The following is a 115,343-nucleotide window of genomic DNA, read 5'->3' as shown; positions in this document are numbered from 1 at the left end:
ACAATTCCGCTATGGGTATTTCCACAGTAAATCCATGGGAGGTGTCCTCCACCTGCCGCCAGCCCAGCAAGTTCCTTTTCTGTGTGTCGGCGCTGTCGTAGACCCGCACGGTAAGCCCCTCTCCCATCAGGCTCAGCCCCACCACGTAGACCACGGGGGTGCGCGGATCCTCGGGTGTATATGCGTTGTTGTAGACTACGATCTGCTCTTCTGTCAGCGCCTGAGTTGCCTCCCGGGCTTCATGATCCTCCCGTTCAGGCAGCGGATCTCCCGCGTAAATACCGGCACATATTGTCCCCCACAGAAAAAAGGCTGCAAGCAGCATTGCAAATCTTCTCTTCATACTTCCTCTTTTCCAAGGCTGCGAGGTATCTCATCTTCCTCTTATCTCACTCACCAGATTCGCAAAATATGATATTTCACGAACCTTGCCTTAGATCCTTTGCAATTACAGGGTTTTCGTTTATTTGACCACATTTTTTGACGGCGAATTTCAGAGATCTAAAAGCGCAATAGAGAGGCGAAAACTGAACACAACCGAGAAATTTCAGTCATTACAGGGCTGGTTAATTTTTGAATTTTGACGGCTTATTTGACGGCGAATTACTTAAACAGAGAGCCGGTCTTCCTCAATACCGAGGTGAATTCAGGAAATACGCGCAAAAAACAGTATTTAAAACACCAAAAATCGACAAAGATGGTGATTCTCTATTTACAAATTGACGTAAAATGTCTATACTAAAAGGGCAAAAGACGAAAAAAAGCGTTCGTGAAATATCATATTTCACGAACGCTTTTCTGGTTTATCACCTTGCACACGGGACGATTTTACAAAAAAATCCCGGCGCAGCGGTTTTCACCGCCCACCGGGATCATACCCATTTTTATTCAGTCCCGGCTCGAATCCCTCACGCCCTGCACGTTTCATCCGGGCATGTATATTTTGTGTTTTTCCCCCGCCCAATCTGAACGAGCAAATCTTTTTTTACCATCTCATTCAGCAGCCGACCGGCGGCAGTCTGCCGCATCTCCATTGCCGCCTCAACGTCCTTTCGCCTGATCGCTCCATGCTGCCTGACATATTCCAGTACTGCTTCTTCCAAATGATCTGCCTGAATTTTCTTTTCCGCAATTTGCTCCCCAGCCGCCGCGATCCCTTCATTCCTATTCGGCAGCACGACCTTGAACGCGTTTTCCGTCGTCTCAATGATCGGCCTTCTGCCGCTGCCCTCGTAAGCCTTCCTGATTTTTCTCAGTCCCGTGCCATAAACCTCTATCAATTCCAGGCGGTAAAACACGTTGGCAAGCTTCGGATTGCGGCATACTGACAACCCCAGCAGGATATCATCCAGCGAAACGCCGGTGAGCAGTCCTCCGATCGTCGTAAACTCAATCCGATCTAAGTAAACGCTGATCAACGTGCTGGCGCCAAATGAGTAATCCCTGTGTACGAGACAGTTCAGAAGAGCTTCTCTGACGGCTACTTCCGGATAATCACGCTTATCAATCCGACGCAGTTTATCAAAGGTAGAACGAGTCTGATTGCGCATATCAATAAAATCGTACGCCTCGCTGAGCTGTTGAAGAAGCGCACCGGTAAACTCCCTCCGATCCCGAAACACGCTTTGATCTGTCCCTTCAAAGACCGCCGCCTTGATCGTGTGAGAACACTGCTCCGACAGAAGCAGTCCCAAATTGGTGTAAATCCCATCCGCGTTGATAATTCCCAGTGTTCTCATCTGTGTCTGCCCAAACCCCACTTTGCGCAGAGCAAATTCCCTGGCTGTGGCTTCAAAGGTTAACTCCTGCTCCAAAGAACGCATATCCTCATAGCTGTCGCCATCCGTCTCCTTTATCATACGCCTGATCGCAGCATCTGTGGCCGATACAGAAGAAGTTCCCTGCCGGACATATACCCCTTCGGGACGCAGGCCTTTTCTCGCCAAATAATAAGGACGTTCCACGCCGCGCTGAATGTCCACCGCAACAATTTTCTTTTCGTTTATCTCCTTCGTTTCATAGTGAATAAACATGGTAATATCCGGCTTGATGCTGTCCCTCACCATATTGGCGATCTGCTGTGTTACCAGATCAGGGTCCTCAATCCCCGTCACGCTTCCATCGTCTGCGACGCCAATGTACAAGATTCCGCCTGCACTGTTGGCAAACGCTACGATTTCTTTCTTCAGATCGTCTACAACAATCTCTTTCAGCTCCACAGTCTCACTTTCTCGAAAAACCATTCTCTTCCCTCCCACACACTATTCTATCCACATTCTAACGCTTCTAACGCTTCTCGTCAATGACGAGTTAGAACTTTATAGGAAATTGGATATTCTTGCAAATGAAAGAGAAATCACTATAGAACAAGCAGTTATTGCGGCACAGTTCCCAAGGACATAAAATCAAGCCAGCAGCTGAATGGCCTTAGTTTTGCTTACATATTCAATTTCCAGACCACCGAAAGATGGTTTATCGGAGCCCTGCTCATTTTTATTCTTTAGCAGCGATTGTGCCGACCAAACTTTCTATTCCGGATGGCGTCAGCCGGCACGCCGCATCATGACTCGTATACCTTTACCACACAGTCCTTCCGGTAAAAAGCGATCCCATAGGCGATGACATCCTCGTATCCTTCCGCATGCAGGCCCTCCCGATATTTCTTCTCCCGGATCTGCCTCACCGCTTCCTCGCTGCTCTCCTCCATTTCCTGTACCCGCTTCGCTGTCTTCAGCTCCAAAATAACCGCCCGGTCCCGATAGCGCGGTCCCTCCAGCACCAGATCCGGCCTGCCGTCCCCGCTCTCCCGGTTGGATTTCACCAGATACCCCGGCATTCCCCTGTACAATCCCGACAGCAATCGGTGGTAAAACGCCTCCTGGCTGTCCATGTAGCTGATGCTCTCCAGCAGCACCCGGCTGATCTCCCCTTCCATAGTCTCCGCGTCCCCCGCAAGCGTAGCCTCATACAGCTGGCTCAGGTCCGTTTCCGCAAGCTTCTTCCCAAACCACTCCACGATGGTCCGGCTGTAGATGCTCTGCACCTCCCTGTTCGGAATCCGAAGCTCCATCCGGATCTCCGTTCCATCAAGACGCTCCGATACCTTTCTCAGATATCCCATGAAAAACAGGAAGTTCCACAGATTGTCCTGCCCCGTCTCCACGTCGGCATACGTAATATCTTCATGGATGGGCTTTTCAATGGTCCCCCCAGCGATCAGCGTTTCCATCTCCGCTTTCGCGCTCATATCCGCCTTTTCCACCAGAGTCTTCACAATGCTGTTGCTGCTGGTATTGGCCCAATAGGGCCGCGGCAAAGCCTCGTCGCCGGCCAGCGCCTCCGACAGATAGCTCAGCACACTCCACGGATTGTAGACTTCCTGATTCCCGAACAGATACCCGTCGTACCACGTCCGCACCGTCTCCAGATGATGCTCCTTCCCATAATACCGCAGCAGCGTCTCCACCTCCGCCGGCGTAAATCCAAAATGCTACGCAAACTCCGTGCTGGTAACGGACGCGATCTTCAGATTGTTCAGCCCCGTAAAGATGCTCTCCCTGGAGATCCGCAGACAGCCCGTCAGCACCGCGAAGGCCAGCGACTCGTTCGTCTTCAGCGCCGACTCGAGCAGCGAACGCAGGAACCCGATCATTTTGTCATAGTATCCTTTGAAATGCGCCTTCTCCAGCGGCACGTCGTACTCGTCGATCAGTATGATCGCTTTTTTTCCGTGCGCCTGCTCCAGGCATCGGGACAACAGCCGCAGCGCCTGACGATAATCCTGAGCTTCCCGATCCCCTCCCGCGATCCTCCTCCAGCTCCGCCGTACACAAGGCGGAGCGATGGCGCCGGAACTCGATCTCGATTTCATTACACAGCGCGGCAAAAGCCTCCTCCCAGTTATCTCCCGCCGTCGACTTCAGCGACAGAAAAATAACCGGATATTGTCCCATCTGCGACATGTATGTCTCCTCGGCCTCCACGATCTTCAAACCGGCAAACAGCGCCCGCTGCTTCTCCGCCGCCATCTCGTCCACAGGCATTTGGAAGAAGTCCCGCAGCATCGTCATGTTCAGTGTCTTGCCGAACCGCCGTGGACGGGTAAACAGCGTTACTTTTCCCTTCATATCCAGCAGTTCCTTTATGAACAGCGTCTTATCCACATAATAATAACCGCCTTCTCTCATATCCGTGAAGCTGTTCACCCCGATGGGCAGCGGTCTGTAGTCCCCCATAATTCCGCTCCTTTCCGTTCTGCGCCCCCGATTCGACCGGATCCACAGTGCGCCGGATCATGCGCCCATTCTCTTGGCCGCCGTCTTTGGCTCTCGGATTTATTATACCCTGCTCCGCCCAGACCCACAACCGAAACAAACGGCCCCGGCCGACGGAGTTTTCCGCCGGCCGGGGCCGTTCTCATTTGCATTCGCAGCTTTTCTGGCTGCGCGTCTGCCGATTGGCTGGTCTCATCTTTACTTTCCAGCCGCAGCTTTAATGTTGTTGTAAGCCCAGTGGCTCTCCGGCACGTCCGTAAAGCTCATCTGGCCGGTACTCGGCTCCAGTCCGATGATCGAGTTGATGATGGTCACCGCCTCCGCTCTGGTGATGGGGTTGTTGGGACGGAAGGTACCGTCCAGATATCCTGTGGCATAGCCCTTCTCCGCCGCCGACTTCACGTACTCCGCATACCAGTCTGCGTCGCTCACGTCCTTAAAGCTCTTGCTGCTGTTCACCACGCGGTCGATCTTCATGGCCATGGTCACAAACTCCGCTCTCGTGATGTTGCTGTTAGGCTTGAAGGTCCCGTCCTTGTACCCTGCGATCACTCCCAGGGAGGCCACGAAACCGATGTCGTCCGCGTACCACTCGCTTCTCGCCACATCGCCGAAGGGCGTGTTGGTGTAGGACTTGCCTTTTTCCTTCTCGTAATTGATGGTCTTGGCTACGATGGCCGCCACTTCCGCTCTGGTAATGGCGTTGTCCGGACGGAAGGTCCCATCCGTGTAACCGGACACGTAGCCACTGCTGATCTCTCCCTTTGAAACCTGCAGGAACCGCAGATCGTCGGGTACGGAATCCGGAATGACGATCTTGTCGTCCTTCTCGTAGACCGCGATGAGCTTCATGGCTCCGGTCACCTTGATATCCTTCAGGTCGATGACGGTCTTGCCGTCTTTGCTCCAGCCCGCGAAGACCCAGCCTTCGTCCGCCGTTACTTTAACGCCCTTGGGCGATTTGTCTTTCTCCACCTGCTCGGTCTTTTCCGCGATGGTTCCGTGTTCGCCCGCATCGTAGGTCACGGTGTACTTCGTTGTCACGGCAGAACCGCCGCCTCCGCCGCCGCCGGGACGGTTGCCGGAGGTGCTCGCCACCGGAGTCGCTTTCGCGGTGACAGCCGCCGTGGTTCCAATCGCGTTCTGCGCGTGGACCTCCAGCGTGTATTCCACTCCGTTGGTCAGGCCGCTGAAGACCTTGCTCGTGGCCGTTATCGATCCGCTGGTCGCCTGTGTGACCACTCCGCCGCTGGTCACAGAACCCGCCACCGCCGGCCCTGTGACCAGGTAGACGCTCGCTCCGCTGGTGGCTCCGCTTCCGCTGATGTCGATATACGTCGCGCCTCCCGTGGTGAAGATGTAACCCGTGGCTCCGTCCGTCACGATGGCTGTATCTGTCGCCGGCACGCTGCCCGTCTCATAGGTATAGATCTTGAAGGTCGTGGTCACTACCGGCGTTTTGAAGGTCAGCTTGTAGTAATACGTAACGGGCGCTCCGTTGGCGTTGGCGCTCCACGTTCCCGTGGCGCTTGCGTTGCCCGGGGCCAGAGATGCGGTCATGCCGTCCGGCGCCAGGGCGGGGATGGACAGCATGGAGGACTGCACCGTCCCCTGATAGTCTCCCGTTCCTTCCGCCGTCAGATAGACCTCCTTGCCCAGTTCATTCTTTGTCAGCGTGTAGGTATCTCCCGACCCAATACTAGCCGCGGAACCGCTCACATACCACTTATAGCTCAGCGTCGCGGAGCTGGGTACGATGGAACCTGTGGACGCGGTCAGGATGCTTCCCGGCGTCAGCGTGGTGTGGAGAATGGTGGGGGCGCCGCTCAGCGCGATCTTGCCCACCTCAGTCTTGCTGCTGGCTACGGTTCCGGTATAGTTTCCGGTTCCGGTCACTTTCAGCTGGATCATGTCTCCCGCCGAAGCGCCTGCGGCTGTGTAGGTAGTCACCCCCGCTCCCGAGGCCACCTTCACGTCATTCTTGTACCATTCGTAGAAGAGTCCGCTCTGGGCTCCGGCCGGTATGATCCCTACCGCAGACGAAGTCAGGATTCCGCCCACAGCAGTGTCTCCGCCGATGGATACCGTTCCGGTTATGGCTTTTCGATCCACGTCGATGGACACATCCGTGGTGATCGTTCTCTCATAGGTCACGCCGTTCACCAGGGGATTTGACAGTGTAAATGTGACGGACGCCGTCGTGGTCCCCGCTTCAGGGGCTGCCGTCGGATCGGCGAAGCTCCACGAACCCTTCTCCACCAGTTCCTGATTGGTGTCGACGCCCTTTACGCTTCCCTTTGACTTGACCGTCGCTCCGCCAAACGTTGTCCCGTACTCCATCCCAAAGGTAGGCAGGGTAACGATCTTCAGTTTTTCTCCCGCAGACACGGTGAGTTCCAGATCAATGGAAGCCTGCGTTACCGGACTGGTCACGCTGCCCGTCTGCGTACCCGCGATGGCGGAGTCCGTGCTGACGAAAACATCCAGCACAGCGCTGTAAGTTCCCGCTTCCAGTCCAACTGCCGCCTTTACCTTTAAGTCGATGCTGTTCCCTGATGCGACAGCGCCCGACATGGCTCCCGGCGTGGTCAGCACGAACGCTGAAGGCGATGTTCCGCTCAGATTGTATGCTGCGTACAGGTCGTTTACTCCTGTGTTCGTTACCTTGACCGTCTTTTCCGCCGGCGAATCGTAGCCCACGGTCTCGCTGAAGGTCAGCTTGTCGGAGGGCGCGATGGCAGCCGCGTATGGTTCCACCAGGTTGCCGTTTTTGTCGACGTAAAATTCTGCAAAATACAAATCAGAATCCTTTGTTATGGTTGTCCCACCATTGGAACTGGCCGACCACAAAGCGACAATATATTTTGTAGTACCGGAGGGCTTATCTAACCCACCTCCCTCATCAGCGAGCGCTGTTAAAGCCGCCGTCGTTACACTTGCCGTGCCATACGTAGATTTAATCCCCTCCGGCAGAATCGAATCAATAAATAGATAGTCTGCATTGAAGATGCTGGCAAGAACGGTAATCCCGTTCCCCCCTCCATCGAGATCTGCCGCATCTGTTTCTGAAACGACTGTGTAATATACTTCCGGATAAGCATCCTCCTCATGGCTGCCTCCACCGGCTGTCAATTTCATCTTCACACTAATCTCTGGAATAAATTTTCCTTCATCGATCCGTGTTCCTGTTACTTCAGCTGAGTCGAAAAAATTACTCGCTGTCGCTCCGATAGCCGGAGAGTAAGCAAATACGCTCAGTGGCATCTGCATCATCACTAACGCAAATACCAGCAAAAAACTTAAAGCTCTTTTGTTCATAAATATTCTCTCCCTCTTTATGGACGAATTAATTCCCCACTGTTCCTGACTGCATGCAGCATCTGAGCCTGCGTCAAAGGTTGATTTTCATTTGCCCGCAAGGCCGTAAGTAAATGCTGCTTTCCAACGTTTACCTGTGCCGTCGTCATTTCGCTGCCGTCCGCATTAGTCAATTGGGCATCAATGAAAGCACGTGCGTTAACCTGTCCCCAAGTGTTGCTCAGTCCCTGATTGTTTGCAATACCCTGCTCATTGATAAACGTTAACGTCCCCTCATATACGAATCCTTTACTGCTCACCACACTGGATGTATTTTTATTGACCAGTGCGTTATTTGTGATTGAACGTCCCTTTGCAGCCGTATAATTATCTGCGCCGTCTTGTTCGATGACTGTAATGGTGACTGACTTCATCGACTTAGGTACAACAGTCTCTCCCTGTGCTACATCTTTATTTTCCGGAATACTCAACGTATAGACAGCCACTCCGCCATCCTCTGTCGTCATTGCCATTCGCAGCCCAATCTCCTTCGTCCTTGTTACGCCATTTCCCGCAGTATTCTCTCGGCGAGCATTAAATTTAATGGAATAATTTCCTACAGAATCATTATTTGAAGCTCCATATCGATTAAAGGAAAAATCCGTAACAGTATAATAACTTGTACCGCTTCCCTGATTACAGCTCTCGCTCTCCACATACCCGGCCTTCAGCACGATGTTCCCCCAGCCCGCGGCAGGCGCCGTGGAGAAGTCCCACTGTTCTGCCCGGAAGGCGTCCGCCGTTTCGTAGGCCGTAAAGGAGTCAGCCAGGGATTCCGTTCCCTCCCCGCCGTCCACCTGCACCCAGCCCTTGAAGTTGTAGCCCTTTTTATAGGTAAGGGGATATGCTTCGTCGTCCGCCCAGGTGTCCGCCCTGCTGTCCAGATCAATGGCCCCGTAGCTGCTGTACCTGGTCTGATGTATGGTATCCAGCGCGGATTCAATGTCTGCCTTTGTGGCCTCTTTATTGATGACAGCGGTTCCCAGCAACGTCTCGTCCCAGTCATAGAAGGTCAGCGATGCAAAGTCCTCCGGGCTTGCCGACCCTTCCACTTTGCGAAGTACCGCGGACACTGCCGTGTTCCGGTTTACCGTCACCGTCGATCCGCCGGATACCAGTCCCACCGGATTTTCATCCGTACTCACGTGCCAGCCCGCAAAGGTGTATCCATCCCGATACACTTCGATTGCCGGTATGGTCACTATCGCTCCGGCTTTCAGACCGCTGAGTCCCCGAAAGATCACCGCCGGGTCCGTGGTGGTTACCAGACTTCCGTCCGGTCCGGTCACTTCGATGGCCTCTCCCGTTGTAACGGCGCCCATCAGATTATAGATCAGCTTCAGACCGCTGTCCGTGCTCACCGGCGGCTGCACCGCCGCCCCGCCTACGGACACGGTGAGAAACACCGATTCCGACTGGTTCAGCTGCGCCTGCGCCGCCAGACGGACCTCATAGGTTCCCGCCGGCAGGCCCGTCAGCTTCAGCGAACCCACTCCGCTGTCCGACGCCGTTCCCTCTTCGATCCAGCCCGGCGGCAGGATCACCGTTCCTCCCGTTCCGTCGCTTACCTCACCTCCCTGACGGATGGTCTCTTCTCCCGGCGTCAGGATCACCTTTTCCCTCAGGTTTCTCCAGATAGCCTGTCCCGAAGTGTTCTGGGCCGCCGCGGCCTCTTTGCTCACCTCTTTCCAGCCGCTCCAGCCGCCGCTGTCCGACGCCGCTCCGAGGGCGCTGTTGAACCGGTATTCATACTGCTTGTCTGCAAACTCCGCGGGGTCCGTTCCCAGATTGGTGGGATAAAACCCGATCAGGGCTCCGTCCCGCATTCCCTCCGCTGAGATCCCCACGCTTTCTAATCCGGTGTTCCAGTCTGGTCTGGGCCGATCCTGCGCCCCCCTCTCTATGTAGGGGATCGTGAGCCGGATCGCGCCCGCCGTGGTGGCGTTGGACCGATCTTCCACTTCCAGATACAGAATGATCGCCTCGTCTGAATAGACCTGGGGCGTCCCTGTGAGGGCGATCCCCTTTCCTCCCGTTCCATACGGGCTCAGACTCAGCCCCCGGGGCAGATGCGTGGACGGATCCAGAAGCTCGTTGTTGTCCGTGATGTCCTCCGCCGCGCCACCTTCCTTCTGCCGCTCCACTTTCGTTACGGTATAACGCTTCTGGCTGTTGCTGTCCGTGGCCTCCGTCAGAACCCCTTCCTGCCGGAATTCATACGCTCGGTTCACCTGACCGGCTCCGGCTATGAGTTCCGGCTGCAGGATCCCCACCGGCACTACCTTCCAGACCGCATAGAGGTCGTAGACCTGATGCAGATTGGCAGGCTTGGGATAGGTTGCCCCCGCTTCATACTCCACCGTTCCGCCGGCAGAGGAGGCCCAGCCCTGAAAGGCGTAGCCATACCGGACCGGCTTTCCAGCGCTCAGCTGGGCGCCGGCGGCCAGCGTTCCTCCGGGCAACGCCCGGATAATGGTACGGGCGGGCACTCCTGTCACACTGCCCTCTCCCTGGGCGGGATTGTTGGCGTTGTAGCGGATCAGATAAGAATCTGTCCTCACATATCCGTCGGCGTCGATGTAGAAGCCATCCACGTAATACCGCTCCATGGAGCCCACCTGCTCGGTAAACACCACCAGCCGGTACTCGTCGAAATACGTGTTTGGGTCCGCGGCCTTCACCGCCGCTGTGGGCATGGCTTTGCTGGCTACCGTCCCTCCGGTGTTCAGCTTGTTGAAGTTCACCGTGCTGGCTTCCACCAGCGGAACGGTCAGCGTGTTTCCGCCGCCCGTCTTCGCCGTTCCCATGGCGTAATAGTTCGCCGTCAGCTGGGTCAGATTGAAATAGGTGGTGGGATCCACCTTGTTGGCCAGGGCCCCGTTTCCAAAGTTGCTCTCGTATTCGGCGGCGGACAGCACCATGGCGTAGACGGATTTCCCCGACTGGGCCCCGTCTTTCAGCCGCACTTCCACCTCTATTTTCGTGGCGGTCCCATTGCTCTGCGGGCCGGCGCCCACATTTCGCACCACCGCGGACGTAAACAGGTCGCTCTTTACCTCTACCCCGCTTCCCGTGTTTACACTGCTGTCGATGGCCGCGAAGGCGGATCCGGCTCTGAAGCCGCCCAGGCCGAACAGTCCGGACGCCGCCGCGTTTCCAAGCAGAAACAGAGCCAGAAGCCATGCGATCCTCTTTTTTTTCTTCATGCGCTCCTCCTTCCTACTTGTACGCCGCCAAAACCGCGTCCGCTTCCGCCCGGCTCAGGGGTTCGCTCCGGCCCGCGCTGGCTGCGGCCAGGGCGTCTCTGGCCGCAGCCAGCTTTGCTTCCGTCATGCCCGTGTATCCGGCGTCTTTGAAATTCTGCACGTCTACATAAGGGCTCCAGCTTCCGCCGTTTCCGGCAGTCAGCGCAGCGTCCACCAGCAGCGCGAAGGCCCCCTGCCGAACGATCTCCGCCCCGGACGCCTGGATCTCCTCGCTTCTGCCCGTCCCCATGGTCCAGGCGGTCACGCCGTAGGTATCCAGCAGCTTCAGGGTCACTGTTTCCGTTCCTTTTGGCACGACCACCTCAAAGGAGGTGTCGTCCGTATTGCGCAGATCCACCTTCATCGTCACGTTCTTCATGGCGCTTCCCCCGCCCACAAAGGCCTGGGCCAGTACCGTGGGCGTCCTTGCCCGCAGCACGTCGCCCCGGGTCACCTTGCAGCGGACGGCATACTGACCGGTGGAAGCCATGGCCGAGCCGTACTGGTAAAAGGTAGGCTGCCCCAGAACGTACCGCGTCTCGTCGCTGATCAGCGGCGTATCCGTTCCCGTTCCGCCGTTGATCTCGCTTTCCACCGCTTTGTAGGCGGTCTGCACCAGCAGGCTTCCCGGCAGTGCCGGATCGGAAAAGTCCGCCGCATCCGCAGCCACGGCGGGATCGGTCAGATCCAGGGCCGCTTTATTGGAAGTAAACGTTCCGTTGACCGTAGCCAGCTCTTCTCCCTGCTGTTTCACGATCAGCCAGCGGTCAAAGGCGTAGCCGCTCTTGCCGGAAAGTCGTTCCGCCACCGCCGGCTTCTCCTGAAACGCGGCCACCGCCGCCTCCCGATCGGACACGGTTTCCGGCAGGGCCATGGCGTCGATGACGCTCCCGTCCCAGTCGAAAAAGGTCACCACCGGGCCGCCTCCGGTCATCACACCGCCGCCTGTATCCACAGAGCCGCCCTCTTTCATCACGATGGGCACGGCGATGGCCTGCACGCCGCCGCTTCCCGCGCCTCCCATCTCGTAACAGACCGGCTCTGCCTGCCCCTTCTGGGTGATCAGCGAGAACGATGCGCCAACCGGCGTATCCGCCGCTTCCGACCCGGAAGCAAACCGCAGGCAGGCGCCCAGCGCGGCGTCGGTCAGCAGCGCTTCCGCCGCCTTTCGCTCTTCTGTGGTCCCGCCGGCCGTCACATAATCGAAACGGACCGTCACCACCCGTTTTCCGCCGCTTTCCCCTGCCAGCGTGCTCTCCTTCAGGCTGTCCGCCCCTAGATACACGCCGTTCCAGGTGACGGCGGGGTCTGTGACGTCGCCTGCGCCTTCACCGCCTGTCCCGTCACCGCCCGCTCCGGCCGCCTCCGGCGTTCCTGTCCAGGCCAGGGCCGGCTTGCCCATCAGCCCGTCGGCTCCCTTGGTGTAGACGGCCACGGAATTGCCGTAGCCCGTCTCCTGCTTCAGCGGGATGGGCGTTTTCTCCGGTCCCCAGGAGATGAGTCTCAGTCTGGCGCTGTTATACTGCAGCACCGCTCCCACTCCGCGAAAGCTCTCGCAGCTCAGGTCGATCCCCACCTCCAGGGTATGATCTGCCGTGACCTTCACCGCCGTGATCTGCGCCGCCGGGGCCGTTCCGGAGCCGCTGTCCGCAAAGACCGTCTCCCCCCACCCGGCGTCCGCCGGCCGATCCGGCGCGCGGTTCATCGTCCCCGACACGCCCGCCGTGATCCCCGCCAGTGTGTGGCTCAACAGCAGGAGCGCCGTCAGCACCAGGATCCGCGTCGGCCGTCTCCATCCTCCGCCGGGGGTTCTTTTCCTCTGTCGTTTTATTCTGTTCAAGTCTCCCACCCCCTCTAGTATGTTGTCTGCAGTTCGGCCAGGGACAGGCTCGCGTCCCGCTTTCCGTAATGACCGGGACCGCTCATCAGATTCCAGTCTTTTATCCCGACGATCCCGTCTCCGTCCAGATCGTACTTCTGTTCCACTGCCTCCGCTTCCGGTCGGGTTCCGTACCAGGCCGGATTGGTCAGCAGCGCCTTATCCCGGATCCCGATGATCCCGTCTCCGTCCACGTCGCCGGGCAGCAGCCCAAGGACGCCTTCACGGATCCGGCCTCCGGCCAGCCCTGCACCGGCATCCAGCCGATCTTCCGCTTCCCGTAGGAACGCCGTCAGATCCAGACCGCCCGCCGTGGCCGTCACATCCCGCAGCGTCACCTTCAGGTGTCCGCTCTTTTCCAGCGTCATGGTATACGTGCCCGGCTCCACCCGCACAGAGAACGTCTGCGTCACAGGGCCTGCTCCCTCTGTCTGCGCTTCCACGCTTCCATCGTACACGCGGCTGAGATCCGGCTCTCCCGCGTCATTCTGCCCGGTCAGCCGGATGGCCACGCCCTTTTTGGGGTCATAGGAGCGCACGGTTCCCGTGATCTCCGCCTGCCCTTCCACCATCAGCCGCACCAGCGTGTCATAGGCCGTGTAGCGCAGGTCCGCCAGCACGTTGGCTGTGGCCCCCGCTCCGGCGGCCGGCTCCCCGCTTTCGCCTTCCATCTGCCCGGATTCCAGTTCTTCTGCGCGCAGCAAACGGATCCGGTCTGCCGGGTCTCCTTCGCAGAAAAAGTACAGTTCCGCGATCACCGTATCCTCCTGGATCTGCACCGGCGCTGCCTTCGCTACCGTTCCCGACGCTCCCGCCGTTTTTCCCGGATCAAAGCCAAACCGCAGGATCTGATCCGTACCGGACGTTTCCGCCCTCTGATGGGTGAACACCAGCCTGCTTCCCGTTCTTTGCACGAATCCCTGTCCCAGCGCTGCATCGTTCCACTCCAGCGCCGTCACCTGCTCCCATTCCTCCGGCGTGACCGCCTCCTGCTTTCCTGCCGCCAGTTTCTCTTTCAGCCCCGACACATCCGCCGGGCGAATGCCGCTTCCCGTGATCCGAAGCCCTCCGTCCACCGCGCCCAGCCACAGATTCTTCAAACGGATCTCCATGCGGTACAGGTCCGGCTTCGCTCCCACCGTTCCCACTTTCATGGTCATCTGCGGATCCTCGGCGGCTGTGTTTGCATGAATGTGGATCACATAGGTCCCCGTCTCCCCGCTCTGCGGATCTGTCACGGAAAACCGCGCCAAACTCCCGTCGGTCACTTCCGAAAGGGGCAGGGAAAAGGCGGCCGTCCGCAGCAGCCCGCTCTCTGTTTCCGGCGCCGCGTCTCCCTCTGTGTAGACCGCTTTCGCCGACCCGCAGGACGCTTCCACCGTCTGCCCCTTCTTCCAGACAAAACGGAAGGACAGGGTCTGCTGTGCCGCCTCTGCGGACAGCAGATACAGATCGTACTCCCCCACAGCGTCGGAAAACCCGGTCTCCCCATAGGCTCCTCTTTCCAGTTCTTCCACGTAACTGCCCGACACCAGCGCCCGCTGCCGCAGGATCTTGTTCTCCGGCGCGATCACCTGCAGATCCGTCAGCGACGCTTCCCGATCCGGCGCCGGTTCCAGCTCCCCGAACACGGCGGTGTAGACCGCTCCCTCCGCGTAGGTAAAGGATGCGGGGTTGGTGTAGTATTTTGTCTGCGCCGTGCGCTCGGCCGTCGCTTCGCCTTCACCGGCGGTCCCGCTGTCCAGCCCCGGTCCCGTCTCCTTTCCGGCTCCGCCGCCCGCCCCGGAAACAGCAGTCTGCATCGCCGCGCTGTTCAGTACTGTTTCCACGGACCAGCCGGCTCCGGTCCGTTCACCGGCCGTCTCTCCACCTTCCGACCCGTTTCTGACGGAGCTGTCCGCCTTATGCGCCGCGGAGTTTTCCGTCTCATATGCTGCGGGGCGTTCCCCGCGCTCCGCCTGACGTTCCGTCTCCCCGGTCTCCGGCCGTGTCTCCAGCCAGTACAGAAAGGGGAATGTCTCCTCTGCGGCTTCCGCCTTCATCCGGATCTTCGTTCCGTTTTCTATTATGGTCGCTTCCGTGAGCGGTTCCCCAGATTCCAGCGTCATGCGGATCGTTCCGCCCGGCACGCCGATCACCGCGCTTCCGTCCGCCTCATAGGTGATCGTTTCCCCCTCTCCCGGCTTCACGATCTCCCCTGTGTTGGAATGCCGTTCAAATACCGCCACCAGGTTTTTCGACCGGTCCATGATCAGCGTCAGCGGATTCTCCGTCCCTGACGCGTCCCCCTTCCAGCCCAGAAAGGTCCACCCTTCCTTCTCCGGAATGGCCGTGACCGTCGCTTTCTCGCCCGCTCCTCTGGCATAGCGGATCTTTCCCGCTTCTCCATTGGGACCTCCTTCGATCTGCACGGTACCGTTCTCGCCCGACGCCGACAGCACATAGTCGCCTTCCGTCAGGCCCCGGTACTGCAGGCCGTCGCCGGCCGGCGGATCGCAGCCGTTTTCATCCATCACAAACACCACCCCCGCTCCCGGCGCCAGTTTCGGCGACGGGGTTGTCACCGGCCTCAGATTCACCCGGTCGAAGTCTGGATCGTTTCCAAAGCCGTAGAGTCCCGACGCTTCCTTCAGTACCACCGCCGTGTAAAATTCTTCTATTACCTCGTCCAGACTTCCCGCCTGCCTCAGGCTTTCGATCCGGCCGATGGCCTTCATCAGCTCCGCTGCCTGATCGCCCTCATAAGACCGGATCAGCGATTTCGTAAATCCTTCCGTCCCGCAGGCTTCCGCCTGATGGATCAGATACTGGAAAAACAGGTAGGTCAGCGCGTAATTGTCCACTGTCCCCTGCCATCTTGTCAGCGAAACCTCGCCGTTTCGGATCGATTCAGAGCTGCTGAACCGGCTGATCCTGCTTTCCCGCGCTCCAAACAGCTCGTCCTCGATGGACAGGGACAATCCCTCCGATATCCAGGTGGGCATGGCCTTCTCCAGCTCGGCGTCGGTGATCGTCGCCCCCCTGTCCTGAAAATAGGAGGCGAACGCCATGTGCCCCGTCTCATGGGCCATGGTGGAGATCATGGGAGCAATGTCCGGCTCCGTCTGATTTCCCAGGCTGGGCCAGGTGTCCAGATGGATGAAGTTGCCGCTGTTTCCCCCGCTCCTCCCATACAGCTCGGAAAAGCTGAACAATCCCTGGTAATACGCATTGGTGGTTTCATACTTATCCTGTATGTCATACAGCAGGGCGTCCAGACGTCCGTTTCCGTCGCTGTCGTACAGGCTGTGGTAGTGTTCGGTGATGGTCTTCCAGTTTTCTTCAAAGGCTGCCGACAGCTCCTGCCGCTGCGCCTCCGTCAACCGACTGGCCACCGTATCCTCCTGATCCAGCCAGACGTTCACATGTTCCGTCTGCCCGATGAGGACGAAGGACTTCGGCTCCCAGTGAATACCAGGTTTGCTCAGGTCCCTGGTCTGAAAGCGCCGGACCTCCCCCGGCTCCGCCTGGCTCTGAAGCTCCCCAGACAGGACCGCGGCTCCGCCGTTTTTCCTGAGGGAATCCGCCTTGTCCCGCTCCATCTCCTCCAGATCTTCCTCATAGGCCAGCACCTGGGGCTCCGCCCCATTCAGGAACAGGGACCGGTCCCGTTCCCCCAGCAGACCCGTTCCCTCCGTCTGACGGTAGACGTCGGACTCTGGACCGTTTACGGCCAGCAGCAGCTGGCCGTGGTAAGGCGCGTCTTCGTCGATGACCGCTCCGGATACCAGCTCTCCCCCCGATGGCTGAAACACTGCCCGCAGAGCGGACAGGTCCAGATCGCTCCGCACGGACAACGTCAGTTCCGGGCGCCGCAGATTCTGCCCGCTCAACGCCTTCTCCAGCGCAGTCAGGGACGGATCTGGTTCCGCAGCCCCGCCCGCTTCTCCCGTTGACGTCGAGCTGTTCCCGTCTGTTTCCGCCGTCCTCTGTGATGAGCCAGCCGCTCCAGTCTCGCTGGTCTGTCCGGCCGCTCCGGTCTGTCCGGTCTCGCTGGCCGCTCCGGTCTCTCCGGCTGCTGCCGACTCTGTCACTGCCCCCTCCCAGCACACGAATTCATATCCCGTATTCGGCCGCGCCTTCAGCGCAAGCGGCTCTCCCTCGCAGAACAGCGCCTTGTCCGGTTCCATGACGATGCTTCCGTTTTCCTGCGCCGTCTGCAGACCTGTCACTTCATATTTCTGCAGACCCGCCACGCGGATCATCTCGTCCGCCGCCGCGGTAACGGGGATCCCGTTTTCCGTCTTAATTCCTATGGCCACGCCATGCAGCGGATTTTCGCTGCGGCTGTCTCCTTCTCGCAGAATGCAGATCGTCTCGTCGTCAAAGGCCGGTTCGTTCTCCATCACACGAAAATACAGCGTCAGAAGATCCAACCCCTCCGCCGGTATGGTCACGATCGGATCCGCAGCCTTGGCGTTGGGTCCCAGGTGCACGATCAGCTTTCCCGTCCCGTTGTTTGCCGTAGCTTTATCAATATCCAGCGGCGATTTCCGGTCAAGGGGACCGGATGTCAGCAGCCCGCTCATGGCCTGCGCATACTGGGAAAAGGTCTCGCTGGCTTCATTGGTGCTTTTCGACGCCAGCTTCACATCCGCAGGATCGAATCCCAGGGCCAGATTAAAAGTCCGCATGGATACCGGCCGCCCGTCTATGGGCTCCAGATGGATCGTTGCCGTCAGAAAATCTCCGCCCGCTCCGGTCTGGATCTCCGAGATCCGGCATTCCGCCAGCAAAGAGGTACGGCATACTTCCACCGTATACGGCTTGACCGTCGCGCCGCCCGTGTTCTCTTGGGGCGTTGGCGTCACCGTCACCTTCCGGTACTCTCCGGGCTCCATGGGGATCTGCCCCGTCGTCCCTCTCTGACCCAGTTCTTCCCGTATGGCCGGACTTCCCAGAGAACCTTCCTCCGCCTCCACCGTAATGTCCGGTCCTACCTCCGACGAGGGCAGGGCAAAGCGCAGGGCAAAGCTTTCCTGTTCCCCCGTCAGTGTCAGCCCGTAAAGGTAGTCGCCGGGGGAAAAGGCCTTGCTCAGCGTCCCTCCCACCGGTTCCATGGACGCGATGGTGGACGTGTAGATACTATAGTAGTCGATTTCATCCGCAAAGCCGCAGATCCCGGTCTGCAGCAGCATCAGCAGGACGAGCAGCAGCGCCGCTCCTCTTCCTCTCCATTTCCTCATTGTCTTCAAAGGGCTCTCCTCTGTTTGCTCTCGAATGGTTTCTCCCTCTCTCTGTCACGGATTCAGCCGTCCCGTCCAGCGGTTCAGTTCATCGCTTCGATCCAGCCGTGCCGTCCAGCGCTTTGGTCCGATGGTTCGGCCCGGCGGTTCAGTTCATCGCCTGGGCCATGAGCCAGGCCATCTCCCCCCGGGTCATGCCTCGTCCCGGCCCGAACCTTCCGTCCTCGTAGCCGCTCAGAAGCCCTTCTTTCCGCGCCGCGTACACATAGCCTTTCGCCCACTCTGCAATCAGCCCGTCATCCACGAAGGGGTCCTCTGCCGCCAGCGCTGCTCCGCTCAGCGGTTCCAGACCTTTCGCTCTGCAGAGAATCGTCACCAGCTGTTCCCTCGTGATGGGATCCTCCACCCCAAACTGATTCTTCTCCGTTCCCGCCGCGTAGCCGCCGTAATACACCGCCGCCACCGCGGTCTTTGACCAGTGGCCTTCCGTATCTGCAAAGGGCAGGGACAGGTGTTCCGGAAGCGGCAGCGACAGTCCCTTGTACAGGATCTGCGCGAATTCGCCCCGGGTCAGTCCCGCCTCCGGCCGGAAGGTCCCGTCCGGATAGCCTGCGGCTACTCCCTTCTCCACCAGCTTTTCTATGGCGCTCCGGGCCCAGTGGCCGGACACATCGGTCAGTGTTCTGCTTTGCCCCTGGCCGCCCGGCGTTCCCGTCTGCGTTCCGGTTCCCGTGGTCTCCCCTGATGGGCCGAAGCCGCCGGTACCCGGCGCGCTCCCTGTCCCCGTGCCCCCGGTGGTTCCTCCGGTTCCGCCTGTCCCCGTTCCGCCTCCCGGCACGACCACGCCTCCTGGACTCCCGCCGCCCTCGTTTCCATCCGTCTCATCCTTGGGTACGCCCGAATTGTGTTCATCTCCCGTGTCAGGCTGCTGCGTCCCGTTGATCGTCACCATGCTCCCGTTGGTCAGTCCCTCGATATCGTTGACCATGGTCTCGTTTTTGCTCACCAGCAGGATCCCTGTGGGCAGGCCCCTGCCTTCCTGCAGGCTCAGACTGTCTCCCGTGAGTTCTCCCGTCACCCGAAAGGAAAAGCTCATGATCGCCACTCCCGTCTCATCTGCCGTGATAAACCCGTCCTCGTCTGATCCGTCCGGCGCGCCCTTGGATTCCCCGTCCGCGTAGATAGTCAGCGCCATGCTTCCTTCCGATGGGTCCACGCTGTCTCCCACCACGTTCACCCAGCCCGTTCCCTCCCTGCTGTTGTACAGCGGAGCGATGGGAGTGATCGTTGCCAGCAGGTCGTCGGTAGCCTCGTTGCTTCCCACATCCGACGGTCTCAGCTTCGCCGGATCGTACTGAATCTGAAACTGCAGTGTGCTGAATACAGCATTCTTTACGGTCAGCGTCAGATTCCGCTGCTGCGCTCCGCCCACGACCGCTCCTTCGTCAAAGGTCATCTCGATGGAAGGACGATCCCCGGCCGCCCAGACAGGTTCCGCCGTCATTCCCGCTCCCAGCCCGGTCAGGACCAGCAGCAGCGCCACGCACAGGGCCGCCGTCCGCGGTCCCAGTCGCCTGCTCCGCCGACTGCTCCTTGTTATGGGCCGCGGCCTTTGCCCTCCGATCCTTTTCTTCCCTATATTCCAGTCTGCTTCCGTCCCGTTCGTACCTCTTTTTTTCATGGAATTTCCTCTCCGTTTCGTCTGTCCTGGTTTCTTTCTCTATCTTAACCAGCGCTGTCTCTGCGCCGCGTTGCTTTCCACTTCATCGAACGGATTCGGAAACAGCCGGGGTGCGCCCCGGCCTGTTTCCGTCTCTTTCCTGGTCTTCGGTCTCCTGCAGAATCCGTTCTTTGGTCTGTTCCTCAGGCCCTTCTTTTGTCCGTTTTCCGGCCTGTTTCTCGATTCATTTTCAGGCTTTGCTTCCTGATCTGGCAGGCGGTCCTGCAAGGTCCGCCCGTCTCCTGTCGTTCTTTTATTCCATCTCTTTTCCCGCTCTGCGTCCTTACAGCAGACGCTCCACCGGGGTCTTTCCGTAATTTCTCAAGAGCACGCCCAGGTCATAGGCGTTGATGAAGCCGCTTCCGTCGAAGTCCGCATAGACGATCGTTCCTGTTCCGTCGTCCGCTCCTCCGTTTTCCGCATCCTTCAGATACACGTCCAGCAGCCTCGCGCGGTCCGCCGAATCGATCTGATTGTCCGTCGTCAATTCTCCCGCGTACAGCGGCAGCGTGGACAGCACCAGATCCTTCTCCACCTTCACCTGCTTCGTCGTCGGCAGGTAACCGTTGGCGCGGATCACCAGCTTGTACGTATTGTTGGGCATTCTGTACTCCAGGATCCCATCCGGTTTGACGCTCACCGAACCCAGATCGTTTACGATCGTGTTGGCATTATCCAGTACGTCGAAGGTGATCCACTTGGTGTTCTCTCCCGTCAGCTCCGAGTTGATCTTCGTCGTGATGTAGAAGAACTCCGCTTCCTTCAGGTACACCAGATCCAGCGCCTCACTTCCCGCTTCCGTTCCGGACAGCTTTCCGTACCGGAAGTCGTCCATGATGTTGCTGGCTTTGGTCTCTCCGACGTTATAGATCTCCAGCGCATTCACGATGCTGGTCATATCCTGATCCGCCGTCACCTTCAGGTAGAATTCCATCACGTTCTCATAGCTGTCGGAGAGGTCCGCCGCCCCGCCTTTGGGCGTCTCCAGCGTCACCGCAAGCTCTGTTCCGTCGCTCTTCAGCGAGGTAACGTCCACAAACTTCAGGAAGGAGCTCTGCAGGTCTTTATATGCGCCCGCCGTTCCTGCCTTCTCCTCGTCCATGGTTCCCGTAAAGACGTTGTAGTTCTTGTCCGCAAATCCTTCGATCACGGTGCTGTCTTTGATCTTTACCCGGAAGGACGCGGTGTCGAAATACCCCTCGGCCAGTCTCACCTTCAACGTCGCCTTCTGGCTTCCCTCAAACTGCACGACCTCCAGTCCGATCTTCGGATCTGCTGTGGAAATATGTACATTCACATGGTACGTGACGGTCTCGGTTCCATCCGGGCTGGCCGCCTCTATGACCAGTTTCTGTCCGTCGCTGACGGTCACGCCCACCGTTCCGCTGCGCAGCAGCTTCCCCTGCGTCTCCGCCGGCTCCTCTGTCAGATCCACCGCCACGGCTCCCACGGTCACCGCGCTTCCTGACAGCGCCGTTACCTTGAAGTCGATATTCGTTCCATCGGTCTTTAACAGGTACAGGTCGTAGTCCTTTACCGTGGAATCGAAGCCGAACTGACCCCACTTTCCGGTTTTCAGCAAATACAGATCTCTGGCCCGATCAAAGGCTGCTCCACTGGTCTGCGCCGCTGTCAGATCGGTGATCTGGAAACCGTCCTCCACATAGGCGTCGTCCACTGCAAACACGGCGGTGTAGGCGGAGCTGTCCGCCGCCTTCACGGTCAGCGGGTTGATGGCGCTCTCCGTCGCCGGCTGCTCCAGGGAGTAGCTTTCGCCCACTTCCATGGAACCGGCTGCGCCGCCGCCCAGATCGGTCCTCGTCCACTTCACAAACTTATATCCTTCCGCCGGCTTCGCCCTCAGCACGATCAGCTGATTCTGCGGGATCCGGGTGGGATCCGTCACTTCTTTTCCGTTGGCGAAACGCAGGGCGATGGTTCCGATCACGGCAGAACCGCTGGTCACTTCGCCGCCGCTGGGGATCCGGATCTCCACGTACGCGCCGTTGTAGGGCTGGGCGCTGACCTCGCCGGGCCGGCTGTCTCCCACTCCGTTGGTGGCGGTCAGCTTGGCGTAATACGTCTTGGTGTTGTCCAGTCCTTCCACCAGCTCGCTGGCTGCATCCGCACCCAGCGCTTTTCCGTCATAGCCCGTCAGGATGGTACTGTAAGCGGCGTCCTCCGCCACCGTCAGCGTATAGCCCGTGATGGGGCTTCCGTTGCTCTCCGGCGCGCTCCAGGTGAATTCCAGAGACCCGTCTCCCCCGTTTGTGAGGAGCACCGGCGCATCCGGCACTTTCGCTGCCGTGACGACCGTGGCCGTCGCCGACTTCGTCGTGGCTGTCCGTTCGCCCTTCAGGTTTTCTGGTATATTGCTCAGGTCGTTGGTATTGGTCACCACGCAGTAGAAGTATCTGGTTCCCACCGTCTTTAAGGTCGGGGTGTAGGCGGTCGTGGTGGCGCCGCTGATGGCCGTGCCGGCCGCGTCCGCTCCCTCCGCCTCGTACCACTGATAGCTCAGGGTAGCGGTTCCGCTGGCCTGATCCGTGGCGCGGGCCGCCACGGTCAGGGTCAGGGCGTCTCCGTATTCCTTGTTCACCGGTTCGGCGCTCAGATCCGTGTCAAGGACCGCAGGCTGCGCGCTGATCAGGTTCACTGCTTCTTTGTCTTCAAAATTGCCCGCTGTTCCCGTTCCCACGCTGTTGGCCGCTGTGATGCTGGCCTTGTAGGTGGTCCCGATGGTCAGGCCGGTGATCTCCTTGGTGGTCTCCGATGCGCCCAGGGCAAAGGGACTGCCGCTGACGGCTGTGCCGGTCGCATCGGTGACGGTCAGCGTGTAACCGGTGAGGGCGGTTCCTCCATTGCTTGCGGGAGCGCCCCAGGTGTAGCGCAGGGAAGCGCTGCCGCTCTGGATCACGGTCAGGCTGGTGGGCACGCCCGGCTCGGTCCATGTGGTGACAGCCGCCGCTGCAGCTGCAGCGCTGCTGTAGCCGTTCACGTTATGTGCTTTTACTTCAAAGTTGTAGGTTTCGCCCTTGGTCAGACCGGTCAGGTCCGCCGTAACCGCCGCGGTGGTCACTGGGGCGAAGCTGTTGTCGCCGGTGATCTCGTAGTAGTCTACGGCCGGGATGCCCGCTGCCAGAACCGGCTCGGTCCAGCTGACGGTGGCCGTAGTGGCTCCCGTGGCCACAGCCGTTACGGCTGTGGGGGCCGTGGGCTCCATCTCGGAGAGCGGCTTCTTCTCAATGCCGGGAAAGGTGATTTCCGGAGGCAACATGGTGTCCTGGCTTGCATCAGCCCGTCCCCAGTTGATCGAGATATCGTCGCCATTTGTCGCCGATGTTACATAAGCCTGCGTTACGAGGGGCAGATCGGTCCGATCCAGAATCTGCAGAGATTTGCTGTTTACCTCATCCCACGTTTTCCCTTCTCTCAACGCCAGACGCATATATAACATTGTCGTATACTCCGGCACTTCCCATCCCTGGCCATTCGCCTGCAGATTCACATATCCAATGGTGCTGTCTGCACTAATGATATAACCTTCCGAGCAGGAGTCCTTGGTGAATTTCTCCGTATCCGGAATCGTATAAATATGTATGGGCAGAGCCATCGGTATATATTTATAGTATTTGCTTCCTGGCTCCGCTTCCGTAAACCTCTGTGCTGTAGGTCTGGTTGATGCATACTCGACCAGTTCTGCCATATTCTTCGTAGCATCCGATGTGACCAGTTCAAACAAAGTATTGTCATACTTAATATTGATCTGTTGTATCGTGGCCGGCCCCACGCCAGCCGCGGCCTTTACCTGAAATTCGATCTTCATGGTATCTCTGCCGTTGTACTGTGTCTCCGTGTCCCTTGTCCCCAGTATCTTAAACTGGATCCTGTCATCAACTGTCGCCGCATATGCTGATAATGTAGGGCACATCGTAAACACCATCAGCAATGCCAGCAAAAGCGCTGTCCATCGTTTCTGTCCTTTCATCTTTGCTCCTTTCCATTCATTCTGAGCCGGCAGTTTCAACCTCTTACCGGCTCAGATATCTCACCGTTTACTCGATCACAATATCTCCTTTTCCGTTGTTGGCGGTATTGAGAATAATGTTGATATCGTCGGCGCCGATGGTCAGATCTCCATTGAGATCTGTCAGGCTGTTCACGCCCAAAGCCCCCGGCTCTTTCCCGTTGTTTGCCACATTCAAGATTAAATTGATATCGTCGGCTCCAATCGTTCCGTCGCCGTTGATATCTCCCGGCAGCAGGCTGATCAGCGCCGCTCCCGGCCTGGAATCCAGCTTCAGATCCACCGGGTCAGAACCGATCACCACGTTGTGAACTGTGTAGGTCGTATGCGCCGGTTTTTTCACAAACAGCGTGTAGGTACCTGCCTCTACCGTATCAAAGGCAAAGTCCTGCGTTACCTTTCCATTCCCGCTGTCGGCGGCTTCGATCACCGTCGTATACTTGACCTCGTCACCCTGCATCAACTGCACAGTCACGGCATTGCGCGGATTGTATGACTCCACGCTTCCGCTCACCGCCACACCCAGCGGCGTGTCGCTGACCTGGAATATCACCGGGAAGCTCAGGGCCTCTCCCCGCTCCGCCGTCACCGTCACGATGGCGGAATAGGTGGCCTGCGGCAGCTGCGTCACCGGCGCTACGGTAAAGGTCACCGTCTCTCCCACCGCAGCCTCCGTCCCGCTGAGGGCTCCCAGCTCAAAGCTGCCGGCGTTTTCGCCGCTCAGCGCGGCGCTCAGGCCCGTCAGCGTCCCGGTTCCCGTGTTGGAAATGGTCACTGTGGCCGCCGGCGGCGTGGTGTAGCCGGTCAGCTGCCATTTCAGCTTCAGACCCTTTTCCGGGTTCAGCTCCGTTCTGCCGCTTTCCGCCGCGATACCATAGGTATGGGTGGTCACGGTGAGGGCTTCGCTGACTGCTCCAGCCAGATGGGTGTCTGTCTCCGCCATGCGGGCGTAGAAGGTGTATTCCGTTCCCGCTGTCAGTCCCTCAAACACGCCGCTGGACTGCCACGCTCCCTCCGTACCGAGGCGGTACTCCAGACCGGCTTCCGTGGTCAGGGTAACGGTGGTATCCGTCAGACCGTCTGCCGCCAGCGCGGGCGCTGCCGGCGCCGCGGGAGCATCGGCTTTCTCCACAGCCGCCGTGGCTTCAGCCGGCACTTCTCCGAAGTATTCGCCGATTCCGACTGCCTTTGCAGTCATCGTCCTGCCCACGTCCGCCGCGGTCAGCGTATAAGCCGCTCCTGTGGCCACCGGCTCCGCCGTATCCTGACGATACCACCGAACCTCACAGGTGGCAGCCGCCGGCGACACGTTGGTCACGTCCGCGGTCAGCGTCTCGCCGAACTTCGCCGTGCCGCTGACGGTTACCACCGCTTCAAACGGGAAGCCGGGCGTAACGGAAACGATCTCCGACCAGATCTCTCCGTTGGCGTTGCTTGCCTTCAGCTTATAGTAGTAGGTGGTTCCGTTTGTCAGACCCGTATGGACATAGCTGCCGCCCTGTATGGGCGCGGCCGATACCGCCGTCCACTCCGCCTCCGGCGCGTTTTCCAACATGGCGTAGTACAAATGGTAATCGACCCCGTTTGCTTCCTGCCATGTGATCGTGCTCTGTTGGCCTCCGCCTACCCCGGTGATGGTGGGGTCCGCTCCTGTCAGCAGACCAGTCGAACGCACATTGGTCAAATACAAATGATCCTTTGTCGGTTCTGCGATGGCCATCACGGAAATGCCCGTGCCATCCGCCACATCCGCATCGGTGAGCGTATAGGTACTTCCTGTATCGATGAAACTCCCGTTCCGGTACCACTCATAGCGCAGTGGATTTACGGGCGCGGGCGTCACTCCGGTGAGTTCGCCGACTGACAGCACCGTCCCCACCGCGGGAACAGGGGTGCTTGCCTGAATCGGCAGCGTGCCGTCCTCTAGGAGGGTATACCGGTAAACCGTCGCTGAAGATCCGCTCTTTATGACATCATCCGTCAAGCCGTTGTCCTTCCGCGCAAATAGTTCTGTAAGGCCGGAATCTCTAAATGCATTTGGTGCAATAGCCGTCAAGCCACTGGGCAGCGTCAGATTTCCCGTCAAACCACTGCAGCCAGAAAATGCAGATCCCCCAATCGTTGTCAATCCGCTGGGCAGTGTCACACTTGTCAAGCCGCTACAATACTCAAATGCAGATCCCCCAATCGTTGTCAATCCGCTGGGCAACTCCAGTTTTCCCGTCAAGCCGCTGCATCTATAAAATGGACCCGACCTCAGCTCTGTCACTCCGCCGGGCAGCTTCAGGCTTCCCGTCAAACCACTGCACTCTTTAAACGCATACGCCCCAATCACTGTCAATCCGCTGGGCAACTCCAGGTTTCCCGTCAAACCGCTGCAGCCAGAAAATGCATACTGCTCAATCGCTGTCAATCCGCTGGGCAACTCCAGGTTTCCCGTCAAGCCACTGCAGCCAGAAAATGCATTATTCCCGATGCTCGTCAGACCGGATGGTAACGTCAGACTTCCAGTGAAATCGCTACACCGGGAAACTGCATATGAGCCAATTCTGGTCACCGTATAACCGTTTACCGTATTCGGGATCACCAGTGATCCCGTGTATGCCGCGTATGCACCGAGGTACCCGTCATAGTACTCCGGCTCACTTCCGGTAGAATCCCTCACCAGCGTTACCGTCCTCGGATCCTCCCCGGTCACTTTGAAGTAAAGGGGCTTTCCCGCGTTGTCCTGACCTTCGGGGATCGTGTAGGTCAGGATATCCCCCACCGCCAGGGTCGTGGCGTCGCCGCTGACCTCCGCCGCTTCCGGCATCGCCATGGACGGCGCTTCTCCCAGTTCATCCAGCGGCGCTTCGCCCAGGATCTCCAGCGCCGGCCGGTAGCCGTAGGTACTCTGCGTGTAGTCTGTGGGGCAGTGGTTCCACCCTCTGGCCGTCAGGCCCCGCACTGCCGCGTCACCGTTTTCACAGATATCCTGGGCAAAGCTTACCTGGCCGTCCCAGTTTTTGATGTAGCACGTGTCGTTGGCCGTCCCGGCTCCCGCCGCATAGCTCTTCGACACGATGACGTCCCACTCGTTTCCGTCGGGCAGGCCCGCGTTGTTCTCCAGGGCTGATCCTACCTTCAGGCCGTCCTGGGCCCGATTGGCCTGGTATTGTCCCGCTGTCAGCGCCCGGGGTACGGCATAGTACGCTTTCCCCTCCGCCCGGATGATGGACGGCGCGTCGTAATCGCCGTAGATCAGGCCCTGTTCGTTCAGGCTGTCCCAGCTCATTCCGGGAAACACCTGATCTGAGATCAGAAGCTCCCTCGTGCCGGCGACGCCCGCGCCTGCCCGGGCCGCCGCCTGATCCGCGTAGGTGTACCCCTGAACCTCGCCCACATAGGTGTAGGTCCCCCCGTAGGCGCTGCCGGTTCCCGTGATGGTCACCCGGTAACCGCCGCCTTCCGTCAGGGCGCTCCCGCCCGGCGCCCAGCCGAAGCCGGTCGCCGCCATCAGGATGGACAGCGTCAGCGCCAGCAGGCTCCTGCCCCGGCGCTTTTCTGTCTTGCTCATTCTTATTCCTCCTCTCAGTTACTCACTTATTGTCTTGCTTCATCTGTCTGATCTATGAGAAACTCTCCACTCCCCGCAGTGCAGCGCGGGCCTGGGAGAAGATTCCCGCAATGATGTGATGGAAGATCTTTCAGTTCCGTCCGCTTCCCCGGTATACCGCTCCCTAAGGCAGGATCACGTCGAAAGTGATGGTCGTCCCGGCGCTGCCCACATTTCTGACACAGATGCCACTGTTGCTTCCATCGGTAAATTCCAGATCGTTGCGCGTGGAGAGACCGCCGTTCAGCGGATCGCCCACTCCCTGGGCGCTGTCTGCGATGCTGGCCGTGCTGTTAAATCCGGCCACCCTGCCGTACAGGTGGATCTCTTCGACTCCCTCTGTGTTTCCGTACTCGTCGCTCTTCACCCGGTAGACCAGGATCCCGTCCCCGTGCTCTGCCGCGGCTCCGTCCGTGACGCCTCTGCGGTATTCGATCACGAAGTATTCGTTGGCCCGTCTTGTGGGGATTTTGTAGCCGTTGATCCCGTTTTTCGGGTTCGGATCGTTTACATCATAGAGCGTATACGTCCCGCTCTCCGTGATCTCTCCGAAGGTCCCCGCCTTCAGATATTGGATCCGCTGGGCCAGGAAGGTGCTTCCGTATTCTCTGTGGTCCGACTGGATATCCCAGTCCCCCACCGGCAGATAAGAGGTCCCCGTGAGCCAGTTATACCACTCGTCCTCGCTGTACAGATCCGGCACGCCCAGGGTGTGCATGAATTCGTGGATCATGGCCGCCTTGGAAAACGCCTGGCCCGTGGCCCAAAAGCTGGCCTTGGAATAGATGAAGTTTCTTACATAGCAGTCGGCCTTCAGGCCCCGGATGGTGGTTCCGTTCTTTCCCAGCACCCAGTGCCAGGCCCGGGAACCGTCCCCGGAGCTCAGGTAGTATTCGATCACATTGTCCTTCGTGGGACCCCAGAGGAACATGCAGTTGTCGATCTCCCCGTCCCCGTCGTAGTCCAGCTTCGTGTCTTTGGGCAGATAGGGCTCCACCGCCTTGAGGGCCTGTACCTGCACGCCCTCAAACCAGTCCGTGTCGTCAAAGTCCGCGTCCTTCGCTTTGGTGCTGCACTCGTACGAAACCATCCGCTGGCCGTTTGCCGAGGCGTAGATGGGCTTCACCAGCGTGCCCCGATAGGTCACCTTTTGTACAAATTGATTCAGGGAGGGATCGGACCCGTAGTCCGCCGCATTCTGGGCGTTGTACCACTCGTTCAGATCGATCTGGCTTCCGTCAAGCAGCGTCACCACCGGCTTGGCCGTGGTTCCCGACACGAATTCCTTTTCTCCTTTAAATCGGATGAAGATCACCAGCTCCGCCCGCTTTTGCAGGGCGGCGCTCTCCGTGGTTCCGTAGACGGCGCTTCCGCCCGTAGGCATCATCTGCGGCGCGGCGGCAAACAGCAGCAGCACGGCCAGCAACACGGCCAGACGCCGCCTCGCTCTCGCCATCCGGCTTTCCCGTCCGGCTTCTCTCACGCTCCCGCCTTCCCGTCCAAGGCCCTTTCCTCCCTCCGCTTTCTTTTCATATCTGACTTTCATATCGTCCTCCTACCATTTCTCATAGGTGCTGGTATCGTCGATCCACTGATTGAAATAGAAGGTCTTTGCGCTTCCGTAAGGCGAGCCGTTGAGCAGGGGCTGCACCTCGATCCACTCCACATACCAGTCCGCTCCCGGCCATTTGTGGTCGGACCGCAGCTGGATGGAACGCAGATTGCCCACGGCGTTTTCAAAGGTCACATGCAGCGTGTCCGTGTTTCCCCGCTCAAAGGCGTTTCCCGACACCAGCTCGCTGATCTCCATTTCGTTGGTCGTTCCCCGATCTCCCGTCAGCTTCACGTAGATCATGGAATCCGTTCCTTCCCCCTTGGGGTACCAGGACAGTTTTCCTGTCTTCACCCGGAACCGGTACTGGGTGATGGCGTTTGCATCGGCGGAGAAAGTGTGCCAGTTTTTGTCCGTGATCCACTCCTGGATCTGGAACGTCTTTCCTCCGCTCTGTACCTGACCGTTGTAGACCGGGTCCACCTGGATGCTGCTGAGCAGCCACTGGGCGCCTGGCCAGCTCATATCGGACCGGACTTTGATCTGCTTCACCTCTCCGATGTTCTTGTCGAAGGCGGCGGTCACCGTATGGGTGGTGTTTCTCTCAAAGGCGTTTCCGTTGTACAGCTCGCTGATCTCCCGTTCCGCCGTCTCGCCCCTGCTTCCCACCAGCTTCACGTAGATCATGGAGTCGGTTCCCGCCCCCGCCGCCGTGCCCGTCTTCACGATGAAGCGGTACTGGGTGCTGTCCGCCGGGTCGTTGCTGTAGGTCCTCCAGTTCTTGTCGTTGATCCATTCATTGATGGTAAACTCTTCCCCTGGCATGACCTCGCCGTTGACGATGGGCTCCGCCTTGATGCTGGACAGCAGCCAGTCCGCCGCCGCCCATCCCATATCCGAGCGGACCATGATCTTTTTGATCGTGCCCACGTTCTTGTCGAAGTTGGCAATGACCGCATGGCTGGTATCTCTCTCAAAGGCGTTTCCGTTGTACAGCTCGCTGATCTCCCGTTCCGCCGTCTCGCCGTTTGTACCGATCAGCTTCACATACACCATGGAATCCGTCCCCGCTCCCAATTCGTCCCCCGTGTTCACCGTGAGCTTGTACTGAGTGCTCTTTTTGGGGCTGGTGGTATAGATCCGCGTGTTCTTATCCGCGATCCACTCGCCTACTGTGAAGGTGGTCTCGATCTTCGAGCCTTCCTGTCTGACCTTGATCCAGTCCACGTACCAGTCCGCCGCCAGCCATTTCATGTCGGAGCGCACCTGGATCTCATCCACCGTTCCCACATCGCAGTTAAAGGACGCGGTCACCGTGTCCGTGCGGTTCTGTTCAAAGGCGTTTCCGGAGATCAGTTTGTTCAGCCTGACCTCGTCCGTCATCTTCCCGTCCGCTCCGATGAGCCTCACGTAGATGTTGGAGTCCGTTCCCGCTCCCCGGATATTTCCTGTTTTGATACTCACCGTATAGCGGCTCCCCAGGCTGATCACTCCCTCGTAGGAGTTGAGCACCCACTGATGGACCTCGAAGGTCTCCGCGTCTCCCAAGACGCTGCCTTTTTCATCCAGACGCCACGCTGTGATCCGGCTGATATACCAGTCCGCTTCATCGGCGTTTCCCGCCGCCATGTATTTGATCTGCTCCACGCGGCCTACATTCTGCAGCGCGATCTCATAGGTTTTCTGGCTTCCCGCCCCCGGCCTGCCGTCTCCGCTTCCGAAGGGATTGATGGTGAACCACTGGCTTTCTCCCTGGGCCCCCACCAGCTTCAGCTTTAAGTCGTAGGCTTTTCTGTCGTATTCATCCGTCTCCCTGGCTCCGAACAGCTCCGCTCCCGTCTCCACAGTCAGACGATAGGTGGGCGTGCTCACTTCCGCCACATTCTCCGGCAGATACGGGTCCGCCGCCGTTCCAGATCCGCTCGCCTGGATCACGGCCCCTTTTAAGATCACCACCGGCCGCACGCCCGCGTCGGACCAGCGGGCCCCCCGGGTGTTCACCGGCAGCGTGGTGTATCCGCTGCCGTCCGCCAGAGCCAGCATTCCTCTTCCACTGTCTCCGGACACTCTGGTCCGCACCCAATAGTTCTGCGTGGTCCTTCGGATCTCCGGCCCCAGATGGGCCGCCGCGTTTTCCATCTCGCTTTTCGACGGAATGACCGCTGTGTAGGCGCCGCTCTCTGTGGCGCTGCCTCCGTCCACGCCGGTGGACCACTCTGCTGTCTGCAGCAGGGCCCGTTCCCTCTCGGTAAAACGGTTCAGAAACTCACCGTTCAGATATTCGCATACTCTGGATGTGTTCCAGAGGTTGTTCGTGTCTCCATAGGGCATGGCTGCCACGCAGTCCGCCGTCATCAGCCTGGCTGCCGTCCGGTCCGACACGTCCGTGACGATCCAGTCCATATCCCCCAGCCGCACGTACTGTCCTTCTGCGAGGGAGACCTCCTTTGCCGCCGGCTCAGCGGCGGCCGCAGCCGTCCCAATAGCAGCCGCCTGTTCCGTTTCCCCCGTATCCTGTGCGGCGGCCTGCATCTCGTTTGATCCTGCAGCGCCGGCCATATCTTCTGACAGTCCGGCTGCACTCCCCAGCGGCAGTGCACAGCTGAAGAACAGGACAAACGCCAGAAGGACCGCGCTTCTTTTCCTTACTCTCACCTCAACTCACTCCTTTTCCGAAACCAACCGGATCCTTTGCTCCTTCGATCGCTCTTCCCAAAAGAAATGGCGACGGCGGGTGTGAGGACCGCCGTCCCGTCTCTTCCCGCCGGACTGGTGTGGGGCCGTCCGGCCGAATTATCTCAATCAGCCGTGTGGGCGGCTGTTGGATAGCAGATTTTACTCCTTTATCTCACTGACTTTTTCATGAGGGAGACCTTTCCCCCTCCCCGTAGAATCGTGAAATATGTTATTTCACGATTTTGCCCATCTATACGTTGAAATTTCAACGTTTATATTTTTTTGACGGCTTATTCTGACGGCTTATAAAATGACGTGTCCAAGACAACATACAAAACGCCCCGTCCCTGCATCCCTTAAATTTCAATGGCGGCAGGCCCTCATGAAACCAGAGTTTTGACGGCGAATTTGACGGCTTATTATTTTTTTGTACAGCAGAGAAAGGAACAAATTGGGTAATTCCCTGACTCCCGATCACAACTTCGTCTAAAAAATAATCCCTTTTTATTGAGTTTGTGACCAAAATCGACAATAATCCTTTACAAAAAGATGAAATTTGTCTATACTAAGGGTGTAAAAAGAGAAAAAAACCGTTCGTGAAATAACATATTTCACGAACGGTTTTTGCAGTTTCAGGCCCAATATGACCCGCTCTGCACGCAAAAGGGCGCGGTCCCCGGTGGGGATCGCGCCCTATGTACTCCTCTTTTCTTCCTGTTCCGGCCCTATTCAATATCGGACATTTCCATCTGCAGCCGCGACTGGTGAAGTTCGTCGTCCTGCTGCTGGCTGACCAGCTTTACCTTCTTGGCCGTCACTGTCTTCTCCAGATTTTTGGACAGAGAAACAACAAATATGGTTCCTTCTCCGCGCTTGCTCCTGACCGACACGGTTCCTCCGTGGAGCTCGGCCAGACCCTTGACGATGGACAGCCCCACTCCTGTGCCGTCGCAGCTCTTGACAAAACCTTCTTCGTAGACTTTGAATTTCTCAAAAATATGCGGGAGCATTTTCGCCGGTATGCCTTCTCCGTTATCCGCCACGGACAGCTGCACGTGGGTAGGCGTTTCGGTAAGTCCCACCTGGATCGCTCCGCCCTCTTGGGTATGCTTGATACTGTTGGAGATCAGGTTCAAAATGATCCGGTCGATCTTGTCAGGATCACAGTAGAGCAGCAGCTTCTCATCCACATCCGTATCGAAATGCATATTGATCTTATGAGTGGCGGCATAGCTTTGAGTCGTCTCCACCACCTGACGGACAAAGGGCACGATAAAACAGTTTTTGGCCAGCAGCGAAAGAGAACCGCTGTCGATCTTCGTGCAGTCTAAAAGGTTGTTTATCAGGCGCAGCAGCTTAAATGAATTCTGCTGCGTATAGGTAAAGAACTTCTTATACTGCTCATTGTACAGCTTTTCGTCGTTTCGCTTCAGCTTTAGCTTCAGAAGATCCACCGAAGACAGAATAATATTGATCGGTGTTTTGAACTCGTGAGATACATTTGAAAAAAACTCGGTCTTCATGCGTTCCAGAGCAATAGACTGCTCCAGCGCCATGTTTCTGGCTTCCACTTCTCTCTGATTGGTGACGTCTCTTGCGATGAAAACGATCTCGTCGCCCTGGGTCAGATACTTCACGTTCAGTTCGAGGAAGATGATCCGCTTCTCCTTATTGAGGAAGCGATGGCAGAGACCGTGCATATTCTCTTCCCTTACGATATTGTCCAGTACGTACTGAACGTAGTCTCTGTCCTCCGGATGAGCCAGCGCAGTGATGGGCATGCTGAACAGTTCCGCCCGGGAATAGCCCAGTCTCGTCTCAAAGGCGGGATTTAAACGCTTCATGTAGCCCCGCCTGTCGAAAATGCCGATCATATCCACGCTGCCCCGAAAAATAACATCCAGATCTGCCTCCACGCGGTTTTTATCGTTCAGCTCCTTCTCCAGAGTCTGATGCAGCACGGCATTTCTCATCTGTACGGCCAGAAAGCCGCAGACAGCCGTGCAGAAATCGATGACTTCGCCCCGGGGAGGATCGTCCTCCTTCAGCACCACCGTCAAAACGCCGGTCATCGCTTCTCCATGGAAAATGGGCAGGCACAGTACCGATCTTCCGCCCATCTTTCTCAGATCGGCAGCCGTCTCCGGACTGCAGCATTGGCTCACCGGATGATGAACAGCCTGTCCCAGCTCCAGCGTCTCATAAGCGATAGCGTCAAGATCCGGCTTATAGATAAAATAGTCCGGCATGCTGCTTACCTTTGGAACGATACGATCCAGCCTGCCGTCTTCGTTCAGTGAAACTCCTACGTACACGTTGTCGGCAAAACGGCGCACGGCCCGTTCCACCTTGGCAGCTATGGACTGCAGATCTTTGCAGTCCATGCTGTCGCGCAGATAATCTGTTATAATTGCATATTGGTCTTCATCTTTACGGACCTTTTCCCCCTGATCCACTTTTTTCAGGCCCGCAGACCGGCGTGCTTTTCCCGGCTGCCCGTCCCCAGACCTGTCCTTGCTTCGGCTGTTTCCAGCCCGGCCGGACGCTGTTTTTTCTCTTGCCGCATTCCCCTGTGGCATGTTCTGATCCCTCCTCGCATTAGCGCATCGAGTGAAGCCTGAACTGCTCCGTCATCATTGTGAGAAACCGCCCATTGGAAGGCTGTTTCCCATCGTCGCCCGCAGCTGTGTGATGGACCGCTTTGCGGATGGCACTTTCCACACACGACACTGTCGTGCCATTCTCCTCCGCGATCACAGAATACACAAATTTGCCTAACGGACAGTGGCCTTTTTCTTTAAGAAGAATCTCAATCGCCCGCACACAGTACTGATATCCAACGATGTTGGTCGGCATGCCTTCTTCAATCAACATTTTGGAGATCTGGTCGGAGATCGGCATCTTATCCTTCACCGCGTCCACCGGGACCCCTTTTCCCAGACGCGACAGCGTTCCGCTTTTCTCCTTCGCTATCAACAGCACTCTGTTCATCAGCTCCGGCAGCTGGTACGGCTTGATCATGTAGTAATTCGCACCCAGCGTCAGAGCTCTGTTTGTAATATTCTCCTGTCCGATGGCGGACGCCACGATAATACGAGGCATGTCCTCAGGCGGCTCGCTGTTCAAACGTTCCAGCACGGAGATCCCATCCAGCTGCGGCATGATGATATCCAGAAGCACTACATCCGGATGCAGCGCCGCGATCTTTTCGAGCGCCTCTTCCCCATTGTGAGCCACTCCGCACAGGACGACCTCTTCCACGATCTCGAAATAGTCCTCCAGAATATCGCATAGTTCCTGATTGTCATCTACCACCAGCAGCCTGATCTTATTTCCCGTTCTTTCCATTCCTTGCCGCCTCTCCTCGTGTTATCTTTCCGCTCGCAGTTCCCCCTGTTCTTCTAACCCCTAATATTGGCCCCTATATCAGGTTAACTGACATGGAAAGATTTTTCAATTTATTCTTTTCGAGTTTTTTCGAGTGAATCTGCCTGTTTTTATGCATTTTAGTGTAGTTTTCAGAGATATTGCGCCATACATGTAGCGTTTTTTGCATGTTGGGAACATTTTTACACATCTTTCGCGTTCATTTATGCATGGCGGTTCCGCTGCCCGCGGCGGCAGCCCCGTCGTCTGCAGTATCACTGACTGGCTTTTACCAGCTCAATAAATTCGTCCCATCTGCCGCTTTCGATAAGATTTTCCGGGCAGTTCTTCCCGGAAAAGTCCTGATGCTTTTTCACATCTTCGATGGACAGCTTATACGCTTTCATGAGGTGGGCGGTCAGCGCCGCCGTGTTTTTCAGCGTCTGATCATAATCATTTTCCGGATTAACGCACATCTCAATGCCGATGCCGTTCAGATTGCCGCCGTCTTCCTTCAGCTGATCCCCTGCGTGAAAGGCTACTTCGTTGTCGGGGATATGGTGATAGATCTCATGATCGTCCACCGTGTAATGCCAGGACTTGGCCTCCGTCTCAGCCTCGGTCTTCAGATAAGCGGCGTGGGAGGCGGCGTTGGCGTTGCTCCCGGTGTTTCCCGTCTCGTGGATCACGATAAATTTGACCTTCTTCTTCGTGCCCGGTCTGCCCGGCGTGCCCTCCGCTATGTAATCCTGTATGACCGGGATCCCGTTGATCTCCGCCACGGCAGGCGCTTCCGGTGAGGGGCGGTCTCTGTTTAACAGCCCCATCACGCCGCCTGCAATCAGCGCCAAAAGCACAAGAAAGCAAATCCGTCTCCGGCGGATTTGCTTTCTTCTTCTCATTCTATTTCGTTTTCTGGCCTGTTCCCGCTCCCGCTGCTCGTCGCGGATCTGCTGATCCATCCATTCGCCGCGGTCTGCGGCTTCATTCCCTCTCGTCCCCATACCTCTGCAACCCCTGTTTCAATTTCTGTTTTTTCTTCTTCTGCATCTTTGAGGCGATTCGATCGTTACTGGCCGCAGGCCATCTCGATCGGATCCGCCCATGGCGTCTGCCGCGCACAGAATCCATCTAACAGCCTCTCTGCGGCTATTATATCGCAAATCCAGTCCGCTTTACAACCCCGTGTTTTCTCTGTGCGACGGGGGGCTTGTTCCTCTCCCGCCCGCTGTTTTCCGACGCATCCGCCCTTTCCGACGGCATGTCCTTACGGGCCGCCGGCTCCGCGGTCTCCGCCGCCAAAGCCTGCTGCGCTGCCGACGCTTCAGCCCCGACGCCGGCGCTTACCGCGTCTTCGATCAGGCGGTCAAGGATCCCTGCAAAATCCAGCCCTGCCGCCATCAGCATCTTCGGGTAACGGCTGCCCGCCGTAAAGCCCGGCATGGTGTTGATCTCGTTGAAGACTACTCTGCCTTCCGGCGTGAGGAAGAAATCCACTCTGGCCGCTCCCCGGCAGTTCAGCGCCCGGTATACGGCCAGGGCCGCCTGTCTGATCCGCGCCGCCGTTTCTCCGTCGATCCGGGCGGGCACGTGATGGACGGTCTTCGTCATGTTATATTTTTCTTTATAGTCGAACACCGTCCCGTGAAGCTGCAGTTCATCCACCACGCCCAGAAACGGATCTGCCGAACCCAGAACGGCGCATCCCACTTCAAACCCCGGCACGTTTTCCTCGATCACGATCTTATCGTCGTATTCAAAGGCTTTTTTTATGGCGGAGAGCAGCGTGGTGGGGTCGTTCACCTTCGTAATACCGATGGATGAACCTCCCCGGGCAGGCTTCACAAAGAGCGGGTATTGAAATTTCCAGACTTTCTGCGAAATATCCGCCGGGTCGTCGCCGCGGTGAAAAGCCGCGGAACGGGCCACGTCCACGCCTGCCGCCGACGCCAGCTTATGGGCGGCGTCCTTGTCCATGCCTGCCGCCGAAGCGAAGACTCCGCAGCCCGCATAGGGGATCCCCGCCATTTCAAGCAGCCCCTGCACGGTCCCGTCCTCCCCGTTTTTTCCGTGAAGGACCGGCAATACCACATCTACCGGCGTCACGCGCACGCCTTCCGAATGCAGCTCCATCAGTCCCCGGAATTCCCTGCTGGGAGAAAAGAATGCGGGAACGCAGCGGCCGTCAGCGGACCAAAAATCTCCCTTTATGGCCTCTTCCCCGCCAAAATACCGGAGCCAGCGCCCTTCCTTCGTGATCCCCACCGGAATGACCTCGTATTTTTCCCTGTCCAGATTTCGAAATATGGCGTCCGCCGATTTCAGCGATACGGCATATTCATCTGAACACCCCCCGAACAAAACTGCCACTCTCTTCTTATCCATGTTCATCCCCCTCTTTTTCTCCCGCTCAGATCCTCAGCGCCTTCCCCGGCAGTCTGCAGTGCACGCCGTTGTCTCCGTGCCCCTCCTCCGAACTCACCACAGTCCCCTCTTCCAGCGGATGCTTCACCATACTTCTGCTGTGAAACAATCTGGCGTTGTCCAGCAGCGCCCCGCTCTTCACGCTCAGCGTCTTTCGGAACACATCGTTTTCCCTGTATATATCGTTGTCCACCGAATAATAGCGCAGATTTTTATGATATATCTCATACTGTACGTTCAGCGGATACAGCGCTCTGATCTCTCCGCAGAGCTCGTCCTCCCGCACGCCAACGAAAATCTGAAACACATTCTGCGTCTCGTTGCGCACCTTCAGATCCTTCCAGCCCTCGGCTACCGACGCGTCCGCTCCCTCCGGCATGCCGCACACTGCACCGGAGAAAAACTCCGTGGAGTGGGAGTGACGCTCCACGATCGTCAGCGGCGTATGCAGAAACATCCAGAAAAGCAGATTGGAAAGCTGGCACAGCCCGCCTCCCTCCACCGTGGACATTTCTCCTTCGTGCAGAGCCAGCGCTTCTTTATAGGGCGTCTGGGCGTCCGCGTCTTTCAGCAGCCGCCAGAAGGAAAACGTCTCACCCGGCCGGATCAGCACGCCGCTCACCGGCTTGGACGCCACCTCCAGGTTGTAAGCCTTGTTGTACTGATACTGGATGTCAAACCCGCTGTTTCTGTTGATTACCGTCGAGCTGGCCGAGAAAATACTGTTTTCCAGCGGCTCCCTCTGGATCTCACCTGCGTAATGGTTCCGGTCCAGCGCCATCTTCAGATAAAAGCAGGCCCTTCTCTGCTTCTTTCTGAGAGGCAGAAGCCCCGGCACCATTTCAGTCACTCTTTTTCTCTTCATGTCCCCATCTCCCTTTTCTGCATGATTCTATGTGTTCGTCTTAAGCGCTCCTGTTTCGCGCCTGATCGTCAAATCGCTTTCCGCCCCCCTGCGGCCCCTGCTGCGGTCCCTGCCGCCTCCCCAGGGCGGCTCTCCCCTGAAGCCCCTCCTGTTCCTGAAGGGACCGGACCGCTGTGTGGCACCGGCCCGGATCCTTCTGGTTCAGTTCAAATGTCGTTTTGAGATTACCCATTCCCCTTTCGACATCTCTATCATAACAGGTCGAAAGATTGACTTCATTAAGCGCAGATTGAGATATTCTTATAAAAAACTTACTAATTTCTTAACGCGGCTCCCGCCGCTCCTTTTTCCCCTCCGCCAGACGATTCATGGTCTCGACCAGGCGGGTCGCTATCTCTCTCTGTTCCGCCGCAAAGGATCCCGCTCCGGAAAACCGGACCTCCGGCCCCCGGACCAGACGGCGGTCCTCCCGCCGGCAGCACAGCGGCACGAAGCGCAGATGCTTTCCCGTCTTTCTGAAATAGACTTTCTCCAGATGGAGAAAACCGTTGTAGATCTCCCCCGTCTCCGGCGAACCGCTGGCATAATCCCGATCAGGACAGATGATGAGACTCTCTCCGGAAAGCAGCGCCGAGAGGGAGCGGTCAACGGTCCTGCGGATCTCTCTGGTTCCCCTGTAGACCGGGATCGCTCCCAGTCCGTGCAAAAACGGCGGAATACACAGGCTCAGAAGCCCGGCGGCTGCAAAGGCGGCGGGCCGGACCCAGCCGAACCGCTGGGTGAAGGTATATCCATAATACTGTTCAAAGCAGGCCCGGCGGCTGCAGAATACGTGCAGCACCCACAGTCTGGCCTCCTCCGGCATGAGCGCGGCGGCGCACACCGGCCCCAGCAGATTCTGATGATGGACCACGTAAACAGCGGGTCCCGCTTCTGCGGGACCCGCGCTCTCCCATTGACCGTCTCCCTCGACGGTCCATCCTCTCATGGCGGTTTTCCGTATGAGGGCCCGCAGTCCGCGGATCGATATGCTATAGATATGATTCCCCACTCTGTCTCCTCCTGAACGCCGCCCCCCTTGCCTTCGGCTGCCGCTTTTCGCTGCGGCTGGACGCCTCCGCCGTCTGAGGCGCGGCCCCTCTTTCAGGCCGCAGAACGGCGTCAGGCGACCGTGTGGACCCTCTGCACAGCTGCCCCAGGATGCGCAGCGAATCCATCAGCGGCCGGTAGTGGCTGCCTCTGTTTTTATCCAGATAAATGGTCTCGATGGGTACCGCAGAAACCGGTATGCCCCGTTTTTGGGCGAAGATCAGCATGTTGAGTTCGTATTCGTACCGCTGGCCGGACAGCCGCAGCGCCTCCGGCAGCATACTGTTTGGGATCCCCCGCAGACCCGTCTGCGTGTCGGACAGTTCCAGCCCGTAAAAGAGCTTGAAACCCTTTGATATGATCCGATTTCCCAGAAGACTTCTGGCAGGCGTGTTTTCGTCAAAGCTGCGGCATCCCAGTATCAGCTCCTGACTCCCGGACGTCTCGCACCGGCACAGCCGTTCCGCCATGCGCAGCACATCCTTTACGCTGTGCTGCCCGTCGCAGTCTGCCGTGACCACGCCGCAGCACCCCGCCGCCAGCGCGGCTGTTTCCCCTTCCGCAGCGGCGGCAGCACCATTGCCCAAAACGGCGGCCGCTTCCGTCTCCGGTTCCGCTTTCTGTCCGCGCTGTCCCAGATACCAGGCAATTCCCGTTTTAATGGCGGCTCCCTTGCCTCTGTTTTCCCTGTGGCGCAGAACCACACAGCCATCGCACTCCGCCGCCTGTCCGAACACGGCCCCGTAGGACGGCCCGCTCCCGTCGTCCACAACGGCCACCAGCCCTGCGCCCCCCGACAGCAGTTCGCGTATATATGGGATCAATTCTTCCCCCGGCCTGTAAGCCGGTATGATCACACAGCATTTTCTCTCCATCTTTCTACCTCCGTTCCCGTCATTTTCGGTCCGCCGGCGCCCCTTTAAACGATCTGCGATCTACCCGGCCCTGGGACCCCTCTTTTCTCTCCTCTTCTGCTTCCGCCTCCTCCGCCATTCTTAAAACGGCTCACGCCGAATACCACGGCTCCCATGAAGATCGGCCCTGCCGCAGCCGCGGTCAGAAACAACTGCCAGCCCGCAGCCGAAAGGCTTTCGATCCGAAACATCGGAGCCAGGAACAGCGCCGCTCCGAAAAAGCAGGCCCCCATGGCCGTCACCAGGGCGAAACGGGGCAGAGACAGCGGCCAGCACAGAAACAGCAGCACCATCAGTCCGTTGACGCCCGCGAGCAGCGTGCAGATAGAGGAAAGCTCCTCCATGGGAATGCCGGCAGACGCCCCAAGCCAGAGGACAGCCAGCACGCTGCCTGCTGTGACCAGTCCGCCCGGCAGCGCGTTCATCAGCACCGTCTTCATAAACTTCCCTTTTATCCGTTCATAGGACGGCTCCAGCGTCAGCAGAAAGGACGGTATCCCGATCATAAGCCCGCTGAACAGCGTCAGCTGGATGGGCACGAAGGGATAGGGCATGGCGGCAAACAGCAGTACCATGGTGATGAGGAAGGAAAAGATGTTCTTCACCAGAAACAGCGACGCGGAACGCTGAATATTATTGATGACCCGGCGTCCCTCCAGCACGATCTGCGGCATAGCCGCAAAATCCGAGTGGAGCAGTACCATCTGCGACACGTGCTGGGCCGCTTCGCTGCCCGCCGCCATGGCGATGCTGCAGTCCGCTTCCTTCAGCGCCAGCACGTCGTTCACGCCGTCGCCGATCATGGCCACCGTGTGACCGGAGCGCTTCAGGCTGCTGATCAGCTCCCGCTTCTGCTGCGGACTCACTCTGCCGAATACGGCGTTGCGCTCCGCGGCATCCCCCAGAGCCCTCTCTCTGCGCTCCCCATCCCTGCCGCTCTCAGTCCCTTCATCCTCCGCTGCGCCTTCCCGCTGTTCCCACTCAAACCGCTCCATATCCAGGTAATGCTCCGCGCCGGCCACTCCCGCTCTCGCCGCAACAGCCGCCACAGCTTCCGCGTTATCGCCGGAGATCACCTTGATCGTCACTCCCTGACTCTTGAAATACTCCAGCGTTTCGCCCGCATTATCCCTCAGCTTATCTGAAAGGACTGCGAATCCCAGCGGCCGGACGGCTTCCGCCGGCCCTGCGTCCGCCGGTTCTGTTTCTTCCTGCCCTGTTTCCGCCAGCAGAAGCACCCTGTTTCCTCCGGCTAAGAATCCCCCTAAGGAGCTCTCATATTCTGCAAATCTCTCCCCCAGGATCATCTCCGGCGCTCCCAGTACATATCTCCTGCCGTCCTTTAAATGAAGCGCTCCCCATTTGCGCTCCGATGAAAAGGGAGTCTCAACGGCTCCGTGAAATTCCGTCTCCATGCCGGCCGGTCTGTCAAAATGCTCCTTCAGCGCCCTTGCCGTGGCGTTGTCGCTCTCCGATGTGTTCACGTATGCGTCCAGAAGTTCGACAAAGCGCCGGGGCGTTTCCGTCAGCGGGATCAGCTCCGTCACTTCCATGCGTCCCTCTGTGATGGTCCCCGTTTTATCCAGACAGAGCACATCCACCCGGGCCAGATTTTCAATACAGGAAAGCTCGTGGACCAGCGTTTTGTTTCTTGCCAGCTTGATCACGCTCAGCGCCAGCGCAATGCTGACAAGGAGGTACAGGCCCTCCGGGATCATTCCCACCACCGAAGCGACGGTGGAGCTGACCGCGTACGGGACCCCCGTGTCCGGCAGAGCGGTCTGCTTCAGAAACAGGATGAGTCCCACCGGTATTATGCCCAGTCCGATCCATTTCAGCAGGCCGTCCAGAGACCTCATCATCTGAGACCTGCGCTTCTTTCTCTTTCTGGCCTCCCCCGTGATGCCGGCGGCGTAGGATTCATCTCCCACCCGTTCCAGTCTGGCCACGCAGCGTCCCGCGGTGACGAAACTTCCGGAGAGCAGCTGATCCCCCGCCTTCTTAGCGATCACGTCGGACTCCCCTGTGAGAAGGGACTCGTTTACCACCACGCTCCCCTGACAGAGCACGGCGTCTGCACAGATCTGGCTCCCCTGCCCGAAGATCACGATGTCGTCCGCCACCAGCCGGTCCGGCGGCAGCGCTGTCTCCTGACCGTCCCGGATCACCGTCACATCTCTGACCGCCAGCAGGGTTATCTTGTCCAGCGTTCGTTTGACCCTCAATTCCTGCACGATGCCGATCAGGGTGTTGACGACGATGATCCCGAAAAACAACATGTCCGTATACGCCTTCACAGCAAACAGACACATGGCCAGCAGAAAAAACAGCAGATTGAAAAAGGTAAACACATTATCCCGTACGATCTGTCCCTCCGTCTTGGAGAGATTCTCTTTGACCCGATTCACCATCCCTGCCCGAACGCGCTCTTCCACCTGCGCCGCCGTCAGCCCCTGATCTGCCGCCGGTTCAAAACGCTTTACGGAAGGCTGCTCCTGTCCTGACTCCGCCGCCCTCCGCTTGTGGCTTTCGGCCGATGCTGAAACCCTCCTGTTTTCAGCTCCCCTTTTCGCCGTGCTTTTTCCGCCGCACCGGACCTTTCCCATACTTCTGCTCCTCTCTCATTGCCTCTCTTCTCATTCTGCCCAAAATCGCCGGCTTTCAATCCCGGCGGCGGACTGTTCCCGATCCCCAATACAGCTTCTATTCTAAATGCAGAAAATAAAAGAATTCCCCATATAAACATTAAGAAATGGTTACGGAACCCTGTCGTTTTTCCAACAAAAATAAAAGAGAGGTATGGGGAGAAAAATTTTCTCCCATACCTCTCTTTCTTTTATCTGTCCTGACCTATTCATTATGCAGGATGTGGACATCAGAGCTTATCCAGTACGCCTATGGCCAGCGACGCGTCGATAGCAGCGTAGTCGCTCCTCTGCCGCTGCGTCAGGGCGGCCAGCCGTTCCTCATTTCGTTCAAACAGCGCAAGCAGCTGTTCTACCCTGAGGATCTCGCCGCTCTGACCGGACAGGCCTCCGCTTCCCACCAGTCCCCAGTGGGAATCCCGCGGACTCTTCTCCAGGATCACTGTCAGAAATGGGTTCGCCCGCTCCCTGCGTCCGCCCAGCGGATCGGCGGTCAGGCTCCAGCCCTCCAGCAGCAGGTCTCTGGCGCAAAAGACCACATCCCGCACATCGCCTTCGATGGCGTCCAGACGGAATGCTCTCCGGTCCTGTTTCACGTATTCCTCAACTCTGCTGTTGTTCGTGACGATTCTCGTGGTCCTCAAATCCGTTCCCCCTTCCGCTGTCCGGCTCTCAGCCGCTCACTTCGATGTTCAGTCTCTTGATCTTGTAATTCAGCGTCTGTCTCGTCAGGCACAGCATATTGCCCGCCCGGGTGCGGTTTCCTCCGGCCTTTCTCAGGGCCTGCTCGATCAGCTTTCGCTCCACGCCGTCGATGACTGCGGTGAAACTGAGTACTTCCTCCGTCTCTGCGAGCATCTCCGCCGCGGCAGCCTCCTCCGCAGTCATCTCCAATGCGGCCGTCTCTGCACCCTGCGGCCATTCTTCGATCCGCCGTTCCATTTTTTCCATCCTCCAGCTGTTCTTTCTCTCCGTTTTTCATTCTCAGGCATGGGCGCCTACGGCTTCCCCTGCCGCCTCACAGACGGGCGTACCCTTCTGTCCGTACTACAGCGCCTCTTCCTGCGCGTCCAGTTTCGCCAGTTCTTCCTTCTGCTTTTCCGGGGTCATCTTGTACATTCCGATGCCCACCGCCGCCACGATCAGCGCGAAGACCGGATTCAGATAGGTATTGGGGCTCCAGATACCAAAGCCCTCCATGCCGAAGATCCCCACGCCCAGAGTTCCGATGTAGAAGGCGCCGGAGGTGCCCCAGGGGATCCAGGGTGCCATCATGGTCCCCACGTCTTCCAGTGTTCTGGACAGCACTCTGGGATCCAGATTCTGCTCCAGATACGCTCTCTTGTACATTTCAGCCGTCATGATGTGCGCCGGATAGGACGAGCCCGCGCAGGCCATGATGATGAAATCGGTGATCAGCGTGGCGCCGATGAGGGTGACGCGGTTCTTCGCTCTGCTCACAACAGGTTCCAGCGCCGTCTTCAGGAATCCCGCCTTGCTGATGATGGCCGCGTAGCCGTAGCCGCAGTAGATCACGATCACGATGCCGACCATGGACTTCATGCCGCCGCGGTTCAGAAGGGAAGACACGGCAGGCGCTACCTCGCCGTCAAAGATCATGTTGGTGGTAAAGCCGTTGACGCTGGCCGCAAATCCCTGCACCACGTCAAATCCCTGATACGCACAGCCGATAATGATGGCCAGCAGGGATGCGCCGATCATGGTGGGCACCGGCGGCTGCTTTGTAAAGGCGCATACCAGTATCACCAGGAACGGCAGCAGAAGCAGCAGATTCCAGTGATAGATCTCGTCCAGGGACGCCATGGTGTCCAGGGCCTCCTGAGGCAGACCGGTGCTGGTCACCTCGATCTGCATGCCGCAGAGCCAGAACACTACTGCGGATATGATCGAAGAGGGCAGCGTGGTCCACATCATGGAAGCGATGTGGTCGTAGATATTGCAGCCGGCGCAGAGAGGCGCCAGATTTGTCGTCTCCGACAGCGGCGACAGTTTGTCGCCGAAGATAACGCCGCTGACCACGGCCGCCGCCGTGATGTGCAGGGGCACGCCCAGCCCGGCCGCAACGCCCATCATGGCCACTCCCATGGTTCCCGCGGAGCCCCAGGAGGTACCGGTCACCACGGAAAGTACGCAGCAGACCAGGAAGGTGCACAGATACAGGTATTGGGGGTTGATGAGCTTCAGTCCATAGTAGATGATCATGGGGATCGATCCGCTGAAAATAAAGGTCGCGATGACGATCCCGATGGTCCACATGATCAGTATGGCCGGCGTGGCCTGGACGATCTTCTGGCAGATGCCGCTTTCCAGATCAGCCCATCTGTAGCCGCAGCGCCGGGCCACCAGAGCCGCCACGATAGCGGAAATGATCATGAGCATTTCCACCCGCACGCCGAAGCCTGCGTATCCCACAGCGATGATGACGACCATAGATAAAATAGAAAATACCGATTCGCCGAATGTTGGTGCTCTTTTTGTCATACCTCATTCCTCCTTACTAGTCCAGCGGGACGCCTCCCGGCGCCCCGCGCCTTTAGTCACGCAGAGCGGTTCCTTGCTTGCCGCGCCTTCTCGCCCTGCGCCGGCTGCTCCGTGGTTATTTGAATATGGTGGGTTCTGTGACCGGCTTTGTGAGGGCCGACAGCGCCTTCTTCGTCAGCTCCAGTCTGGCCGCCTTTTCCTCCTCCGGCGGCAGATCCGGATAGCCTGTGGGATGAGGGATCGCCACCGCGGGATAGATCCGGTTGGCTCCCACTGTCTTTGAGATCGGTACGATGGTACAGAGATGGACCGCGGGAATGCCCACAGCGTCGATAGCTTTTACGATCGTTGCACCGCAACGCGTACAGCTGCCTCAGGCCGATGTGAGGATCGCCCCCGCCACTCCGCTCTCTTTCAGAGACTTGGCGATCTCTTCTCCGAACTTGGCGGCTCTCACCACTGGCATGGAGTTGCCCACCGTGACGTAGATGTTCTTATCAAATTCTCCGATAAAACCCTGCTTCTCCAGTTCCAGCATGGCGTCTACCGGCATCATGCGGTTGCCGTTGTGATAGCCGAAGGTAGGCGCGCAGCCCCCGTGAGCCACCACCGAGTGGATCAGCTCCGGTCCCTGATAGTCTTCGATGTGATAGATCTGCCAGTGCGTTGCTGCGTGAGACTCGATCTTATCGGGATTCCCCTCCGGAACGGCTCCGCAGGTGGAGATCAGCGCGATCTTTGCTGCGGAAAGGTCCGCGATGGGAGCGCTGGGTTCCACTCGTGAAAAGGTGTTCATTTCAAGTTCCGTCTCATAGGGACGTCCGGCGATCATATCCAGGACCATATCTACCGCCCGGTGCGCGCCCACGCTCTCCCGCCAGATGTTCCTGCGGATGCCGCGCCTGAAATAGCCCTGCTTTCTGTAATCGTAAATGTCTTCTCCCGCCGCCAGCCGGCCGACGAATCCCGCCATGGCCGTCACAGCCTTTTTCATGCCTCTGGCATTATTGTCCGTGGGAAAGATAAACCCGTACTTCTGGTACATTTCCCTTCCCGGGTTTTCCTCGAACATACCGGAAACAGCGGGAATCCCCATCTCGTACGCGATCTTGCACACGCCTCCGCATGCCATGCCGTACCGTCCTGCAAAGAAGGCGGGACCGGCGATGATCAGGTCCGCTTCATACTGCCCGATGATCTTCTTCAGCCAGTCGGACACCTCCGATTCGTGATCTACAAAGTAGTTGTCCCCGCAGATCACCGTGGCTACGATCTCATTACCGCCGTCAAGCGCGGCCTTCAGCGCCATACCGGGACCGACTACGCCTTCCCTGACCTCCGGCGGAATGTCGGCCATCTCCTCGCCGCCGATGTTGGCGAAGAATTGGTTGATATAATGTATGATTTTCATTTGACCACTCCCCCTTAGTATGTCTCCGCAGATATCTTCGTGATTCCCAGATTACTGGTCGCGTCCATGATTACGGCCAGGCGTACGTTGACGCTGCCGTCGGGGCGCAGTGCGTCGCTGACGCCGCCGGCCAGCACGTCCACCGCCTCCAGATGCCCCAAGACCTTCTCCATGGGAGGCAGAACGATGAACTCATTGTTGTTTCCCGCCGTGACCACGCCTTTGGCCGCGGCGCTGGTGTTTGACAGGGGTTCGGAAGCTCCGTCGTCCCCGGCGTTCTCGTGGAGCACGAGCACGCATTTGATGCCGGCCTTTTCCGCCTTCTCCGCGATCAGCATGAGATCGGCCTCCGGGTTTCCGCCGCCTTCCTCCGTCACCACGATCCCGTCTGCGTTCAGCAGTCTGGCAATGCTGAGGATCGCCATCACGCCTCTCTCCTTCTCCGCCAGCATGGTGGTCGTGGGCGAGGAGATCACGCCCAGAAATTCCAGATCCACGCCGTGCCGCGCATACATATCCTCCACCACCGGGTTGTTCTCATGGTCGTACGTGGTATTCTTGTCGCAGGCAGTCACGCAGTTTCCTGAGACGATGGCTCCGTCCATCATTTCATTGGGATGCATCAGCGCCGTCTGTACCTTTTTGCAGTCGCCCCCGTAAATATAGTTGTCGTGGAGCAGGCCCTGGGCCAGCACCAGATTGACGTAAAGCAGCCGCGGCAGCTTCTTTTCCGGCGGCACGGGCGGAAGCGTATAGGTCTTGACCTCGTCGGCCTCCACATCCACCGCGGCCTTCGCCAGATAGTGAGCCATCCGGACTCCCGCCAGTCTCACCGCCTCCTCGTGCTGCTCCGGCGTGATCCCTTCTACAGGCTCTGCGATCAGCACCACATTGTTCATCTTCGAATAGATGCAGTAGTCGGCGCAGGGACCGCTCATGTCGATCAGTCCTTCCTGAAAGCAGACGATCTGTCCGGTGGTCACCACGCCGCATCCCTTCAGAACTCTCGTCCTTCCCTCTCCCACGCCCTCAAAACCGCCCAGGATCCCCGGGAAAAAATCGCCGGTATCCGGCTTGATCCTGGGCTCGATCACATCCTTCACCGGAATAATGCGGATGGATTCTCCGGGCCGGGCAAGCTCCACATCCACCGATGAGAAAAACCGATCGGCAGCCACGGAGATCAGTTCCTCTCTGTTCACATACAACACGTGGTCGTCCATTTTTGTTTCTGATCCGAACCGGACGTCGCTGACGTAGACCAGTTCCAGATCCAGGCTCATTTGTTTCACTGTTTTCACCCTCTCAATCCTCTGACACGATCTCAATAACGGCTGTTGTCTGTTTACATACGCAAGCATCATGCCAAGTTACTTTTTATCGCCGGGATCCCCTTTCGCGCTTCAAAGTTTCGAATTTTTCAACTCTTCTCCTTTTTCTTTGCATGAAAAAGAGCTGTGCGGCGGCGCACAGCTCTTGCGATCTATCATATTTTTGATATCTTCATCAATTTTTTGTTATCTGATTTTTGATGTACTTGGATATTTTCATGGACGCGGAAGCCTGGCTGATCCCCAGCAGCCTGGCCACCTGGGTAGTCGTCCCGCATTTTTTGTAGGTGCTCACGAAAATTTTCTTTTCCACCTCCTCCAGCAGTTCCTTCAGCGTTTTTCCCTCCATATCGCTGTCGAAGACCAGCTCGTTGCTGCTCACGTATTGGGGGAGCATATCCACGCCGATCATATAGTCGTCCGCCGTCAGCACCAGCCGTTCCACCATGTTTTCCAGCTCTCTGATATTGCCCGGCCAGCCGTACTGTTCCAGATAATCCACCGCTTTACCCGCAAAGATCTTTTTCACCCCGTACCGCTCGCTGTATTTGTTCAGGAAGAAGTTGAGCAGCGGGAAAATATCGGCCTTTCGTTCCCGCAGCGGGGGAATATGAATGCTGATCACGTTCAGACGGTAAAACAGATCCTCGCGGAACTGCCCCGTCTCCAGCAGTTCTTTCATATTTTTATTTGTGGCCGCGATCAGGCGGAAATCGATCTCCTTTTCCACCGTCCCGCCCACGCGCATACTTTTCTTTTCCTGAATGACCTTAAGCAGCTTGACCTGCATATGGAGCGGCAGATCGCCGATCTCATCGAGAAAGAGCGTTCCGCCGTCGGCCAGCTCCACAAGCCCCGCTTTCCCCGTCTGACCGGCCCCGGTAAACGCTCCCTTTTCATATCCGAACAGCTCCGATTCCAGCAGGTTCTCCGGGATGGCGCCGCAGTTGATGGAGATGAAGGCTTTGTCCTTTCTGCCGCTGCGCCGGTGGATCAGGCTGGCGTACATAGTTTTCCCCACCCCCGACTCTCCCGTAAGGAGGACCGTGGCGTCGAACTGGGCGATCTTTTCGATCATCTTCGTCACGTGGGTGATCTCGGGACTGTTTCCAACCAGGGAATCATCCATTTTCTGTTCGCTTCGCAGCTGTTCCAGCTGAACGCTGTATTGATCCAGCGTCTTCTGCAGGTCGTCGTATTGGCTGCGCAGTGATTCATAGTCTGTCACGTCCCTGGTAAAACTCACTATTTTCTCCAGACGTCCCTCTCCATCGTAGACCGGCGTGGCCGTGCACATCAGGTATTTTTCGGCTCCGGTCTTCTGCAGCATCGTCTCGGATCTGCCTGACTTCAGCGCCAGTGCGGCGATGGAGGGATTGAATATCTTCCGTTCCTCCATCTCAAAGATCGTCTTTCCCACAGCTTCTTCTGCGGAGATCCCATACATCGTCTCAAAGTTGGGCAGCACGGTGCGGATGTACCCGTCTCTGTCGATGATCACGATGTCGGCGTGGATGCTGCCCAGGATATCGCAGTATTCCTGTTCGATCTTCCTGACCTCGCCGGTCTGTCTCAGGACAGGGTTCACCGCGCTCATATCCAGACTGAAGACCAGAAAATCTCCCTGCTCCTCCGCCGGCTGGCTCAGAAGAAGGTATTCCGCGTCCCCCGCCGAAATGACCTCTGCATACCTGCGGCAGGTCTCTGGAACACGCAGCATTTCCCGCAGGAGACCCCGCACCATTTCGAGCTCCTCTTTCTTTTGAAACAATTCCTCCGCCGCCGCGTTTTGTTCAAACCGGTCTTCTTCCGATCGATATATGCCCAGAGGCGCGACGATTTTGCTGTCATTCTTCAAGTTTATCACCCGTCCTTCCCTTTAACTGAATCCTACTATCATTTTTTTGAAAGAGCAACTATTTTTTTGATAGAAATTTCCGGCCCCGGACCCGGACGCCGTTTTGCAAACCTCTGACCCGCCGCGATCCTGCTGTTTCTCCCCGGGACGGGCCGCGGGAAAAAACGGCTTCCGGCATGGCACGGACCTTGCATTACATAAAGAAAACAATCATGAACCATTTGAAACAGGAGGTTTCCAATTATGTTAAGAGATGCATTACCTAAGATCGTCACCCCCCTTCCGGGTCCCAAATCTCAGCTCGTCATCCACAAGCGGGCTTCTGAGATCCCTTCCTCCATCAGCTGCGCCACTCCCTGCGCCATCAGCCGCGCCGAAGGTGCGGTGGTGGAGGATCTGGACGGCAACATCTTCCTGGACTTCGTGGGCGGGATCGGCGTCATGAACATCGGACACAGCGATCCGGAAGTGGTGGAGGCTGTAAAAAAACAGGCGGACCGTTATTTCCACCCGCAGATCAACACCTTCCATTACAGCGAGTACGTGGATCTGGCAGAACGGCTGAACCGGCTGACCCCGGGCAGTCACAAAAAAAGAACGGCCTTCTTCAACTGTGGCTCGGAAGCCGTGGATAACGCGGTCAAGATCGCCAGATGCTATACGAAACGGCCCAATATCATCGCCTTCACCGGGGCTTTTCACGGCCGGACCTACATGGCCATGACGCTGACCGCTTCCGCCAACCCTTACCAGACCGGTTTCGGCCCTCTCTGCCAGGGCGTATACCGGGCCCCCTATCCCGACCTGTATCACCGCCCGCAGGGGATCAGCGAAGATCAGGCTGTGGACTATTATCTGAAACAGCTGTGCAATATGCTGGACGAGTCCGTGTCCCCGGACACGGTGGCCGCTGTTATTCTGGAACCGGTTCAGGGCGAATCCGGCTTCGTTGCGGCTCCCATATCCTACGTAAAAGAGCTGCGCAAAATCTGCGACCGCCACGGCATCCTGCTCATCGCCGATGAGATCCAGACCGGCTACTGCCGGACGGGCCGCATGTTCGCTACAGAATACTGGGCTGACGCCGGCGTATACCCCGATCTGATGACCAGCGCGAAATCCATCGCCGCCGGCATCCCCATCAGCGCCGTCACCGGAAGAGACGAGGTGATGGAAGCCCCTGCCCTTGGCGGACAGCTGGGCGGGACCTACGGCGGAAATCCTCTGGCCTGCGCCGCTGCCATGAAGGTGCTGGAGATCATGGAGCGCGATGACTTTGCGGCGAAAGCCCGGGCCATCGGCGAAAAGACCATGAAACGCTTCAGGGAATGGTATGAAGCCTATCCGGTCATCGGCGACGTGCGCGGCACCGGAGCCATGCTGTCCCTGGAATTTGTAAAGGACCGGGAGACAAAGGAACCGTACACGGAAGCGGCGAACACGATCATGGCCGGCTGCAAGAAAAACGGTCTGGTGGTAAAGAACGCCGGGGTGTACGGTCAGACCATTCGCCTGCTGATGCCCCTGTGCCTCAGCGACGAGCAGCTGACAGCTGGACTTGACATTCTGGAAAAACAGATCGCCCTGTTCGTCTCCGGCGGTAACCGGTGACGGCCGGCAGAAGCCGCTGAGCCGGCCCCGCTCCGGGGCTTCTCTCTCTCATAACAGAAGACAACAGCGCAGGAAGGGCGCGCCGCTTCTTATTTGCGGCGCGCCCTTTGCGCTGTGACATTCTTTATTTGTCTGCCCGTCTCTGGCTGTCCTGCCCGCAGTTCTGCCTGCGGTCTCAGTCCCGTGTCTGCTGCCGATCCCGCTCCCGGTCTCAGTCCCGGCCTGCTGCCGATCCCGCTCCCGGTCTCAGTCCCCTTCCGGCTGCCGAACCCGCTACCGGTCCGTTTCCGCCGCAGGAAGGGTGGAACCTGCCAGCGGCATGACCAGCACCTTCGGCCGGATCCCTTTCACCCTCTGGGCCCGCAGCGCCTCATCTACCGCCTGCTGAAGGGAGTCGAAGTGCCGCATGCCCATCTGTTCCACCAGAGTCTTTTCCAGATCGGAGACGAAGTAGATCTCCGCCCGTTTCAAAACCATTGCGATGGCCGCCGCCTTGTGGCCGCCCAGCTTGAAATGAGATCGGATCTCGCCGATCATCTCGTCAGGCGTCTTGTGCAGCATCCAGTCCTCGAAGGTCTTTTCTCCAAAGCCTTCCCGGGCGGAAGCGCACCAGATGAGGATCCCGCCGTCCTTAACGGCGTGTCCGGCGTTGTCCAGTCCTTTCTGCGCCTGATACAGATTGATGTCCTTCGGATATCCCCCGGGGGAGAACAGCACGATATCCGCCTTCTCCCTCAGCGGTATTTTGTACATGCGGTCCAGGTAGGCGCAGGCCTCTCTGTGGGCCTCAATGCTGTGGCCCGCCTCCGCCCGCACGATCTCCTTGTGGTCGTCAAGCACCACGTTCACGATAAAATCCACAGAGATGAACTCCGTGATCTGGTCGATATCCTGCCGCACCGGGTTCCCGTCCAGATTTCCTGCGTGGGCTCCCGGTCTCGTCATGTTGGAATGGTTGGCCTGAATGGCCTCCCGGCTGGATACGCCTGGCATGAGGGCCTTGCAGCCTCCCGAATAGCCGGCGAAATAATGAAATTCTACATTCCCGATACAGATGCGGAAATCCGCCTCCGCTACCCGCCGAAAGATATCCACCGGAGTTCCGTTGCGGCAGACGCCCAGACGCACGCAGTCGGAGGCATCGCTGTCCACCACGCAGACAGGGGAGTCATAGATCTGCTCCCCCGTCAGCCGCCTTTTTTCCTCCGAACTGTGAGGCCGGTGACTGCCCAGAGCCAGCACCACCGTCACATCTTCATCCTGTACGCCGCCGGCTCTCAGCTCTTCCATGACCAGCGGCAGAATGCGGGAGCTGGGCACAGGTCTGGTGATATCGCTGGTGACCAGAGCGATCTTCTGTCCCGGCCGCACCAGTTCCCGCAGGCGCCTGCTTCCCACCGGGTGTTCCAGTGCCCGCAGCACTTCCGCCTCGCCCCGCAGACCGGCGGCCGGCGCTTCCGGCAGCAGCGTTCCCAGATAATTTTCGTCCGGAACTGTGCAGCTCATCGTTTCTTTTGCATAGTTCAGTTCAACTTTCATCGCCCTCACCGCCCCCTATCTGCGGACCGCGCCCGAGGCCATGGCGGCGCTGTAAACGGCGTCGGCCACAGCCTTGGCCACCCGCTCGTCAAGGGGCGATGGGATGATATGTCCGGCGCAGAGCTCATCCTCTCCCACCAGCCCGGCGATAGCCTGAGCCGCGGCGATCTTCATGGCCTCGTTGATCTCTGAAGCCTTGGCGTCCAGAGCTCCGCGGAAAATTCCCGGAAAAGCCAGCACATTGTTGATCTGATTTGGGAAATCGGAACGGCCGGTCCCCACAACGGCGGCCCCCGCATGCAGCGCCAGTTCCGGCAGGATCTCCGGATCCGGGTTGGCCATGGGAAATACGATGGCCCGGTCCGCCATGGACGCCACCATCTCTTCCGTAACGATATTGGGGGCGGAAACTCCAATGAAGACGTCCGCTCCCTTCATGGCTTCGGCCAGCCCCCCGGTCCTGCACTCCGGATTCGTCATCTCCGCGATCTCCTGATGCACCCAGTTGGCGCAGACATCCTTCCTGTTTAAGATACCTCTGCTGCCGCACACGATCAGATTTCCCACGCCCATGGACAGCAGCATGCGCGCGATGGCGGAGCCCGCCGCTCCCGCGCCGCTCATGGCCACCGTCACGTTTTTCCATTCCTTACCCACTACCTTCAGCCCGTTGACCAGCGCCGCGGTCACCACCACCGCAGTGCCGTGCTGATCGTCGTGAAACACCGGGATCGACAGTTCATCCTTCAGCCTCCGCTCGATCTCCGCGCACCGGGGAGATGAAATGTCCTCCAGATTGATGCCGCCGAACACCGGTTCGATCAGCTTCACGGTCCGAACGATATCCTCTACGTCCTTAGACGCCACGCAGATGGGCAAGGCGTCCACTCCGCCAAATTCCCGGAACAGAACGGCCTTTCCCTCCATGACGGGGAGGGCGGCCTCCGGTCCGATGTCGCCCAGCCCCAGCACAGCCGTGCCGTCGGTCACCACAGCCACCATATTGCCTTTCCCCGTGTATTTGTACACGTCGGCGGCCTTATCTCGTATCCGGCGGCAGGGCTCCGCCACCCCCGGCGTGTACGCCAGAGAAAGGTCCATGGCCGTCTTCACCGGCACCTTGCTTTTGATCTCCAGCTTTCCTCTCCACTTTTCGTGAAACGCCAGGGATTTTTTCTGTATATTCATCGCCTCTCCTCCTTTATCCGGTTCAGAACACCGCCGGTCAACGCGGCCGGTGGGTCAACGTGTCCGGCCAACGTGTCCGGCCAATGCATCCGGTCAATACGTCCGGACAATGCATCCGGTCACCGTGTCCGGCCGCCCCATCTACAGCAGCTTCTTCAAAAGCCCGACGATCTCCGCCGTACTTTCCGCAATGGATACGCCGGCTTCCCTCAGGGATCTTTCCTTGCTTGCGGCGCTGCCCGTTCCATCGGCGGAGATAATGGCTCCGGCGTGGCCCATGCTTTTGCCTCTGGGCGCGTTTTTCCCCGCGATGAGCGCTACCACAGGCTTCGTCACGTGTTCTCTGATATACGCGGCGGCCAGCTCCTCCTCGTTGCCGCCGATCTCGCCGATCAGTACGATGGCCTTGGTCTGTTCATCCTCCTGCAGCGCGGGCAGGAGCTCCGCAAAGGTAGAACCTGGTATCATGTCGCCGCCCACTCCGATGCAGGTGGACTGGCCGATGCCGTTTTGGGTCAGCATCTGTACGGTCTCATAGCAGTTGGTGGCGCTTCTGGACATGAGCGCCACGCCGCCCTGGGAAAAGATGCGGTGCGCCATAAAGCCCGCCTTGGATTTTCCCGGCGAGATGATACCAAAGGAATTCGGCCCGATGATGGTACAGTTTCGCTCCTTTTTCATGTGATAGACATTCATCATGTCCTGCACCGGCACATGCTCCGCGATGGTCACGATCAGAGGGATCTCCGCGTCCATGGCCTCGCAGATGCCGTCCATGGTAAATCTGGCGGGAACGAACAGGATCGTTGCGTTGGCTCCCGTGGCTTCCGCCGCCTCCCTGACGGTGTTGAAGACCGGCACCCCCTCGCAGGTCTGCCCGCCCTTTCCCGGCGTAACTCCCGCCACTACTTTCGTGCCGTACTCCAGCATCTGCCGGGTGTGAAAGCTGCCCTCGCGGCCTGTGATCCCCTGCACGATCAATTTTGTGTTTTCATCTACCAGAATGCTCATTTTCCATTCCTCCTCCCGCGCAGAGCCTCGACGCCCGCCGCCAGACCGTCCACGGAGATCACCGAATCCCCGGCTTCGGCCAGCATGGCCAGCCCCTTCTCTTTATTTGTCCCCTCCAGTCTCAATATGAGCGTACTTTCCGGCGGGATCCCATCCAGACCCGCCAGCACGCCTCTGACTACCTCGTCGCAGCGGGTGATCCCGCCGAAGATATTCAGGAACAGATAACGGAGCTTCCGATTCAGGAACATGATCCGGACAGCCTCCTTTATCTTATCCGCGGCGGCCCCGCCGCCCAGATCCATCACCGCTCCCACGGTCATCCCCGCGCCGGAGATCAGATCCATGCTGGACATGAGCATTCCGGAGCCGTTGCTGACGACTCCGATGTCGCCTTCCCCGTCCACGGAAATATACAGCAGGCCGTATTTCTGCGCCTCCGCCGCCAGTTCCTCTCTGCGGACCGCTTCCCCGTATGGAAGCAGCTGCGGCTGACGGTACAGGGCGCTGTCATCCACATCCACCTTTCCGTCCAGCGCCAGCAGGCTGTTCCCTTCGCAGATCAGAAGCGGGTTGATCTCAGCCAGCATGGCGTCGGACTCCACAAAGAAGCGATAGAGATTTTTTAACAGATCAAACAGGCTGTCCGCCAGCTCCAGCGGCAGACCCGTCCTGCTGAGCAGATAGGAAGCCATATACCTGCGGACGCCCACGAAAGGATCGATCTGCGTCCTGACGATGGCTTCCGGCTCCTTCGAAGCCGTTTCTTCGATATCCACCCCGCCCTTGGCGGAAAAGATAATACAGGGACACTTGGCCGATCTGTCCAGCACGATGGACAGATAGCATTCCTGTATCCCCGCGGCCTTCTCCACGATCATGAGTCGGTCCACCATAAGTCCCCGCAGCTCTCTGTGAAGCAGCTCTGCGGAGATCTCCTCCGCCTCTTCCACCGTCTCCGCAAAGCGGATGCCTCCCGCCTTGCCGCGGCCTCCGATCTGTACCTGGGCCTTGACCACCACAGGAAAGGTCAGCGCCTTTACTTTTTCCCGTACCTTCGAGGGATCGTCCACGACGACCCCTTTCATCACCGGCACTCCGTACCGCTCAAAGCACTCCCGCGCCTGATATTCCATTAGTTTCATAAGATTACCCCCGGTTCGCTTTCTTTAGCTCCAGATTTCTTCATCAGAGGGCTGGACCGCCCCTTCGATGACGCAGGCTACCCGTGTGATGTTGATGAGATGCTTGAAATCCAGATTCTCTGAAATGCTGTTATTGCCCCAGGAACCGCAGCCCAGCGTGGTGGTGGGCGCCAGACCGTTCACAAAACTTCCTCCGTTCATAGTGGCGCCGATCTGGTTGACCAGAATCCGGCTCACGTGCAGCTTTTCGCCGGCGTAGATCAGATGGGCTTTATCGTCGCTGTGGATGGCTACCGTGTGGCCCAGTCCTTCATACTCCAGATTCGCCGCCGCGATCTCTACCGCCTCTTCGAAGGTCTTATAAGTCTTCAGTCCGATTACGGGACACATCTTCTCCTTGCAGAACTTATCCGCTCTGCCGGAAACGCTCAGCTCCGCCACGATGACCTTCGTTCCCTCCGGGACGCTGATCCCCGCCAGTTCCGCAACCTCCGCGGCGCTGCGTCCCACCAGCTTTCTGTTCATAACGCCCTTCTCGTCAAACATGGCGTCTCTCAGTCTGCTCAGAGAGACCTCATCCCTGATCAGGAATCCGCCGTTTGCCTGGAACGCCTTCACCGCCTCCTCGTAATCATCCTCGTGAATGATAGCCATCTGCTCGCCGGAACAGATGATCCCATTATCGAAAGCCCGGCCGGTCACCACCTTGGGGATGACCTGGGAGAGATCCATGCCCCTGTCGATGATGCACTGCACGTTCCCGGCGCCTACGCCAAATGCCGGTTTGCCGCTGGAATAAGCGGCTTTGACCATGCCCATGCCGCCTGTGGCGATGACCACGTCCACAGCCTTCATCAGCTCTCCGGTGGTTTCAATATCCGGCTCCTCGATGACCTGGATCAGATCCGCCGGGTAATTGGCCGCCAGCTTCTCATTGATCAGCTCCACCGTGTAAGCCGTGCATTTCTTCGCACGGGGATGGGGGGCGATGATAATGGAATTTCTCCCCTTCAGCGCGAACATGGCGTTGCACATGGCGGTCACCACCGGGTTGGTGCAGGGAGCTACAGAGCCCACCACGCCCTTGGGCTTCGCCACGTAGATGAGCCCCTTTTCCTTGTCCTCGCCGATAACGCCCACCGATCTCTTCCCTTTCAGATGGTGATAAATGATCCGCGACTTTCCATAGCATTTATTGACCTTGTCCTCATAGCATCCCATGCCCGTCTCCTCCACGGCCATTTTCGCCAGCTCCTGAGCGTGATCAAAGACCGTTCTCGCAATGAGCTTCACCGCTTCGTCCACCTGCTCCTGCGTATAGCCCTCATAGACCTGCTGGGCTTTTTTCGATTTTTCCACCATCTCACTGATTGTCTGTACCGCCATTTTTATTTCCTCCTCAACAGAAAAATATTTGATCAAACGATGACATTCAGAAGAGCAAATTCCGTGCCAATAAAAAAAATGGCTGAATTCAGCCATTTCTCTGATTTTGCATCCCAGCGTTTATCAATCAATTGAACGATTATCAAATTTTTGATAATCGTTCCCCCGCTCACTCTCCTGATCGCCTGAGCCCAGCTCCCGGCCTTTACACCGCCCGACCCTGACTCTGGGAACCCGCAGCCTGTGAAATTCCCTTTACCCATTGAGAAAAAACACCCGCGGCCAATGCTGCCTTGCATTGACTGCGGGTGTTTTTGTCTGCGTCGTCAATTCACTCGACCGGGAGACAGCTCCCTTCTCTTCCGCTAGAGAATACCGCCGTATCCGGACTCGGGGCTGTACTTATAGATCGCGTCTGACGTATGTGTTTCGCCGTTCGAATATACCGCTGTTACGCTTACCACTACAGTGCATTCCCCCTGGTCTTCAAAGGGCGCCCTGATATAGCAGCCGTCCAGGTATTTGTCAAAAGTGCTGGTCTCTTCTTTGAGAAGCGTCAGGTCTTCGTCGCTGAATTTTTCAATTTCAGCAGCTTTACCGTTCACCGTGGCGGAATTGATCGTGCAGGAGACCGCTTCCGTCATATCAAACAGCGCTCCCTTATAATATCCTACCGCGATCTGTCCTTCCATATTTCCCAGCAGATCCAAATACGTTGCCACATAGGCGTAGGGATCCTGCTGAAGCGTCACTGTGGAGGTCTCCTCATCCCAGCCCACTGTGTAGCCCATGGTTTCCGCCAGGTACTTGACAGGAGCGTAGGTTCTCTGATTCTTCACAATGGCCTCCGTGTCCATGGCTATGGTGTTCGTATTCGTCTCCGATTCCAGGACAGTGGTCTTATCCGTATCTGTCGTATCGTACCACAGGAAGCTGTGGACCGCTTCCTTGCTCCCGATGGTGAACACCAGCGTCTCTCTGCCGACAAAATAGGTCCCCGTGTGGGTGCTGTCCGGCATATTTTTGAAGATCGTGTTTTCCGGAGTATACTCTCTGGTAAAGGTCGCCGTTTCCTTCTCCTCGTTCCACGCTACAGTAAGTCCCATGGCGCCCGCAATGGCGGAAAGGGGCGTCAGCGTACGGAAATTGGCGTCCACGAAGGGCTGCGCATCCGGAAATGCGACTTCCTGCTCTCCCAGCATGACGGTGATCTTGTCCGCGCCGAACGCGCTGAAGGGCGCCAGACTGAATACTAAAACGATTGCTAATACTACAGCCAGTGTGCGTTTCATATTTTAGCCTCCTTGAAATAAAAAAGTAATGTTTTTTACATTATAATGCTTTTTCTCAGGACAGACAACTGTTTGTTCTCCCGTGCGGCTGTTTTCCATCTGATCCCCCATAGGGGCCGTATAAAAACACCCGCGGCCAATGTGGGTCCATTGACGCGGGTGTTTTAGCTGATCGTTCGCCGAGCGCTTTTCAGCGCATAGTCGATGATGTTTTGCTAGTGAATGACGTCGTATCCATATTCAGAAGTGTAGTTGAAGGCCACCTCCATCGTCTGCTTTATACCGCTCTCCTGTGTGGTCGTCACCTTTATCACTATGGTATTTTCCGCCTGATCTTCAAAGGGTGCCCAGATAACGCATCCGTCCATGTATCTGTCAAAGTCGTCGGTCACTTCTTTGAGGAACGCCAGATCTTCAATGTTTAATTTTTCAATGACAGCCGCCTTACCGTTCACCGTGGCGGAAGCGATGGTGCAGGAGGTCGTCTCCGACAAGTCAAACAGACTTCCCTTGTAAAGCCCCATGGTGAGCTGGCCTTTCGCACTCCCCAGTATATTCCAATACGTAGCCGAATCTTCGCCCAGATCCCACTGAAGCGTCACTGTGGAGGTCCCCTCGTCCCAGCCCACCGAATATCCCATGGTTTCCGCCAGGTACTTGACAGGGGCGTAGGTTCTCTGATTCTTCACAATGGCCTCCGTGTCCATGGCTATCGTTTTCGTTTTCGTCTTCACTACAGTAGTTTTATCCAGATCCTCAGTATCATACCACAGATGGCTGTAAACCGCTTCTTTGCTCCCGATGGTGAATACCAGGGTCGCTTTGCCGACGAAATAGGCCCTCGGATTCTCTTTGTTCTGTGTACCTATCATGACTGTGTTTTCCGGAGTAAACTCTCTGGTAAAGGTCACCGTTTCCTTTTCCTCGTCCCACGTTACAGCAAGTCCCATGGCGCCCGCAATGGCGGAAAGGGGCGTCAGCGTACGGAAATTGGCGTCCACGAAGGGCTGCGCATCCTGAAATGAGACTTCCTGCTCTCCCAGCATGACGGTGATCTTGTCCGCGCCGAACGCGCTGAAGGGCGCCAGACTGAATACTAAAACGATTGCTAATACTACAGCCAGTGTGCGTTTCATATTTTAGCCTCCTTGATGATGAAAAAGTAACCGTTCTTTTATTATAATGATTTTTATCGGTATAAACAACTGGTTATCCCTTCGAATCCGCCTGTACTGGCAGACAAAAAACACCCGCAGCCAATGTGGGTCCATTGACGCGGGTGTTTCATTTTACGATATTCGCCCCCCTGCAAAGGGCTGCATTTCTGCCGGCGGCTTAGAATTCCGCTGTCTTCGGCGTTCTGGGGAAGGGCAGCACGTCTCTGATATTGCCCATGCCAGTGATGTACATGATGATGCGTTCGAAGCCCAGCCCGTAGCCTGCGTGCTTCACACCGCCGTACTTTCTCAGATCCAGATACCACCAGTAATCCTCCTCGCGGAGACCCAGTTCGTGGATCCGGCTCACCAGTTTGTCATAGCGTTCCTCTCTCTGACTGCCGCCGATGATCTCGCCCACGCCGGGAACCAGCAGGTCCATGGCGGCGACTGTTTTATCATCGTCGTTCATACGCATGTAAAACGCTTTGATCTCCTTGGGATAGTCCGTCACAAATACCGGCTTCTTGAAGATCTCTTCCGTAATGTATCTCTCGTGCTCCGTCTGCAGGTCGATGCCCCACTCCACGGGATACTGGAACTCCTTTCCGGACTTCTTAAGCAGGTCCACGGCCTCCGTGTAGGTGACCCGGGCAAAATCCGAGCTGACGATGTGATTCAGCCTGTCCAGAAGTCCCTTGTCCACGAACTGGTTGAAAAAGTTCATTTCCTCCGGCGCGTTTTCCAGCACATAGTTGATGATATATTTGATCATGGCCTCAGCCAGCTCCATATTGTCGGAGAGGTCCGCAAAAGCCACCTCGGGTTCGATCATCCAGAACTCGGACGCGTGTCTGGCCGTGTTGGAATTCTCCGCACGGAAAGTAGGTCCAAAGGTATAGACATTTCGGAACGCCAGGGCGAAGGTCTCCGCCTCCAGCTGGCCGCTGACGGTGAGATTCGTTTCCTTGCCGAAAAAGTCCTGGCTGTAATCTATTTTTCCGTCCTCTGTCCGCGGCGGGTTCTCCATGTCCAGCGTGGTAATGCGGAACATTTCTCCCGCTCCCTCGCAGTCGCTTCCTGTGATAATGGGCGTGTGCACGTAGACAAAATTGTTTTCCTGGAAGAACCTGTGGATGGCGTAAGCCACCAGCGATCTCACGCGAAAAACTGCGGAAAACGTGTTGCTTCTGGGCCTCAGGTGCGCGATCTCACGCAGGAACTCCATGCTGTGGCGCTTTTTCTGCAGCGGATAGTCGGCGTCGGATCCCGCTTCGACGACGATCTTCTTCGCCTTGATCTCAAAAGGCTGCTTGGCTTCCGGCGTCAGCACCAGCGTTCCTTCCACGTACAGCGCGGCCGCGATGGGAGCTTTGGCGATCTCGTCAAAATTATCTATGAAGGCATCCTCATAAACCACCTGAACGGATCTGAAAAAGGTCCCGTCGTTCAGCTCCACGAATCCGAATTTATTCGACGCCCGGTTCGTTCTCACCCAACCCCTTATGGTCACTTCCTGATCCCCGTATTCTCCGCTCTCGCGGAATAATTTCTTCAATTGAATGTCTTTCATTTGATCCAACAACTCCTCTTCCTTCGCCCGCGCCGCGGGCCAGTTTAAAATGCTGACAGGAGCTACGGCGCTTACCGCCATAGCTCCCCAAAAACCATATTATATTGATCTCCGCATAGACCTGCGCGTTTTGACCTGCGTTTCTTTCTATTCTTGCACATTTCAGCCGCGATTATGCCAAAATAAGTATATCATATGCCCTGAAGATATTCAAGCCAACGATTTTGGTCTTTCAGCCTGGCTTTCTGCCTTTTCTCAGGGGCGGCGGGTTCAGTCTGTGATCTCATAAGCCGGGTACTCCCGTTCGAAATGATATCCCAGCTTTTTCGCCAAGGCCAGCGACCACAGGTTCTGCGCGTCCCAACTGGGATACAGGCCGCGGTCCAGACATTCCAGGATCAGCTTCGCGCCGCAGGCGAAGGCCAGACCTTTTCGCCGATGATCCAGCCTGGTGTCGATCTCGATCTCGATGCCTCCCTGATAACTGGAGTACGACGACGCGCCGGCCGCCAGCTCTTCCCCGTGCATGACCGCCACGCCCAGCCCCCAGCTCCGATAGTCGCCGTAATCTCTGTACAGCGATACCAGATCGCGGCTCCACTCCTCCGACAGACATCGGCGGTACAGCTCCTCGTCCACAGGCCGGAAGGTGTAAGACGCCGGCAGCGAGGCGGCCGCCCTCCGCAGATGACCTCTGTCAAAGACGTCCGGCTCTTTCTTCAGCGCGTACCGCGTCACCTTTCTCACCTGCTCCCCGCAGCTGCTCTCGATGAATTCCGCCCAGGCGCTGTTCTGCGGAACCAGGATCGCAAACTTCCCGCTCCTCCACTCCGGACAGAAGCGCAGCATCTCCTCATCCGGCGTTCCGGCCAGAAAGCTGAAGTCCCCGATCATCGCAGCCGCCGAGACTGGTTTTTCCCCATTATCGCAGTAGATCTCACCCATTACATTCTGCAGGCAGGACCAGACCGCGGTCTCCTGCCAGCCGCGAAACAGTGGTTCCGCGCGTTTCGTATCTATCAGTTTGACGACCATGTCACACTCCCCGTTTCTCTTCCGACTCCGCCTGAGCCGCAGCCCTGCGGGCCGCCCCGCAGACCATCCCCTATATCATAGCGCATAGCCGCCCCCGGCGCAAGACTGGGAAAACCGTCCGCTCAAAATGGCAAAATGAAAGGAATACTCGCTTTGTGTCCTATACTTTTTGTTATAGATGCTGTTTAATGTAATTGAAACATACACAAGGAGACTGACGATGGATCAAATAAAGATCGGGGCTTTTTTAGGCGCGATACGCAAAGAAAAAGGATTGACGCAGGAGCAGCTTGGAGAGCGGTTAGGCGTAACACAGAAAACAGTTTCCCGCTGGGAAACCGGCAGGAATATGCCCGATCTATCTACGCTTCCCGCCATCTGCGATGTTCTGGATATCAATATTACTGAACTGATGAGCGCAGAACGTGTCGAAGGGGAGCAGGTGACGAAATCTGACACATCAAATATGGCCCGTGATCTGATCCGTTTGGCAACTCAAAAAAAGAATAGTAAAAAGATAGTCGGCGCAATTTTGTCGGCGTTGCTTACAGTTGTATGTATGGTCGGCCTGTACCAATATGAATTCAGCATTAATGTCGAGACCACCGCCGACCTGGAGACCGCCATCAATGAGTATCACTTTAACGATGAATTATCATCCGATATTTTAGAGCGCACAGTCATCCGCAATAAACTGTATGTTCTCTATGAACAGGGCAATCACCCCGGTGCCAGCGGTCTTGCCTGTCTGGAAAAAGGGATTTTCGGACGATACCGGATAATAAGCTGTACTGATGTTGAAGATCCGTTGATCTTTATCGTTTCGACAACCTGCGCCGGGCAAAAGTACATGATATCCTTTGGCGTAAATCAGCTTCCAAATGTGAGATCATATGCTGTTTATGGTTATGATCGATCAAACGCCTCCCAGAATATTACAGTGGATGACGAGGGCGAATTGCTGTTTTCTTTTGCCTATGAAGGATCGCCGTTTCTAACGGTGACAGAGATATCTGATCATATTTCAATTAGGCCATACGGAGCAAAATACTTTGACGAATCGGGAAAAGAAATCAGTAAGACCACACTGAAGGATCAGTTTGATATAGATATCAACGCTGTAAACTGTGGGTACGGCACCGCTGAATTGGGAATGCTCTACTTCTTTGAAGCAGTCATCCTGATTCTGGGCATTATTTTCATCCGTTATTTTCTTACCGATGTGATCAAGCAGAAGAAGCCCTAGGGCGCCGGGCTGATCACCGTAGACATGGTCAACAAACGCCAATCGGCAGCCTGTTTAAAGTGTGAAAGGGCCGTTTTTTCTTTTTGCCTTGTATTAGCTAGTCAAAAAGAAAAAAATAGATGACGTAACGGGCGTATCAGCCGCCCGTCTTGTCGATTTATGTCGCTTTTTTCTTTTTAGAAGCGGGTTTGACATGAAACAGGAAAAATATTTCCTATATTTTTTATAAAATATATATTTTCCCCATTTATTTTTCGTTTTTGAGCCTGTTTTGTTGGCAAAAAGAAAAAATCGGGAAACCATACACGCATTTTCCTTTTCGGCAGGCCGCCGTCACTTCCCTGCCTGCATTTCAGCTATTCTTCCCGCGATCCTCCCTCTTCCTGCTCTGGAGGAAGGGGATGCCATGCAGGCGGTTCCTTTTTCCGGAAGAACAACCTCTTCAGAAGGCCCAGCGCCCCCTCCACTATGTGAAACCAGGCATGGCCGGCCACGAATACGATGACAAGGACGGCCAAAACCGCACCGATCTCTCCCCAGGGCATATTCTCACATCCTTACTTTGTCTTATAACGGTTCATGAAGAAGTCGGTAAACTCTTTGACCTCCTGATCCTGGGAGACATAGACATACAGGCTTTCGTCCTCCAGCCAGTCATAGATGTTGATGCCGATGTAGCCTTTTCGGTCAGGATAGATGATGAAAGCGTCCGTGGGATACTTGTTGCGATAGGCTTTAAGGATCTCCGAACGGCGGTAATACGCGGGGTCGCCGCAGCCGGAGAGATCCGGGACAGTGGGCACCACGACGATGGTCTCATTCTCCTCGTTCCAGCCCACGATCAGGTTGCCGATTTTGCTCTTGCTGCCGTGGACCAGACCGTAGTTGAAGCGGCTCACGTCCTCGGTAAAGCCGAAGACCAGCTTGTAGCCGTCGCCGTTTTCCACCACCTGATTAAAGAGCGTCCGCATCTTACCTCTGTTGGCGTCGCTCTTGGCCATGTCGATCTCCGGCTCTTTGCTGAACAGTTTTCCAAAAATGCCCATAATTATTTACCTCCTGTATTTTGAAATTTTCTTTTACTGCCTGCGCAGGGTCTCCATATAGTCAAGGATGGATCTGATCTGAAAGGCGGTCATCTCATCGGCGGCGTCCGCAAAGAGAAAGGGCAGCGTATCCGGAACCGCTTTGTGGAGGATGGCGGCGGAGAATACCAGATTGCCCAGCAGCTTTACCGTCTGCGGCTCCACGTCGACGCCGAAGACATGCAGCAGCTCTGTAAAAAACCTTAGCCTTCTTTTCTGGAACTCCTGGCGATTTTCACCCGACAGGCACTTTGAAAGCGCCTGTTGTTCCTCCACACTCATAATGGCGAAGCGGCTCTCTCCACCATAACAAACGTTGTGAAGGAACTGGCCGACCCCATCCCGCCAGTCCAGCGAAGCGTCGTCCATCAGCTTTTGCGCATACGCCAGCATCTGAGGCTGCTGCCGGTAAAACGCCTGCACGACCAGATCCTCCTTTGCTGGAAAAAAAGAGTAGAAAAAGGTGCGCGAAATCCCCACTCGGGTGTATATTTGTTCAACGGTCGTGTGCTGGATGCCTTGCCCGGAAAAGAGTTTCAGCCCTGTGTCGATCAACGCCTCTCTGATTTTCTCCCGTTCTGCTTCAGAATAGCCTATTTTAGGCATCGTGTTTCCCTCCCTCGCTCACAATATAAATACAAATTCTAATATTTGTTTTTATTTTACCAAAACAGATCGGATGATGCAAGAGGACATTACCGATCTTTGTGAAATTAAAAAAACCGCCGCAAGCTTTGGAATGAAAAAGCTGCAGCGGGTTTTATAAGAATCAGACTGTTAAAATCATATAGTACGGCTACTTAAAAGCAGCTTTTTTCCTAACGCGCTCCTCAGTGAAAGGCTTCTTGGCCACAGACTGATTTCTTGGATTTGAAGAGTTGGAGTCTTATCCTCCTGATTCCGCTGGGGATACTGCGCCCTGATTTCCCGCTTCGCCGGCGGGAAGATTCGTTACTTTTACTCGCTGAGCAGAAAGTCAACGATGTTGATCTGCTTAATGCCGTCCTCGTTCATGGACATTTCGTCCATGGACAGGATGTACTTGGGGTAGTAATCTCCCACCTTTTTCAGTGGAGCAATCTCTCTGTCAAAGGTCCCGGGGTCAAGTACGCTGGCCGCTACCTGATAATAAGTTTCCTTTGGAAACATGATTCGCCCTGCGGGCACACTTTCACAGGGTAAACTTTTTTGTTATTCCGTCTCAATATTGACGGAATAACAAAAAAGAGCTGCCTGGCTTTGATCGCCAGGTCAGCCCTTCGTACTGCGTCATCCTGTTTTGCAGGATCCGCCGCAGCATTTGTTGTCACAGAAGTGAAATCTATATTCGTTGTTCGCCTTTCTTCACAGAGCGTGCGTCCTATGCTGAGAAGGCTTACTTGTCCACCGGCTTCATGGTGGGGAACAGAATGATATCTCTGATGGAGGGCGCGTCGGTGATCAGCATGATCACACGGTCGATTCCGATCCCCAGACCGCCTGTGGGCGGCAGACCCACCTCCAGCGCGTTTACGAAGTCCATATCCATGGGATGCGCCTCGTCGTCGGTTCCGTCGTCAAGCTGCGCCTGCTGCACTTTGAACCTCTCGTACTGATCGATGGGATCGTTGAGCTCGGAGAAGGCGTTGGCGATCTCCCAGCCGTTTACATATGCCTCGAAGCGCCGGGTGATTCTCGGATCCACAGGATCTCTCTTTGCCAGCGGCGAAACCTCTACAGGATGGCCGACGATGAACACAGGCCCGTCCAGATATCCCGGAACATCCTCGCAGAACTCCTCGAACATCTCCGCCAGGATCTTTCCTCTGGTCCAATCTTTCACATCCTCCGGATCCATCCCTTTTTCAAGGGCGGCTTTTCTGGCCTCCTCGTCGGTCTCGATGGCGCTGAAGTCCACTCCAGTGATCTCTTTCACGGCGTCGGCCATGTTCAGTCTTCTCCACGGCGGAGTCAGATCGAACGTCTTGCCCTGATATTCGATGACCATGCTGCCCGTAGCGGCCAGCGCGGCCTGGGAGACCACCCGCTCGGTGACTTCCATGGTATTTTCCATATTCCCGTAGGCCATGTAGCACTCCATGGACGTGAATTCCGGATTGTGGTTTCTGTCCATGCCTTCGTTCCGGAACATTTTGCCCATCTCATAAACCCGGTCCAGGCCGCCCACGATCAGACGCTTCAGATACAGCTCGTTGGATATGCGCAGCTTCATGTCCAGATCCAGCGTGTTGTGATGTGTCTCAAAGGGTCTGGCGTTGGCTCCGCCTGCGATGGTGGTCAGGATCGGCGTATCCACTTCCAGATATCCGAACTCGTCCTCCAGAACGCGTTTGATCTCCTTGATGATCTTTGCCCGCATGATGAATGTCTCTTTCACATCCGGATTGACGATCAGATCCACATATCTCTGCCTGTAGCGCTGATCCTGATCCTTCAGGCCATGCCATTTGTCAGGCAGCGGCTGGAGGGACTTGGACAAAAGCACCGCCTCCTCGGCCTTCACGGAGATCTCGCCGTGTCTCGTCTTGAATACCTCTCCCTTGACGCCCAGGATATCGCCCAGGTCGTAGGTCAGAAAGATCTCATATTCCTCCGGAGTAATGGCGTCCTGACGAACATAAACCTGAATTTTTCCCTGCTTGTCCTGGATATCGATAAAAGAGGCTTTGCCCATCTGACGTTTGGCCGTGATCCGTCCGGCGATCACCACAGGTTTTCCGTCCATGTCGTCAAAGTTGTCTTTGATGTCTTTGCTGTGATGGTCCACGTCCCACTTTTCGATGAGGAACGGATTTCTGCCCATAGCCTGCAGCTTGGCCAGCTTTTCCCGGCGGATCCTGCGCTGTTCGTTCAGGTCCAGCTCGTCCGCTTCCGGCGTCATTGCGTCTCTGTTCAATTCTTCACTCATATTTCCTCTTTTCCGGATATCAGCAGATACCCTTGTTTTATGCAGACAGACCCGCGCCGTAACGGCGCGGGCTGCATAGCGGCTCTCCGGAGGCGCTCCCGGCCACGGGCTGCGCCAATTTAGAAGGTCCTGTTCACGACAGCCTTCCCGCGAAACTGTACTACTTGCGGATCTCCAGCACTTTGTACTCCAAAACGCCTACTTCCGCCTGGATCTCGACCACGTCGCCTACGGCTTTTCCCAGCAGGGACTTGCCCACAAGGGATTCGTTGGAGATCTTTCCCTCAAAGGGGTCCGCTTCCGTGGAACCCACGATGGTGTACTCCATCTCTTCGTTTGTCTCCACATCCAGCACTTTGACCGTGAGACCCAGGTTTACATGCTCCCCGGTCAGATCCGAATCGTCGATGATCTTTCCCTTGCGCAGCATATTTTCGATTTTAAGTATTTTTTCTTCCAGTTCCGCCTGCTCGTTCTTCGCGGAGTCGTACTCGGAGTTCTCCGAAATATCCCCGTAGGAGATCGCTTCTTTGATCCTCTCCGCCACCTCGGCTCTTCTCACCGACACCAATTCCTCGTGTTCCGCCACGAGCTTGTCATAACCTTCTTTTGTTAACAGAATTTCATCTTCCATGCTTGCCTGTCTCCTTTTTCATTTTTAGTCAAAAACAGCACATATCGCGGTCTCCGACAGTTCGGCATGGCCACGATCCACTGAAAATTTCGCCGTCGCACGGCTGAAATTTTCTAATTATATAAGCTGTGTTTCTGCACATATTTTATACCCGGGCAGCCTTTCTTTTTTTAGAAAGCTGGTTTCATATTCCTAAAATTATAAAGTACTTTTAAGTGTTTGTCAAGATTCAGTCAGCTTCTTCTTCCACGGCAGATTCCGTGGTTTTCTTCTATAATTTTTCATTATAAATTCTTCTTTTTCAATAAAAAAAGGTAATATAATCAAAAAATTTCTTCTGCTAAATATCCGAAAAAAGCAGATCGATCCCGCTTCATCCAACCGCCGATTATTTGTATTAGTCTGAATAATTTGTGAATTTGAACAATCGTTTTGTTTCTGAAACACAAAAAAACATAAAAAATATACGTTTTTTTGATTTTTACAAACAAAAATGCTTTGACAACGTTTTTTTTTCGTTGTACTCTAAAAGTGAAAAAAATCCATCTGAATTTTATTTTAGTATTCTGACGCATTGATACCCAGGAGGTGTTTTGGAATGAAACATACAAAGACAATGGACGGAAACGAAGCGGCGGCGTATGTCGCTTACGCGTTTACAGAGGTGGCCGCGATCTATCCGATCACACCCTCCTCGCCGATGGCCGAGCTGACGGACGAGTGGGCCGCGGCCGGCCGGAAAAATCTGTTCGGCCAGACTGTCAATCTGGTTGAGATGCAGTCGGAAGCCGGAGCTGCTGGCGCCGTTCACGGCGCTCTTGAAGCCGGCGCCCTCGCCACGTCCTACACAGCCTCCCAGGGTCTCATGCTTATGATCCCCGCCATGCACCGCATATCCGGTCAGCGTCACCCCGGAGTGCTCCATGTGGCGTCCCGTACCGTGGGCACCCACGCCTTTTCCATATTTGGCGACCACTCGGACGTCATGAACTGTCGTCAGACCGGCTTTGCCATGCTGTCCACAGGCAGCGTGCAGGAAGTCATGGACCTGGCGGGAGTGGCGCATCTGGCGGCTATCGAAGGCAGCATCCCCTTCCTCCACTTCTTCGACGGCTTTCGCACCTCCCATGAGATCCAGAAAATAGAATGCATCGACTACGAGGATTTCCGCTCCCTGCTGAACATGGACGCCGTGGAAGCCTTCCGCAGGGGGGCTCTGAACCCGGAACATCCTGTCATGCGAAGTACCGTTCAAAACCCTGACGTCTACTTCCAGGTGCGCGAGGCCAACAACGGATTTTACCGGAATCTCCCCGATATCGTGGAGTCTTATATGCAAAAGATCGGCCGGCTCACAGGTAGAGAATATCATCTGTTTGATTATTACGGCGCACCGGACGCCCGGCGGCTTATTATCGCCATGGGCTCAGTCAGCGGAACGGTTCGTGAGACCGTGGAGGATCTGAACCGCCGAGGGGAAAAGGTAGGTTTCCTTCAGGTCCACCTGTATCGGCCCTTTTCCCCGGCGCACATGCTGGCCGCCATCCCGGAGTCGGTGGAACGAATTGCGGTCCTGGACCGCGTCAAAGAATTGGGCGCGCCCTGCGAGCCCTTATGCGAGGACGTCTGCGCAGTCTGGGCCAACCATTCCAACGCGCCTTTTATCTGCGGCGGCAGATATGGCCTTTCTTCCAAAGACACCACGCCGGCTCAGATCAAAGCGGTCTACGATAATTTGGCCTGCGACTCGCCAAAGAATAACTTTGTCATCGGCATTACCGATGACGTTACCGGCCTTTCTCTGGATGAACCCGCCGGCTACACGCTGGAAAACCCCGCGGTCCGCAACTGTAAATTCTGGGGGCTGGGCTCAGACGGCACCGTGGGAGCAAATAAAAACTCCATAAAAATCATCGGCGAGCACACCGACATGTACACCCAGGCTTATTTTGAATACGATACGAAAAAGTCCTTCGGAGTCACAAAGTCTCATCTTCGCTTCGGAACAGCGCCTATCCTGAGCACCAGTCTGGTCAAGCGCGCGGACTTTATCGCCTGTCACAATCAGACCTATCTGCAGAAATACGATATCCTGTCCGAGCTGAAAAACGGCGGCGCCTTCCTCCTGAACTGCGACTGGACGGAGGAACAGCTGGAGCACAAACTGCCCGCCGCCGTAAAACGCAGTCTGGCGGAAAAAGACGCCCGCTTTTATATCATCGACGCTGCAAAGGCGGCGGAGGAACTGGGCCTGGGCGGTCACTCCAACATGATCCTGCAGGCAGCCTTCTTCCAGATCGCGTCCATCATCGATCCGAAAGAGGCGATCCAGTATATGAAAGAGGGGGTCGTCCGCTCCTACGGCAAAAAAGGGCAGGATGTGGTGGATAAGAACATGGCCGCCATCGACAGAGGCGCTTCCGCTCTCATGGAAGTGAAGGTTCCGGCTTCCTGGCGTCGCGCCGCGGAAGAGCAGGAGACCCTCAGCGGCGCTGAAGCGCAAAAGCCCGCAAAACCCGCTATCATCGAACGTATCCTTGAACCGATCAACGCTCAGAAGGGTGACGACCTCCCGGTCAGCGCCTTTGTGGGACTTGAGGACGGCACCATGCCGCCGGGTACCTCCGCCTACGAAAAGCGCGGCATCGCCACACACCTGCCTCTGTGGGATCCGGACGCCTGCCTGCAGTGCAACCGGTGCTCGCTGGTATGTCCCCACGCGGCCATCCGTCCCTTCCTGTTAAGCGAAGAAGAAGCGGCTATGGCGCCGGCCGGCTTTTTGACCCGGCCCGCCAAAGGCGGTTCCACGACGTCGTACCGCTATACCCTCCAGCTTTCCGCCGCTGACTGTACCAGCTGCGGAAACTGCGCCGACGTCTGCCCCGCAAAAGGCGGCGCCCTCCACATGCGGCCCGTCTCAGAAATCCCACCGCGGCCGGATCACTGGACGTTCGCCCTCACCCTATCGGAGAAGGCGGAAGCTATAAATTTCACGAATGTAAAGGGCAGTCAGTTTCGCCAGCCTCTTTTGGAGTTCTCGGGCGCCTGCGCCGGCTGCGGCGAAACGCCTTACATAAAACTGCTGACTCAAATGTTCGGCGATAAAATGTATATCGCCAACGGAACCGGCTGTTCCCAGGCCTGGGGCGCAGCCATGCCCTGCGTGCCCTACACTACGGATAAAACCGGCCGCGGACCGGCCTGGTCCAACTCCCTCTTTGAAAACAACGCCGAGTTCAGTCTGGGCATGTTTATGGCCATAAATCAGCAGCGGAACGCGGTGCGCATGAAAGCGGAGACGCTGCTGTCCGCAGCAGGCGGTTTCACAAGCCCGGAGAACGGCGACGGCTCCCACAGCGAATTGAGAGCAGCGCTGAAAGACTGGCTGGACCACTTTGACGATCTGGAAAGCTCCCGCCAGTCGGGGCGGCGGCTGGTCTCCGCCCTGAAGCACGCGCGGCTCACCGGCGCGGACGCAGACGCCGCCGCCTTTCTCCTGCGTCATCAGGACCAGCTTGCGAAAAAGACCGTCTGGATGGTGGGCGGCGACGGCTGGGCATACGATATCGGCTTCGGGGGCCTGGACCACGTCTTCTCCTCCGGAGAGGACCTCAACGTCCTCGTAGTCGACACGGAGGTCTATTCCAACACCGGCGGCCAGTCCTCCAAGGCCACGCCCCTGGGTGCGGTGGCACAATTCGCCGCCTCCGGAAAAAAGAGCCGCAAAAAAGATCTTGGCATGCTCATGATGAGCTACGGCAACGTCTACGTAGCGCAGGTATCCATGGGCGCCGACCCAGTCCAGCTCCTGAAGGCTCTGGACGAAGCCCAGAGGTACAGGGGACCCTCCCTGGTCATCGCCTACGCTCCCTGCGTCAACCACGGCATAAAAGCCGGCATGAAAACGGTGCAGCGCGAGATGAAACGGGCTGTGGACGCGGGCTACTGGCATCTGTACCGCTACAATCCCGACAGGAAGGAACGCCCCTTTATTCTGGACTCAAAGGAGCCCACCCTGGACTATATGGAATTTCTCAAAGGCGAGGTCCGGTATTCCTCGCTGGAGCTGACCTTCCCGGAGAACGCCAGAGAGCTCTTCGCCCAGGCGGACACGGAAGCCAAAGAAAAATACGAACGCTACAAGGCCCTGTCCCTGCAGTCATATAACGGAGGAACAGCGAAATGAGCTATCTGGACGAATATAAAAGCAAACTCGTCTCTCCCCAGGAAGCCGCTGGGCTTGTGTCATCCGGCGACTGGGTAGATTTCGGAATGAATTCCAATATTCCCGAACTGTTCGACGGAGCTCTCGCCCTGCGAAAGGGCGAGCTGTCCGACGTAAAGATTCGCGGCGGCCTGTCTCTGCGGCCCCTGCAGATCGTGGAGCAGGATCCAGATCAGGAAAGCTTCAATTACAACAGCTGGCATTTCAGCGGCATAGAACGCCGCTACTATGACAAAGGCCAATGCAGCTACATGCCCATGACCTACCGCAATCTCCCCGAGTATTACAGGAGATGGCTGGATGTGGACGTGGCCTGTCTGGCCGTAACGCCCATGAACAAGGACGGTTATTTCAATCTGTCCCTGACTGTATCCGCCGGCAGCGCTATCCTGAAAAAAGCAAAGAAGGTCATTCTGGAGGTAGATGAAAATCTTCCCTGGGCTATGGGCGGTTTTGGCGAATGCATTCACATTTCCGAAGTGGACGCGATTATCGAAGGAGCGCACAGCCCTCTGCCGGAGCTGCCTCCGGCGCCGCTGTCGGACGCCGACCGGGCCGTGGCTTCGCTCATCGTGCCCCGCATCCGCGACGGCTCCACGATTCAGCTGGGCATCGGCGGAATGCCGGTGGCCATCGGCGCTATGATCGCCCAGTCCGATATCAAGGACCTGGGAGCTCACACGGAGATGTTGTGTGATTCCTATCTCGATATGTTCGAAGCTGGAAAACTGACAAATAAACGAAAGACCGTAGATCCCGGGCGGGCCGTCTGGTCTCTGTGTCTGGGGACCGCCCGGCTGTTCCGATGGCTCCACGAAAACCCTGATCTCTGCGGCTGTCCTGTGGACTATGTCAATTCGCCGGCGGTCATGGCATGCCATGACGATCTGGTGGCCATCAACAACTGCGTGGAGGCGGACCTGTTCGGCCAGATCTGCTCCGAATCTTCGGGAGTCCGCCAGATCAGCGGCTCCGGCGGGCAGCTGGACTTCGTCACCGGTTCCTTTATGTCACGGGGAGGGCAAGGTTTTATCTGTATGTCGTCCACCTATTTTGACAAAAAGGAGAACCGGGTAAGATCCCGCATCGTTCCCACCTTGGCCCCAGGCGGCATCGTAACAGATCCCAGAAGTCAGGCCTTTTACCTCGTTACGGAATGGGGCGTGCAAAATCTGGCGGGACGGACCGTCTGGGAACGTGCGGAGCGCATCATCTCCCTGGCCCACCCCGATTTCCGTGAGGAGTTGATCCGAGAAGCCAATAAAATGAAGATATGGCGAAACAGCAATAAGAGGTGATCAATATGCACATGGCAGGTACCAATTCCACGTCACCGCCGCCGGATGCGGCTGTGACACCTTTACTTGGCGGAAAGCGAATTACGGTCATCGCCGGCCACTATGGCAGCGGGAAGACGGAATTCGCTCTGCAATACGCGGTGGCCCTAGCCCGCGGCGGTCAGAAGACCGCGCTGATCGATCTGGACATAGCTAACCCTTATTTTCGGAGCCGGCAGCGGCAGGCATATCTGGAGGAGCGAGGGATCGCTGTTTACAGCAACACCTATCATCTCGACATCACCGCAGATCTGCCCGCCGTGACCGCCTCCATTCGCGCACCCCTGGAAGACCCGCTGACGAGGGCCGTCGTCGATGCGGGCGGTGATGACACAGGGGCCCGGGTGCTGGTACAGTTCGACAAATACTTTAGCGGGCCAGACTGCGAGATACTGTGCGTGATCAATGCAAACAGACCGGAAACAGGTACGACGGAGGGCGCATGCGCCCACATCAGAAGGATTGAAATGGAATTATCTCTCCCTGTTTCCGGCCTGATCTGCAATACACACATGCTGCGCGACACCACCGCCGACGATATATTAAAGGGGCTGGCCCTTTGTCAGTCCCTCGGCGATGCCCTTGGGATTCCCCTTCGCTATACGCTCTGCCCCCAGGTTCTCATACCTGAAGTGGTCTGCCGATTGACAGAGCTGGAGACAGACGTAACTGACCGGAAATTCCAGGCAAAGCTCAACTCTTTCTTTCCTTTTGACCGGCTGCTCATGCGTGAGGATTGGCTGGACATCATCGTGGACTGAACAGGAGGTTTATCTTATGACCCACTATACTGTTACCTTTCGGGAAGATAAATGCAAGGGCTGCGAGCTCTGCATTTCTGTCTGTCCCAAGAACATTCTGGCGCTGCGGGATACTATCAATATAAAAGGATATCATCCGGCGGGCGTCACCGATCAGGATCAATGTATTGGCTGCTGCAGCTGCGCGCTGAGCTGCCCCGACGGCGTCATCCGTATAGACGCGGAGTAAGGAGTGATACATATGAGCGAAAAAGTATTGATGAAGGGCAATGAGGCCTTTGGAGCCGCCGCTATCCAAGCCGGCTGCGATCTGTATTTCGGCTACCCCATTACCCCTCAGAACGAACTGACAGAGTACATGTCCCGGGAGTTGGGAAGGGCTGGAGGTACCTTTGCTCAGGCGGAAAGCGAGCTTGCCGCCATCAACATGGCCTACGGCGGAGCCTGCGCGGGAAAGAAAGCCATGGTTTCCTCCGCCTCCCCTGGGATCGCCCTCATGCAGGAAGGTTTCTCCTTCATTGCCTCAGCCGAACTGCCCCTGGTGGCCGTCAACGTCTCCCGCGGCGGTCCGGGAATCGGCGGCATCCAGCCCGGCCAGGCGGATTACCGCCAGGTGACCCGGGGCGGCGGCAACGGAGACTACCACATTGTGGTCTATGCCCCGTACTGCATTCAGGAGGCTGTGGACCTTATCATCCGTGCCTTCGATACCGCGGGACGTTACCGCAATCCTGTCATCGTGCTGGCCGACGGCATGATGGGACAGATGATGGAGCCGGTAGTCATTCCCCAGATCCGCCGTCAATCCTCGGCCTCGGAGATCGCCGCGGAGAAACCCTGGGCGCTGACCGGCAGCGGCGGCGCCAGAGACCGCAACGTGGTCCGCTCCCTGTGGCTGGACCCTCAGCAGCTGGAGGATCAAAATATCCGGCTGGATCAAAAATATCAGCGCATGAAACAAGAACTTCCAGAATACCAGTCGGTGGACCTGGAGGGCGCGGAAATCGTCTTCACCGCCTTCGGCACGGTCTCCCGCATCGCCTCGGAGGCCATCCGGCTTCTGGGACAGCGGGGGATCAGGGCCGGCATGATCCGCCCTATCACCCTGTGGCCCTTCCCCTACCATGCCTTCGAACAGATCGACCACTCTACCACAAAGCTGATCGTCTCCGCCGAGCTCTCCATGGGGCAGATGATCGAGGACGTAGAGCTGGCTGTGAAGGGACGCAAGCCGGTTCGGCTGATCCAGCGGTCCGGCGGCATGGTCTTCACCCCGGCGGAACTTGCCGCCAGGGCGGAAGAGCTTCTGAGTCAGTATCAATAGTCCGTTCTCACTCACTCTTAATGGAAAGGGATGGATATCGATGAAACCTATTTTTGAGTATACAAAGGGGATGCGGGAGCAGGATACCCACTACTGCCCCGGCTGTACCCACGGCATTGCCCACCGTCTTATCATGGAATCTCTCGATGAGCGAAACGCCCTGGGGGACACCATAGGCGTATGTCCCATCGGCTGCAGCGTCACCGCGCACCAGTACTTCAACGTGGACTCCTGCGAGGCCGCCCACGGAAGAGCCCCAGCTGTGGCGGCAGGGATCCGCCGGGCCTGGCCGGAAAAATATGTGTTCACTTATCAGGGAGACGGCGACCTGGCCTCCATTGGAGCCGGAGAGATCGTCCACGCCGCCCTCCGCGGTGAAAAATTCACCACATTCTTTATCAACAACGCCATCTACGGCATGACCGGCGGACAGATGGCCCCCACCACGCTGCTGGGCCAGAAGACGACCACCAGCGTTGACGGCCGAAAAAAAGAAATCTCCGGAATGCCGCTGAGAGTGGCGGAAATGCTCTCCACTATCGACGGGGCCGTCTTCGTGGAACGGGTAGCTCTGGATTCCCCCGCTCACATCCGCAGTGCAAAGAAGGCCATTGTAAAGGCTCTGGACGTGCAGGAAAAACGGCTGGGATTCAGCTTTGTAGAGATCCTGTCCACCTGTCCTACCAACTGGGGAATGACGCCGGTAAAGGCCCAGGCATGGCTTCGCGAAAATATGATCCCCTACTATCCGCTGGGTAATTTCAGATGCCCCGAGGAGGTGAAATAAATGAGTACCCGAAAACTGATCCTTGCAGGCTTCGGCGGTCAGGGCGTTCTCCTGATCGGTCAGATCATCTCCTACGCGGCAATGTATGAAGAAAAACACGTAACTTTTCTGCCTTCCTACGGTCCCGAAATGCGCGGCGGCACAGCGAACTGTACCGTCATCGTCTCCGACGATCCCATCGCCTGTCCGCTGGCGGACTCTGTCACAGATCTGATGGCCATGAATCTGCCTTCTCTCCTGAAATTTGAAAGCGCTGTGGTGGCCGGGGGAAATATTTTTCTCAACTCTTCCCTGATCCGCGAGAGTCCCCGGCGCAGCGATGTGAACGTGATCCCCGTGGACGCCGCCGGTCTGGCCGAAAAGATCGGAAATGAGAAATCATCAAATATCGTAATGCTTGGCGCCATAATAAATAAGACCGCCGTCGTCAGGTATGAGACCGTGGAGAAAGTTCTGGCTGAAAAGATCTTTACAGGCGCGAAAGCCGGACTGTTGGCGAAAAACAAACCGGCTCTCACTGCCTGGACTGAATAACTGAAACAATATATACCGGCGGCCGCCATACCGGCAGGGCCGCCCGACAGACCAAGGAGGAAATAATGATGAGTTTCGAATTCACAATTGAAAAAAACCAAAATCCGAAGACAAAGCCCGATCCCGATAAGCTGGGATTCGGAAATCACTTCAGCGATCACATGTTTCTTATGAATTACAAGACGGGAAAAGGCTGGTACGACGGCCGTATCGTTCCCTATCAGCCCCTGTGTCTGGATCCGGCAGCGGCTGTGTTCCACTACGCTCAGGAAATGTTCGAGGGGCTGAAGGCTTACCGCGCTGCCGACGGCCGCACGCTGCTGTTCCGCCCCGACATGAACGCCAAGAGGACCCGGCGCACCAACGAGAGAATGTGCATTCCCGATCTGGACGAAGACCTTCAGGTAGCGGCCATCAAAGCTCTGGTGGCTGTAGAGAAGGACTGGGTGCCCGAGGCCGACGGCACATCCCTCTATCTGCGCCCCTTCATCATTGCCAGCGAGCCTTTCCTGGGCGTGCGGCCCTCCGACGAGTTCCTGTACGTGATCATCGCCTCGCCTTCCGGTTCCTATTATGAGAACGGTCTGGCTCCCACCCGCATCTTCGTCGAGGATGAATACGTCCGCGCCGCGCCGGGAGGCACCGGCTACGCCAAGGTAGGCGGCAACTACGCCGGCGCGCTGAAGGCGCAGGAGAAGGCCCACGACAAGGGCTGTTCCCAGGTTCTGTGGCTGGACGGCGTGGAGAGGCGATATGTGGAGGAGATCGGAACCTCCAACGCCTTTTTCATGATCGGCGACGAGATCATCACCGCCCCTCTGGACGGCACCATCCTGCCGGGCATCACCAGAGATTCCGTTCTCACCCTGCTGCGTCACTGGGGCATGAAGGTGACGGAGCGCAAGCTTCTGCTCTCTGAGATCTTCCAGGCCCACGAGGCCGGCAATCTGACCGAGGTTTTCGCCACGGGAACGGCCGCCGTCATCTCCCCTGTGGGCGAGCTGATCTGGAAAGACAAGAGCGTGACCATCAACAACAACGAGATCGGTGCTCTCTCCCAGAAGCTGTACGATGAGATCTACGGCATCCAGACAGGCAAAAAGGATGATCCCTTTGGGTGGGTAGTCGAAATATAAATGGACGATATTTCCTGTGTTATAAAAAACACAGCCGAAAAGAAAGCGGCCCGGAACGCCATATGGCGTTCCGGGCCGCTGCTTTTATATTTCTGCTTGAATTACATTTTGAACTTCACCCCGTACTGATCCCGGCATGCGTTAGAACCAATCCATCTTGAAGAAGGTGTCGATCTGACCCAGCAGAACCAGGAAGATCAGTATTGGAGCCACAAAGCGCAGACAGAACAGGATATAGCCGCGGGCCCGGAACCTGTTGCCCTCAAGGGTGATCTCAGATTCCAGGAATTTGAGTCCCAGCTTCCAGCCGACGATCAGCGACATGACCATGGCGCCGATCGGCATCATCAGGCCCTCAGACAGGAGGTCCAGAAAGTCCAGCCAGCAGAAACCCAGAGGCTGGGGCAGACCGTTCGCTCCCAGACCGTCCACAGATACCAGCGCAGCTTCTGCGAAGATGATCAGACCGATTATGATCGAAACTGTTTTTCGATTCATATTACCGCCCTTCTCCGCTTTTTTGTCGATCACCACGGAAACCAAAACCTCTGTCAAAGAGATGGAAGAAGTGATGGCCGCGATAAACACCAATGCATAGAACAGGAATCCAAAGAATGGTCCGATGCTCCCCATGGAGGAGAACACGGTCTGCAGCGTGATGAACAGCAGGCCCGGACCGGCGTCGGGCTCAAGGCCCATGGCGAACACTGCAGGCATGATGGCCAAAGAGGCCATGACCGCGATCAGCGTATCACAGAATGGAATCAGAATTGCATTGAACTGAATGTCTTCTTTCTTAGAGAGATAAGAACCATACGTCACCATGATGCCCATGCCCAGCGAGAGGGAGAAGAACATCTGACCTCCGGCCAGCGCCAGCACGCTGATCCAGCCGGTTCCCATAAACACCTCGAAATTCGGCTTAAAGACAAATTCCAGACCCGCGCCGGCTCCTGGAAGAGTCACAGATCGGACGATGACGATCAATAGCATGAAGAACAACGCCGGCATGGCTACCTTGGTAAACTTTTCGATGCCTCCGGCGACGCCTCCCACAACGACCAGCACCGTCAGCGCCACAAATATAAAGCTGTATCCCACAGTCCATACCTGGTCTACCGTAAAGGCAGAGAAATAGTCGGCGGGATTCGCGCCGCCCACGCCCCAGGATGCGTGGAACGCGTCGCCTAGATTGGCGACGGCGTACTTGATGCAGTATCCTCCCAGCATGCTGTAAAAGCCCAGGATCAACGCAGGAGACAGCACGCCGAACACTCCCAGGATCGTGTACTTTTTGCTCAGATCCTGGTACGCGCCGAGAACGCTCTTTCCCGTCTTTCGGCCGATGGTCAACTCACTGATCATGACCACGTAACCCACAAAGACAGCTAATATCAAATAAATGATCAAAAAAGCAAAGCCCCCGCCAACTCCCATCTTGAACGGAAAGCCCCACAGATTGCCCAACCCTACGGCGGACCCTACAGCCGCCATGACGAACCCGAAGCTGCTGCCCCACTGGCCTCTGTTTTCTTTTTCCATTAAGAAAACCTCCTTATTAAAAATAATGATGACTAAACGTATAAAAATAGAACGTTCATCTAATCGTGCCGGGCCGTGACACAAACAGAGAACCGAAAATCCGTCCCCCTTCCTTGTTAAATTAGTAGAAGATTTGGAATTATCTTAATATTTATTCTACCACAATCTCCTCTGGGGAACAAGAAAAATTCAACCAGTTTTGTAAAAAACACTTTACTTCTTCTTATTATGTTAGTTCTAAACAAAACAAATTCAATTTTCTTTTCTTCTACACACAAATTTCATCGAATTTACGGAAAATCGCCTCCGCCTCTGTCAGGCTGTTGATCTCCCTGCGCAGCTGAGCAGACCCGTGGACGCCCTTCATATACCATCCCACGTGTTTCCTCATCTCGCGTACCGCGGCGTATTCCCCCTTCAGCTCCAGCAGACTCTCAAAATGCCGGATCATAATTTCCTTCTTCTCCGCCGTCGATGGTCTCTCCAGCCGGCGGCCGCTCTCCCAGAGAGCGTTGGCCTCCCGGAAGATCCACGGATTGCCAAGGGCGCCCCTGGCGATCATAACGAAGTCGCAGCCCGTCTCCTCCATCAAGCGCAGAGCATCCTCGCCGCAAAACACGTCGCCATTTCCGATGACCGGCACAGAGACCGCCTGTTTGACGGCTCTGATGACGTCCCAGTCCGCGTTTCCTGAATAAAACTGCTCCCGGGTCCTGCCGTGTACGGCGATTGCCGCCGCCCCGGCGTCCTCCATACGCTTTGCAAAATCCACTGCGTTTATGGATTTCTCATCCCAGCCGATGCGCATTTTCACGGTGACGGGCTTTCCGGCCGCCGATACGGCCGCTTTTACGAGCTCCGCCGCCAGGACCGGATCTTTCATCAGTGCGGAACCCTCGCCGTTTTTGACCACCTTCGGCACCGGGCAGCCCATATTAATGTCCAGCAGACAGTTTTCCCTGTCCGCCAGCTTTTCCGCCGTAAAACGCAGAATATCCGGCTCTGAGCCAAACACCTGATAGGCCGCCGGCTTCTCCGACGGGTGAATGTACAGGAGCCGCTCCGTGGCCTTGTCGTTGTAAAAGAGTCCCTTGCCGCTGACCATCTCAGAATACACGAGACCGGCGCCCATCTCCCGGCACAAGCGCCGGAACGGGCTGTCCGTGATCCCTGCTAAAGGCGCCAGAAAAAAAGGGGCATTAAATGAAATGTCCCCTATCCTGGCGCAGTCCGCCGTCTTATTTTGTTTGTTTTCCATATGATCTATCAATCCCATATCCTGATCTCCAGACGCTGCAGCATGCCGCCGCGGCCGGCTTTCATACCGCCGCAGACCGCCGCCGGGCTGCTGCGCCGCCCGGATTCCTTTCTCTGTCCTGCAGGCGTCCCGGCAGGGTCCGCCGGACTTTATTCCAGAATGTATTCGCTGGGTTCTTTGCTTTTCACTCTGTTGTGAGCCTGCTTATTCTTTTCGTAGATGATCCGAAGACCTTCCAGCGTGAGCATCTTGTCCACGTGATCGATGCAGTTCACGCCCTCGTCGATGAGGGTCGCCAGGCCGCCGGTGGCCACGACCACAGGCTCCTTTTCCGCTCCGCAGATCTCCGCCAGTTCTTTTTTCATGAGCCGCACGATATATTCCACCACACCCATGTATCCGTAAACAAGGCCGGCCTGCATGCTCTCGTTGGTATTTTTGCAGATCGTGTGCCCGGGCGCTTCCAGTTCCACCCGGGGAAGTTTTGCCGTCTTCTCAAACAAGGCTTCGGAGGAGATCTTGATGCCGGAAGTGATGCTCCCGCCCAGATACTCCGCCTTCTCCGAGATGGCGCAGAAGGTGGTGGCCGTTCCGAAATCAATGACGATCAGCGGGCCGCCGTACTTATTGTATGCCGCTACCGCGTTTACGATACGGTCCGCGCCCACCTGTTTGGGATTATCGTATTTAACGATCAGGCCCGTTTTGATCCCGGGCCCGATGACGATAGCCCTGCGGTTGAAATACTTCGTTGAGAGGTGCTGAAGCGTGTAGAGAATAGGAGGCACCACGGTGGAGATGATAACGTCCTTCACCTCGCTGGTCTTAAGACCTTCATAGGCGAAAAACTGATTGATCAGCATGCCGTATTCGTCGGCGCTTTTCTGCCTGTCCGTTTCCATTCTCCAGTTTTGGATCAATTTGCCGTCCCTGAAGACACCGAGCACAATGTTTGTGTTTCCCACGTCAAAAGCTAGTAACATATTTTCCTTTGCTCCGTTTCCTTGTCTGGCCGGTTCCTCCGTCCCTGTCCGGGTCTGTTCACCGGCTGTTTTTCCTTCCCGCCGCGCCCCGCGCAGTGGCGCTGAGAAGATCTTAAAAAGATCTGACCTTCTTCTCGATACGGGCGATCGCCAGTGCGATCATGAGCCCTGGTACGATGGTATTTCCGGTTATATCCACGCCCAGTATTTCCTTGATACGTTTCAGCCGGTACTGTACGGTGTTGGAGTGGATCTCCATGAGCCGGGAAGTCTTGGCCGTGTTGAGACCCGCGTCCAGCACAAAGGTCTCCAGAGTCTCCATCAGCTGCCTGCTCTTGGACTCACCGGCTGTCTTGAAGGGCTTCAGCAGATCCAGATAGTTTTTCTTTACCGATCCGCCCTTCAGCGAGATATTCACGCAGTTGGACGCCAGCGCCAATTCATACTTTGAAAAGGATTTCTTGTATGGAAAGATCAGTTGGATAAACGGTTCGGTTTCATTGATGATCTGAAACGCGCCCGCCGCATCGTCGATCCCGTCCAGCATGTTGACGTGGAACATCTTCTTTGCGCCCGCTTCCTTCAGGGACGCCGCCAGATTTTTCCACTCCGTTTCGCCGTATTCTTTTTCCTTATCGCTGGCCAGAAGCACGCCGCTGATCTCGTCGCCCTCGGCGATCTTCAGACTGCTGATGTCGTATTCCTGTTCGAAGGCCGTGATGATCCGCAGGCCGGCGTCTTTTTCCACCCCCGGCACCAGATACACGCCCTTCACCATGGCCTCGCTGAAATCAGATTCGCTCTTGAGACTGTAGGCCAGACTGCGGTTGCCCCGGCGCAGCGCCTTGATGAACTCTGCGGTGATGTCCCTCTCCGGTTTATACCGCCACATCCCCATGGCCAGTTCGATGATCTCCGCCAGCTTGGAGATCTCCTCCTGAGAATAGGAATTGTCGTTGTCCGCCAGCATCAGATAGTATTTGACTCCGCTGATCGTCACCGGACCCCAATAGGTGAGCAGACCGTTGACGTCCACCCGCGTATTCTTCACATTCTTGTCTACGTTCTTCTCGATCCCCCGTCGGACCGCTTCTTCAATACTGGTATTGTGCTGCGTCTCCACGGAGAATACCGTGTTGAAATCTGTGGAAAACAACACCAGCTGAAAATTGTTGTTCACGGCCGCTTCTCTGGCCGCGGCCTGGAAGTTGCTGTATTTCTCAAAATTCAGCAGATGGTAGATGCTGTTATTGATCAAGCTGTTGGAAAATGTATCAGCCATAGGGCACCTCCTTCTCTCGCGGTTTTTGCGCCGGACACGAGTCCCGGATCCGCCCTCCGCCGCTTCCACCTCGCCGGCGTCAAGCCCGCGCCGGGGTCTGAAACAGCCTGCAGGCCGTTTGGACGATCTGTCGGCTGCGCGCCCGGCCCTGTCCGGGTGCGCCATGCCCTCACTGCCCGGGTGCGCCATGCCCCGGCAGGCGGGGCATGGCCAGACGTGAGCGTTCTGCAGCGGCCGGGCTCCGGCGGTCGGGCTGCAATGATCGCGCTGCGAAGACCGGGCTCCGGCGGTCGGGCTGCAGTAATGGAAAGAGGCAGTCCCGTATACGANCCGCCGCAGAGCCTTGCACTGACCGCGGTAGCGGCCGCAAACACCACCTACGGCGGCTTCACCGGAACGATCACAGCCACCGGAGCCGCAGTGACGAGCATGATCGACCATTATGTGGTCGACATCTATCAGGGCGGCGTCAAAAAGAAGACGGTGGAAGTGCCCACCTCCGGCGGTCGGGCTGCAATGATCGCGCTGCGAAGACCGGGCTCCGGCGGTCGGGCTGCAGTAATGGAAAGAGGCAGTCCCGTATACGAGGCAGCCTCAATCTTTCCCTGTTATCTCAGTGACGGATATCCCCGTCCTGTGAATCAAAACGATTTTCGCCGTCATCCCGGCCGTCTGCCCCAATGCCTTCCAGGGGCTCGTTTTTCTCATAAGATCCGCCGGAGCCGTCGCCCTCTTTGCGGTCCTTCAGAAGCTGCGCCATCTCCCGGGCCGCTTCCATTTCCGCTTCGGCGGTCTCCTCCGCTTCGATGCGGTTGGCTTCTTCCTTGCGGTTCTCCATGTCGTGGACCTCGCTGATGACTTCCTCGGCTGTCTTCGCGCCGGAGAAGAGCTCTTCGAACTGCTCCGCATCCAGCGTTTCGATCTCAAGCAGCACTTCGGCGATGAGCTTCAGCTTATCCATGTTCTCTGTGAGGATCTGTTCCGCCTGTGCGAAGGCTTCCTCCACGATATCGCGGATCTCCTGATCGATCTTGGACGCCACTTCCTCAGAATAATTCTGCTTGGAGGTGAAATCCCGTCCCAGGAATACCTCGTCGGAGTCGCTGTACTGGACCGGGCCCAGCTTGTCGCTCATGCCGTACTTCGTGACCATGTTCCGGGCGATGGACGTAGCCCGCTCCAGATCGTTGCTGGCTCCAGTGCTGATATCGTTCAGCGTGAGCTTTTCCGCCACACGGCCGCCCAGCAGGTGAACGATCTGTTCCTTCATGTCGGTCTTGGTCATGTAGTACTTGTCTTCCTTGGGCAGGATCATGGTAAATCCGCCCGCGCGGCCTCTGGGCATAATAGTGACCTGATGCACCGGATCCGTATTCGGCAGCGATCTGGCCACCACAGCGTGACCCGCCTCGTGGAACGCTGTCAGACGGCGTTCGTTCTCGCTGATCACACGGCTCTTTTTCTGCGGTCCCGCGATGACCCGCGTGATCGCCTCTTCTATGTCGCGCATGTGGATCTTGCGGCCGTTTCTTCTGGCCGTGAGCAGCGCGGCCTCGTTCAGCATATTTTCAATATCCGCCGGTGTAAAGCCCGGGGTCCTTCTGGCCAGCACCTTGGCATCCACACCCTCATCCAGCGGTTTGTTTCTGGAATGGATGCGGAAGATCTCTTCTCTTCCTTTTATATCGGGGATGCCAATGACGACCTCCCGGTCGAACCGGCCAGGTCTCAGGATGGCCGGATCCAAAACGTCCGGACGGTTGGTAGCCGCCAGTATGATGATGCCTTCGTTTACGCCGAAGCCGTCCATTTCCACCAGCAGCTGATTCAGCGTCTGTTCTCTCTCGTCATTTCCTCCGCCGATGCCCGCGCCTCTTCTGCGGCCCACCGCGTCGATCTCGTCGATAAAAACGATACAGGGCGCGTTCTTCTTGGCCTGCTCGAACAGATCCCGCACGCGGGACGCGCCCACGCCCACGAACATTTCCACAAAATCGGAACCGCTTATGGTGAAGAACGGCACGCCCGCTTCGCCGGCGGCCGCCTTGGACAGATAAGTCTTTCCTGTTCCCGGAGGCCCGACCAGCAGGATGCCCTTGGGGATCCTGGCGCCCAGGTTCACATACTTCTTGGGGTTCTTCAGGAAGTCTACCACTTCCTCCAGTTCTTCCTTTTCCTCGTCCAGACCCGCCACATCTGCGAAGGTCACCTTCTTGACGTCTTCCTCCTTGTGCAGTCTAGCCCGGCTCTTGCCGAAAGACATGACGCCCTTGCCGCCGCCCTGTCCCTGGTTCATAAAAGAGAACCAGAAGAAGCACATGAGCACGATCAGAAGTATGGTCGGCAGCCAGTTGAGGATCCATCCGCCGCTGCTGGGCTTCACGCTCTCGATGATGAGCCCGTCCTCGATCTTGGGAAGCACGTACTGCTGCTCCACCAGCATCTGCGCGGTGGTCGTGGGCGCGTACGCCACCAGATAAGTGCCGTCCTTCAGCTTGCCCTCAAACTCCCGCGTTCCTTCTCCGATGCGGATCTCCTTGATCTGATTCTTTTCCAGAGCAACGACAAACTCGGAGAATTCCACGTTTTTTATGCTCTTAGACGGAGTGTCTTTATAGAAATAGGCCATGCCCAGCACCATTGCAAAAATGAGCACATAGATGCCTATATTCTTTGCGACTTTTTTATTTTTCAATTTGCCTGTTTCCTCCTAAATCCCATTAGCGCCATTTCGCCTGAAATTACGCTTGAATATTCTACCACACTCCGCCTTGAAATTCAAGGGTTTCAGAATGTTATTTCCCAGTGATGTTTTGCCCGATGATCCGCAAAATCAGCGCCTCCCGCGTGTCCTTCGTAATACGGTATGGATCGCCCGTGGTTCCCGCCGGCCCTGGGACCCAGATCACTTCGGAACCCAGACACACCAGCGGCAGGGTATCCCGCAGTTCCCGCGGCACCTTCCTGTCCACAAAAAAGTCCTGCAGCTTTTTCGATCCCTTCATGCCGAAGGGGCGGATATAATCCCCCGGTCTACGGGTGCGCAGAACAGGCGTCTTCCCCGTGCTCTCCACAGCGGCCCGGTCGAAGGCCCTCTGCTCAGGCGGAAACTTCGCCGGATCCCCTGCCTCCTCCGCAGGAACGATCTCCCACTCCAGAGAAAACGTCGGCGCATCCGCCCTTTCAGGGCTTTCAAAGATCAGCTGTCCATAGGAACGGCGTACCCTGTAACCTCCCGGAAAAAGCGCCGTGGCAGACCCCATATCTCCCATGGCGATGTGATCCGCCTGCTCCAGATGGGCCGCGCCGATGTTTTGTTCCAGTCCTACAGCGGCCAGAAGCAGCGTCACCACTCTGTGTCTCAGCGCGGGCGGCTGCCGCCGGATCAGCGACGCCGGAAGTTCGATCCTGTCCTTTTCCTCCAGCAGCAGGCCGGAGCTGCGAGCGTCGCCGATCAGCTTCCATGCCCCATCGTCAATATACGATGAAGCTTCCCTTGCAATGGATGCAAGGCGATTCAGCGTCTCCACAATATTTTCGTTAAAGTGAATTTTCATGTAGGGCAGCAGTTCCAGTCGGATCCTGTTTCTGGTATAGTCCGGCTCCAGATTGGTCAGATCAATGCGCGGGCGCAGTCCCTGCGCCCTGCAGTATTCTTCCACCTCCGCCCGGGTCACGTCCAGCAAAGGACGGATAACGCCGTCCTTCCGGCTGTAATCCATCGCACCAAGGCCCACCAGTCCGGTGCCCCGCATGACGCGCATGAGCACGGTCTCCGCCTGATCGTTGGCATTCTGCGCAACTGCGATGAGACAGCGGTGTTTTTCCGTCTCCAGACGTCCGCGGACCTGATGAAACGCTCCGTAGCGGACGCGCCGCCCCGCATCCTCCTCAGAACAGCCTTCCTTTTCCGCGATCTCCCGCACGTCAAAACGATACACCGTGCAGGGAATATTCCTCTCCCGGCAAAACTCTTCTGCGAAAGCCTGATCAGCGTCCGCGGCCTCGCCCCTCAGCTGATGATTCACGTGGACCGCCCACAGATCCCATCGACGAGCCGGCTCCCCGTTCGCCGTTCCGGCTGGATCTGCGTTCGCCGTCCGGCCTGGATCTGCGCTGCTGTCCCGCTCGCCCGCGTCTCTACTGCTCGCCCTCTGGCCCGCGTCCCCGCCGCCTGACAGACGCCAGAGACAATGGAGCAGGCACAGCGAATCTGGTCCGCCTGAAAATCCCACCACCACCCGGTCGCCGTCCCGGATCAGCTCTCTTTCTTCAATGGTCCTTTTTATTTTCTCAAATGCCTCCATACTGTCCCCGCTATCCGTTTATGTATACCCACATTATCACATTTCCCACATGCGTTCCATCATTTCATTATGATTTGTTTTTTTCATTTGCCTTATACCCTCGCATACGCGCCAGACCCATCTTTTCAGCGCATGTGCGAAGCTGACTGCCGGGCCGGGCGCCAGGCGCCGCCGTTGGACCCGGCTGGAGGACCGGGCATCAGCGCCCTGCCACCGGCACGCTTTGAGCGTGGGCTTGGCCAGCTGCCGCCTCACATCCGGCGAAACCGCAACTTCCAAAGCACAGAGGACCGGCGGCTGTCGCCGAAGGGGAGGCGCGGCTATCTAAAAATATAAATAATTAAAATCCGTAGTTAGCTAAAAACAAATGAGGAGCTATTTTTTCTTTTTGCCTTCTATCAACACCCGAAATAGAAAAAATCAGAGGACGTAGTAGGTATTTCAACTGCTCATCTTGTCGATTTATGTCGCTTTTTTCTTTTTGAGGGTGATTTTATATTAAATAAGAAAAATATTTTACCATATTTTATACAATAACTATATTTTATCCATTTTCTTTTCGTTTTTGAGCCGTTTTTCCCAGCAAAAAGAAAAAATCCGGAAAACGATCCGCGCACTTTCCTTTTTCGGCTGGCTGCAGTCACTTCACCGTCAATATTTCAGCTTTCAAGAGCTGTCTGACCACGAATCAGAACGGTTCCCAGCATTTGTCCCAGCGTTTTCCGGTGATTTAGATACAGAAGTTGCTGATTCACTTTAAATATATATCACGTCTGCGGATCTTTTACAAGGAAAGGACGTAAATCCTGCGTTTTGTGCGCCCGGCTCCTTCCGGCGCGGCGCCGAATGCGCGGCATCAATCCCCCAACACCCGGCACCTTGCTTCTGGCGTCGAGTCCCCGTCATCCAACGCCCGTCACCCAGCCCCCAGCATCGAGCATCCGGCCCCCAGCATCGAGCACCCGGCCCCCAGCATCGAGCACCCGGCCCCCAGACATCGAGCACCCAGCCCCCAGCATCGAGCACCCGGCCCAACACGCAAAGAAAGACCGCCCGGAGGAAATCCATGGTTATTTCGCTCCGGGCGGTCTCTCTTTTCTATGTCCCCAAAACTTGATTCTGCGCGCCCCATAGAAGGCGTGCAAACCGCCGGACCACCGCAGGCCGCAGGCCTGCCGCCCGCGGATCGCTCCGCGCCGCCCGGCAGTTTGTGCAGTATGTTTGGGTAATGTGATTTGGAAGTAAGCATTTTAATGTGTGCTGCAGCCACGAAGCCTTCCTCTGAAGGTCTGGCCGCAGGCAGGCACTAGGAAATACACACCGTGATCACGGTCATATCATCTTTTTCTTTCAGCCCGCAGCGTTCCACGGCCCGGTTGAGGATCAGGTCGGAAACGGTCTGCGGGTCTGTGGACTTGATCTGGGCGATGGTATCTTTCAGCCATTCTTCCCGGAAATCCGGTCTTCCGCTTCCCGTCGCCGCGGCGGGGCAGTGCTGCCCGCCGAAGTTCCGGATCTTGATCCGCTCTGTCAGCGCTTCCTTATCCGTCAGAGCGCCGCGCTCCCCGCCGGCGGTCGTTTCTGTGGCTTCCCGGCCCTCAGCGGCCAGCTCTCTCTCATATACAGACGTCTGTCTGTAATCGTTTTCCGGCTGGCGGGCCGCCCCGGAACGGGCGTCCGCAGAACGGATGGCCGCAGCACAGATGTCCGTGGTTTCTTCCGATTCCGGCTTGGCGGCTCTTTTCGCCCCGCCGTCGCCGAAGCGCTCAGTCACTCTGGTTTCCTCCAGCGCGCGCAGAGCTGCGGCAAAGTCGATCCCGTCCGCTTTATCGATGATCGCAGAAGCCCGGCGGATTCCGTCGCCTTCGCTTCCCGATCCGGTTCCCGATCCAATTTCGGAGCTGCTTCCGGCTCCTCGCTGCGGTCCCATGCCGCTGTGATCCGCGCCGTCACCGCAGACGGTCCCACTGCACACCAGTGTCTCGCCGCCAGCCGCCGCCTGGCCGCAGGCAGGGGCTTCGCCCCACAATGACGAGACTGCCGCCGTTCCGTATCGCTTCCGGCAGGCTGCTGTACCTGCCGTTCCTGCCATTCCTGCCGCTCCCGCCATTCCTGCCGTTCCTGACATTCCTGCCGCTCCCGCCGTTTCACCGGCTCTGGCATCCGCGCCGTGATCGACAACAGCTCCGTCGGCCCCGCCGACGCCCGCGGCCAGATCGGAAATGCTGTTCCCATCCGCCCGCCGCCCGGAGATCAGATCCGCCGAGCATACTCTTCCCCGATCCGCCTCCGTGATCCCGTCGGATACCATGATGATCTGATCTCCCTTTCGGAGACTTACTTCGATGGAATCCACTGTGATCTTTTCCACCATGCCCAGGGGAAGCGACGAGGCCTTGACGGCCTCAACTTTATCCCCCCGCTTGATGAAGGTGGTTGCCGCTCCGATCTTGAACAGGCGCAGGCGGCCGGTATGGAGATCGATGAGCCCCATGTCCACCGTGGAAAAGATCTCTTCTGTAGATTTCATTAAAAGGAGTGAATTTATCATCCGGAGCGCCAGCTCCGGCTCAAAGCCTGCCCGCATGAGATTATACAGTGTGTTCAGCGTCAGATTGCTTTCCTGCGCCGCTTTTTCGCCTTTGCCCATCCCGTCAGCCAATGCCAGGAGGTATTCCCCCTTGCGGATGTGATTGCACAGAGTGCTGTCCCCTGAGATGCCTTCGCATCTGGCATAGCCGGCGGTGGCCAGCTTGACCTTAAACCGTTCTTCCTTGACCAGAATAGGATGTTCTACGTGACGGAGCTCTTTCATCATGCCGTCTATGGCGCAGGCCAGACCCGCAAACTGATAGGAAGCCACAGACCTCCCGCTGCGTTCCGCGCGTCGCCCTCCCGCCGTATTCTTTGCTGAACCGGTCCCTATTCTTCCGGGGATCCGCTTCCCATCCTTTCCCGGGCCGTAGACCAGAGCCAGATAGGAAAATGTTTCTCTATATTCGTTGAGCACGGATAAGATCCGGTTTTTTTCCAGTAATTCATAGTATGCGTCATCCCTGCCGGCTTTCGCCAGCAGGTGATCCGCCTTTTCCAGAACAGTACCCGGCATGACCAGAAAGATAATGGAAGCCAGCAACGGTTCGTAGACGGACATATAGAGGTTGGGATAGCCTTTCAGAAATCCAAAACACAGACAGACCGCGCAGAAGCACACTGCCGCCACCGGGCGCCGCTCGCCCCGGACCAGCCCGGCCGCCATGCCGCCGNATAAGATCCGGTTTTTTTCCAGTAATTCATAGTATGCGTCATCCCTGCCGGCTTTCGCCAGCAGGTGATCCGCCTTTTCCAGAACAGTACCCGGCATGACCAGAAAGATAATGGAAGCCAGCAACGGTTCGTAGACGGACATATAGAGGTTGGGATAGCCTTTCAGAAATCCAAAACACAGACAGACCGCGCAGAAGCACACTGCCGCCACCGGGCGCCGCTCGCCCCGGACCAGCCCGGCCGCCATGCCGCCGCAGGCCAGAATTCCCATGATCGCCGGGCCCTGATTGGCCGCGCCGAACAACATGAGCCCTGCTGCCGCTCCCGCCGTGGCCCCCTCCATCACACCCAGCTTATACCCTGTCAGCAGCACGATGAACAGCGCCGCCGCGTTCAGCGGGGAAACGGGCCCCATTGTCTGGGGCGCGATCCCCGCGATGAAAAGCAGGCCGCTTATAGTGAGAATAAATAGATTAGCAGACACTGGATGCACAGGATTTTCCTTTTCCACAAGGCTGAAAAACCCTTCAAATATGAAAACGAAGAACAGGACCAGCAGTCCTTCTCCCAATACGGAAAACCCATCGTAAGTATAAAAGGTATGAAGTCCGATGCTCACCGCCGTTTTTCCGACCACGCAGATCCCCGAAGCCAGCAGCGCTCTGCTTGTCAGACTGACCGCTTTGTTTTTGAGCAGAAAAAACAGTACTCCGCATGCCAGCGCCGAGACGATCCCTCCCAGCGCCGCAGGGCTTGTCCCCTGTGCGCTCACTGTTCCCAGAAGCACTGGTACGAGGGCGTAGATCCCGCCTCTTCCTCTGGCCATCAGAACGGTCAGCAGCGCCGCGCCGCACGGATACATGACATAAAAAAACGACACTCGCGCGGCAATGAACGACACGGCCAGAACCGCCAGAGCCTTCACCGCCAGAGCGGACAGTTCCTTCAACCCTTTCCTGCGCCCGCCCTCTTCCGCCTCGGCTTCCGCCGCCTGCTCAGCAGGCTCTCCCTTTCTCAGCAGAGCCGCTCTGAGGTTGCCCATCAATAATTCCACTTTGATCCCCCCTGTTTTCTTTGGTATTCACATTTTCCCATTTCTGACGCCGGCTCTCTGCCGGGCGGCAGCCCCTTGTTCTTTGGGGCCGGACCCCTCCGTCCCCTCACTTCCCGCACATTCTCTTTCTTTTAGGGATATTATATGACATGCCGCCCGCGCAATTTGTCATACTCTGGTATGTATTCCTGGATTTCTTAGACATTTACAAAAGAAAAGCGACAGACTTCGACGAGTCTGCCGCTGGACCGTATGGAATTATCTTATTTTTTTGTCGAATCTCCTTCTGCCGCCGGTCCCTCTGATCTTCAGCTCAGCCAACAGGCCCGCCAGATAACGATCCAACCAACGGTCCCGCTGCCCTCCGGCCAATCTCTGCGCTGCCTGACGTCCAGGCCGTCGGCTGGCGGCAGATCTCTCGACAGCCCAGGGCCGCAGGCCGCCAGATCACCATCCAGCCGCAGGCCGCCAGATCACCATCCAGCCACGGCCCCTCTGATCTCCGCTCCAGCCGCAGGCCCGCCAGTCTTCCTCAGATCATCAGATTGGGGAAATACAGGACCAGGGCGGGAAACGCGGTGATGATCGCCACCGCCGCCGACAAGATCAGGAAGGAGGGGATCGCATATTTGGCGATAGTCAGCACGTCTTTTCCCGTGAGACCGCTGATCACAAAGAGGTTGAATCCCACCGGCGGCGTCAGCTGCGCCAGCTCGATCATGATGACCAGATAGATCCCGAACCATAGCGGGTCAAAGCCTGCCGCCACGATCAGGGGAAGGGCCAGGGGCAGTGTCATAACGATCATCGAAAAACCTTCCAGCATGCACCCCAGGATCAGGTACATGACCGACAGGATCACGATCAGCTGGTACTTTCCCACGCCCAGTTCCACGATCAGCCGGGTCAGACTGGCGGGGATATTCAGATAACCGATCGCTACCGACAGATACGCCGCGCCTGTAACGATCAGCAGGATCATGGACGAGGTCTTCACAGTCCCTTTCATGGCCTCCAAAAAATGTTCCCAGCTCAGGCTCCTGGTGGCCATTGCGAAGACCAGCGACCCGAATACGCCTACTGCGGCAGCCTCGGTGGGGGTCGCCCATCCGGCGTAGATGCTGCCCAGCACCACCACGATCAGAACCACCACGGGCAGGATCATGGGCAGCGCCTGAGCCATGTCCTTCCGCGAAAAGGTCTCGCCCTGCGGGGCCAGCGAAGGATCGATGATACAGCGGATCATAACGTAGCCCATAAGGCCGCAGGCGATGATCAGCGCCGGGATCAGTCCCCCGATGAACAGCTTGCCCACGCTGACGTTGGCCAGCATGCCGTAGACCAGCATCATCGTGCTGGGCGGAATGAGAAATCCCAGAGTGCCGGCGCCGGCCAGCGTGCCCATGGAAAGCGCCTCCGAATAGCCCCGCTTCTGCAGCTCGGGCATGGTGATCTTTCCCACGGTCATGGTGGTGGCGGCAGACGAGCCGCACACAGCTGCAAAGAGACTGCTGGCCACGATATTGGTGTGGATCAGGCGCCCCGGCAGATGCGACATCAGCGGCGCCAGCCCCTTGAACAGGTTTTCCGAGATACGGCTGCGAAACAGCACCTCGCCCATCATGACGAACAGGGGCAGCGCCAGCATGGTCGAGCTGTTGGAGTTGCTCCACAGGATATTATTCAATATAGAAAAAGGCTCCACGCCGGTAAACAGCATAACTCCGATAATTCCCACAAGGATCAGCGCCATTCCGACCCAAACGGAACTGAACAGCAGCACTATCAGCAGCGCCAATACGGCGAGAGATACTGTCACGATACTCACAGGCAACACCTCCTGACCTTCTCAATTGCCCTCAAAATCCATCTCATCCTTTTTAATAAGCGCCGAATAATCCTCGTTTTTGAGGGATTCCACGCATTTTAATATCTCACCGAAAAACTGGATCGCGAACATTCCGCAGCCCAGCGGCATCATCGCCTTCGGTATGGCCAGATATGTGTTGGAAACCTGCATGGACTGGGATCTATATTCCACCGCTTCCCAGAAAAACCAGAAGGTCTTCCAGGTCACTATTGCCATGAGCACCATTCCCACCGTCAGAGCTGCGATCTCCAGGAGCGCCAGTCCTCTGCCCTTCAGAATTCTCTGGAGGAAGGTCATTCTGATATGCCCTTTTTCCTTCAGACAGTAAGCCAGACTCAGAAACGTGATCCCCACCATGACGTAACCGCAGTATTCATCGGTAACGTACAGGGTGCCGTGAAACACGGAACGCATGACCACTTCGATCAGTACCATGATCAGCGCGGCGAGCAGCATGACGCCGCTGATCAGACCGGACAGCGAACCGAGCCTGTCAATCAGTTTTATCGTAAGTTTCAACAGAACCGCTCCTTTCCTCTTCTCTCCGCCAGGCGCCGGGCGGAGGGAAGGCTTTCGCCTGCCCTCCGTCTCTCACTTAAGCCCATGCGGCTCAGCGGCCTACAGCCTCGTTGAATTCCTCGTAGATCTTCTTCGCCTCCTCCGGAGCGGTTTTCAGCCAGTCCTCACGGATGGCGCTGGTCTTGTCGTACAGCTCCTGAATGAAATCGTCTCCGGGCGTCACGATCTGGATCCCGTTATCCGTACAGACTTTTTCCATCTCGGCGTCCATATTGGGACCGATCTCCTCCCACATCTCCTTTTGAATATCGTCCCCCACGGAGAGCAGAATGTCCTGCAGTTCTTTGTCCAACTTGTTGAACTCATCCATATTGATGGTCACGATGTCCTGCGTCATCGCCACTGCGGTGGGCGTATAGTAGTCGAGGACTTCCCAGAATTTAGCGTCTACCGCTGTGGGCGCGGACGTCAGGCAGGAGTCGATGGCTCCGGTGGCCAGAGAGCTGTACACGTCGGCAAAAGGCAGGGGGTAGGGCGTTCCGCCCACCGCTTCCACTACCAGACCGGTGTTTCGGTCATAGGTGCGCATCTTGACGCCTTTCAGGTCTGCGATGGATTCCACGGGCTTTTTCGTCCAGAAGCCCGCCATGGGCCAGGGAGAACTGTAGAGGATCCTCTGATTCCATTTGGCTTCCAGCAGCGCGTCGTAGTCGTCCCGGGCCAGCTGATTCAGCGTGTAACCCTCGTCCATGCTCTCCAGCATGAAGGGCAGCGTGGTGATCCCGAACACCGGCTCTTCACCGGCCACGTTTCCCATGGACATATCCGAGATCTGCACCAGATTATCCCGCACCACGTTGAGGATCTCCGTACCCTTGTAGCCCAGAGCGCCTCCCGTATGTACCGTGATCTTGATCCTGCCGCCGCTGGCTTCCTCTACCCGTTTGGCAAATTCCACAAGCGCCGTGCTCTGGTGATTGCTTTCCGGCCATGTGGAATAAGCGATCCATTCCACAGGCTTAACGTCGCTGCCGGAGTCGCCTCCATTCCCTCCATTTCCCCCGCATCCGGCCAGGGACATGGTCATAGAAACGATCAGCAGCAATACCAACAGTACCGAAATCTTTTTCTTCATAGCCTTTCCTCCTATCTGTCAGCACTATTTGATCCGCATCTACCCGGTTCTCAACTGCAAAGAGGTCCGCGCCGCCCGCCGATGTCCCGGTTATCTGCGTTTATCGGTCAATGGTTCTGCTGACGAAGCGCCCCGCGCCCCGCTCTCCGCAGAATTCTCCGTTGCGCACGACAAATTTTCCTCTTGAGAGCACTGTCCGTGCAAACCCGCAGAGCTCCATTCCATCGTAAGGCGACCAGTCCACCGGACTGTGAAGGACTTCCGGCGAGATCGTCTTCACCTGTTTTGTGTCTACCAGAACCAGATCCGCGTCGCTGCCGCAGGCGATCGTTCCTTTCTGCGGATACATGCCAAAGGTCCTGGCCGCGTTGGTGCTGAGTATCTCCACCAATTTGCTCACGCTGATCTTTCCGCTTTTGACGCCCGCTGTGTAAAGCACGGGAAGACGCAGCTCTATGCCGGGCAGGCCGTTGGGCGTTCCCGCGAATTCATTGTTTCCCAGGGCTTTCAATTCTTTCGTAAAACCGCAGTGATCGGAGCTGACCACAGAGATCAGTCCCTGGCGGATGCCGTTCCACAGAGCCTCCGTGTCCTCCGGCGAACGCAGCGGCGGACTGCAGATAAAATTTGCTCCGTCAGGGCGATCATAACAGTCCGCGTTCAGCACCAGATAATGGACGCAGGTCTCCGCCGTCACCCGCTCTCCTCTGGCTCTGGCTTCCCTGACCACTTCCAGACTTTCCTCCGTGGTCAGATGGAAAATATAGAGGTTTCCTCCCGCCGCCCGGTTCATGTAGACCACGCGGTTCACCGCCTCCGCTTCCACCAGATTGCCCTTGCACAGCGGGAAGTAATGAGGCGAATTCCAGCCGTTTCTGCGGTACAGCTCAGTGTTGAACAGACACATGGCGTCATTCTCCGCGTGAACGCCCGCGATGCCGCCTTTTTCCGCGGTCTGCCTCAGGACCTCGTAGATCACGCCGTCGTCGGACATCCGCCCCTGTTTTGAATAGGTCATATAGAGTTTGAAGGACGGCACTCCCGCCTCGATCAGTTTCGGGACCTGCTCTACGGTCTCCATCTCCGATATGGTCGGACAGGCGTGAAAGGCGTAATCGATCACCGCCCCTTCTTCAAACTGCCGTTTCCTGTGTTCCGCCGTCTCAGACAGATCCATGGACTTATCCCACTGGATCGCAAAGTCCAGCACCATCGTATCCCCGCCGCAGGCCGCGGCCACCGTGGCCGAATAAAAATCGTCCGCCGCGAAACGGTCGCGGAAGGGATGCATGATGTGGACGTGAGGGTCGATGAGTCCCGGCATTACAAGCAGGTCAGCCGCATCCAGCACTTCCTGCGTCTCCGCGTCCGCAAAAGTCCCTCTGCTGCCCACGGCAGCGATCTTCCCGTCCTTTACCGCCACGTCCCACTGGCCGCAGCCCTCATGAGTGACCACCGTCCCGTTTTTTATCAGTAAATCGTACATGGGTTTCCTCCTTTTCCGGACAGCCTCAGCCCGCCAGACTGTTCAGGCAGTCCGCCGCGGCCTGAAGCACCGCGGAGATCTTCTCGTCTCCCACATCCCGGTGGCAGATCATGCGCACGGCCTGGAGCTCCACCGGCTTTGCCAGCACTCCGAATTCCGCCAGCCTGCCGCAGAACGCCGCCGCGGTGAGATCCACCGGGCTCAGATCGATGCGGATAATATTGGTCTGCACCTGTTCCAGATTGACGCCCAGCCCCAGCTTCAGCAGTCCCTCCGCCAGACTCCGGGCCCGCAGGTGATCCTGCTTCAGCTCCTTCCAGCGGTTCAGCGCCACGATGCCGGCCGCGCCACGATGCCGGCCGCCGCCAGTACGCCGCCCTGCCGCCAGCCGCCGCCCAGCATCTGGCGCATGCGACGGGCCTTCTCGATCATTTCTGCGCTGCCCGCCAGCAGGGAGCCCACTGGACAGCCCAGAGCCTTGCTGAGGCAAACAGAAACCGCGTCTGTCTCCCTGCAGAGCACATCCGGCTCCATATCCAGAGCCGCGGCGGCGTTCAGGATCCTGGCGCCGTCCATGTAGACGGGCACTCCCTTCCCGTGAGCAAGTTCACAGACCTGATCGATGTGTTCCTTTTCTACCACCAGACCCTGATTCAGGTTGAAGGTATTTTCCATGCACACCAGCGTCGTAGGCGCCGTCTGAATGGCCGTACCGATCAGATTCGCCTCAAGCTCCCCCAGGTCGTACCTGCCTCCCGGCGCCGGAAGCGTCCTGGGCTGTACGCCGCTGATCTGAGCCAGCCCCGCCACCTCCAGATTGAACATGTGGGACTTGTCGTGCACGATGATCTGCTCCCCACGGCCTGTCATGGACAGCACGGCCGTCTGATTGCTCATGGTCCCGGATACTGTCATCAGGCAGGCTTCCTTGCCGAAAAGCTCCGCCCCCATCCGCTCCAGCCGGAGAACCGTGGGATCGTCGCCCATGACCACGTCTCCCACCTCCGCGTCCCGCATGGCGTTCCGCATTTCTTCATCCGGTCTGGTCACCGTATCGCTTCTCAAGTCCAGATATTCTCTCATTCCTTTTCTTCCTTTCCCTGCGTTTCTCCGCCGGCGTCCAGCTTCATGAGAAGCAGCGCCAGCTTCAGCTGCAGAGCGTCCTGAAACTTCTGCGGAGCCAGACCGGTCAGCTCCCGTATTTTGTTCAGGCGAAACATCAGCGTATTCCGGTGCAGAAAAAGCTGTTCCGCCGTCTTCACTGTGTTTCCCTCGTTGGAAAAATACGTCTCCATGGTCTGGATCCACTGTGTTCCGTGTTCCCGTTCGGCTTTCAGAACAGGGTCCAGGATCGTTTTCCAGTAACCCCTGCGAAGTTCCGCCGGAGCGCTGCACAGCAGATATTCCGTGCGGTAAGTCTCAAACCAGCACACGCTCCGCCCCTCGTTCAGGATCCGGTTCAGACGCAGCGCGCTTCTGGCGTTCTCGTATATAGCGCTGATCTCCCTCCAGTCTCCGGCCAGACCGCCTACTCCAAGAGACGCGGAAATACCGCATCCCCCGCCCAGCAGCCCGTATACTGCATCCGCCGCTTTCCGGGACATCGTCTCCACGTCCTGCCGGGGTTTTTCCGGCATCTGATAGAGGATGGCCATCTCCCCGTTGATGAAGCAGCTGATCAGACGTCCCTCAAAGAGTTCCTCCCCGTCGATCCGTTCTTCCAGCTGCGCTTTCAACTTCTGATAGGGCAGTCCCTGACGCTCCTCTCTCCAGGCGCAGACGCTCTCCTCGTCGAAGATCTCAGCCGCCATGACGAGAAAGTCCCTCTTCAGATCAAAATTCAGAAATTCAGCCCGGCGGGCGAAATGCCAATCATACTCCCGCCAGTGTCCGGTGATCAGATCGGTCAGAAATCCCTCCCTGGCCCTCTGCTCCAGAAACAGCTCTTCTTTTACAGAAGCCTGTTCCAGCATGAGCTCCGCCGTCAGTTTGAGCAGTTCTCCGAAGTCCTCCACGTCCTCCGGATCCCCCGCCATCCCCACGGCGCCGATGATCTTTCCTTTAAATTCGATGGGAAGCGTAATGCCGGGCCTGACGCCCTCCATCTTCTCCGCCTCCGTGCTGCTGATACATAGCTTTTTCCCGCTCTGCAGCACCCTGGCCGCGCCGGCGTGAAATTTCCCTACGCGGCCAGTATTTCCTGATGCGATAACTACGGCCTGGGCGTCCATAATATTTACCTGGACGCCCAGCACCGCCATTGTTCGGTCCACAATAGACTGGGCAACTTTTGGGCTGAGCATATCCGATCCTCCCTGAGAAAACATGGTGATAAAGTCCCTGTGATCTTTCATCCGGCAACTCCTTTTCTCAATTGTACCGTTGCGCCGCCCATCTGGCAATCAGCCCCTCCGCCCGTTCCGACCCGCTCAGCTGTATGGCCTGCCGGCTCGTTCTTCCGTTCCCTCCGTCATGTTACATTCCGTACTCCGCCGGAACTTTGTCCAGGAGCATGGTCATCAGCGCCGCCCGGACAAGAACGCCGTTGTAGGTCTGTCTGAAATAAGCGCAGCCGGGATAATCGTCCACGCTGACGTCCAGTTCCTTTACGCGGGGCAGGTGATGCAGGACCGCCGCGGTCTTTGGCGACTTCTCCAGCATCTCTCTGGTCAGGCAGTACTTCCCGTCGATGGCGTCGAAGGCCGCCGGGTCGTCAAACCGCTCTTTCTGGATCCGGCACATGTAGACCACATCCGCCCCGATCAGGGATTCCTGCAGATCCTCCGACTCGGTGTAGCGGCAGCCTCTCTCCTTTACCAGATCCAATATCCACTGGCTGGTCTCAAATCCTTTTGGCCGGACAAAAGTAAACTCCACATTGCGGAAGTTGGACATTCCCAGTGTGAGGGAATTGGTCGAACGGGTGTGCTTCAGATCTCCGCAGAGCACCACCCGCAGATCGTCCAGCGTTCCCTTCTCCCTTCGGATGGTCAGCATGTCCAGAAGCGTCTGCGTAGGATGCTCGTTGGGTCCGTCTCCCGCGTTGATGATCGGCACCCGGGAAATGCGGTCCGCCGCCTCCGCCGCGCCCGCCTCGAAATGTCTCAGCGCGATGATATTGCAGTAGTTTTCTATGGTGCGTATGGTGTCGTCCAGCGTCTCGCCCTTCCAGACCGACGAAGTTTTCTGCGCGTCGGCCATGGATATCACCCGGCCGCCCAGCGCCCACATGGCCGACTCAAAGGAGAGTCTCGTTCTGGTGGACGGTTCATAGAAAAAGGTGCACAGCGTCTTTCCTTTCAGCGGCTGCAGATCGGAGCTTCCCTGAATGATCGGCTCCAGTTTTTCCGCCAGGTCCAGTATGTACTCGATATTTCCTCTGCTCAGATTCTTGATCCCTGTTATGCTCTTATAAGTTGGTCTCTCCATCTTGTTCCTCCCGTTGTCTCCGCTCCGCCCGCAGGCGGCCGCTCTTCCGATTTCCGATCCGGCGTATGGCCGGCAGTCCGGCTTTCCCTCACCCTCTCTTGGCAAAGAAAGTATGGTCAGCTGCACAATTGACATAAGAGTCTGATTTTTACGCATTGTCTTCCGGAACGGTCCATACTTTAGATTTGAATGCATTCGCCATCTTTCAGCTTCATTATATATGCGGGCGCCGGAAAAACAATTGTGCACCTGCCCGAACAACTTTCCTTCTGTCTGGCCGGCGTTTAAGCCCCGGACCCCTTTTCTGTGCGCCCTTATTTCTGCGTTTATTTTCAGGCCCTTTTGCCGGCTCTTTCCCAGCCTTTCCGCTGAAACGCAAAGGCCGCTGTGCAGATGCACAGCGGCCGAGACGGAAAAAAACTCTTTCTCATCCATCCTGTTTCTTTTATAATGAAAAATGAAATCGGAAACCGACGATCTGACGGCCGCACTGTGAGGATCAGACCCAATTGGCAAATGCGGCCGTCGTTTCAATGCACGGCAGTACAAAACAGTACCATTGGAAAAGAGGAAATCTACCATGAAAAAATATCCCAGCATCTTTAACGACGTACTCTCCCCGGTCACCCCGGGCCCTTCCAGTTCCAACACCTCCGCTCCCAGCCGGATCTCCCGCACGGTCCTGCAGCTGCTGGGGAAACAGCCTTCCCAGGTCCTGGTGGAAATGTGCGATCACGGCGGTTATGCGGAGACCTTTTACGGCATGCAGAGCGATCTGGCCTTTATCGCCGGATTCCTTGACCGGGACCCTGTGGAGTACGATCTGAGCAGAGCCTACGACGACGCGGTAGCCGCGGGCATGAAGGTAACGTATGGTTTTATCCCCGATCTGCCCGACCTGCCCTCCGAGCTCTGCCGCATGACCTTTCCCTCAGCGGAAAAAGACAGCCCGGACGGCCTGCGCATCTCGCAGCTCACGGCCGTATCCGTGGGCGGCGGCAGTCTGCTCATCAGCGATCTTGACGGATGCCCCACAGACATCCGCGGCGACTGCTTTGAAGTCCTGATCTTTCTGAAAAGCGGGTGCGGCCTGGAGCTTTCCGGCGCTGGGGACGGGAGCGCGGCCTGCCCGGAGCTCTATGGACAGATCGAAGCTCTGATGGGCTGCGTCAACGAAATCCGTTACAGCGCCGGCCCGGTCTATTCCATTCTGGACATTAAATGCTGGGAAAAACCCCAGGCGGACAGGCTCGACGCGCTGCTCTCCCTTCCGGAGATAAGCCGCGGCTTTCTCGCCCTTCGTCAGACAGCGCCTGTCTACGACGTCACCGCCGACAGGCGGAGAAAGCCTCCCTTTACCACTTCCAGCGAACTGATCGCCTATACCAGGGAAAAGGGGATCCCCCTCTGGCAGGCCGCCGTTGACTACGAGGCTTCCCTCAGCGGCTGGAGCGACGAACAGGTGCTGGCCCACGGCGAAAAGCTCTACGATATCGCTCTGGCGGCGGCCAAGCGCGGACGGGAAGGCGGCTTTGTCTTCGAAGGCGTCACCGACCCCCACGGCGCCAGGATCGCCGGCGAGTTCGCCCGTCGGGATGATCTGATCCCCATGGGCATCGGAAAGAGCGGCGGTCCGGACGCTCTGGGCATTATGGAGCACAGCAACTCCCGCGGCGTCATCGTCTGCATGCCCACCGGCGGTTCTTCCGGCGTGGTCCCCGGCGCCATATTCGGCGCGGTGGCGGACATGGGCCGCACGAAGGAGGAAGGAGTGAAAGCCCTTCTGACAGCCGGACTTGTAGGCGTCTTCATGTTCGAGACCAACTATTCCGGTTTTTACGGCTGTCAGGCCGAGATCGGCTGCGCCACCGCCATGGCGGCCGCCGCCCTCTGCACCTTCCTTACCGATGATGCGGAGACGGCCTGCGCCGCGGCCTCACTGGCCATTCAAAACGGTCTGGGGCTGGTGTGCGATCCCATCGCAGGCTACGTGCAGGTCCCCTGTCTCATCCGCAACATGACTGCGGTGCCCACCGCCGCCATGTGCGCCAACGCGGCGGTCTGCGGTTTTCCAGCCACCGTTCCTCTGGACGAGATGGCAGAAGCTATTCTGCGGGTAGGCCGCAGGCTCCGCCCCTGCAACGCCCTGGGCACCAACGCCACGCCCACAGGACTGCGGATGAACGAAGAATGCATAAAAAAACGCGGCCGGTAACGGCCGCGTAGGGCACCGCGTGGGGCTGCTTTCAGCAGCCCCGGTCAGTGGGTATTCTTTCCCTCGCCACAGCTCCGGCCTGTTCAAAGGGCTTCGCGCCGCCGGTTCACCCTGCCTGCCGTGTCTGCGCCGTACCGGCAGCTCCGCCTGCACCGTATACATCCTTATCGCCGCACGCAGTCTGCCCGTTCCGATCAAAAAAGGCCCTCCCCGACGCACTTGCCCAGCCATATACCGGCCAGACAGGCCCCGACGCTTACGATCACATTCACCGCGGCCATGGTCATTCTGCCCCCCGCCGCCAGCTCCATAGTCTCCAGAGAAAAGGAAGAAAACGTGGTGAATCCGCCCATGACGCCGGTCATGATAAACAGCTGCAAGGCCGTACCCATCCCGTCTGTTTTCTGAAAACAGACGGAAGCCAGCGCGATGAGAAACGCCCCCGATACATTGACGAAAAGGGTCGCGGCAGGAAATACCGCAGCCGGAGCTACATTTTTGCACAGCATCCCCACGCCGTATCGTCCCGCCGCTCCCAGCGCGCCCCCCAGACCTACAGAAATAACATTCAGCATAGCACACTCCTTTCCGTCCTCTATCTTACCGCCGGATCATATCCGTTTTCAAGTCCGGTCACATATTTCAGAGCATTTTATTTTTCCCTTTTCTGATCACCGCTGCCGAACTATACTCCGGCAGCTTTCCCAATTGCCTTGAACGGAACGATTCAGCATGGTATCAATTGTCCGAAATGCAGTATAGTCATAGCGCCAACAAAAAGAGAATGATACAGCTAAATCTCAAACCCGTGACTGAACTGTGACCAGTCCTGCGTATAGTATATCTGTAATAAAAAATAGCGTACAAGATCCTTTCAAAATAAACTCACCAATAACAAAAGACTGCTTGTGGGAAGTAGTCTTTTGTTATATTATCCGCTCACCGCGCCGGATCCGGCAGGGGCGGCTACCTGCAAAGACAAAGGCGGGCAAGGTTCAGACCTTGCCCGTTTTTTTCTTCGGATTTTCAGAAACGGAGGTTGCGGCGCTGACCGAAAATGGTATACTATATTTTGGCGAACATGCCTGCGATGCGCCGGGCAAGTAAAGGAGGCACAGGATGAATTTAAAAGAGGGAATTGCAGAAAGAAGATCGATTCGGGGATATCTCGATACCCCTGTCTCAAAAGAGCTCCTGAAAGAGGTGATCACGCTGGCGTCCAGAGCCGTGTCGGCAGTCAACGCGCAGCCGTGGAAGTTTCACATTGTAACGGGAGAACCCCTTGCCGCCATTCGGAAAGAGAATCTGAATTGTATAGAGCAGGGATGCCCGGAAGAATTCGAAGACGCCGCGGTGGACGGGATCTATAAAACAAGAAGGATCGAGATCGCAAAGCAATTGTACGGGGCCATGGAAATTGCCCGCGAAGATAAAGAGCGGCGGACCTGGTGGAACAATCGCGGCGTCAACTTTTTCGACGCGCCCGCAGGGATCATCATCACAAGAGATAAAATTTTAGGAATGAGTTATAATTTTGACGTGGGCTGCGTGGCGCAAAATCTCTGTCTTGCCGCCATGGCACACGGTCTCGGGACCTGCGTGGCCTATCAGCCCCTCACTTATCTTCACGTTCTGAGAGAGGTACTGGGCATTTCGGAGGACGAGGAGTTCGTGTGCGGCGTTGCCATCGGTTATCCCGATCCTGCGTTTGCGGCGAATCACGTGCGCTCAAATAGAGAATCTGTGGACAAGACTGCGTGCTGGTATGGTTTTGAGGACTGACGCTGTCAACAGGCTGAATCTGTCTCCCGGGGGATCAAGTTGGATCACCCGGGAGTTTTATATTGAATTTACAGTTTCAGAGACGGCTCAGCCCCCAAACACTTTCATCCGCCCGATCCGGTCGAAGGCTTCTCCCAGCACCTGATTGTTCACCGTGCAGGCGATGCGCAGATACCCTTCCCCGCAGCTTCCGAAGGCGTTTCCCGGCAACATCAGCACGTGGGCCTCCTTCAGGATCGCCTCCGCAGCTTCCTCCGAGCTCAGACCTGTCTCCTTGATGTTGATGAACAGGTAGAAGCTCCCCTTGGGCGGATCGATCACCGACATTCCCTCAAGCTCGTTGATCCGCTTCGCCGCGTAAAATACCCGGCTCCGGTATTCCTCCACCATGGACGGCTGCACTTCCTTCCGATTCCTCAGCGCGTGCAGCGCCGCTCTCTGCGAGATCGACGGCGCCGTGAACACCACGTTCTCGTTGATCTGCTGGATCACCTTAATGATGTATTCCGGCGCGATGATATTTCCCACTCTCCACCCTGTCATGGTGAAATTCTTCGAAAAGCTGTTCAGTATGATCGTCCGCTCTTTCATCCCCTTAAGGGCCCCGAAGGGCACGAAGGGGTTCTGGTAGCTGAACGCCGTGTAGATGTCGTCGCTGATCACCAGCAGGTCGTATTTCTCCGCGATCCGACCGATCTCCTCCATGGTCTCCACCGTCAGGCAGTTGCCCGTGGGATTGCTGGGCGAATTGATGACGATGGCCTTGGTGCGCTCGTTGATCAGCCCCTCCAGACGCTCGATGTTGATCTGGAAATCTTCTTCCTCATAAGTGGCAAGCTCCACCGGTATTCCACGGGCCAGCTCCACCTGCTGGGGATAAGGGGTGAAATACGGGGCCTGCAGGATCACTTCATCCCCGTCGTCCAGAATGGCTTCCAGCGCCAGGTACATGCCCAGACAGGCGCTGGCGCAGACGAAGACTTCCTCGTCTTTTACGTCCATGCCGTACTCTTCCTCATAGAACCTGCAGATCTCCGCCCGCAGCTCCGGATCGCCCCGGAAGTCCGTGTATTTTGTGTGGCCCGCTCTGGCGTCCGCAAAAGCCTTGTCGATGATCAGTTCGTGGGTGATCAGATCTGGATCTCCTAGGCTGAGATTGATCACGTCGTCAAAAGCCCTGGCCATCACATCCGACTGTCCCATGGCCGTGCTCTGGTCCTTCCAGTATCTTTTCGCTATATATCTATGTCTCAAAAGTTCTCCCTCCATCAGGCGCTTCCGCCCCGCCAGCGCCGTTTTCTTCCATCTCCTTCAGCCGCCTGTACATGGTGGCTCTGGAAAGTCCCAGGACTCCGGCCGCTTTTTCTTTTCCTTCCGCGTCGCTTCCAAAGACCCGGAGCGCCTCCCTGATATAGTCTTCCTCCACCTGACGCATGGGCTTCAGCGTCAGCGCAGGTTCCCCGGCCGCGCAAAACAGCCGGCGAGGCAGGCTGTCCGTTCCGATCAGCCGGCCTCTGGCCATATTTACCGCATATTCCACGCCATTTTGCAGTTCGCGCACATTTCCCGGCCAGTCGTACTCCGTCAGCACCTTCTCCGCCTCCGGCTCAAAGCCTTTCAGATCTTTTCCCAGACTCCTGTTGTACCGTTCCAGGAAAAAGCGGCAGAGTTCCATGATATCCTGCCGTCTCTCCCGCAGCGGCGGGATCGCCAGCGGGATCACGTTCAGCCGGTAATAGAGGTCCTCGCGGAAGGCTCCCGTCTTCATCATCTCTTCCAGATCTCTGTTGGTGGCTGCCAGGATGCGGATATCCACCGGCACGTCCTGGCTGGATCCCAGCTTCTGGATGCGCCGTTCCTGAAGGACCCGCAGCAGCTTTGGCTGCAGATGGATCGGTATCTCCCCCACCTCGTCCAGAAACAGCGTTCCGTTGTTGGCCAGTTCGAATTTTCCGATCCTTCCGCCCTTGATCGCCCCCGTAAACGCCCCTTCCTCATAACCGAACAGTTCGCTTTCCAGCAGATTATCCGGTATGGCGGCGCAGTTCACCGCCACGAACGGTCCGTCAAAACGCTGGCTGCTGCTGTGGATGGCTCGGGCAAAGATCTCTTTTCCCGTGCCGCTCTCGCCCTGGATCAGGACCGTGGAAGAGCTGGAAGCGATACTCTCCGCCTCTTCCTTTGCCAGACAGATCCCCCGGCTGCTGCCGACGATCTCGTCAAAGGAAACAGACGTAGCGTGGTTGGACAGGCTCCGGACCCTTTCCCTCAGGCTGGCCTTTTCCTGTTCTTCATCCAATTTGGCGATAAGGAGTTCCGACATACGTCCGATAAACTCAATGAACGTTTTGTTTTTGCCGATCAGCCGGCGCACCGATTCCTTCTTGTGCGCGTAGATGCCGATCCCGCCGTAGACGTGGATCCCCCGCGATATGGGGATCGCCACCATGGCGTTGATATCGCACTCCGCCCGTTCCGGGCAGAAGCGGCATCCCTCGGAATCCCGCTTCGTGTCCTCCATTATGATGACCTGCTGGCGGGCAATGGCTGCGGTCAGCACAGAATGATCGCCGATCTTCCGCACAGGCTCGTGGGAGCGCTGCTTGCTGTCTCCCAGAATGCGGTACTCCCGGTCGCAGATCAAAGCCTCCAGTTCCACCACGGATCCGATGATCTCGGCAGTTTTCTGCACATAATCCTTTACGTCGATCAATTCCATCACTACCGCCATCCTTTCCTGCATCACACGTCCCGCTCCGTTTTCCGCCCTTCGGCGTCTCACCGTCTGCATACTGGATCCAACGTGAATATTTTACCCCAGAAACGGCGTGGATTACAAGGTGTTTCCATTGACTGCCGAAGGCCGGGACAGCGCCCCGGCCCCGCGCATCGTATTATTTTTCGTAAGTCCGGAATGCAAACGCAGGCAGTTCCGCCCCTGCGAAGACTTCCTTGTAGAGCTGTCCCGCGGTACCGATATCCGTGGAGCCCATGCCGATGATACAGCCGCAGATGATCTCCTCATCATTTTCCCGTCCGGTCTTTCTGCCCACCACGATATCCGGCATCTCCGCATGGATATTGTTCTCTGTGATCCTGCCTTCGTGGACCAGCTTCAGCAGTTCGCCTCTGTGCGCGTTCTGGGCCCAGCTGTCCACCACCAGTTTATCGCAGGTCAGCGGGATCTCCTCGTCCAGCTCCTGGAAGGAGCCCAGAGAAAGTACTGTAGCGCCTTTCTTCAGCCATTCCTTTTTGACCAGGGGCTCGTCGGCTATGGTCACGGTGATGATCACATCAGCGCCCTCGCAGGCCTCCTGATTAGAAGCAGCCGCCCTCACCGGCAGTCCCAGCTCCGCCGTAAGTTCTTCCGCACAGGCCCTGGCCGCTTCCGGACGGATGTCCGCCACGCGGATCTCTTTCAGATCCAATACCTGCGCCACGGCTCTGGCGTTCATCCTTCCCTGCACGCCCGCTCCGATGATCCCCACCACAGAGGCGTCCTTCCTCGCCAGATATTTGCAGGCCACCCCTGCGGACGCCCCGGTGCGTATATCCGTGATAAAGCTTCCATCCATGATCGCCAGAATCTCTCCCGTCCGCGCCTCGTTGAGGATGATAACGCCGCCGATGTAGGGGATCCCTTTCTTGTAATTGTCGTTGAATCCCCACACCCATTTAATTCCGGAAATATCCACGTCGCCGCCGATATAGGCAGGCATGGCGTTATAAGAGCCCCCATAGGGCGGCCAGTCGTTGCTCTCGCCTGTATCAAGCGTGATCTTTGCCGGCATCAGCACCTGATCTCTCCCGTGAGCCTCATATACTTTTTCCACCAGCTGGATAGACTTTTCCATGTCCAGAACTTCCTGTACGTCCTTCTTCGAAATCAGCTTTACGTTATTCATTTTTTCATTCCTTTCCATTTGATCGAGTAAAATATGATCCTGCCGCCTGCCGCCCTGATGGCCGCGATGCAGTTTCAGAGATACGATTTTTTATGCAGTCTTTGCTGTGGCTGCGTTGGTCATGCGTTGGTCCAGTGAGATCCATCAGAAGGGCCCCCAGTTGATCAGCACGGCGGCGGCCAGTACCACGAGTACCCAGACAGACCACTTGAGCACCAGAGGAAGGGCAAATTTGAACCACTTGGAGAAGGGCACCCCCGCCAGACCCAAAGACGCCATGAGAATGGGATGGGTGGGCGTGATCATATTCCAGTAGCCGTCGCCGCATTCAAAGGCCAGCACCGCAGTCTGGCGCGTTACGCCGATCAGATCTCCCAGGGACGACATGATCGGCATGACCACCACCGCCTGCCCGGAAGAGGACGGGATAATGAAATTGACCACGCCCATGGCAATATACATGCCCCAGGCCGCCACCACGCTGCTCACGTGGGTCAGCGGAATGGAGATCCAGTAGATCAGCGTATCCATGATCTGTCCGTTTTCCAATACCACCAAAATGGCTCTGGACAGGCACACCAGCACTGCCGCCGTGGCGATATCCCTGCACCCGACGACAAATTCGTCGATGCACGCTCCGATATTTCCTCTGAAATAGATCAGACCGGTTACGATCCCCATGAGCAGGAACAGTCCCGCCAATTCCGACAGATACCAATCGAATTTCAGCACGCCGATCACCAGAATGACGATGGTGGCCGCCAGCACGCAGAGAATGAGACCGTCGGTCTTTGTGAATTCTCTCTCCTCATAGGATCTCAGGTTCTCCGGCACCTCGCTCAGATCAAGCTGCACGCCGGAGCTCTTGAACTTTTTTCCGTAGCGCATCGTATGATGTACCGCGATGGCCAGCGCCCCCAGGCCCAGGATCAGCCGCAGGCCGATTCCGGAAAACAGCGGCAGATCGCATATACTCTGCGCCACGCCGGTGTTGAAAGGATTCAGCGCTCCTGCGGAATACCCGCTGTACAGCGCCACTACCGCCATGGAAACGCCCACCACAGGGTCGTATCCCATTTTAATGGCGATGGGCACCAGGATCGCCACGAAAGGGATCACCTCCTCGCCCATACCGTAAGACATGCCGCCGATGGCGAAAGCCGCCATGATGAAAATGACCAGCAGGCTCTCCCGGCCCTGATATTTCCCGATCATTTTGTTCAGTCCGGCCGTGATGGCTCCGCTTTTGGTGATAATGCCGAAGGCGCCTCCCACAACGAAGATGAACCACGCGATATCCGAAGCGGAAAGCATGCCGTTATAGACCGACTGGATCAGCTGCATAAAGCTGGTAGGCGACGATTCCACCTGATGGTACGTACCTGCCACCACCAGCGTTCTTCCCGTAGCCTCATCCACCGCTCTGTCGAAAACGCCAGCGGGCACCAGATATGTGAGCAGCGCCGCCAGAACGATCAGCAGCACCAGCAGAGTTGCCGTCTCGGGGAACTTAAATTTTCTTTTTTCTTTACCGACCTGTTCCATTACCTTTCTCTCCTTTTGCCGTCCCGTCAGGCCGGCTCCTTGCCTTCCAGGACAGTCCGCGAATAATATGATGATGACTGATAGTTCCCTTTATTGCATAAGCCGTGCCAACCGCCGCAGCAGCCGCGGCTTATGCCCTCCCCCGCTCATCCGCTGATTTTCAACGTTTTCGTCCATTCTCCAATCGGCCCGCTGCGGCGGACGGCGTTCTGATCCCCCGCGCCTTCCATCGTTCGTATCAAACTGAGACAAAAACAGGTTCGTCGTCTCAATATGATACAGCAACCCGTATCTGGACCGGACTGCGCAATTTTCCAGCCGTCCCGGATTTTCCGCCCGCTTCCCGTCTCAATATGAGACGTTTCCGGCGTGCCAGGAGGTCCCCGGTCCCTGTATACGGAAAAATTCAAATAAAAAACAATTATAAATGCTGGACGAAAGCACTGGCTGCTTTCGTCCTTCTGTCTGCCATGTGAGCAGGGTCATTCGCACCTGTCAGCGGCGGATCAGGTCCATTCATCCTGACCGTTGACAGGGTGGAGAATGGCTCTGCTGTCTCCTAAATGTGCAGGAACAACACAAAAACTCATAATTTAATGGTAGAATATACTCTGAATTATCATAAACCGATTTACAAAGGAGATAGAAAATGACGATCCATACAGTAACAAAAAACAACACAGTTTGCGCGATCATTGAAAGCGATACTATGGTGATCACCAATGCGCGATCCGCACTCGATCTATTGATGACGGCAAAATATGAGGCAGACACCAAAAACATTGTAATAGATAAAAAACTCATTACAGAAGATTTCTTTATTCTCAGCCGCGGTCTTGCTGGGGAGATTTTGCAGAAATACATAAACTATGGCGGACGAATTGCCATCTATGGCGATTATTCGCACTACACAAGCAAGCCCCTTAAAGACTTTATCTATGAGAGCAATAAGGGCAACGATATTTTTTTCGCCGCCACAGAAGATGAAGCTGTTGATATGCTCACGAAATAAATAAAATAAGGAAAAGTCAAGTCTGCGGGCCATAGCCTAAATAAAATGACCAAAACGAGTTCCCTGTCTTACGAGGTGATAAAAAATGCAGATAATCGCACATACAATGGAGTATGATGGAGAAAAGATAGAATCCAATTTACAATTAAGAACCTATCATGCGGAAGACTTTAATGAGTACCGGCGCGTTTATGATGAGTGTTTTCACGAAATGCGCACATCATTAGCACTTACACCTGTTAATTGCTGTGATGATGACGAAAAACTCTTACTAAAAGCTTCACAGATATTCATCCTTGAAGAGAAAGGCTCGCTGATCGGTTCGGTTGCAGTTTACGGGAACGAAATAGATGATCTTATCGTTGCAAAAGAATTTCAAGGAAAGGGCTATGGAAGAGCTCTATTGGAATTCGCAGTTCACAATATGCAAAACAGGGGGATCGCTCCCATCATTCTACATGTAGCAGATTGGAACAGAAACGCAGTCAGACTATATTTAAAACGCGGTTTTAAAATAGTAAAGACCGAAACGATCGGCTGAACGATATCGACTATACCTTCAGTTGACAAACTCCCACACGCCTGAACAACCCCGCAGGCGCCATACCAGAACCGGGCCGCCTCAGACAGCAAGGCCGCGCGATCGTTGGGTCCCAGGGTCGTAGACCGCTGGCAGCTGGTTCGCTGGACCGATCGTGCTCCGGGCGGGCTGTCAGCCCACCGGGCCAGCAGCGCAGGCCGCCTCTATCGCTAATCCCGGCACTGAGCAATTCAGAAATAGGCGAGAAATGCAAAAAAAAATGAAAATCACCGAAAATCACGTGAAAATCGGTGATAATCTCTCTCTATTTAGCGTGAAATAGGTGAAGCTGTAATAAACGAAGAATTTTCACCTATCCGGCGGCCCTTTTTCGGTGAGATCGAAAAATAAATCTGGATTTCACCTACCCACCCTCAGATATCGCCGCCGATCGCCCACCGACTGCCCGCAGACTGCCGACCACCCACTGGGCGCCGACAGTTTCCGAGACTCCGGGCCCCCACAGCCGCCAGATCAACTGGCGCCTACCGGCGCCAGGGCCGTCAGCACGACGGGGGTCATCACAGAACCATCTTCATTACAGGGTGCTTCAGAATACAGTCCGCATAGATGGCCGTTCTGGCGTCGGCGAAAAGAGTCAGCCTGTCCTTTATCCCCAACAGCTCCTGGATCCTGCCGATCCGATAGCGCACGGTGGTCTCATGGATGTAAAGCCGTTTGGCGATGCGGCTGAAATCCCCTCCCGTGCTCACGTAAAGCTTCATTACGTCCATCAGCTCTGTTCCGCCGCTCTGTTCATATTCGAGGACCGGTCCGTAAATAACGTCCCGGAACCGGCGCAGCGTTTCCGGATCTCTCACCTCCGTCAGCAGTTCAAACGCTCCGGCCCTGTCGTAGCGGCAGATGCTCTTTCCTGAGACTTCACAGCGGGCGCAGGCGCACACCGCTTCCCGCACAGCCCGTCCCGCCCGTTCCAGTCCCTCGTGCACGGTACTGATCCCGATCGTAAACGCCGGCGCAGCCGGCCTGATCACACGGATATAACGCTTTGCCCGCGCGAATACATCCTCCTCATCACCCTCGTCAAAGGTGAGAAGGCATACCGCGCCGCCGAAAAACGGCAGCACCACATCGCGGGGGTCCGGTTCGATCACCGCCGGGTTGGTAAGACGTTCCGCCATCAGATAGACCGCCGCCACATTTTTTCCCATCCCGCCGCCGATCCGCTGCAGCATGTCTCTCCCTGCCAGCTCATCTGACTCTCCGGTCACCAGGCCGCACAGATACTTCTCGTTTCGTCCGTTCTCAGCTTCCCTTTCAGTCAGATCCGACAAACACTGTCTTAGCTCCGCCAGGCCGAAATGGGCCTCGACGGCGATGACAGGGATCGCGTACCGGTCGGCCAGCTCCCGCATCCGGTCGTCCGTAAGCTCCGCCGCATCCCAATGGGTCACCAGTCCGCTGCTCTTCGTCCGGTGCAGAAACTCCAGATCATCACGAAGTTTCTCCCACCGATCCCGATATACATCGTGTTCCAAAAGATACAGAACTCCATGCTGCGCCGCTCCGTCCCGGCGTTCCACAGGATCCACGCAACAATTCTCGAAAGCGGCAATGTGCCCGATCTCCCGATCCAGTCCCCCTGACCCGGCAAGCACGCGGGCCGCCATCTTTTCCATATGCAAAATGTCCCGCAGTGTAATCGGCATGCAGACACTCCTCCCCGATGCAGGCTTTCCCCACAGCGCCACATGTATTCATTTGGTACGGACGTTTTCCGGATCACGCTTTACTTGAGCAAACTTTTCCGGATCACGCTTTACAGGTCACGTTAGTCACGCTTTCTTCGTCACTTTCCACCGAACAGCTTCATCCGCCCGATCCGGTCGAAGGCCTCGCCCAGCACCTGATTGTTCACCGTGCATGCGATGCGCAGATACCCTTCCCCGCAGCTTCCGAAGGCGTTTCCCGGCAGCATCAGCACGTGGGCCTCCTTCAGGATCGCCTCCGCAGCTTCCTCCGAGCTCAGACCTGTCTCCTTGATGTTGATGAACAGGTAAAAGCTCCCCTTGGGCGGATCGATCACCGACATTCCCTTAAGCTCGTTGATCCGCTTCGCCGCGTAAAATACCCGGCTCCGGTATTCCTCCACCATGGACGGCTGCACTTCCTTCCGGTTCCTCAGCGCGTGCAGCGCCGCTCTCTGCGAGATCGACGGCGCCGTGAACACCACGTTCTCGTTGATCTGCTGGATCACCTTTATGATGTATTCCGGCGCGATGATATTTCCCACTCTCCACCCTGTCATGGTGAAATTCTTCGAAAAGCTGTTCAGTATGATCGTCCGCTCTTTCATCCCCTTAAGGGACCCAAAGGGCACGAAGGGGTTCTGGTAGCTGAACGCCGTGTAGATGTCGTCGCTGATCACCAGCAGGTCGTATTTCTCCGCGATCCGACCGATCTCCTCCATGGTCTCCACCGTCAGGCAGTTTCCCGTGGGATTGCTGGGCGAATTGATGACGACGGCCTTGGTGCGCTCGTTGATCAGCCCCTCCAGACGCTCGATGTTGATCTGGAAATCTTCTTCCTCATAAGTGGCAAGCTCCACCGGTATTCCACGGGCCAGCTCTACCTGCTGGGGATAAGGGGTGAAATACGGGGCCTGCAGGATCACTTCGTCCCCGTCGTCCAGAATGGCTTCCAGCGCCAGGTACATGCCCAGGCAGGCGCTGGCGCAGACGAAGACCTCCTCGTCTTTTACGTCCATGCCGTACTCTTCCTCATAGAACCTGCAGATCTCCGCCCGCAGCTCCGGATCGCCCCGGAAGTCCGTGTATTTTGTGTGGCCCGCTCTGGCGTCCGCAAAAGCCTTGTCGATGATCAGTTCGTGGGTGATCAGATCCGGATCTCCCAGGCTGAGATTGATCACGTCGTCAAAAGCCCTGGCCATCACATCCGACTGTCCCATGGCCGTGCTCTGGTCCTTCCAGTATCTCTTGGCTATATATTTGTGTTTCATGTCCATCCTCCTTCCGTTTGCTGCGGAAAAGACGCCCCTTCCAGCCTCCTGCGGCAGCCCGCTTCCGCCCTCTCTGAGCCGGTCCGTCTCCAACGGCTCTGCAGCAGCCCGCCTTCTACGGTCGCCCCGCCGCTCTAATTGATCATGATATTCAGGATCTCCACATCAGTGTCCTTCATACCCTCTTTTCCCAGACGCCAGATGCTCTGGATCGTCTCCTCGATATCTTTTTTTACCAGACCCTCCCCATCGCTGAAGGTCATGCCGTCCATAGCCATGCTGTGTCCCAGGATCGCTGCATCCACGGAAGACGCGATCTTGGC

82 protein-coding genes (2 of these 82 cut by a window edge) are annotated in these 115,343 nt (G+C 56.9%); 14 read left to right on the top strand and 68 right to left on the bottom strand.

The genetic code is table 11. The annotated features are described in order from the left end of the window. The 29 genes from E0E37_RS09200 to E0E37_RS09070 all read right to left on the bottom strand — a co-directional run. On the bottom strand, positions 1 to 343 hold the 5' end (the start) of the coding sequence (locus E0E37_RS09200; RefSeq protein ID WP_130862733.1) for a hypothetical protein. The gene continues 2,696 nt to the left of window position 1, outside the view; the window shows 343 of its 3,039 coding nt (coding positions 1-343); the start codon lies at positions 341 to 343; its stop codon lies off the left edge, out of view. A gap of 565 nt (positions 344 to 908) precedes the next feature. Next, positions 909 to 2,243, bottom strand: a complete 1,335-nt coding sequence (locus tag E0E37_RS09195) for an RNA-binding domain-containing protein (RefSeq protein ID WP_130862732.1) — start codon at positions 2,241 to 2,243, stop codon at positions 909 to 911. 317 nt (positions 2,244 to 2,560) lie between these two features. Further along, positions 2,561 to 3,466 (bottom strand): PD-(D/E)XK nuclease domain-containing protein, encoded by a 906-nt coding sequence (locus tag E0E37_RS19300; RefSeq protein WP_456298047.1) that lies wholly within the window; start codon positions 3,464 to 3,466, stop codon positions 2,561 to 2,563. Between the two features lie 24 nt (positions 3,467 to 3,490). Next, entirely contained in the window at positions 3,491 to 3,757 is a 267-nt protein-coding gene (locus E0E37_RS19095) for an AAA family ATPase (protein WP_456298046.1), read from the bottom strand. Beyond that, a complete protein-coding gene (locus E0E37_RS19090; RefSeq protein WP_330548564.1) occupies positions 3,657 to 4,235 on the bottom strand; it encodes an AAA family ATPase in 579 nt (192 codons plus the stop codon). Before E0E37_RS19090 ends, E0E37_RS19095 begins: the two co-directional genes overlap by 101 nt. 237 nt (positions 4,236 to 4,472) lie before the next feature. Beyond that, complete coding sequence (locus E0E37_RS09185; RefSeq protein WP_165445298.1) at positions 4,473 to 7,073, bottom strand: S-layer homology domain-containing protein; 2,601 nt, start codon at positions 7,071 to 7,073, stop codon at positions 4,473 to 4,475. A gap of 536 nt (positions 7,074 to 7,609) precedes the next feature. Next, the gene (locus E0E37_RS09180) at positions 7,610 to 10,837 is read right to left on the bottom strand and encodes an InlB B-repeat-containing protein (protein ID WP_130862730.1); all 3,228 of its coding nucleotides are present in this window, start codon (positions 10,835 to 10,837) and stop codon (positions 7,610 to 7,612) included. A gap of 13 nt (positions 10,838 to 10,850) precedes the next feature. Next, positions 10,851 to 12,716, bottom strand: coding sequence for a hypothetical protein (locus E0E37_RS09175; RefSeq protein ID WP_130862729.1), 1,866 nt, complete (start codon positions 12,714 to 12,716; stop codon positions 10,851 to 10,853). A gap of 14 nt (positions 12,717 to 12,730) precedes the next feature. Further along, positions 12,731 to 17,980 (bottom strand): InlB B-repeat-containing protein, encoded by a 5,250-nt coding sequence (locus E0E37_RS09170; protein ID WP_246019688.1) that lies wholly within the window; start codon positions 17,978 to 17,980, stop codon positions 12,731 to 12,733. A 148-nt stretch (positions 17,981 to 18,128) separates the two neighbouring features. After that, a complete protein-coding gene (locus E0E37_RS09165) occupies positions 18,129 to 19,661 on the bottom strand; it encodes an S-layer homology domain-containing protein (RefSeq protein ID WP_130862727.1) in 1,533 nt (510 codons plus the stop codon). A 322-nt stretch (positions 19,662 to 19,983) separates the two neighbouring features. Then, a complete protein-coding gene (locus E0E37_RS09160; protein WP_130862726.1) occupies positions 19,984 to 23,688 on the bottom strand; it encodes a fibronectin type III domain-containing protein in 3,705 nt (1,234 codons plus the stop codon). 67 nt (positions 23,689 to 23,755) lie between these two features. Then, on the bottom strand, positions 23,756 to 27,283 hold the full coding sequence (locus tag E0E37_RS09155) for a leucine-rich repeat protein (RefSeq protein ID WP_130862725.1): 3,528 nt from the start codon (positions 27,281 to 27,283) through the stop codon (positions 23,756 to 23,758). Between the two features lie 163 nt (positions 27,284 to 27,446). Continuing rightward, the gene (locus E0E37_RS09150; RefSeq protein ID WP_130862724.1) at positions 27,447 to 28,868 is read right to left on the bottom strand and encodes a metallopeptidase domain-containing protein; all 1,422 of its coding nucleotides are present in this window, start codon (positions 28,866 to 28,868) and stop codon (positions 27,447 to 27,449) included. Between the two features lie 9 nt (positions 28,869 to 28,877). Next, the gene (locus E0E37_RS09145; protein ID WP_130862723.1) at positions 28,878 to 31,529 is read right to left on the bottom strand and encodes a PLAT/LH2 domain-containing protein; all 2,652 of its coding nucleotides are present in this window, start codon (positions 31,527 to 31,529) and stop codon (positions 28,878 to 28,880) included. 746 nt (positions 31,530 to 32,275) lie between these two features. Beyond that, a complete protein-coding gene (locus tag E0E37_RS09140; protein ID WP_130862722.1) occupies positions 32,276 to 34,129 on the bottom strand; it encodes an ATP-binding protein in 1,854 nt (617 codons plus the stop codon). A 19-nt stretch (positions 34,130 to 34,148) separates the two neighbouring features. After that, positions 34,149 to 34,898, bottom strand: a complete 750-nt coding sequence (locus tag E0E37_RS09135) for a response regulator (protein WP_130862721.1) — start codon at positions 34,896 to 34,898, stop codon at positions 34,149 to 34,151. Positions 34,899 to 35,191: 293 nt separating this feature from the next. Beyond that, complete coding sequence (locus E0E37_RS09130; protein WP_130862720.1) at positions 35,192 to 35,920, bottom strand: peptidoglycan recognition protein family protein; 729 nt, start codon at positions 35,918 to 35,920, stop codon at positions 35,192 to 35,194. A 148-nt stretch (positions 35,921 to 36,068) separates the two neighbouring features. After that, a complete protein-coding gene (gene vanG, locus E0E37_RS09125) occupies positions 36,069 to 37,301 on the bottom strand; it encodes a D-alanine--D-serine ligase VanG (protein ID WP_207302939.1) in 1,233 nt (410 codons plus the stop codon). 25 nt (positions 37,302 to 37,326) lie between these two features. Further along, positions 37,327 to 38,205, bottom strand: a complete 879-nt coding sequence (locus E0E37_RS09120) for a VanW family protein (RefSeq protein ID WP_130862719.1) — start codon at positions 38,203 to 38,205, stop codon at positions 37,327 to 37,329. Between the two features lie 40 nt (positions 38,206 to 38,245). Then, complete coding sequence (locus E0E37_RS09115; RefSeq protein ID WP_130862718.1) at positions 38,246 to 38,437, bottom strand: hypothetical protein; 192 nt, start codon at positions 38,435 to 38,437, stop codon at positions 38,246 to 38,248. A 90-nt stretch (positions 38,438 to 38,527) separates the two neighbouring features. Next, a complete protein-coding gene (locus tag E0E37_RS09110; protein WP_130862717.1) occupies positions 38,528 to 39,256 on the bottom strand; it encodes a glycerol acyltransferase in 729 nt (242 codons plus the stop codon). Next, on the bottom strand, positions 39,237 to 40,169 hold the full coding sequence (locus E0E37_RS09105; RefSeq protein WP_130862716.1) for a glycosyltransferase family 2 protein: 933 nt from the start codon (positions 40,167 to 40,169) through the stop codon (positions 39,237 to 39,239). Before E0E37_RS09105 ends, E0E37_RS09110 begins: the two co-directional genes overlap by 20 nt. 44 nt (positions 40,170 to 40,213) lie before the next feature. Continuing rightward, positions 40,214 to 42,814: an HAD-IC family P-type ATPase gene (locus E0E37_RS09100; protein ID WP_130862715.1), complete on the bottom strand. Its 2,601-nt coding sequence runs from the start codon at positions 42,812 to 42,814 to the stop codon at positions 40,214 to 40,216. A 269-nt stretch (positions 42,815 to 43,083) separates the two neighbouring features. Continuing rightward, a complete protein-coding gene (locus E0E37_RS09095) occupies positions 43,084 to 43,497 on the bottom strand; it encodes a GrdX family protein (protein WP_130862714.1) in 414 nt (137 codons plus the stop codon). Positions 43,498 to 43,525: 28 nt separating this feature from the next. Then, positions 43,526 to 43,804 carry a helix-turn-helix domain-containing protein gene (locus tag E0E37_RS09090; RefSeq protein ID WP_130862713.1) on the bottom strand — a complete coding sequence of 93 codons (279 nt, stop codon included), beginning with the start codon at positions 43,802 to 43,804 and terminating at the stop codon, positions 43,526 to 43,528. Positions 43,805 to 43,900: 96 nt separating this feature from the next. Further along, positions 43,901 to 45,355, bottom strand: coding sequence for a Na+/H+ antiporter NhaC (gene nhaC / locus E0E37_RS09085; protein WP_130862712.1), 1,455 nt, complete (start codon positions 45,353 to 45,355; stop codon positions 43,901 to 43,903). Positions 45,356 to 45,470: 115 nt separating this feature from the next. Further along, complete coding sequence (locus tag E0E37_RS09080) at positions 45,471 to 46,766, bottom strand: glycine/betaine/sarcosine/D-proline family reductase selenoprotein B (RefSeq protein ID WP_130862711.1); 1,296 nt, start codon at positions 46,764 to 46,766, stop codon at positions 45,471 to 45,473. A 14-nt stretch (positions 46,767 to 46,780) separates the two neighbouring features. After that, a complete protein-coding gene (locus E0E37_RS09075) occupies positions 46,781 to 48,049 on the bottom strand; it encodes a glycine/sarcosine/betaine reductase component B subunit (protein WP_130862869.1) in 1,269 nt (422 codons plus the stop codon). Between the two features lie 223 nt (positions 48,050 to 48,272). Further along, positions 48,273 to 49,964 carry a sigma-54 interaction domain-containing protein gene (locus tag E0E37_RS09070; RefSeq protein WP_130862710.1) on the bottom strand — a complete coding sequence of 564 codons (1,692 nt, stop codon included), beginning with the start codon at positions 49,962 to 49,964 and terminating at the stop codon, positions 48,273 to 48,275. A gap of 234 nt (positions 49,965 to 50,198) precedes the next feature. Between E0E37_RS09070 and gabT the strand changes: the two genes are divergently transcribed. Then, positions 50,199 to 51,566 carry a 4-aminobutyrate--2-oxoglutarate transaminase gene (gene gabT, locus E0E37_RS09065; protein ID WP_130862709.1) on the top strand — a complete coding sequence of 456 codons (1,368 nt, stop codon included), beginning with the start codon at positions 50,199 to 50,201 and terminating at the stop codon, positions 51,564 to 51,566. 273 nt (positions 51,567 to 51,839) lie between these two features. Here the strand turns inward: gabT and E0E37_RS09060 are convergent, their stop codons facing one another. From E0E37_RS09060 to E0E37_RS09015, 10 genes are all read right to left on the bottom strand, one after another. Further along, positions 51,840 to 53,105 carry a nickel-dependent lactate racemase family protein gene (locus tag E0E37_RS09060; protein WP_130862708.1) on the bottom strand — a complete coding sequence of 422 codons (1,266 nt, stop codon included), beginning with the start codon at positions 53,103 to 53,105 and terminating at the stop codon, positions 51,840 to 51,842. 15 nt (positions 53,106 to 53,120) lie between these two features. Then, positions 53,121 to 54,293: an NAD(P)-dependent malic enzyme gene (locus tag E0E37_RS09055; RefSeq protein WP_130862707.1), complete on the bottom strand. Its 1,173-nt coding sequence runs from the start codon at positions 54,291 to 54,293 to the stop codon at positions 53,121 to 53,123. A 141-nt stretch (positions 54,294 to 54,434) separates the two neighbouring features. Continuing rightward, positions 54,435 to 55,304: a succinate--CoA ligase subunit alpha gene (sucD, locus tag E0E37_RS09050; RefSeq protein WP_130862706.1), complete on the bottom strand. Its 870-nt coding sequence runs from the start codon at positions 55,302 to 55,304 to the stop codon at positions 54,435 to 54,437. Continuing rightward, positions 55,301 to 56,449, bottom strand: coding sequence for an ADP-forming succinate--CoA ligase subunit beta (gene sucC, locus E0E37_RS09045; protein WP_130862705.1), 1,149 nt, complete (start codon positions 56,447 to 56,449; stop codon positions 55,301 to 55,303). Before sucC ends, sucD begins: the two co-directional genes overlap by 4 nt. A gap of 24 nt (positions 56,450 to 56,473) precedes the next feature. Further along, complete coding sequence (locus E0E37_RS09040) at positions 56,474 to 57,835, bottom strand: aldehyde dehydrogenase family protein (protein WP_130862704.1); 1,362 nt, start codon at positions 57,833 to 57,835, stop codon at positions 56,474 to 56,476. A gap of 32 nt (positions 57,836 to 57,867) precedes the next feature. Further along, positions 57,868 to 58,098: a hypothetical protein gene (locus E0E37_RS09035; RefSeq protein ID WP_130862703.1), complete on the bottom strand. Its 231-nt coding sequence runs from the start codon at positions 58,096 to 58,098 to the stop codon at positions 57,868 to 57,870. A gap of 102 nt (positions 58,099 to 58,200) precedes the next feature. Next, positions 58,201 to 59,127 (bottom strand): copper amine oxidase N-terminal domain-containing protein, encoded by a 927-nt coding sequence (locus E0E37_RS09030; protein ID WP_130862702.1) that lies wholly within the window; start codon positions 59,125 to 59,127, stop codon positions 58,201 to 58,203. Between the two features lie 215 nt (positions 59,128 to 59,342). Beyond that, positions 59,343 to 60,263 carry a copper amine oxidase N-terminal domain-containing protein gene (locus E0E37_RS09025; RefSeq protein ID WP_130862701.1) on the bottom strand — a complete coding sequence of 307 codons (921 nt, stop codon included), beginning with the start codon at positions 60,261 to 60,263 and terminating at the stop codon, positions 59,343 to 59,345. Between the two features lie 199 nt (positions 60,264 to 60,462). Further along, positions 60,463 to 61,857, bottom strand: a complete 1,395-nt coding sequence (gene asnS / locus E0E37_RS09020) for an asparagine--tRNA ligase (RefSeq protein WP_130862868.1) — start codon at positions 61,855 to 61,857, stop codon at positions 60,463 to 60,465. Positions 61,858 to 62,127: 270 nt separating this feature from the next. After that, a complete protein-coding gene (locus E0E37_RS09015; RefSeq protein ID WP_130862700.1) occupies positions 62,128 to 62,892 on the bottom strand; it encodes a GNAT family N-acetyltransferase in 765 nt (254 codons plus the stop codon). 220 nt (positions 62,893 to 63,112) lie between these two features. On the opposite strand from E0E37_RS09015, the gene E0E37_RS09010 reads away from it, so the two are divergent. Beyond that, positions 63,113 to 64,138, top strand: a complete 1,026-nt coding sequence (locus E0E37_RS09010) for a helix-turn-helix domain-containing protein (protein ID WP_130862699.1) — start codon at positions 63,113 to 63,115, stop codon at positions 64,136 to 64,138. Positions 64,139 to 64,494: 356 nt separating this feature from the next. Here the strand turns inward: E0E37_RS09010 and E0E37_RS09005 are convergent, their stop codons facing one another. The 6 genes from E0E37_RS09005 to greA all read right to left on the bottom strand — a co-directional run bounded on the left by E0E37_RS09005 (position 64,495) and on the right by greA (position 68,765). After that, positions 64,495 to 64,683: a hypothetical protein gene (locus E0E37_RS09005; protein WP_130862698.1), complete on the bottom strand. Its 189-nt coding sequence runs from the start codon at positions 64,681 to 64,683 to the stop codon at positions 64,495 to 64,497. 12 nt (positions 64,684 to 64,695) lie between these two features. Further along, on the bottom strand, positions 64,696 to 65,184 hold the full coding sequence (locus E0E37_RS09000) for a hypothetical protein (RefSeq protein ID WP_130862697.1): 489 nt from the start codon (positions 65,182 to 65,184) through the stop codon (positions 64,696 to 64,698). Positions 65,185 to 65,217: 33 nt separating this feature from the next. Further along, positions 65,218 to 65,829, bottom strand: a complete 612-nt coding sequence (locus E0E37_RS08995; protein WP_130862696.1) for a TetR/AcrR family transcriptional regulator — start codon at positions 65,827 to 65,829, stop codon at positions 65,218 to 65,220. 351 nt (positions 65,830 to 66,180) lie between these two features. Beyond that, positions 66,181 to 66,372, bottom strand: coding sequence for a hypothetical protein (locus E0E37_RS08990; protein ID WP_130862695.1), 192 nt, complete (start codon positions 66,370 to 66,372; stop codon positions 66,181 to 66,183). A gap of 226 nt (positions 66,373 to 66,598) precedes the next feature. Beyond that, positions 66,599 to 68,131 carry a lysine--tRNA ligase gene (lysS, locus tag E0E37_RS08985; protein ID WP_207302938.1) on the bottom strand — a complete coding sequence of 511 codons (1,533 nt, stop codon included), beginning with the start codon at positions 68,129 to 68,131 and terminating at the stop codon, positions 66,599 to 66,601. 160 nt (positions 68,132 to 68,291) lie between these two features. Continuing rightward, entirely contained in the window at positions 68,292 to 68,765 is a 474-nt protein-coding gene (gene greA / locus E0E37_RS08980) for a transcription elongation factor GreA (protein WP_130862694.1), read from the bottom strand. A 598-nt stretch (positions 68,766 to 69,363) separates the two neighbouring features. On the opposite strand from greA, the gene nifJ reads away from it, so the two are divergent. The 8 genes from nifJ (at position 69,364) to E0E37_RS08940 (ending at position 78,869) form a co-directional block, all read left to right on the top strand. Then, a complete protein-coding gene (gene nifJ, locus E0E37_RS08975; protein ID WP_130862693.1) occupies positions 69,364 to 72,951 on the top strand; it encodes a pyruvate:ferredoxin (flavodoxin) oxidoreductase in 3,588 nt (1,195 codons plus the stop codon). Then, entirely contained in the window at positions 72,948 to 74,288 is a 1,341-nt protein-coding gene (locus E0E37_RS08970; RefSeq protein WP_130862692.1) for an acetyl-CoA hydrolase/transferase family protein, read from the top strand. The genes nifJ and E0E37_RS08970 overlap by 4 nt, the downstream gene beginning before the upstream one ends. A 5-nt stretch (positions 74,289 to 74,293) precedes the next feature. After that, positions 74,294 to 75,088 carry a division plane positioning ATPase MipZ gene (locus tag E0E37_RS08965; RefSeq protein ID WP_130862691.1) on the top strand — a complete coding sequence of 265 codons (795 nt, stop codon included), beginning with the start codon at positions 74,294 to 74,296 and terminating at the stop codon, positions 75,086 to 75,088. Between the two features lie 16 nt (positions 75,089 to 75,104). After that, on the top strand, positions 75,105 to 75,317 hold the full coding sequence (locus E0E37_RS08960) for a 4Fe-4S dicluster domain-containing protein (RefSeq protein WP_130862690.1): 213 nt from the start codon (positions 75,105 to 75,107) through the stop codon (positions 75,315 to 75,317). Between the two features lie 12 nt (positions 75,318 to 75,329). Next, positions 75,330 to 76,412 carry a 3-methyl-2-oxobutanoate dehydrogenase subunit VorB gene (vorB, locus tag E0E37_RS08955; RefSeq protein WP_130862689.1) on the top strand — a complete coding sequence of 361 codons (1,083 nt, stop codon included), beginning with the start codon at positions 75,330 to 75,332 and terminating at the stop codon, positions 76,410 to 76,412. Between the two features lie 40 nt (positions 76,413 to 76,452). Then, positions 76,453 to 77,199 (top strand): thiamine pyrophosphate-dependent enzyme, encoded by a 747-nt coding sequence (locus E0E37_RS08950; protein ID WP_130862688.1) that lies wholly within the window; start codon positions 76,453 to 76,455, stop codon positions 77,197 to 77,199. Beyond that, complete coding sequence (locus tag E0E37_RS08945) at positions 77,200 to 77,733, top strand: 2-oxoacid:acceptor oxidoreductase family protein (RefSeq protein WP_130862687.1); 534 nt, start codon at positions 77,200 to 77,202, stop codon at positions 77,731 to 77,733. A gap of 65 nt (positions 77,734 to 77,798) precedes the next feature. Continuing rightward, on the top strand, positions 77,799 to 78,869 hold the full coding sequence (locus E0E37_RS08940) for a branched-chain amino acid aminotransferase (protein WP_330548563.1): 1,071 nt from the start codon (positions 77,799 to 77,801) through the stop codon (positions 78,867 to 78,869). A 141-nt stretch (positions 78,870 to 79,010) separates the two neighbouring features. On the opposite strand, the gene E0E37_RS08935 is transcribed toward E0E37_RS08940, so the two are convergent. The 15 genes from E0E37_RS08935 to pyrB form a co-directional block, all read right to left on the bottom strand. Further along, entirely contained in the window at positions 79,011 to 80,411 is a 1,401-nt protein-coding gene (locus E0E37_RS08935; protein WP_130862686.1) for a sodium-dependent transporter, read from the bottom strand. 268 nt (positions 80,412 to 80,679) lie between these two features. Continuing rightward, positions 80,680 to 81,687 carry a tRNA dihydrouridine synthase DusB gene (gene dusB / locus E0E37_RS08930; protein ID WP_246019676.1) on the bottom strand — a complete coding sequence of 336 codons (1,008 nt, stop codon included), beginning with the start codon at positions 81,685 to 81,687 and terminating at the stop codon, positions 80,680 to 80,682. A gap of 131 nt (positions 81,688 to 81,818) precedes the next feature. Next, positions 81,819 to 82,652 (bottom strand): type III pantothenate kinase, encoded by an 834-nt coding sequence (locus tag E0E37_RS08925; RefSeq protein WP_130862685.1) that lies wholly within the window; start codon positions 82,650 to 82,652, stop codon positions 81,819 to 81,821. A 112-nt stretch (positions 82,653 to 82,764) separates the two neighbouring features. Further along, positions 82,765 to 83,934 carry a helix-turn-helix domain-containing protein gene (locus tag E0E37_RS08920; protein ID WP_165445296.1) on the bottom strand — a complete coding sequence of 390 codons (1,170 nt, stop codon included), beginning with the start codon at positions 83,932 to 83,934 and terminating at the stop codon, positions 82,765 to 82,767. A gap of 613 nt (positions 83,935 to 84,547) precedes the next feature. Next, complete coding sequence (gene ftsH / locus E0E37_RS08915) at positions 84,548 to 86,629, bottom strand: ATP-dependent zinc metalloprotease FtsH (RefSeq protein ID WP_281275520.1); 2,082 nt, start codon at positions 86,627 to 86,629, stop codon at positions 84,548 to 84,550. Between the two features lie 100 nt (positions 86,630 to 86,729). Continuing rightward, positions 86,730 to 88,241: a tRNA lysidine(34) synthetase TilS gene (tilS, locus tag E0E37_RS08910; RefSeq protein ID WP_130862683.1), complete on the bottom strand. Its 1,512-nt coding sequence runs from the start codon at positions 88,239 to 88,241 to the stop codon at positions 86,730 to 86,732. A gap of 1,306 nt (positions 88,242 to 89,547) precedes the next feature. Beyond that, the gene (locus E0E37_RS08905) at positions 89,548 to 92,550 is read right to left on the bottom strand and encodes a SpoIIE family protein phosphatase (protein WP_456298050.1); all 3,003 of its coding nucleotides are present in this window, start codon (positions 92,548 to 92,550) and stop codon (positions 89,548 to 89,550) included. 544 nt (positions 92,551 to 93,094) lie between these two features. Then, entirely contained in the window at positions 93,095 to 94,390 is a 1,296-nt protein-coding gene (locus E0E37_RS08900; protein ID WP_130862681.1) for a TRAP transporter large permease, read from the bottom strand. 21 nt (positions 94,391 to 94,411) lie between these two features. Then, positions 94,412 to 94,951, bottom strand: a complete 540-nt coding sequence (locus E0E37_RS08895) for a TRAP transporter small permease subunit (RefSeq protein ID WP_130862680.1) — start codon at positions 94,949 to 94,951, stop codon at positions 94,412 to 94,414. Positions 94,952 to 95,042: 91 nt separating this feature from the next. Beyond that, on the bottom strand, positions 95,043 to 96,086 hold the full coding sequence (locus tag E0E37_RS08890; protein WP_130862679.1) for a TRAP transporter substrate-binding protein: 1,044 nt from the start codon (positions 96,084 to 96,086) through the stop codon (positions 95,043 to 95,045). 100 nt (positions 96,087 to 96,186) lie between these two features. Then, positions 96,187 to 97,572, bottom strand: coding sequence for a dihydropyrimidinase (hydA, locus tag E0E37_RS08885; protein WP_130862678.1), 1,386 nt, complete (start codon positions 97,570 to 97,572; stop codon positions 96,187 to 96,189). A 25-nt stretch (positions 97,573 to 97,597) separates the two neighbouring features. Beyond that, positions 97,598 to 97,906 (bottom strand): hypothetical protein, encoded by a 309-nt coding sequence (locus E0E37_RS08880; RefSeq protein WP_130862677.1) that lies wholly within the window; start codon positions 97,904 to 97,906, stop codon positions 97,598 to 97,600. Further along, positions 97,897 to 98,655 carry a threonine aldolase family protein gene (locus tag E0E37_RS08875; protein ID WP_130862676.1) on the bottom strand — a complete coding sequence of 253 codons (759 nt, stop codon included), beginning with the start codon at positions 98,653 to 98,655 and terminating at the stop codon, positions 97,897 to 97,899. Before E0E37_RS08875 ends, E0E37_RS08880 begins: the two co-directional genes overlap by 10 nt. Then, complete coding sequence (locus E0E37_RS08870) at positions 98,652 to 99,926, bottom strand: CdaR family transcriptional regulator (protein WP_130862675.1); 1,275 nt, start codon at positions 99,924 to 99,926, stop codon at positions 98,652 to 98,654. The genes E0E37_RS08875 and E0E37_RS08870 overlap by 4 nt, the downstream gene beginning before the upstream one ends. A gap of 121 nt (positions 99,927 to 100,047) precedes the next feature. Continuing rightward, the gene (gene pyrB / locus E0E37_RS18540; RefSeq protein ID WP_165445295.1) at positions 100,048 to 101,001 is read right to left on the bottom strand and encodes an aspartate carbamoyltransferase; all 954 of its coding nucleotides are present in this window, start codon (positions 100,999 to 101,001) and stop codon (positions 100,048 to 100,050) included. Between the two features lie 580 nt (positions 101,002 to 101,581). Here pyrB and E0E37_RS08860 point away from each other — a divergent pair. Continuing rightward, a complete protein-coding gene (locus E0E37_RS08860; protein ID WP_130862673.1) occupies positions 101,582 to 103,216 on the top strand; it encodes an L-serine ammonia-lyase, iron-sulfur-dependent, subunit beta in 1,635 nt (544 codons plus the stop codon). 194 nt (positions 103,217 to 103,410) lie between these two features. Here the strand turns inward: E0E37_RS08860 and crcB are convergent, their stop codons facing one another. Then, positions 103,411 to 103,791 carry a fluoride efflux transporter CrcB gene (gene crcB / locus E0E37_RS08855; RefSeq protein WP_130862672.1) on the bottom strand — a complete coding sequence of 127 codons (381 nt, stop codon included), beginning with the start codon at positions 103,789 to 103,791 and terminating at the stop codon, positions 103,411 to 103,413. Between the two features lie 544 nt (positions 103,792 to 104,335). Between crcB and E0E37_RS08850 the strand changes: the two genes are divergently transcribed. Continuing rightward, a complete protein-coding gene (locus E0E37_RS08850) occupies positions 104,336 to 104,998 on the top strand; it encodes a nitroreductase (protein WP_130862671.1) in 663 nt (220 codons plus the stop codon). Between the two features lie 87 nt (positions 104,999 to 105,085). Here the strand turns inward: E0E37_RS08850 and E0E37_RS08845 are convergent, their stop codons facing one another. The 4 genes from E0E37_RS08845 to E0E37_RS08830 form a co-directional block, all read right to left on the bottom strand. After that, a complete protein-coding gene (locus E0E37_RS08845; protein WP_130862670.1) occupies positions 105,086 to 106,252 on the bottom strand; it encodes a pyridoxal phosphate-dependent aminotransferase in 1,167 nt (388 codons plus the stop codon). Then, positions 106,242 to 107,741, bottom strand: a complete 1,500-nt coding sequence (locus E0E37_RS08840; protein WP_246019686.1) for a sigma-54 interaction domain-containing protein — start codon at positions 107,739 to 107,741, stop codon at positions 106,242 to 106,244. Before E0E37_RS08840 ends, E0E37_RS08845 begins: the two co-directional genes overlap by 11 nt. A 151-nt stretch (positions 107,742 to 107,892) precedes the next feature. Further along, positions 107,893 to 108,903, bottom strand: coding sequence for an ornithine cyclodeaminase family protein (locus E0E37_RS08835; RefSeq protein ID WP_165445293.1), 1,011 nt, complete (start codon positions 108,901 to 108,903; stop codon positions 107,893 to 107,895). A gap of 144 nt (positions 108,904 to 109,047) precedes the next feature. Then, positions 109,048 to 110,448 carry a YfcC family protein gene (locus E0E37_RS08830; protein ID WP_130862667.1) on the bottom strand — a complete coding sequence of 467 codons (1,401 nt, stop codon included), beginning with the start codon at positions 110,446 to 110,448 and terminating at the stop codon, positions 109,048 to 109,050. 649 nt (positions 110,449 to 111,097) lie between these two features. On the opposite strand from E0E37_RS08830, the gene E0E37_RS08825 reads away from it, so the two are divergent. Together E0E37_RS08825 and E0E37_RS08820 are read left to right on the top strand one after the other, a co-directional pair. Further along, positions 111,098 to 111,460 (top strand): DUF4180 domain-containing protein, encoded by a 363-nt coding sequence (locus tag E0E37_RS08825; protein ID WP_130862666.1) that lies wholly within the window; start codon positions 111,098 to 111,100, stop codon positions 111,458 to 111,460. A gap of 85 nt (positions 111,461 to 111,545) precedes the next feature. Then, on the top strand, positions 111,546 to 112,001 hold the full coding sequence (locus E0E37_RS08820; protein WP_130862665.1) for a GNAT family N-acetyltransferase: 456 nt from the start codon (positions 111,546 to 111,548) through the stop codon (positions 111,999 to 112,001). 560 nt (positions 112,002 to 112,561) lie between these two features. Here E0E37_RS08820 and E0E37_RS08815 read toward each other — a convergent pair. The 3 genes from E0E37_RS08815 to E0E37_RS08805 all read right to left on the bottom strand — a co-directional run. Further along, complete coding sequence (locus tag E0E37_RS08815; RefSeq protein WP_130862664.1) at positions 112,562 to 113,710, bottom strand: helix-turn-helix domain-containing protein; 1,149 nt, start codon at positions 113,708 to 113,710, stop codon at positions 112,562 to 112,564. 140 nt (positions 113,711 to 113,850) lie between these two features. Next, positions 113,851 to 115,020 carry a pyridoxal phosphate-dependent aminotransferase gene (locus E0E37_RS08810; protein WP_130862663.1) on the bottom strand — a complete coding sequence of 390 codons (1,170 nt, stop codon included), beginning with the start codon at positions 115,018 to 115,020 and terminating at the stop codon, positions 113,851 to 113,853. Positions 115,021 to 115,154: 134 nt separating this feature from the next. Next, a protein-coding gene (locus E0E37_RS08805; RefSeq protein WP_130862662.1) for an L-cysteine desulfidase family protein crosses the window boundary here: on the bottom strand, positions 115,155 to 115,343 show its final stretch. 1,068 nt of this gene lie beyond the right edge of the window; the window shows 189 of its 1,257 coding nt (coding positions 1,069-1,257); its start codon lies off the right edge, out of view — the gene reads right to left on this strand; it ends in the stop codon at positions 115,155 to 115,157.

It is taken from the genome of Bacilliculturomica massiliensis (assembly GCF_900605495.1).
Classification (GTDB): Bacteria; Bacillota; Clostridia; order Peptostreptococcales; family Anaerovoracaceae; genus Bacilliculturomica; species Bacilliculturomica massiliensis.
Note: the sequence above shows the minus strand (reverse complement) of the source record. Positions and strands in the feature narration are given on the sequence as shown.

Coding starts and splice junctions, on each gene's coding strand:
- E0E37_RS09075 (WP_130862869.1), bottom strand. CDS start 48,049: ATGAGCCTGGATCTGGAACTGGTCTACGTCAGCGACGTCCGGTTCGGA.
- E0E37_RS19090 (WP_330548564.1), bottom strand. CDS start 4,235: ATGGGGGACTACAGACCGCTGCCCATCGGGGTGAACAGCTTCACGGAT.
- E0E37_RS09160 (WP_130862726.1), bottom strand. CDS start 23,688: ATGAAAGGACAGAAACGATGGACAGCGCTTTTGCTGGCATTGCTGATG.
- E0E37_RS09115 (WP_130862718.1), bottom strand. CDS start 38,437: ATGGGTAATCTCAAAACGACATTTGAACTGAACCAGAAGGATCCGGGC.
- E0E37_RS09105 (WP_130862716.1), bottom strand. CDS start 40,169: ATGGAGAGAAAATGCTGTGTGATCATACCGGCTTACAGGCCGGGGGAA.
- E0E37_RS08825 (WP_130862666.1), top strand. CDS start 111,098: ATGACGATCCATACAGTAACAAAAAACAACACAGTTTGCGCGATCATT.
- E0E37_RS08950 (WP_130862688.1), top strand. CDS start 76,453: ATGAAACCTATTTTTGAGTATACAAAGGGGATGCGGGAGCAGGATACC.
- E0E37_RS09030 (WP_130862702.1), bottom strand. CDS start 59,127: ATGAAACGCACACTGGCTGTAGTATTAGCAATCGTTTTAGTATTCAGT.
- E0E37_RS09165 (WP_130862727.1), bottom strand. CDS start 19,661: ATGAAAAAAAGAGGTACGAACGGGACGGAAGCAGACTGGAATATAGGG.
- E0E37_RS09170 (WP_246019688.1), bottom strand. CDS start 17,980: ATGAGGAAATGGAGAGGAAGAGGAGCGGCGCTGCTGCTCGTCCTGCTG.
- E0E37_RS09090 (WP_130862713.1), bottom strand. CDS start 43,804: ATGGAAAAAATGGAACGGCGGATCGAAGAATGGCCGCAGGGTGCAGAG.
- E0E37_RS09100 (WP_130862715.1), bottom strand. CDS start 42,814: ATGGGAAAGGTCCGGTGCGGCGGAAAAAGCACGGCGAAAAGGGGAGCT.
- E0E37_RS08890 (WP_130862679.1), bottom strand. CDS start 96,086: ATGAAGAAAAAGATTTCGGTACTGTTGGTATTGCTGCTGATCGTTTCT.
- vanG (WP_207302939.1), bottom strand. CDS start 37,301: ATGGATAAGAAGAGAGTGGCAGTTTTGTTCGGGGGGTGTTCAGATGAA.
- E0E37_RS08860 (WP_130862673.1), top strand. CDS start 101,582: ATGAAAAAATATCCCAGCATCTTTAACGACGTACTCTCCCCGGTCACC.
- E0E37_RS08965 (WP_130862691.1), top strand. CDS start 74,294: ATGCACATGGCAGGTACCAATTCCACGTCACCGCCGCCGGATGCGGCT.
- E0E37_RS08870 (WP_130862675.1), bottom strand. CDS start 99,926: ATGAAAGATCACAGGGACTTTATCACCATGTTTTCTCAGGGAGGATCG.
- E0E37_RS09195 (WP_130862732.1), bottom strand. CDS start 2,243: ATGGTTTTTCGAGAAAGTGAGACTGTGGAGCTGAAAGAGATTGTTGTA.
- dusB (WP_246019676.1), bottom strand. CDS start 81,687: ATGGGATTGATAGATCATATGGAAAACAAACAAAATAAGACGGCGGAC.
- E0E37_RS09025 (WP_130862701.1), bottom strand. CDS start 60,263: ATGAAACGCACACTGGCTGTAGTATTAGCAATCGTTTTAGTATTCAGT.
- E0E37_RS09010 (WP_130862699.1), top strand. CDS start 63,113: ATGGATCAAATAAAGATCGGGGCTTTTTTAGGCGCGATACGCAAAGAA.
- sucD (WP_130862706.1), bottom strand. CDS start 55,304: ATGAGCATTCTGGTAGATGAAAACACAAAATTGATCGTGCAGGGGATC.
- E0E37_RS08935 (WP_130862686.1), bottom strand. CDS start 80,411: ATGGAAAAAGAAAACAGAGGCCAGTGGGGCAGCAGCTTCGGGTTCGTC.
- E0E37_RS09180 (WP_130862730.1), bottom strand. CDS start 10,837: ATGAAGAAAAAAAAGAGGATCGCATGGCTTCTGGCTCTGTTTCTGCTT.
- E0E37_RS08820 (WP_130862665.1), top strand. CDS start 111,546: ATGCAGATAATCGCACATACAATGGAGTATGATGGAGAAAAGATAGAA.
- E0E37_RS09005 (WP_130862698.1), bottom strand. CDS start 64,683: ATGCCCTGGGGAGAGATCGGTGCGGTTTTGGCCGTCCTTGTCATCGTA.
- E0E37_RS09135 (WP_130862721.1), bottom strand. CDS start 34,898: ATGGAAAGAACGGGAAATAAGATCAGGCTGCTGGTGGTAGATGACAAT.
- nifJ (WP_130862693.1), top strand. CDS start 69,364: ATGAAACATACAAAGACAATGGACGGAAACGAAGCGGCGGCGTATGTC.
- E0E37_RS08940 (WP_330548563.1), top strand. CDS start 77,799: ATGATGAGTTTCGAATTCACAATTGAAAAAAACCAAAATCCGAAGACA.
- sucC (WP_130862705.1), bottom strand. CDS start 56,449: ATGAAACTAATGGAATATCAGGCGCGGGAGTGCTTTGAGCGGTACGGA.
- E0E37_RS08920 (WP_165445296.1), bottom strand. CDS start 83,934: ATGGCTGATACATTTTCCAACAGCTTGATCAATAACAGCATCTACCAT.
- E0E37_RS08840 (WP_246019686.1), bottom strand. CDS start 107,741: ATGCAGGAAAGGATGGCGGTAGTGATGGAATTGATCGACGTAAAGGAT.
- E0E37_RS08830 (WP_130862667.1), bottom strand. CDS start 110,448: ATGGAACAGGTCGGTAAAGAAAAAAGAAAATTTAAGTTCCCCGAGACG.
- E0E37_RS08995 (WP_130862696.1), bottom strand. CDS start 65,829: ATGCCTAAAATAGGCTATTCTGAAGCAGAACGGGAGAAAATCAGAGAG.
- lysS (WP_207302938.1), bottom strand. CDS start 68,131: ATGAGTGAAGAATTGAACAGAGACGCAATGACGCCGGAAGCGGACGAG.
- E0E37_RS08970 (WP_130862692.1), top strand. CDS start 72,948: ATGAGCTATCTGGACGAATATAAAAGCAAACTCGTCTCTCCCCAGGAA.
- E0E37_RS09035 (WP_130862703.1), bottom strand. CDS start 58,098: ATGGGTAAAGGGAATTTCACAGGCTGCGGGTTCCCAGAGTCAGGGTCG.
- E0E37_RS09015 (WP_130862700.1), bottom strand. CDS start 62,892: ATGGTCGTCAAACTGATAGATACGAAACGCGCGGAACCACTGTTTCGC.
- E0E37_RS09155 (WP_130862725.1), bottom strand. CDS start 27,283: ATGAGCAAGACAGAAAAGCGCCGGGGCAGGAGCCTGCTGGCGCTGACG.
- E0E37_RS09000 (WP_130862697.1), bottom strand. CDS start 65,184: ATGGGCATTTTTGGAAAACTGTTCAGCAAAGAGCCGGAGATCGACATG.
- E0E37_RS09120 (WP_130862719.1), bottom strand. CDS start 38,205: ATGAAGAGAAAAAGAGTGACTGAAATGGTGCCGGGGCTTCTGCCTCTC.
- E0E37_RS09150 (WP_130862724.1), bottom strand. CDS start 28,868: ATGAAAGTCAGATATGAAAAGAAAGCGGAGGGAGGAAAGGGCCTTGGA.
- greA (WP_130862694.1), bottom strand. CDS start 68,765: ATGGAAGATGAAATTCTGTTAACAAAAGAAGGTTATGACAAGCTCGTG.
- E0E37_RS08850 (WP_130862671.1), top strand. CDS start 104,336: ATGAATTTAAAAGAGGGAATTGCAGAAAGAAGATCGATTCGGGGATAT.
- E0E37_RS08990 (WP_130862695.1), bottom strand. CDS start 66,372: ATGTTTCCAAAGGAAACTTATTATCAGGTAGCGGCCAGCGTACTTGAC.
- tilS (WP_130862683.1), bottom strand. CDS start 88,241: ATGGAGGCATTTGAGAAAATAAAAAGGACCATTGAAGAAAGAGAGCTG.
- E0E37_RS09060 (WP_130862708.1), bottom strand. CDS start 53,105: ATGAAAGTTGAACTGAACTATGCAAAAGAAACGATGAGCTGCACAGTT.
- asnS (WP_130862868.1), bottom strand. CDS start 61,857: ATGAAAGACATTCAATTGAAGAAATTATTCCGCGAGAGCGGAGAATAC.
- E0E37_RS08925 (WP_130862685.1), bottom strand. CDS start 82,652: ATGTTACTAGCTTTTGACGTGGGAAACACAAACATTGTGCTCGGTGTC.
- E0E37_RS08945 (WP_130862687.1), top strand. CDS start 77,200: ATGAGTACCCGAAAACTGATCCTTGCAGGCTTCGGCGGTCAGGGCGTT.
- E0E37_RS08815 (WP_130862664.1), bottom strand. CDS start 113,710: ATGCCGATTACACTGCGGGACATTTTGCATATGGAAAAGATGGCGGCC.
- E0E37_RS09130 (WP_130862720.1), bottom strand. CDS start 35,920: ATGGGGACGAGAGGGAATGAAGCCGCAGACCGCGGCGAATGGATGGAT.
- E0E37_RS08835 (WP_165445293.1), bottom strand. CDS start 108,903: ATGAATAACGTAAAGCTGATTTCGAAGAAGGACGTACAGGAAGTTCTG.
- E0E37_RS08960 (WP_130862690.1), top strand. CDS start 75,105: ATGACCCACTATACTGTTACCTTTCGGGAAGATAAATGCAAGGGCTGC.
- E0E37_RS09140 (WP_130862722.1), bottom strand. CDS start 34,129: ATGCCACAGGGGAATGCGGCAAGAGAAAAAACAGCGTCCGGCCGGGCT.
- E0E37_RS08875 (WP_130862676.1), bottom strand. CDS start 98,655: ATGAGAGAATATCTGGACTTGAGAAGCGATACGGTGACCAGACCGGAT.
- gabT (WP_130862709.1), top strand. CDS start 50,199: ATGTTAAGAGATGCATTACCTAAGATCGTCACCCCCCTTCCGGGTCCC.
- pyrB (WP_165445295.1), bottom strand. CDS start 101,001: ATGGAGAGACCAACTTATAAGAGCATAACAGGGATCAAGAATCTGAGC.
- hydA (WP_130862678.1), bottom strand. CDS start 97,572: ATGTACGATTTACTGATAAAAAACGGGACGGTGGTCACTCATGAGGGC.
- nhaC (WP_130862712.1), bottom strand. CDS start 45,355: ATGACAAAAAGAGCACCAACATTCGGCGAATCGGTATTTTCTATTTTA.
- crcB (WP_130862672.1), bottom strand. CDS start 103,791: ATGCTGAATGTTATTTCTGTAGGTCTGGGGGGCGCGCTGGGAGCGGCG.
- vorB (WP_130862689.1), top strand. CDS start 75,330: ATGAGCGAAAAAGTATTGATGAAGGGCAATGAGGCCTTTGGAGCCGCC.
- E0E37_RS09040 (WP_130862704.1), bottom strand. CDS start 57,835: ATGGCGGTACAGACAATCAGTGAGATGGTGGAAAAATCGAAAAAAGCC.
- E0E37_RS09055 (WP_130862707.1), bottom strand. CDS start 54,293: ATGAATATACAGAAAAAATCCCTGGCGTTTCACGAAAAGTGGAGAGGA.
- E0E37_RS08810 (WP_130862663.1), bottom strand. CDS start 115,020: ATGAAACACAAATATATAGCCAAGAGATACTGGAAGGACCAGAGCACG.